This window comes from Xanthobacter sp. DMC47 (genome assembly GCF_056313845.1).
The window spans coordinates 1,668,536-1,779,390 of record NZ_JBQUZM010000001.1 but is presented as its reverse complement, the minus strand read 5'-3'; the positions used below and the strand labels follow the sequence as shown (position 1 = coordinate 1,779,390).

Sequence of the window (110,855 nt, the reverse complement as noted above, 5' to 3'; positions counted from 1 at the left end):
TCCCACTTCTTCATCGACCGTCCCATCTTCGCCTCGGTGGTGTCGGTGGTGGTCATCATCCTCGGCGCGGTCTCCTACTTGCGCCTGCCGGTGGCCCAGTATCCGGACATCGCCCCGCCCGTCATCACGGTGACGGGCCAGTATCCCGGCGCCTCGGCGGAAATCGTCGCCGAGACCGTGGTCGCGCCCATCGAGCAGCAGATCAACGGTGTCGAGAAGATGATCTATCTGTCGTCGAACTCGACGGCGGACGGGCGCTTCTCCATCTCCGTCACCTTCGACATCGGCACCAACCTCGACATCGCCCAGGTGCAGGTGCAGAACCGCGTCGCCATCGCCGCCCCCCGCCTGCCGGCCGAGGTGCAGCAGGTGGGCGTGGTGACGGCGAAGGCCTCGCCCGACCTCCTCCTCGTGGTCAGCCTCTACTCGCCGGACGGCTCGCGCGATCCGCTGTTCATCTCGAACTTCGCCAATATCGAGGTGAAGGACGTGCTGTCGCGCATCGACGGCGTCGGCTCCATCACGGTGTTCGGCTCGCGCGAATATGCCATGCAGGTCTGGCTTGATCCGGACCGGCTCTCGGCGCTCAACCTCACCACCACCGACGTAGTTCAGGCGCTGAAGGCGCAGAACGTGCAGGTGGCCTCGGGCATCCTGAACCAGCCGCCGGTGCCCAACCAGCGGGCGTTCCAGATCGCCGTGCGCACCCTCGGCCGTCTCTCCGACCCGCAGGCGTTCGCCGACATCGTCATCAAGCAGACCGACCAGGCGCTGGTGCGGCTGAAGGACGTGGGCCGGGTCGAGATCGCGGCGCAGGACTATGCGTCCACGTCGTTCCTCGACAAGGACATCTCGATCAACCTCGGCATCTTCCAGCGGCCGGGGTCCAACGCGCTCGCCACCGGCAACGCCGTGGTGGCGGAGATGGCCCGCATCGGCAAGACCTTCCCGGCAGGCCTGAAGTACGCGATCTATTACAACCCGACCGAGTTCATTCAGCAGTCGGTGGATGCGGTGGTCCACACCATCGGCGAGGCCATCGTGCTGGTGGTGCTGGTGGTGATCCTGTTCCTGCAGACGTGGCGGGCGGCGATCATCCCCATCCTTGCCATCCCGATCTCGCTCATCGGCACCTTCTTCGTCATGGCGCTGTTCGGCTTCTCTCTGAACAACCTGTCCCTATTCGGACTGGTGCTCGCCATCGGCATCGTGGTGGATGACGCCATCGTCGTGGTGGAGAATGTGGAGCGCAACATCGAGGCCGGACTCTCCCCGCGCGATGCCGCCTACAAGACCATGGACGAGGTGGGCGGGGCGCTGGTCGCTATCTCGCTGGTGCTGTCGTCGGTGTTCGTGCCGACCGCCTTCATCACCGGCATCTCGGGCGAGTTCTACCGCCAGTTCGCGCTGACCATCGCCGGCTCGACGCTGATCTCGCTCCTCGTCTCGCTGACGCTCTCGCCGGCCATGTGCGCGCTGCTGCTGAAGCCGCACCGGTCGAAGCACGAGAAGCCGGCGTGGTACGCCCGGCCCATCGTTGGCTTCTTCGGCCTCTTCAACCGGGGCTTCGAGAAGGTCGGCAACGGCTATGCCTGGATGACGGCCCGCCTCGTGCGGTTCGTCGCGCTGGTCCTCATCGTCTATGCCGGCATCGTCGGCTTCGGCGGCTGGCTGTTCGCCACCACGCCGCAGGGCTTCATCCCGCAGCAGGACCGCGGCTATCTCATCGTCGTCGCGCAGCTGCCGCCGGGCGCCTCCATGCAGCGCACGGAAGACGTGATGAAGCGCGCCGGCGATCTGGTGCTGGGCACGCCCGGCGTCGGCCACATCGTCAACATCGCCGGCTTCTCCGGTGCCACCTTCACCAACGCGCCCAACGCCGGCGCCATGTTCGTGATCCTCGATCCGTTCACCTCCCGCGCGGGGCACCCCGAGCAGAGTGCGGCAGCCATCCAGAAGGTGCTGTTCGGCAAGGTGGCGTCCATCCAGGAAGCGCAGATGATCGTGGTGCAGCCGCCGCCCGTGCAGGGCATCGGCAATGCCGGCGGCTTCCGCATGATGCTCGAGGACCGCTCCGGCGCGGGCCTCCTCGCCCTGCGCAACGCCACCTACGCCATGATGGGCGCGGCGGCGCAGACGCCGGGGCTGATGCAGGTCTACTCCCTGTTCGAGACCTCGACGCCCCAGCTGTTCCTCGATATCGACCGGCAGAAGGCGCAACTGCTGCAGATCAACATCGCCGACGTGTTCTCGGCGCTGCAGACCTATATCGGCTCGTCCTACGTCAACGACTTCAACCTGTTCGGCCGCACCTTCCGGGTGCAGGCGCAGGCGGATGCGCCGTTCCGGCTCGATCCCAAGGACGTGCTCTCCATCCGGGTGCGCTCGGCCAACGGGCAGACCGTGCCGCTCGGCTCCTTCACCACCGTGCGCGACATTTCCGGCCCCTACCGCGTGCCGCGCTACAACCTCTATCCCACCGCCGAGCTGGACGGCTCGCCCGCCCCCGGCTACTCGCAGGGCCAGGCCATCCAGATCATGCAGGAGCTGGCGGCCAAGGTACTGCCGCAGGGCTTCTCCTATGAATGGACGGCGCTCGCCTACCAGCAGCAGCGCGCAGGCAACACGGCCATCTTCGCCTTCGCGCTGGGCGTGGTGTTCGTCTTCCTGGTGCTGGCCGCGCAGTACGAGAGCCTGACACTGCCGCTGGCGGTCATCCTCATCGTGCCCATGTGTCTTGTCGCGGCGCTGATCGGCGTGATCCTGAGGGGGCAGGACAACAACATCCTGACCCAAGTGGGCTTCATCGTGCTCATCGGTCTCGCGGCGAAGAATGCGATCCTGATCGTGGAGTTCGCCAAGCAACTGCAGGATCAGGGGCATGGCCGGCGCGAGGCGGCGGTGGAAGCGGCGCGGCTGCGCCTGCGGCCCATCGTGATGACCTCGCTCGCCTTCATCCTCGGCGTGGTGCCGCTGGTATGGGCTACTGGCGCCGGCGCCGAACTGCGGCAGGCACTGGGCACGGCCGTGTTCTCGGGCATGATCGGCGTGACGCTGTTCGGCCTGGTGTTCACGCCGGTGTTCTACGTCTTCGCCCAGTGGATCGCGTCCCTCGGCCGCCGCCGCGAGGCGGAAGCGCCGCCGCCGTCCCATCCCGCTCCGGCGGAGTGATCGGATCGACCGGCATAAACGCGAACGGGCGGCCCAGCGGCCGCCCGTTTCGTTTCGGCGAAATGGATGGGAGACGGGATCAGCGGCCTTTGTCGCGGCGCGACTTCAGCCACTTGATGCGGTTGACGATCTGCTGGGGCTGGTAGGGCTTGTCGACGCCCGGCCCGTCTTCGCACAGGTTGGTGGCGTGGGCGGCCGCCATGGCGGTGGAGCCGGCGAGGATCACGTCGATCTTCGGATGCGCCTCGCGCAGCCACTGGGACAGGGCGAAGCCCTCGCGATCTCCCGTGGCATTGGCATCGGCCAGCACCACCTCCACCCGCTCGGCTTCGACTTCCAGGATGATTTCGGCTTCGGCACCCGTCGCGGCTTCCAGCACCTCGTAGCCGCAATGGCGCAGATATTCCGCGATCACATGGCGCACGAGAATGTCGGACTCGACCACGAGCACGACGGGCGGGAGTTCACTCGGACGGTTGTCGTTCATCAGTCGCCTTTCTCGATCCGGGTTTATGAACCTGCCTTCCCCTGAAGCTGGGCCTGGATGATCTGCAGCACGCTCTCGACCCGGTAGGGCTTGGCAAGGAAGGGCGCCACCACGGCCGCGACCGATCGGTCGAACTGGCCGGAGGTGAGGATCACCGGCAGGTTCGGCCGCTCGCTCTTGAGCAGGAGGGCGAATTGATATCCGTCGAGCGCGCCCTCGGTGTGCACGTCGGAGAACACGACATCCACATGCAGGCCGGCGATGATCGCATGATGCGCCTCCTCCGCGGAGACCGCCTCGATCACCAGCAGTCCGGCGGAACGCAACTCGGCTGCCGTTACCATGCGCACGAGCGCATCGTCCTCGACCAGCAGCACGGTGAGAGGAACCGGCTCCGCCATCGGCTGGGCTTCCCCAAATGTCATTTTTCTGTGGCCCACTCCAAGGTGCAGCCTGAAAACGCTGTGGCCGCGCTTCGGTTCCCCAATACGGTCGATCAAAAAAGCCGATCCCGCTCATTCCATCTTCCGATTGGCGGCGCGGCCCTTGCGGCGCGACGCTTGGGCCTCCTCTCACATCGGGACGACCCCCTTGGCCCTGACGATCTTTTTTCTCAACGGACCCAACGCCAACCTCTACGGCCTCGATCCCTCCGGCACGTACGGGCGCGAGAGCTTCCCGGCGATCCGCGAGCGCTGCCTCGCCCATGCGGCCGGGCTCGGCGTGTCGCTGGATTTTCGCCAGTCGAACCACGAGGGCGAGATCGTGGACTGGATTCAGGAGGCCCGGCTGAAGGCGGATGCCATCGTCATCAACGCCGCCGGCCTCACCTACACGTCCATCGCCATCCTGGATGCTTTGCTCGCCTTCGATGGGCCGATCATCGAGACCCACATGAGCAACATCTGGAAGCGCGAACCCTTCCGGCACCACTCCTTCGTGTCGAAGGCCGCCACCGGCGTGGTGGCGGGGCTCGGCGCGCTGGGCTACGAGCTTGCCATCGGCGCCGCGGCGAAGCTCGCCGGCGCGCGCAAGGAGGGTGGCAAGTGACAGCGACTTCGCGCGGGGCGTTGGTGTTCTACAGCGCCTTCGATGATCATGGGGAGTGGAAGGCCGCGCTTCAGGCGGCGGTGCCGGGCCTCGATGTGCGGATCGCAGATGTGGCGACCTGTGCGGTGGACGGCGATCCCGCGGATGTGCGCTACGCCCTCGTCTGGAAGCCGCCGCAGGGGTTCTTCGCGCGCTTTCCCAACCTCGGGCTGGTCATCAATCTCGGCGCGGGCGTCGATGCGCTGGTCGCCCGGGATGATCTTCCCGACGTGCCCATCACCCGCCTGTCCGACCCGAACATGTCGCAGATGATGGCGTCCTTCGTCCTGTTCTGCGTGCTGCGCCATGCCCGCGAGATCCCGACCTTCGAGCGGGCGCAGCGGGAAGGGCGGTGGCACTATGTGCATCCGCGCACGGCGGGGGAGATCCGTGTTGGCGTGCTGGGCCTCGGCGAACTCGGCTCCACGGCCGCGTTGGAGTTGGTGCGGCACGGCTTCGACGTGCGGGGCTGGTCCCGCTCGCCGAAGCAGCTCGAAGGCGTCAAGACCTGCCATGGGGCCGGTGCGCTGCCGGGCTTCCTCGCCGAGGCGGACATCCTCGTCGTCATGCTGCCGCTGACCGGCGAGACGCGCCACCTCCTCGACGCCGGGCGCCTCGCCCTTCTGCCGAAGGGGGCGAAGTTCATCAACGTCGCCCGCGGGCCGGTGGTGGATGAGGCGGCATTGATCGCGGCGCTGCGCTCCGGCGCCATTGCGGAGGCCACGCTCGACGTGTTCGAGGTGGAGCCGCTGCCCACTGACAGCCCGCTCTGGGCCATGGAGAATGTGCTGGTGACGCCGCACCTCGCCTCCATCGCCATCCCCGCCAGCGCTTCCGCGCAGATCGCGGAAAACATCCGGCGGGTGGAGGCGGGCGCGGAGGTGCTGAACCAGGTGGACCCGGCACGGGGCTACTGAGCCCCGTCGCGGCCTTCGAGGATCTCCCGCGCCCGTTCGTGCGGCGCCAGCGATTGCTCGGTCACGGCGTCGCCGAAATCTTCCATCTCGTAGAGCGGGCGGATCTCGATCTCGCTCGGGCCGGGCATGGGGTTGGGGCAGCGCTTCACCCAGGCGACGGCCTCCTCCATGTCCTTGACCTCCCACAGCCAATAGCCGGCGATCAGCTCCTTGGTCTCGGCGAAGGGGCCGTCCATGACGATTCGGGAGGCGCCATCGAAGCCGATGCGCTTGCCCAGCTTGGACGGCTTCAGCCCGGCGCCGTCGCGCATGATGCCGGCCTTGGCCAGTTCCTCGTTGAAATTGCCCATGGCCTCCAGCAGTTCGGGTGCGGGCATCAGTCCGGCCTCGCTGTCGGCCGTCGCCTTCACGATTACCATCACGCGCATGACGCTCTCCTTCGGGGTTCGATGGTGCGAGGACGCCGCGCCGTCGCTGCGTCCGACACGATGACGGCAAATTTTGCAGATGAGGTGCGCCTTGACTCGAACTCCGGGTCAAGGCCTAGCTCGCGCCCGGTTGGACGCGGCGACCATCGCCTAAACAGGGGAATGACATGCGTTTGCGTGGGATTGCGATCGTGGCGGCCGTGGTGCTGGCCGCAGGTGCAGCCGAGGCGGGCAAGCAGACGAATACCCAGTTCCGCGCTTTCGGCCAATGGAAGGTCGAGACCGTGCTGGACGATGGCAAGTTCTTCCTCTGCCGGGGCGTCACCAAGACGGCGGGCGGCATCGTCGGGCTTCTCTATTATCCCAACGGAAAGTGGGCCATCGCCTTCCCGGACCTTAGCCTGAAGCCGGGTAGCAAGGTCTCCGGATCGCTGGAGATCGGCAAGGCGTCGCAGCCGGTGGAGCTGGTCGCCAGTCAGCCCGGCGTGCGCGAGCGCGTGTTCATCACCGACGACGTGCTGAACGGGTTGCGGCAGGGCGGCAAGGTCTCGCTCAAGATCGCCGGCAAGACTTTCGACTGGGACATGACTGACGCCGGCCAGGCCATCGGTGCGGTGCAGGATTGCTGGACCGCCGGCAAGAAGATCGGCGGCTGAGGCGGCCTAATCCATATCCGGCGCAATGGAGCCCGGCGCGAACATGCCGCCGGGCGAGAAGGCGTCGGCGAGGAAGCGGGCGAACACCTCCACCGCCGGCCGCATGGGCTGGCGGCGCAGGGACAAGCGCATGACGCGCACCGGCGCCAATTGCTCCTTGAGCGGCCGCACGGCCACCCGGCTGCCGTCATAGGCCATGGTGGTGCGCGGCGAGGCGTTGTGCAGCGTGTAGCCGCGCTTCTGGCCCACGAGGCCGCGGATCAGCTCGTAGGAGCGTGAGCGATAGGCGATGCGCGGGGTGATGCCGCAGGAATCGAACAGCGAGAAGAAATAGTCGCGCGTGTGCGGGAGATCGTAGAGCAGGAAGGGCTCGTCGGCCACGTCCCGCAGCGACACGACCGGCTTCTTCGCCAATGGATGGTCGGCGGCGAGCACGAGCAGCGGCGGCAGGTCGATCAACAGCTCGCCGGAAAAATCCTCAGGCACCGCATAGCCATAAGACACGGCGATCTCCAACCGGCCGGACAGGATGCCGTCGAATATCTCCTTCTGGTCGCCTTCCTCCAGCTTCACCGTGATGCCCGGCTGCACCTCCGCGAAACGGGCCAGCAGGGCCGGCATGAAGCGCGGCGCGATGGTGAGGAAGCAGCCGAGCGAGATTTCTCCCCTGAGCGTATCGCCCAGCGCCTGCGCGCTCTGGGCGAAATCGCGCGCGTGGGCGAGGAGATGGCGGGCCTCGTTCACATAACGCTGGCCGGCGGGCGTCAGCGAGATGCCGCGCGCATGATGGCGGATGAAGAGCGGGATGCGCAGCTCCGCCTCTGTCTGGGCGATAGCGGCGGAAATGGACGGCTGCGAAACATTGAGCTGGCGCGCGGCTTCCGTGACGTTTCCGAGATCGGCGGCCGCCACCACGTATCGCAACGCCCTCAGCGACACGTTCATCGCGCGCGCCCCGAACCCAAGGGGGCAGCGGAAAGGCTCTGGCGAGGGGTATCGCCGGCAGGGTTCGGCTTGGTCACGGGCGGGGCTCCAGTGAGGGGCCAGTGTCGCGCATTGATCTGGATCAGAAAAGCCAATCTTTTCGCCAAAGATAAAATATTTTATCGATCCTGCGGCATCCCCCACTCTTGCTCCAATCGTGGGCATGACCAATTCGGGAGCAGGCGTGATGATCAGGACCGGTGCCGCGTACAAGGAAGGCCTGCGCGACGGCCGCGAGATCTGGATCGACGGCGAGCGCGTCTCCGACGTCACCACCCATCCCGCCTTCAAGCCCATCGTCGACATCAAGGCGCGCATGTACGACCTCCACCACGAGGAGGCGACCGCGCCGGCGCTGACCTATGTGGAAGAGAATGCGGTGCATTCCGTCTTCCATCAGCCGCCCACCGAGACCGCGCACTGGGACGCCAAGCGCAAGGGCGTCGACATCCTGCTGAAGGACGTGGGCGGCGTCGTCACCCGCGTCGGCGACGAGACCATCGGCGAGATGTGGTCGCTGCAGGACGGGCGCGACATGTTGGCGGAGATCGATCCCCGTTTCGCCGCCAACATCGACAACCACATCAAGCGCGTGGTGGAGGAAGATCCCTTCCACGTCTCTGCCAACACCGACCCCAAGGGCGACCGCTCCCGCCACATCTCCGAGCGCGACCCGGACATGATGGTGCATGTCACCAAGGAGACGGACGCCGGCATCATCATCCGCGGCGCCAAATATGAGACCGCCGCTGCCTATGCCGACCAGGCCTATCTGAAGCCTACCGTGGGCGCCTGGACGGACGAGAAGGAAAGCGACTACGCGCTGGGCTGCATCGTGAAGATGGGCGCGCCCGGCGTGAAGCACATCTGCCGCTCCTCCTTCGCGGGCCGCTCGAACCCGAAGGATTATCCCCTCGCCAACCGCTATGACGAGGTGGATACGCTGGTGGTGTTCGATGACGTGCTGATCCCTTGGGAAGACGTCTTCTTCTATCGCTACACCAAGGCCGCCCAGTTCGTGCGCGGCACGCTGCACCGCTATTCGGCGTATCCCTATGTCCTGCGCCTCCTCTACGTGGCCGACATGATGATCGGCGCGGCGCTCTGGAACGCCAAGCAGACCGGCCTGGACAAGCTTCAGTCGGTGCAGGAGAAGCTGGCGGATCTCGCGGTCTATCGCGAGGGCATCAACGCCCACCTCACCGCCTCCATCGCGCTGGCGGAGAAGAGCCCGGCCGGGCTGCTGATGCCCAACCAGTCCATCCTCTATGCCGGCCGCGTGCTCGCCTGCTCCCAGCTGCCGACCATGATGCACGCCACCCGCGAACTGATCGGTGGCCAGATTTGCGTCACGCCGAACGTCGCCGCCTTCGAGGCCGAGGGCACCGCCGAGTGGCTGAAGAAGTTCTACACGCTCAACGACAATTGGGAGTCCGAGGACCGGAGGAAGCTCCTCGCCTTCGCCCGCGATCTCGTCTCCTCGGACTATGCCGGCCACCGCCTCGCCTTCGTGCAGTTTGCGCAGGCGCCGCACTTCAACCACCTGGCGGCGGTCTACAAGAGCTTCGATTTTTCCGGTCCCCTCGACTTCGTGCGCAAGACGGCGGGACTCTCGGACAATGTCAAAGGCTCGCTGAAATGAGCGCGGTCGGCGATATCTCTCCCGTTGATGCGGGCCTGTTCCGCGAGGCCATGCGGCGCATGGCGTCCGGCGTCGCGGTGATCGCCACGGATGGTCCGGCGGGCCGGGCTGGCCTGACCGTCTCCTCGCTCGCCTCGCTCTGCATGGAGCCCCCTTCGGTCATTCTCTGCATCCACGAGCAGAGCAACGCGCTGAAGGTGATCGAGGCCAACGGCGTGTTCGTCGCCAACGTGCTGGCGCATCACCAGTCGCATGTCTCCGACACGTTCGCCGGGCAGGTGCCGCAGTTTCGCGACGACAAGTTCGCCTGCGCGGACTGGCGGGCCGCGCAGAGCGGCGCGCCGGTGCTCGATGGCGCGCTCATGAGCTTCGACTGCCGCCTTGCCACCCATCACGCCTATGGCACGCACCGCATCGTCGTCGGTGCCGTGACCGCCGTCCACGGCCTCGAGGGCGAGGCCGAGCCGCTGCTCTACGCCAACCGCGCCTACCGGCGCCTGACCGCTGCATGAGGCCCAGAACCGTGCCGACCCATACCCGCATCCGCCCCTTCAACACGAAGGAAGCCTATCCCGAGCAGAAGCTCGACAACGACGTGTGCATGGCGGTCCGCGCCGGCAACACCGTCTATCTCCGTGGCCAGACGGCCATGGACCTCGACGGAAACATCGTCGGCGTGGGCGACGCCGCGGCGCAGGCCGAGAATGCCATGGCCTGCGCCAAGGTGCTGCTGGAAGAAGCCGGTGCCAAGCTCGAGGACGTGGTGAAGATCGTCATCTACATCACGGACCGGGCCTATCGCGAGCCGGTCTATCGCGTGGTGGGCCAGTGGCTGAAGGGCGTGTTCCCGGTCTCCACCGGCATCATCGTGCAGGGTCTCGCCAAGCCTGAATACCTGATGGAAATCGACATCATCGCGGAGATCCCGTCCGAGCGCGCCTGAGGCGTCGCCACGCGTTGCAGCGGCACGCCGCGTCCCGTTTTCCTCGCGCCGCAAACGGCGCGGGGAATATTTGTGTTTGTTCGATAACATATTGATTTTAAAAATAAAAATCGCCGTACGCAGGCATTTTTTGCTTCCATCATCATCCGAATTACGTAGATTTACGTATCGGCGACCTTCGCGGTCACACGAAAAGAAACCGCCAGAAGGCGGATCCAGAGGAGAGACGGATGAACGGCAAGATCGTTGCCCTCGGGCTCGCGCTGGCCGCCTTCGTGGCGGGCCCGGCGAGCGCGGCGGAAAAACTGGTGGTGAGCACGTGGGGCGGCAGCTTCCGCGACCTCATCGCCGAGGCCATCGCCTCAAAGTTCACGAAAGATACCGGCGTCGAGGTGGAATACATCACCGGCGGCACCATCGACCGGCTGAACAAGGCGAAGCTCGCCAAGGGCTCGCCCGAGAGCGACATAACCTTCACCACCGCCCATGTGGGCTGGCTCTACGCCAACGACGATCTGTTCGAGGCCCTCGATCTCTCGAAGATCCCGAACGCGTCGAAGCTGGTGCCGCAGGCCAAGGTGAGCCCCTATCACATCGGCGCCTGGGCCTATGTCTACACCATCGGCTACCGGCCGGACCTGACCCCGAAGAACATCACCTTCTCCTCCTGGGGAGACCTCTGGAATCCCGAGCTGAAGGGCATGCTGGCGGCGCCTGATTTCGACCCGAGCCACATCATCGCCGTCTCGGCCCTGCTGGCTGGCGGCTCGCCGGCGGACTGGCAGAAGGGCGAGCAGAAGCTCCTGGCGCTGAAGCCCAATTTCAAGGCCTTCTACACCAACGACGCGAACTCGCAGCAGCTCATCGCCACCGGTGAGACGCCTGTGCAGATCATGCTTTCCATGAACGCCTATTACATGATCGCGCAGGGCGTCCCGATCAAGCTCGTCATCCCGAAGGAGGGTGGCGTGCTAGGCATCGACACCATGGCGATCATGAAGGGCTCCAAGAACCGCGAGCTGGCGGAGAAGTTCATCAACACCGCGCTCGATCCCGAGGTGCAGGGCAAGATCGCCGAGCTGAAGAAGGGCTCGCCCACCGTGCTCGGCGCCAAGGTGAGCCCGGAGACCGCGAAGCTTCCCGGCGTCTTCACCACTGCTGAGCAGTGGGACAAGGAGACCATCATCATCGACCACAAGCTCCGCGCGGAAAAGACCGCCGAATGGCGCAAGTGGTTCTCGGAAAACATGATCGCGAAATGATCGGCAGGTGAGGCGGACAACCGCTTCCGTTAGACTGCCCTGACCCGGACGCGGCTCCGTAGCGCGGCGGGCAGGGAAGATGATCCCCCTTTCATCTTCCCTGCCTCCACCGGGGTGCTTCCGACAAAACCAAGAGCGAGAGCCGTGAACAAGCGCCCCTTCCTCGCCCTGTTCGTCGCGCCCGCGACGCTGGCGGCCATAGCCTCCGCGGCGGCGCTGGCGGCGATCCTGCAATATGCCTTCCGTGCCTATGTGCCGGGTTCGCTCAATCCGGGCGGGCTCACGCTGGACAATTTCTTCGCGCTGCTGCGCCCGCTCTACGCGCAGGTGTTCATCCAGACCGTGTGGATCTGCCTTCTCACCGCGCTCATTACTTTGGTGGTGGCGTATCCGCTCGCCTTCGCGCTGGTGAGGACGCGGAACGTGGCGCTGAAATCCTTCTTGCTCATCACTGCCGTGACGCCGCTCTTCCTCGGCGAGGTGGTGCGCACCTATTCCTGGATCATCGTGTTGGGCAACACCGGCTTCATCAATTCGGTGCTGAAGGGCCTTGGGATCATCGACCGGCCGATACAGATGATGTTCACCACCTTCGGCGTCGTCACCGCCCTCGTTCATGTAACCCTGCCGGTGATGGTCATCATGCTCTCGGCCGCGCTCTCGCACATCGACCGCGACTACGAAAAGGCCGCGACCTCTCTCGGCGCGGGGCCGGTGAAGGCGTTCCTGACCGTGACGCTTCCCCTTTCCATGCCGGGCGTGGTGGCGGGCGTCTCCACCGCCTTCGCTTGGACGTTTTCCGCCTTCGCCACGCCGCAGATGATCGGCGGCGGCAAGGTGAGCATGATCTCGACGCTGGTCTACCAGCTTGGTTTCGCCTCGTTCAATTTCCCCTTCGCGGCGGCCCTGTCCGTCACCGGCCTCGCGCTCACCTTTGCGGTGCTCGCCATGGCGAAGCAGGCCATCAAGCCGCTGGAAAAGATCGGAGCCCACTGATGTCCGCTCCGCGCAAGCGCCTCATCTCCGCCAAGGCCGGCGAGCGCCTCCTCGCCATCGCCGGCTGGAGCGTGGTGTGGCTGGTGGTGGCCTTCATCATCCTGCCGGCGGTGGTGGTGGGCATCTCGGCCTTCAACGATCGCGCCATCCTGTCCTTCCCGCCGCAGGCCTGGTCCACGCGCTGGTTCGCGCGGGCCTTCTCCTACCGGGATTTCTCGGAAGGCTTTCGAAACGGTCTCATCATCACCGCCTTCGCCTCGTCCATCGCGCTCGTGGTGGGGGCGGGCTTCGCATTCGCCCTCGACCGCTACAGCTTTCGGGGCAAGATGGCGCTAGAGGCGGTGCTGACCTCGCCGCTGGTCATTCCGCATTTCACCATCGGCCTCGGCTTCCTGATCCTCGCGGCGCAGATCCATGCCACGCGCACCTTCACGCTCGTCGTCGTCTGCCACGTGGTGCTGGTGCTGCCCTTCGTGATGCGCTCGGTCTATGTGTCGCTGCGCAATCTCGACAGCCGGCTGGAACTCGCCGCCGCGAGCCTCGGAGCCAAACCCGGCCGGGCACTCTTCACGGTGACGCTGCCTTTGCTGATCCCGGGCCTGTTCTCCGGCTGGCTGTTTGCGGCGATCCTCTCCTTCAACGAGTTCACCGCCTCGCTGTTCGTCACCGCGCAGGCGACACAGACCCTGCCGGTGGCCATGTACAATTACGTCCGCGAATATGCCGATCCGACGCTCGCGGCTCTGTCCGTCATCTACATCGTGGTCACGGCGCTGCTTCTGACCATCGCTAACGCCTTCCTCGGCCTCGGAAAGGTTCTGAACGTTGAGCATGTCCGCTGAACGCATCGATCCCCGGGAGCCTGTCTCCCCCGCCGCCTCCGCGCCTGTCGCGGACGCTGCCGCGCGCGTCGCCGGCGTCCAGATCGACGGCGTCACCAAGCGCTTCGGCGATGCCACAGCGCTGCACGAGGCTTGGCTGAAGATCGCCGAGGGCGAGTTCATGACGCTGCTCGGACCGTCCGGCTGCGGCAAGACCACCCTGCTCAATCTCATCGCCGGCTTTCTGGAAGCGGACGGCGGCGAGATTTTCGTCGGCGGCCGGCTGATGACCGAGACCGCGCCCTATGATCGCGAAATCGGCGTCGTCTTCCAGAACTATGCCCTGTTCCCCCACATGAATGTCGCGAAGAATGTCGGCTATGGTCTCAGGATGCGCGGCGTGGCGAAGCGCGAGGTCGACCAGCGCGTTGCGGAGGCGCTGGCGCTGGTGAAGCTCGACGGCTTCGGCGAGCGCAAGCCGCGCCAGCTTTCCGGCGGCCAGCAGCAGCGCGTGGCGCTGGCCCGTGCCCTCGTCATCCGGCCCAAGGTGCTGCTGCTGGACGAGCCGTTCTCGGCCCTCGACAAGAATTTGCGCGGCGCCATGCAGGTGGAGCTGAAGGAAATCCAGCGCCGGCTCGGCGTCACCACCATCTTCGTCACCCACGACCAGAGCGAGGCGCTGTCCATGTCGGACCGCATCGCCGTCATGTCGCAGGGGCGCATTCGCCAGGTGGGCACGCCGGACGAAATCTATCGCCGCCCGCTCGACCCGTTCGTTGCCTCCTTCGTGGGCGACGTGAACGTTCTGCCCGGCCGGCTGGAGCGGCGCATCGGCGAGACCGCCACGGTGCTGATCGCCGAGGGGCGGCTCAGCGTGCGGGCGGACACGCTGGAAGGGGTCGCGCCCGGCGCGCCGGTCGAGCTGTTCGTGCGGCCTGATGCGGTGCGCATCGCGGAAGGGGAGGGGCTCGTCTCCGGCACGGTGGCGACCCATGTCTATCAGGGCTCGCACGTGGACGTGCTGGTGGATGTCGCGGCCGCGCGCGGTGGCCGCGTCACGGTGCGCGTGCCGGGGCACGGCGCCTCCACGCGCTGGCCGGCGGGGGCCCGCGTGGCGCTCGAATTCTCGCCCGCCGACGCGGTGGCGTTCGCGTCCGATGTCGCCTGACATTGCGGCGCGCCGGTTCTGGTCCGGCGCGCCGTGTTCGCCGTCAGAAGGCCGGGGCGGAGGAGGGGTTGCGCGCGCGGCTCTCGAAGGCCGGCTGCTCCAGCGCATAGCGATCCCACAGGCTGCGCAGCGCGCCGATGGGGTCCTCCTGCCAGTCCACGCGCAGGTCCACCACGGGCCAGTCATAGGTGCGCGCCACGTGCAGGCCGGCCGCGTGCTCGTCCCCCGTCTCGCCGCCGGCGGCAAGCCCAACCTCCAGCCCGCGCATGAGGCGCTCGGCGAGCGGCAGGCCCGCCGCTGCGAGGAAGGCATCGCGCATGGCGGCGGGGACGCCGTCATTCACCAGCAGGTTGCCGAGCGCGATGCAGCCGGGGCCTTGCGCCGCCGCGGCGATGGGCAGGGCCTCGGCCCCCGAATGCCACGCCACCTGACCGTAGCGGTCGATGACGCTGGCCTGCCGGAAGGCGGGCTCCGGCGTGCCGGCGAGCAGCGTGGACAGCACGCCCCCGGCGCCGAGCCCCTGCCGCAGCAGAGCAAGGCCGGCCGGGCCGAGGGCGGGGTCGGTGACGTTCTGCGTCGTCACGAGCCCGAGCGGGCTGACCCACGCGCAGCGGCTGGCAACGCAGATGCTGGACGAGGTGATGGCGATGCCGAAGGCGCCCGTTTCGGGGCAGTGGGCGGCGATGGAATACGTCATTCCCGTCTCCTTTTCGATGAATTTTTAGAGATCATGGCCTAGAGATGCAAGTATCTACGGAAGAAATACTTGAGAAAATCATTTCCGTTCCTTCGGTGACCGATACGGAAAATGACGAGATCGTCGCGCGCATCGCCGAGATTGCCGCGCCGTTCGCCCGCGTGCGCCATCTGCCCAACGCAGCCGGGGACCGCACGGCGCTGCTCCTCTCCATCGGACCCGAGGACCGGCCCGGCGTGGTGCTCTCCGCCCATACGGACGTGGTGGCCGTCGAAGGCCAGCCCTGGACCAGCGAACCCTTCGCACTGACCCGACGGGGGGATCGCCTTTACGGGCGCGGCACCTCGGACATGAAGGGCTTCGTCGCCTGCGTCCTCGCCGCGCTGCCCGCCTTCGCCGCAGCTGCGCTGGAGACGCCGGTGCATGTCGCGCTCTCCTATGACGAGGAGATCGGCTGCAAGGGCGCGGGCGATCTCGTGGCGCTGCTGGCCGCCCTGCCGGTGCCACCGCTCCTATGCATCGTCGGCGAGCCGACGGGCATGAAGGTGAAGCGCGCCCACAAGGGCAAGACCGGTTGGCGCGTCACCGCAACCGGCCGCACCGGCCATTCCGCCTTGCCGCACCGCGCGGCCAACGCAGTGACGGCGCTCGCCCGCCTCGCCGCGCGCCTCGCGGACCTTGCTGACGAATTGCGCAACGGGGCGCGGGACGAGGCCTTCGACCCGCCTTATGCGACGCTGCACATCGGCTCGCTGCATGGTGGCGGGGCGCTGAACGTGGTGCCGGACAAGGCGGTGATCGAGTTCGAGCTGCGCAGCATTCCCGGCGCTGACACCCCCACCATCCTGCGCCGCATCGAGGCGCTGGTGGCGGAGGCGCGCGCCGCCCTCAAGGCCGAGGCGGAGGAGGCGGCTCTGGTGGTGGAGGAGCTTTCCTCCTACCCCGCGCTCGCAACGGCGGCGAGCGCTCCCGAGGCCGCCGCGGTGGCGCGTCTGTGCGGTGACAATAGTCCTCCCGGCACCATCGCCTTTGGCACCGAGGCGGGGCTTTATTCCGAAGCGGGTATTCCCACCCTCGTCTGCGGCCCCGGCGACATCGCCCGGGCCCACAAGGCAGACGAATGGGTGGGGCGGGATGAGCTGGCCCAGTGCGACGCCATGCTGGCCCGCCTCGCCGAACTGCTGAGCCGTCCCGCCGCCGACTGGATCACCCGTTGAAAGGAGCCATGATGACCGAGCAGAAGCCGCTGACCCGTCCCGCCGCCAAGCTCACCCATGCCGGAGCCCTGATCGCGCTTGCCGCTGCCGTGACGCGGGCGGAGGAGATGGGAGTGCCGCAGAACATCACCATCGTGGATGAGGGGGGCAATCTCCTCGCCTTCGTGCGTATGGACGGGGCGAAGCTGCTGTCGCGGGAGACCTCTCTCTCCAAGGCCATCAGCGCCGCCTCCCACCGCCAGCCCACGAGCCGACTTGATCCGGCGCTGGAGCTGAAGCTCGCCATCGCCTCCGGCGGCCGGCTCACCAATCTGGAAGGGGGCTTCCCGATCATGCTCGATGGTGTGTGCGTCGGTGGCATCGGTGTGGGCTCCGGCAAGGGAAGCGAGGACGTGGAGGTGGCCAAGGCGGCGCTTGCGGCGCTCGGCGCGCAGGTCTGAGGGCGATGGCGGGGCCGGCTAGTTTGCCGACACCCGTCCAGATGTGGCTGCCGGCGCCCTTGCCTATCGCCTGAAGCTGCGGCACAGGTGGCGCGCCATCAACGGGGATTGCCCATGTCGACCACCGTGTCTCCCCTCGCGCCGACGTTCGTGCCCGAGCTCAAGCCCGTGCCGGGCGTCACCTTCACCACGGTGGCGGCGGGCATTCGCTACAAGGGCCGCACCGACGTGTTGGCCATGGCGTTCGAGCCCGGCACCACGGTGGCGGGCGTCACCACCCGCTCGCTCTGCCCCTCCGCTCCGGTGGAATGGTGCCGTGAGCTGCTGAAGAAGGGCAAGGCGCGGGCGCTGGTGGTGAATTCCGGCAATGCCAACGCCTTCACGGGCATGAAGGGGCGGGAGGCAACGAGCCTCACCGCCGACCTTGCCGCGAAGGCGTTCGGCTGCAAGCCCACCGAGGTGTTCCTCGCTTCCACCGGCGTCATCGGCGAGCCTCTGGACGCCAGCAAGTTCGAGGCGGCCCTGACCAGCGCGGCGGGCCAATTGGTCGACTGGCCGTGGCTTGATGCCGCGCGGGCCATCATGACCACCGATACCTTCCCGAAGCTCGCCACCGCCACCGTTCTGCTGGGCGACGTGCCGGTGACCATCAACGGCATCGCCAAGGGCGCGGGCATGATCGCCCCCGACATGGCGACCATGCTCTCCTTCGTCTTCACCGACGCGCCGATTGCCGCCGACGTGTTGCAGAAGCTGCTTTCCAAGGGCGTGAAGACCACCTTCAACGCCGTCACCATCGACGGCGACACCTCGACCTCCGACACGCTCCTCCTGTTCGCCACCGGCGCCGCCAAGGAGCGTGGCGCGAAGACGGTGAAGGACATCGACGATCCCGCGCTGAAGGCCTTCAAGCGCACGCTCACCGAGCTGCTCGCCGACCTCGCCGAGCAGGTGGCCCGCGACGGCGAGGGCGCCCGCAAGCTGGTGCGCATTACGGTCACGGGGGCGGTCTCCAACAAGTCGGCGCGGCGCATCGCCATGTCCATCGCCAACTCGCCGCTGGTGAAGACGGCGGTGGCCGGCGAGGACGCCAACTGGGGCCGCGTGGTGATGGCGGTGGGCAAGGCTGGCGAGCCGGCCGACCGCGACCTGCTCTCGATCTCCTTCGGCGACATCCGCGTTGCCCACGAGGGTGCCCGCGATCCCGGTTACGACGAGGCGGCGGTCTCCGAATACATGAAGAACCCGGTGATCGATCTCACCGTGGACCTCGGCCTGGCGCGCGGCACCGACCGGGTGCTCACCTGCGACCTGACCAAGGAATATGTGGCGATCAATGGGGACTACCGCTCGTGAAGATCACCCTTGTCGCCGCCTGCGCCCTCATCGACGGCGACGGCCGCGTGCTGGTGGCGCAGCGGCCGGAGGGCAAGGCGCTGGCGGGGCTGTGGGAGTTTCCCGGCGGCAAGGTCGAGCCCGGCGAGCGGCCGGAGGAGACGCTGATCCGCGAGTTGCAGGAAGAGCTGGGCATCACAGTGAAGGAGGCCTGCCTCGCCCCCCTCACTTTCGCGAGCTACCCCTACGAGACCTTCCATCTCCTGATGCCGCTCTGGATCTGCCGCCGCTGGGAGGGTGTGATCCAGAAAAAGGAGCATCAGGCGCTGCAATGGCTCCGGCCCGGACGCCTCCGCGACATTCCCATGCCGCCCGCCGACGAACCGCTGATCCCGGCGCTGATCGACCTTCTCGGCCCCTGATCGCCCGATGTCATCCGCCACGGCGACCCGCATCGGCTTCCTCGCCATCCTGCTGTGGGCGACGCTCGCCTTCTTCACGGCGGCGACGGGGAAGGTGCCGCCCTTTCTGCTCACCGCGCTCACCTTCGGGATAGGTGGGGCGGTAGGGCTGGGCGCGGCGCTGGCCGGGCCGGGGCTTTCCGTGCTCAAGCAGCGCCCGCTCGCCTATCTGCACGGCGTGGGTGGGCTGTTCGGCTACCATTTCCTGTATTTCACTGCCCTGAAACTGGCGCCGGCGGCGGAGGCGGGGCTGATCGCCTATCTGTGGCCGCTGCTGATCGTACTGCTCTCGGCCTTCCTGCCGGGCGGCGGGCTCAGGCGCGTGCATGTGATCGGCGCGCTGATGGGCTTTGCCGGCACCGTGGTGCTGCTCGCCGGAAAGGGCGGCTTTTCCGGCATCGAGATGCGGTTCCTGCCCGGCTATCTCGCCGCCTTCGCCTGCGCCTTCATCTGGTCGTCCTATTCGGTCGCCTCGCGCCATTTCGCCGATGTGCCGACACAGGCGGTGGCCGGCTTCTGCCTTGCGACGGCGGTGCTCGCCGCCCTTTGCCATGTGGCATGGGAGGAGACCGTGTGGCCTGCCTCGGCGGCGGAGTGGGTGGCGGTGGTGCTGCTCGGCATCGGGCCCGTGGGCCTCGCCTTCTACACCTGGGACATCGGCATGAAGCGCGGCGACGTGCGCCTGCTGGGCGTCGCCTCCTATGCGGCGCCGGTGCTATCCACGCTGTTGCTGGTTGCGACCGGCTTCTCGGCGCCCTCCCTCTCGCTGGCGGTCGCCTGCGCGCTCATCGTCGGCGGAGCCTTCGTGGCCACAAGGCGTTGACCGCGCGAACCTGAACGGAGACCTGCCATGACCCATCCCGCGCTGTCCTCCGGCGCTGTCGCCGTCATCACCGGCGGCGCGTCCGGCATCGGCCTTGCCGCAGCGGAAAAGCTTGCCGCGCGCGGACTGAAGGTCGTCCTTGCCGACCTGCCGGGCGAAAAGCTTGACGTCGCCGCCGCTCAGGTGGCGGCCGTAGCGACGGGTGGGGCCGGGGACGTTCTCGCTGTTGCCACCGATGTGAGCCGGCCGGAGGATCTGGCGCGGCTGGAGGAGATCGTCGACGGGCGCTTCGGCGGCACGGACCTCCTCATGAACAATGCCGGCGTGCAGCCGGGCAGCGCCATCTTCGGCCCCTTCGCCAATTGGGAGAAGGTGCTGGGCGTGAACCTGATGGGCATCATCCACGGCAGCCGCGCGTTCGGGCCGAAGATGATCGCGCGGGGCCGGCCGGGCCTCATCATCAACACCGGCTCCAAGCAGGGCATCACCACCCCGCCGGGCGATCCCGCCTACAATGTGTCCAAGGCCGGCGTGAAGGCCTTCACCGAGGCGCTGGAACACGAACTGCGCAACACGCCGGACTGCCGGATCTCGGCGCGGCTGTTCATTCCCGGCTTCGTCTTCACCCCGCTGGCGGCAGGCGGGCGGACCGAGAAGCCGGCGGGGGCCTGGACGGCTGCGCAGACCGTCGACTTCCTGCTGGAGAAGCTGGGGGAGGGTGATTTCTATATCCTCTGCCCGGACAATGATGTGCCCCGCGGGCTCGACGAGAAGCGCATCGCCTGGGCGGCCGGCGACATCATCGAGAACCGCCCGCCTTTGTCGCGCTGGCACAAGGACTATGCGCAAGCCTTCGCGGCCTTCGTGAAAGGGGCCTGAAGACCGCGGGCCGGCGTGTTCCTCCTTGCCATCGGCCCAGCGAGGCCCTAGCACTCCGCGCCGAGCCGCCGCCCTCAGGGCGACCCAAAAACGGCGTGATGCCGCAGCGTAAATCAAGACCCGAGGAATCCACCCATGGCCACCCACAAGCTCCTTCTTCTCGCCGGCGACGGCATCGGCCCGGAAGTCATGGCCGAGGTGAAACGGGTGGCGAAGTGGCTGGAGCAGGCGGGCCTCGCCTCCTTCGCCATCGAGGAGGATCTGGTCGGCGGCTGCGCCTACGACGCGCACGGCGTCGCCATCTCCGAGGATGCCATGGTGCGCGCCAAGGGCGCCGACGCCATCCTGCTCGGCGCGGTCGGTGGCCCCAAGTGGGCGGACGTGCCCTATGAGGCGCGCCCCGAAGCCGGCCTGCTGCGCCTGCGCAAGGATCTCCGGCTGTTCGCCAATCTGCGTCCCGCCATCTGCTACCCGGCGCTGGCGGATGCCTCCTCCCTCAAGCGCGAGGTGGTTGAGGGGCTCGACCTCCTCATCGTCCGCGAGCTGACGGGCGGCGTCTATTTCGGCGAGCCGAAGACCATCACCGATCTCGGCAACGGCCAGAAGCGCGCCATCGACACGCAGGTCTATGACACCTACGAGATCGAGCGCATCGCCGCCGTGGCCTTCGAGCTGGCGCGCACGCGCCGCAACAAGGTGACCTCCGCCGAGAAGCACAATGTGATGCGCTCCGGCGTGCTCTGGAAGCAGGTGGTGACCGACCTCCACGCCCGCGCCTACAAGGACGTGGAGCTGGAGCACGCGCTGGCCGATTCGCTCGCCATGCAGCTGGTGCGCTGGCCCAAGCAGTATGACGTGATCGTCACCGACAACCTCTTCGGCGACATCCTCTCCGACCTCGCCGCCATGGCCACCGGCTCGCTCGGCATGCTGCCCTCCGCCTCCCTCGGCGCGGTGGATGCGGCGACCGGCAAGCGCGCGGCGCTCTACGAGCCGGTGCACGGCTCCGCTCCGGACATCGCCGGCAAGGGCATCGCCAACCCCATCGCCATGATCGGCTCGCTCGCCATGGCGCTGCGCTATTCGTTCAACGAGGGCGCGGTGGCGGATCGCATCGAGCAGGCCATCGCGGGCGTGCTCGCCTCCGGCAAGCGCACGGGCGATATCGCCGCCCCGGGCATGGAGACCATCGGCACCGAGGCGATGGGCAAGGCCATCATCGCCGAGCTGGACGCCGCGACCGCCTGAGCGGCCGCATTGCGTCTGTGACCATCGGACCCTCCGGCGTGCCGGAGGGTCGTCGACGTGCGCGCGTCAGCCGCGCTCGACGTCGAAACCGGCCTCGCGCCAGCCGATGATGCCGCCTTTCATGTGCTCCTCATAGGCAAGGCCCGCCTTCTGGGCGGCCGCGGCGGCCTGCTGGGAGCGCTGGCCAGAACGGCAGGAGAACACGAGGCGCCTGCCGGCCGGGTCCGGCAAGGTCGCCGGGTTCCAGGTGCTCAGCGGGAAATTCACCGCGCCGGGAATGCGCTCTGCCTGAATCTCGTTCGGCTCCCGCACGTCCACGAGAAGGATGCTGCCGTCGGCGAGACCCTGTCGGACCTCCGACGGGGAGAGGTGGGTAATGGTCCCGCCGAAGGGGTTGCGTTCACTCATTGACCTGTCCTGAACACGAAGCTGTGAGCCGGTTTGTCCCGGGGGCGCGAGCCTGCACCGGAGCGCCTTGCCGATGCAAGAGGTGTTCCTCGTCGTCGCGGGGACCCGCAACGGAAGTGGGTCTTTACGGCGCAGCTTGCCCGGTTCAGAACCATGAACGAAGCTGCACGATGCCCGAACAGCCCGCTCATCTGGCGTTCATGTGGCCTTTGCTAGATCAGGTGCCATCGCAGCACGCCGCGGGCTGACGCCCGGCGGATGCGGAAAGGATCAAGATGTCGACCCGTAATGCCGTTCTCGGCACTTTCGCCGCCCTTTCCCTGGCCGGCGCCCTCGTTGCCGGCTCGACCGTCACCGCCAGCGCCCAGAACAACACGGTTGGTGGTGCGCTCATCGGCGGCACGGCCGGCGCGCTGATCGGCGGCGCGGTGACGGGCAATGCCGGCGGTGTCGCGGCCGGCGCCATCATCGGCGGCACTACCGGCGCCATCATCGGCAACCAGCAGGACCAGCGCCGCGCCTATTACTTCTGGGGCAACAACGGCCGCTGCTACCTGCGCCAGACCAACGGCAACGTTGTGAAGGTGTCCCGCGGCTACTGCGGCTGATCCTCCATTTTCAGGACTGTTGATCGGTTCCGTTCCCCCGCACGGATCCGATCAGTGGGAGAGGCGCCGGCTTTTGCCGGCGCCTTTTTCCGTTGGCGCGCAAACGCGGCGAGTTGCCTCCCGCACTGCGGCAGCTAGATTGGCGCAATGCCGCCCGAGCCCGCTTCCACCGCCGCACCAGACCGCACGCGCACCTCCCTTGTGCCCGATCTCGCCACGCTGGCCGCCGGCGGCAAACGCGCCGTCGCCCGTGCGCTGGCGCTGGTGGAGACGGCCCGAGGACAGCCCGACCTCGTGGCGCTGCTCGATGCCGCGGCCCGCGCCGGCAAGGCCGAGGTGCTGGGCCTCACCGGCCCGCCCGGCGTGGGCAAATCGACCCTGACCAATGCGCTGGTGCGCCGTGCCCGTGCGGCGGGACGCACCGTGGCGGTGCTGGCGGTGGACCCGTCGTCGCGGCGCACCGGCGGCGCACTGCTTGGCGACCGGGCCCGCATGAAGACCGATCCCGATGACCGTGGCGTGTTCGTCCGCTCCATGGCGGCCCGTGACCGCCTCGGCGGCCTTTCGGATGATTCGATCGCCGCCGTGGTGCTGCTGCGCGCCGTCTACGATCTGGTGATCGTCGAGACCGTGGGCGTCGGCCAATCGGAGGCGGACATCTCCCTCGTCGCCGACACGGTGGTGCTGTGCATCCAGCCGGCCTCGGGCGACAGCCTTCAGTTCATGAAGGCGGGCGTGATGGAATTGCCGGACATCATCGTCGTCACCAAGGCCGACATGGCCGAGGTCGCCCGCCGCGCTGCTTCCGAGGTGGCGGGAGCGCTGTCGCTGGCGGGCTCCGCCTCCGTCGGCTGGGCCGTTCCGGTGATCCGCCTGTCGGCGGCGACCGGGGAGGGGCTTGAGGCCTTCGAGGCGGCCGTCGCGGCCCATGGTGCTTTCCTCGACGCCGACGGCCGCCGCGCGACGCAGCGCGCGGCGCAGGAACACAAGTGGGTGGAGGAGGCGGTGCGCGTGCGTTTCGGCACCCATGGCCTTGCGCGGGCACGCAAATTCCAGCTGCGGGGGCAGGGGCCGTTTGCCCGCGAAGCAGAGCTGGCGCTGAAATTAACCTCCGGGCAAGACTGATCGGACAATGCTCTTGCGTGTCGCCGGCCGGCAACGGTCCGGCGCCCTATTGGGGACATGAAGTCTCGGCAAGGGCTGGCGTATGGGAATTTGTCGGGATCGATGGCCGAGGGCCGGTCGGGCTTTGTCGCCGCTTCTCGTCGCCACCGCCTTCATCGTCGCAACGCCTTGCGGGGCGGGGGCTGACGACGTATCCGGCCGGGCGCCGAAAGGGCTGACGGCCGGTTCCGGGCTCGGCCTCTGGCCGGGTTCAGCGCGGGCGCTGAAGCTCGCCACGCTCGATCTGCCTCAGCCGGTCGGTACCGGCCTGCCCGAGGTTCCGAAGGAGGCGATGGCCGAGGCTGCGAAGCCGGCGCGCCGTGTTGTCGCACCCGGCACCATCGTCACCGCCTCCCTCGCGCCCGTCTCGGAAGAAAGCGCCCGAGCCGCAGCCGTCGCCGCGGTGGCGGGCCAACCGGTGATGGAGGTGGCGCGGGATGAGATCGGCACCGGCCTCGAGCCGTCCGACCTCGTGTCTCCCGCGCTCGCCTCCGCCACCCCGTCCGTCTCCGATCCGGCCGATACCGGCGCGGCGGACGATGACGCCTTTGCTTTTCCTCCGCCGCTCGTGCTTTCGGACCACGATTCGGTCGGGGCGGCGCGCCGCCATGATATCTCCGGCGCCTATCTGGAGCTGGCGCTCGACATTCTTCTCGAGCTGCCGCTGATTCAGGACGCCGCCCGCGTGGCTGCGGCGGAAGATATTGCCCCCGATCTGGACCGGGCGCGCCGGGCCGCCGAGGCATTGTCGCGGGATGACGGGCCGGAAGAGGCGCTGAGCGAATTCGGCGGCGGTACGGCCCTGGTCGGCCCGGTGCCGCATCAGGACCCGGTGGCTGTGTTCAGCCGTGATCCGGTGCTCTTCCCGGCCCTCGCCTTCCAGTATGCCGCCCTTGCAGAACATGGCTATGTGCCGCATCCGGCGCCGCACGCCGAAGGCGAGGCGACCCTGGTCTCACCGGACAGCACAGTCGCATTGGAGACGCCGCCCAGCGACGGCATCTGGCCCTCGCCCGCCCAGCGTCTGGAACTCGGCGGCGAGAAGCTGGCGCGGGCGCAGAAGTGCCTGGCGGAAGCCATCTATTTCGAGAGCCGCGGCGAGCCCAAGCGCGGCCAGATCGCGGTGGCGCAGGTCATCGTGAACCGGGTCTTCTCCGGCTATTACCCGGCGGACGTGTGCGGCGCGGTCTACCAGAACGCCCACAAGCACCTCGCCTGCCAGTTCACCTTCGCCTGCGACGATGTGCCGGACGTGGTGCGCGAGCCGGACATGTGGGTGCAGGCCAAGGAAATCGCCGCCGACATGCTGGACGGCAAGCTGTGGCTCTCGTCCATCGGTCGCGCCACCCACTATCACGCCTACTGGGTGCATCCGAGCTGGGTGCGGGAAATGCGCAAGCTGGACAAGATCGGCGTGCACACCTTCTACCGCCCGCGCCGCTGGGGCGACAGCTACTGACGCGCCCCTAAGCCCGCCCCCTCAAGCCCGCGCGGCGCCTGAGCGAAGCAACGTTCCGCCCGCGCGGCGCCTGAGCGAAAGACCGCTCAGGCGTGGCCCGCGTCGCTGGAGAGCATCCCGGGGACGATGCCGAGCTTGCGCAGGGCGCTGTCGTATTTCGTCTCCACGCCCGCGCCGAAAATCAGGTCCGGATCGGCCGGGCAGTTCAGCCAGCCGTTGGCCTGGATCTCGGTCTCGAGCTGGCCCGGCGCCCAACCGGCATAGCCCAGCGCCAGCACCGCGCTGCGCGGTCCGCGCCCGCCGGCGATGGCTTTCAGGATGTCCAGCGTCGCGGTGAGGCAGATGCCGTCGTCGATGGTCAGCGTGGAATTCTCGACGAAATAATCCGCCGAATGCAGCACGAAGCCACGCCCGGTCTCCACCGGCCCGCCGCGCAGCACTTTCACGCTGCCCGCGCTCTTCGGCAGAAGGATGCGCTCGGAGGCGGGAACAACATCAAGCTGGACGAGGAGGTCGGTGAAGTCGATGTGGCTCGCCGGCTGGTTCACCACGATGCCCATGGCTCCTTCCGGAGAGTGGGCGCACATATAGACGAGGGTGCGGGCGAACTGCTCGTCGCGCATGGTCGGCATGGCGATGAGCATCTGCCCATCGAGGAAACCCGACCCTCCGCCTTCGATCGTGTGGTTCTGGCTCGCAGTCATGGAGAAAGGGTACCGCCGTTCGGGCGTCTTGGAAATGCGGATTGCATCGCAGGAGGTCCCATTGGGGGCCGGCAAGGCGGTGGGGCTGACGGCGGCTCACACGCTTGTGCGCGCCGTGGGTGATGTCCGGGGCTTTGCGTCGGCGCCGCGAGCAGGTACCCGCTAGGCCATGATATCGACCCCTCTGCGCTCCCGCGGCGCATGGCCGGCGGTTCGGCCTGCCCTTCCGTCCCCGACCGGCGCATTTGGCCGCATGCTCCTCGCCGTCGCGTTTGTGGCCACGCTCTGCCCATTGGCCACACAGGCGGCGAGCGCGCCGCCGGTGAAGGTGCCGGGCGCCGATGTGATCCTGATGGCCGGCGCCGTCTCGGGCACGACGGCGGACGCGGGCATCGAGCTGAAGCTGGCGCCCGGCTGGAAGACCTACTGGCGCTATCCCGGCGACAGCGGCGTGCCGCCGACTCTGGACTGGAGCGGCTCGGAGAACGTCGCGCGCGTGGAAATGGAATGGCCGGCGCCCAAGCGCTTCGCCGATGGGGGCGGGGGCTTTTCCATCGGCTACAAGGGGGCGGTCCTGTTCCCCCTGAAGGTGGAGCTGAAGGACAAGGACAAGCCGGCGCGGCTCGTCCTCGCGTTCGATTTCGCGGTGTGCGAAGCGCTGTGCATGCCCGCCCGCGCGGATCTGGCCGTACCGCTTGGCGCAGACGCGGGCGCAGAGGCGTCCCGCATCTCGGCGGCCCGCGCGGCCCTGCCCATGGAACGTCCGCTGGGTGTTGCCGAGCCGACCTCCGTGCAGAAGATCGAACTGGACACGAGCGCCCAGCCGCCCCGCCTCGTCATCGAGGTGAAGGCGCAAAATCCCAAGGCCGATCTCTTCGCCGAGGGCCCGGACCGCTGGGCCCTGCCGCTGCCGCAGAAGACCATGCTGCCCGATGGTGCCGCCCGTTTCGAGCTGCCGCTGGAGGGCGTGCCCGCTGGCACCGATCCCTCGGGGACGCCGCTGACCCTGACCCTCGTGGACAGCCCGAAGGCGATCATCACCACGGTGCAGGTGCCGCAGCTTCCGCCGCGCTGAATTCGCCTGCTCGGGCGCGCGGCGGGCGCTTTTCTCGCGATTAAAAGCCCGTATTGTCGGCGCGGGCGCAAACGCCCAAAATTGTGGAGAAGACGATGCCCATTTCGGTCGGCGACAAACTGCCCAACGCCACCTTCCGTGTTCCCACCGAGGACGGCCCCGTGCCGAAGACCACCGACGAAATCTTCAAGGGCAAGAAGGTGGTGCTGTTCGCGGTGCCGGGTGCCTTCACCCCCACCTGCCACAAGAACCATCTGCCGGGCTACGTCCACGAGGCTGACGCCATCAAGGCCAAGGGCGTGGATGCCATCGCCGTGGTGTCGGTGAACGATCCCTTCGTCATGGGCGCCTGGGAAAAGGCGTCCGGCGCGGATGGCAAGATCGTGTTCCTGGCAGACCCCGACGCCTCCTTCGCGACCGCGCTCGACCTCACCTTCGACGGCTCGGCCGCCGGTCTCGGCGTGCGCTCCAAGCGCTATTCGATGGTGGTCGAGGACGGCGTGGTGAAGACCCTCAACGTGGAGGACGTGCCTTCCAAGGCAGACGCCTCCGGCGCCGCCGCGCTGCTTGGCCAGCTCTGAGCCGTTCTGCCGCTTTCCGGAGACCGGGCACGCCCGGCCTCCGCGCACCGGATGCCTCCTCAGGAGATCCGGCCTCGCGCCTCTGCCAGGCGCGTCCGCTCAGGCGATGATATCGGGGAACAATTCGTCCTCGATCTGGCCGATGCGGTCCTTCAGTTGCAGCTTGCGCTTCTTGAGCCGCTGGATCTGCAGCACGTCCGATCCCGACACGCTGGTGAGCGCCTCGATCGCCGCATCGAGATCGCGATGCTCCTGCTTCAGGCGCTCCAGGTGGACCTTGAGATCCCGTTCCTCGTCGCTCGTCATGCCCGGTCCTGTCACCGGCGCGCGGGTCCGCCGCCCGCTCGCCCCCATCTGGAATGACTATGGCATGGGCTTGCCGCGCCGCAAGATGGGAGGTCGCCGGAGGGGCGGAAAGACGGTCCACAAGGCGGTCGACTCTTCGTCGGCTCCGTGACAGACTGATGTCGTGTTGCAGACAGGGAGTGGCTCAGAATGTCCATCCAGTCGCACCTTCAGGAGCTGAAGCGGCGTCACGCGGCCATCGAGCAGGAGCTCAGCCGCGAAATGAACAGCCCCGCCTCGGATCCTCTTCGTGTCGCCGAGCTGAAGCGCAAGAAGCTGGTTCTCAAGGACCAGATGTCCAAGCTGAACGGATCTTCCACCGTACATTGATGGCGGGACTGCGCGCGCTGCCGGAATAGTCCCGGCAGCGGTCGCGTCGCCGTGTCGTGCGAGGAACGAGCGGGCCGCGAAGGCAGGCGCCGTGCGAACGGGCTTTGCGTTCCGGGGCAGAGGGCTTTAATCCGGCTCCATGGCTCCTCCGCTCGTTTTCCTCCAGGACATCCATCTGCGCTTCGGCGCCACCCCTCTGCTCGACGGTGCGGAGCTTTCCGTGTCGGCGGGCGAGCGGGTGTGCCTTGTCGGCCGCAACGGCTCGGGCAAGTCCACGCTGCTGAAGGTGGCGGCGGGGCTCATCGAGCCGGATTCCGGCACGCGCTTTTTCCAGCCCGGCGCCACGGTGCGCTATCTGCCGCAGGAGCCGGATTTTTCCGGCTATGCGACGACGCTCGCCTATGTGGAGGCCGGTCTCGGGCCTGGCGACGATGCCTATCGCGCCCAATATCTTCTCACCGAGTTGGGCCTGACCGGACAGGAAGACCCCGCTCACCTCTCCGGCGGCGAGGCCCGCCGGGCCGCTCTGGCGCGCGTCATCGCGCCGGAGCCGGACGTGCTTCTGCTGGATGAGCCCACCAACCATCTCGACCTGCCGGCCATCGAATGGCTGGAAAGCGAGCTGAGGGGCCTTAAGTCCGCCATGGTGCTCATCAGCCATGACCGGCGCTTCCTCGAAACGCTTTCCCGCGCCACCGTGTGGCTCGACCGTGGCCAGACCCGGCGGCTGGAGCAGGGGTTCGGCGCCTTCGAGGCGTGGCGCGACGAAGTGCTGGAGCAGGAAGAGACGGAGCGCCACAAGCTCGACCGCAAGATCGTCGCGGAACTGGACTGGCTGCGCTACGGCGTCACCGCCCGCCGCAAGCGCAACGTGCGCCGGCTCGGCCTGCTGCACTCCATGCGCAAGGACCGGCGCGAGGAGCGCCGCGCCGTCGGCAACGTCAAGCTGGCGGTGAGCGAGGCCGAGGCCTCGGGCAAGCTGGTCATCGAGGCGAAGCACATCGCCAAGGCGTTCGGCGACCGGTCGGTGGTGAAGGATTTCTCCACCCGCATCCTGCGCGGTGATCGCATCGGCATCATCGGCCCCAACGGCGCCGGCAAGACCACCCTCATCAAGCTGCTCACCGGCGAACTTGCCCCCGATTCGGGCACGGTGAAGCTCGGCACCAACCTCGAAGTCGCGAGCCTGGACCAGAAGCGCGCGGCGCTCGATCCCGGCACCACCCTGCGCGATGCGCTTACCGGCGGCGGCTCCGACCAGGTGCAGGTGGGCGGGGTGCCCAAGCATGTGATGGGCTACCTCAAGGACTTCCTGTTCACCCCCGAGCAGGCCAACGCGCCGCTCTTCGTGCTCTCCGGCGGCGAGCGCGGCCGGCTGATGCTGGCACGGGCGCTGGCGCTGCCCTCCAACGTGCTGGTGCTGGACGAGCCCACCAACGACCTCGATCTCGAAACCCTCGACCTGCTGCAGGAGATGGTCGCGGACTATCCCGGAACCGTCATCCTCGTCAGCCACGATCGCGACTTCCTCGACCGCACCGTCTCCAGCGTCATCATGGCGGAAGGGGAGGGCGCGTTCCGCGAATATGCCGGCGGCTATTCGGACATGCTGGCCCAGCGCGGCCGCGGCGTGGAGGCGCGGGACAAGGGCGCCAGCTCTGCCAAGGGGAAGGCCGGGGCGGAGCCGAAGCCGGAGGCCGGCAAGGCGTCGCCAGCCGGGGCGAAGCGCCGGCTCTCCTTCCACGAGCAGCACGCGCTCAAGACGCTGCCCAAGACCATGGACGACCTGCGGGCGAAGCTGGAGAAGCTCGCTGCCGAGATCGCTGATCCCGCGCTCTACGCCCGCGACCCGGCGCGCTTCGACAAGGCCTCGGCCGCGCTTGGAGAGACGCAGGCGGCCCTCGACGCGGCGGAGGAGGAATGGCTGCGCCTCGAAATCCTGAAAGAGGAATTGGAGGGCTGACGCGCCTCAGGGCCGGCGGCGCATCAGCACGGTGCTCTCGAAGTCGATGACGAGATCCCCGTGCTGGTTGATGCCGGAATTGTAGGTGCGCAGGAAGCCCCATTGGGGCCGGGACTTGATGGTGATCTTGTCCCGCACCTCGGTGGCGAACGAGATGGTATCGCCCGCATAGACCGGCTTCACCCAGCGCAGCTTGGTGAAGCCGGAGGCTGGGCCGAAGGAGCCGCCGCCCGGCACGCTGTCCTCGCCGGGCTTCGAGGCCTCCCTGGGTAGCGCCATGTTGGAGGCGACGAAGCACTTCATCCACATGGCGGCGGTGTGCCAGCCGGAGGCCACCAGCGCGCCGAACGGGCTGCGCCGGGCCGCCTCGGGGTCCACATGGAACGGCTGGGGATCGTAGAGCCGGGCGAACGCCAGCATCTCCGCCTCGGTGAAGGAGTGGTTGCCCAGCGCGGCCGTGGCACCCACCTCGACGTCCTCGAAATACATCATGCGAGGCGCGCTCCCGGGTTGCGGCGGCCGATCATGCACACGCAGGTCTGGTCTACCGCGGCGCTCTTGTCGGCCTTGAGAAGCTCGAAGCGAAACGTCACGAGCCCCATGTCGGGCTTGCTCTTGGAGGTGCGGCTCTCCAGCACCGTGCGTCGGAGCGTGAGCACGTCGCCGGGGAAGACGGGCGCGAGCCACTTGTTCTCGGTGACGCCGGGCGAGCCCTGGCCGGCGGTGCGCAGCAGGAAGCCGTCGCAGATGAGCCGCATCATGATGGCGCAGGAATGCCAGCCGGAGGCCGCGAGCCCCCCGAGCAGGGACGCCTTGCCGGCCGCCGCATCGAGGTGCATGGGCTGGGGATCGAACTCCCGTGCAAAGGCGAGGATCTCCTCCTCGGTGACCTTGTGCGAGCCGAACGTCTTCACCTCACCGATGATGAAATCTTCGAAGAAGATGTCGGGCAAGGCGGCCTCCCTGTCGTTGGAGGCCGATGGAAGGCGAGGATAACGCAAACGTCAAGCTGGGCGTGGGGATGACCGTCGTATTGAAGAAGCCCGCTATGAAGCGGGCTTCTCGTGCTTTCAATGCCAGCCGGGGAGCGGCAAGGGGACCGCTTCCGGGAACCGACGTCCTTTGACGATATGATTGACGGTGCCGCAGTTAAGTTCGAGCACCACCGCTGCTTTCGTTTGAGACCATCCCATAACATTGACAGCCCAGAGAACGTGGCACGCCTTCGAGTAGGAACACGGAAAATGATCACGCAAGCTCACGGGAGCCTCCATTGGGTAATGGAAAAAGCCCCCTGCCTTGAATTCGGCATCGACCCGTGCGATTCTTGGTATGCGTCAAGCACGTGTAACTTAGAACCCGAGCAGGGGGATAAGTTTCGCGGTCAAAGCCGGATCAGGTGCTCGAACACCTGATCCGGCTACTCCCCCCGGCTAGACCGCCGATCCAGAGGGAGTTTCTTCCGTAAAGTCATCATCTTCTCCTTGGCTGTCAGAATCGTCGATCCGGTGCGCATCATCCGCGCTCGGCAACGGAATGCCCTTGGCTTGGCGGTAAGCCTCAAAGCGGTTCAATAGCTCATCGCCTTGATCACTTAGAGAGTATCGCTCGTCGGTACTCGCATCGGGAGTGACGATGCCATCAAGCGCATCATCCCTTAGCTGGTCCCGAATGCGCTTAGAGACGAGCTTAGTCAGGCGTTCGATCTCAGGAATGGAAAGCGCGCCGTAGACTTGCAAAGCTTTCAGGATTGCGTATCGCTGTGGACCAATCCGCGCTCGTTTGGGGCGGGAGCTGATCCGGTGCGTTTGCGTAAGGGCTTCGCCTAACGGGCTCTCCCCTAGTGCAGCTAACTGCAATTTCTCGACTTCGACAATAAGGCTGCGCTTGCGTTCGATTTCCGCGCGAGCTTCGGCCGCGGCGGTAAGCGCGCGCCGCGCGTTGTCCTCCCTCTCGACGACGCCAGCGAGATCGACTTCAAGGTCGTCTAAAAGTCGCCGATTAAGAGCGCGGATCGCGTCCGCCTGAGTTGACATGTGCACTTCCGCCCAGCTTCGAGTCTGGGGAATCTACACGGCAAACTTGGCAGGCACAAGGGAGGCGGGCCTAATCTACGGCGACATTTTCTTTAGGGCGGAGCCTAAGTGCGGTCAGCGGCACTCATTAGGTAGAGCCGTGTCCGGCGCCAGATGCCTCAGCTGGAAGCGCATCACCTCGGTCCCATCCTCCCGCCGGGCGCTGCCGGTGCGGTGGTAGATCGTCCAGCCGGGGCGGCTGCCGCTGGGGCGGGCGTCGAGGATTTCGGTGAAGAAGGTGATGGTGTCGCCGGCGCGCACGGGGGCCAGCCATTTGAGGTCGGTCAGGCCGAAGCCGACGCCCACGGGCGCGATCACCGCGGCGTGGTCGGCGGGCAGGGCTTCAACCGCCGCGCCATGGGCGCGCACGAACAGGCCCATCCATGTTGAGACCGTGTGCCAGCCCGAGGCGATGAGGGTGCCGAAGGGGGAGGCGGCGGCCGCCTCCGCATCCACATGGAAGGGCTGGGGATCGTAGGCGCGCGCGAAGCGCACGATCTCCTCGGCCGTGAAGGTGAAGCGGCCGAGTAACTGCGGCCCGGCCCCGACCATCACGCAGCCTCAGTTGGCGAAGCGGAAGTGCAGCACGTCGCCGTCGGCGACCACATAGTCCTTGCCTTCCAGCCGGAACCGGCCGCCCTCGCGCGCGCCGGCCTCGCCCTTGAACTTCACGTAGTCGTCGTAGGCGACCGTTTCGGCGCGGATGAAGCCCTTCTCGAAATCCGTATGGATCACGCCCGCCGCCGCCGGGGCCTTGGTGCCGGCGGTGATGGTCCAGGCCCGCGCTTCCTTCGGGCCGACGGTGAAATAGGTGAGCAGCTGGAGCAGCTCGTAGCCGGCGCGGATGACGCGGTTGAGGCCCGGCTCGTCGAGGTCGATGGCCTCCAGATATTCCTTCTGCTCGTCGGGCGGCAGCACCGCGATCTCGCTCTCGATCTTGGCGGAGACGACCACCGCCTTGGCGCCTTCCTCGGCGGCGCGCTTGAAGACTTCGGCGGAGAGAGCGTTGCCCTCCTTCGCGGAGCCTTCCTCAACGTTGCACACATAAAGCACCGGCTTGGCGGAGAGCAGGCCCAGCTGGTTGAAAAGCTTCTTTTCTTCCGGCTTCACCTCGGCGAGGCGGGCGGGCTTGCCCTCGCGCAGCAGGACGAGGGCGCGCATGACGAGGTCGAGGGTTTCCTTGGCTTCCTTGTCGGTGCCGCCCTTGGCCTTCTTCTCCAGCGTCGGCAGGCGCTTCTCGAGGCTCTCGAGGTCGGCGAGCATCAGCTCGGTCTCGATGGTCTCGATGTCGTTGACCGGCGCGATCTTGCCTTCCACATGGGTCACGTCCCCATCCTCGAAGCAGCGCACCACATGGGCGATGGCGTCGCACTCGCGGATGTTGGCGAGGAACTGGTTGCCGAGACCCTCGCCCTTGGAGGCGCCGCGCACGAGGCCGGCGATGTCCACGAAGGTGAGGCGGGTGGGGATGATGGCGCCGGAGCCGGCGATCTCCGCCAGCGTGTCGAGGCGCGGATCGGGCACCGCGACGTCACCCACGTTAGGCTCGATGGTGCAGAACGGATAATTCGCCGCCTGCGCCGCCGCCGTCTGGGTGAGCGCGTTGAAGAGGGTGGACTTGCCCACGTTGGGAAGCCCGACGATGCCGCATTTGAAGCCCATGGAAAGCCCGGAGTTGCACCCGCCCGCCGGTGCGGCTGCAGGATGGAAGAAAAGGATCAGGCCGCGCTGCGGCCGTTGGGGGATCGCATAGCCCCTCGGGCCGCGTGTGCGCAACCCGCCGAAGCTTGCGCCATGGTCGTAGGCGGGGCCTCAGCCCTTCTCGCCGACCCGTTTCTGCTCGCCGAAGCCCTGGGCTTCCAGGAAGAGATGGGCGCGGTTCTGGAACTCATCCGGGCGCTGCTTCACCAGCAGTTCGGCGAAATCGGCGCAGGCGTCGCTCACGGCATCCACCCAGCCCTTCTCCGACTTGGCGAAGTCGTTGAGCACGTAGGCATGCACCAGCGCCTTGTCGCCGGGATGGCCGATGCCGAGACGGACGCGCCAGTAATCGTTGCCGCACTGGGCGGTGATGGACCTCAGACCGTTGTGGCCGGCATTGCCGCCGCCCTTCTTGATCCGCAGCTTGGCGGGGGGCAGGTCCAGCTCGTCATGGAAGACGAAGATGTGGTCGAGGGGGATCTTGTAGAAGCGCTGGGCCTCGGCGACAGCCCGGCCGCTCTCGTTCATGAAGGTCTCGGGGAAAAGCGCGATGACCTTCTCGCCGGCGATCTCGCCTTCCGCCGCGGCGGCCTGGAAGCGGCGCCTCAGCGGCCCGAGGCGGTGGCGGCGGCAGATGGCATCGAGCGCCATGAAGCCGACATTGTGCCGGTTGCCGGCATATTTCGGGCCGGGATTGCCGAGCCCTGCGAACAGGAACATGAGGCGGATCTCCGGCCCGGAAAACGGGGCGCCGCGGCTTTGAAGAAAGCGCGGCGCCCGGGATGGTCAGCGATCAGCTCAGGCCTTGGGCTCTTCCGCCGCCGGTTCCTCCTCGGCGCCCACCGGGGCGACGATGGTGGCGAGGGTGTCATCGCCCTGGCCGGCCCAGCTGGAGCCAGCCGGCAGCTTGAGAGCGGACAGGTGGAAGGCGTCGCCGAATTCCGCTCCGGTGAGGTCGACCTCGATGGCGGCGGGGATGTTCTCCGCATCGCACTCGAGCTCGACGGTGTGGGCAACCACGTTCAGGGTGCCGCCGGCCTTGAGCGCCGGGGAGGCTTCCTGCTTCACGAAGTGCACCGGAACTTCGACCGTCACGGTCGCGCCCTTGGAGACGCGCAGGAAGTCCACGTGGAGGGGGAAGTCCTTCACCACGTCCAGCTGGTAGTCGCGCGGGATGACGCGGTGCTTGGTGCCGTCCACGTCAACCTCGAACAGGGTGGTGAGGAAGTGGCCGGCATAGATGATCTTGTTGATCTCGATGAAGTCGAGCGAGATCGTGATGGGGTCCTGCTTCTCGCCGTAGATCACGGCGGGCACACGCCCGGCGCGGCGCTCGGCACGGGCGGCCCCCTTGCCGGCCCGCGGGCGCGCCACAGCCTTCAGTTCCTTGATGGCAGTCATGGCACTTGTCCTGATTTTCGAGTTTCCATCGCCGCATCCGTATGGACGCGCGATTTCGCCCTGCGGCACGCCTCCAGGGGGGCGCATGCCGAAAGCGAAGGCGCGCTTATAGCGGCGGAGCCCCGCCGATGCAAGGAAGCGGCGGGGTAAAAGGGCGGATCAGCGCGGGGTCGAAGACTGGCACGCGCCGGGCTTGCCCACCGGCGTGCCCTGGCCGAACCAGTTGCCGCACTTGTCGCAGCCGGAGACGGCAATGGCCAGCGCGGCGACGGCGGCGAGACGGATGGCGACGCGCATGACTTCTCCTCGGGAACCCGCGGCAGATTAGGCGATCCGCCGCGGAAGGAAAGGGGCCGCGCCGCCGCGGCCCCTTTGCGGTCAGTAAACGATGACGTGCCGCACCACTTCGCCACGGTCGAGGCGGTCGAAATTCTCGTTGATGGTGTCGAGCGGCCCGGTGGAGGAGAGCAGGCGGTTCACCGGCAGCTTGCCGCGCTTGTAGAGCGCCATGAAGCGCGGAATGTCGCGCGGCGGTACGCAACTGCCCATGTAGCTGCCCTTGATGGTGCGTTCCTCGGCGACGAGATGCACCGGCGGCAGCGAGATGCGGGCGTTGGGATTGGCGAGGCCGCCCGTGGTGGTGGTGCCGCCCCGGCGGGTGATCTTGTAGGCGAGCTCGAAGGCGGGGGCGGAGCCGGCCATCTCGATGGCGTGGTCCACGCCGCCGTGGGTCGCCTCCTTCACCGCCTCCACGATGTCCGCGTCGCTGGCGAGGAAGGTATCCGTCGCGCCGAGCTGGCGGGCGAGATCGAGCTTGGACGGCGAGAGGTCGAGGGCAACAATCTGGTCGGCACCCGCCGCCACCGCGCCCATCACCGCCGAGAGGCCGACGCCGCCGAGGCCGACCACGGCGACACTCTGGCCCGGGCGCACGCCGGCCGTGTTCACCACGGTGCCGACGCCCGTCATCACCGCGCAGCCGAACAGGGCCGCGTCGATCAGCGACATCTCCTTGTCGATCTTGATGATGGAGCGGCGCGAGACCACCGCATACTCGCCATAACCGGCGATGCCGCAGAGGTGGTAGATGTCGGTGCCGTCGTCGCACTTCAGCCGCCGCCCGCCGCCGAGCAGGGTGCCTGCGCCGTTGGAGGCCTGTCCCGGTCCGCACAATTGGGCGCGGCCTTCCATGCAGGAGGGGCAGGTGCCGCAGGTGGGCACGAAGCTCATCACCACATGGTCGCCGGCATGGAGATCATCGACGCCCGGGCCGGTCTCCACCACCACGCCTGCCGCCTCGTGGCCGAGCACCATGGGGAGCTGGCGCGGGCGGTCGCCGTTGATGACCGACAGGTCGGAATGGCACAGGCCAGCCGCCGCCACCTTGATGAGCACTTCGCCGGCCTGCGGCGGCGCGAGCTGAACCGTTTCAATCGAGAGCGGACGCGTGTCCGCATAAGGCTTGTTGACCGGAGACGTGCGCAGGACGGCGGCGCGGATCTGCATCTTTTCCTCCCGATGCTGTTACCGCGTTTTCGGACGCCGTGGGGCGGAGCGTCAAGCGCGGGAGACTGCGCATTTCGCAGGGGGAGGGAGCCGTCTCACGCTCTGGACGCATGGAGCGTGAGCGGGAGCGGAGAGGCGCTCGTCAGGCCGCTTCGGCCGCCATGCCCGAGAGCAGCAGGTCGGCCGTCTGGCCCGCCAGAAGGGCAACGTTGGCGTCCTTCGTAATCATGGCGGCGACGATGGCGCCGTCGATCAAGACGCCCAGCTGGTGGGCGGCGCCGTTGGGGTCGCGCGCGCCGGCCTCCGACGCGAGGCGGGTGATGGTCTCCAGCACGACTTTCTTATGGGCAAGGGCGATCTGGCGCATGCGGTCGTCGGCCTTGTCGTGTTCCGCCACCGCATTGATGAAGGGGCAGCCGAAGAAGCGGGCGTCGCCGAACCATTCCCGCAGCACCGGGAAGATGCGGCGCAGGCGCATCTGCGCGGTTGCCTCGCCTTTCAGCAGTTCGCCGAGAAACCAGTCGCGCCACGCTGCGCCCTCGCGCTCCAGCACCGCCTCCACCAGCCGCTCCTTGGAGCCGAAGGACTTGTAAAGGGTCGCCTTGGCGGTCGCGGCCTCGGCCACCACGGCATCCACGCCCACCGCGTTGATGCCGTACTGGCAGAACAGCCGCGTCGCAGCCTGGAGGATGCGTTCGCGCGCCTTCGGCTCCGCCTCCCCGGCGTCCGGTGCGGCGTGGGGATTGGCCTTGGGGCGGATTGCCTTCGCTTGCTGCATCGCTTCTCACCAATGTGCCGTTTTCGCGAGCACTGAGACAGACCTGTCTGTTTTCTACAGGCACGAACCGTGCCGGACAAGCCGCGTCCCTTCTTCCCACAGCTCCTTATTTCTCATGAGGAAATGCAGTTCTCCTCCAGTCCGCTGCCTCGATCGGCGGATCTGGCATAGGGCGTGCATAAGACAGAACGGTCTGTCTACACGACCCAAGGAGATCCTGATGACTGCGCCCCAGACCGCACTGACCGGCTGCCTCGCGCCAGAAGCGACCACGGGCTGCCTTGCGCCCATCGACAAGGAAGGCCTCGCCAAGCTGATTGCGGCCGGCAAGGCGGACCCCAAGGTCATCAAGACCCTGAAGTGCAAGACCGTCGCCGAAGGCCGCTTCCGCCACGCCAACTACATCCGCAATCTCGAGCCCTACATCGTCGACGAGCCCCCGGGCCTGCTCGGCGACGACACGGCCCCCAACCCGTCCGAGGCGTCCCTCGCCGCGCTCGGCTCCTGCCTCGCCGTGGGCCTCCACGCCAATGCGGTGCATCGCGGCTGGACCGTGCGCAAGCTCGAGCTCCAGCTCGAAGGCGATCTCAACATCACCGCCGTGTGGGGCACGGGCGACGTGAGCGAGAAGCCGGTCGGCTTCACCGACGTGCGCGTGAAGGTCGACATGGAGTGCGACGGCGTGCCGAAGGAAGAGGTTGAGGCACTCATCTCCCACGTCACCAAGTGGTCGCCCGTGGCCAACACCTTCGTGCGCCCGGTGAACCTCGAGGTGGCGCTCGGCTGAGCAAGCCCGCTCCGGACGCCCGGCCGCCCGCGGCCGCATCCCTGCCCGGCGTGTGCCGGGCAGGCTCCCGCCCTCTCCCCGTCGAGGATCGTCATGTCGATGCCCGTGCACGCCGCCGTCACTGCCCTGTCGCCGCACGACCCCGCTGCGGTCGATCTCGATGCCGGCATCGCGCTGGACGAGATCGGCAAGATCGCGCGGACCGACCTTTCCGCCTGGGCGCGGGCCATCGACGAGGGCACCTACCCCGCGACGCTGCTGCATCGCTTCGCCGATGCCGGCGCGTTCCGGCTGCATCTCTCCCAGGACCACCGGCTGGGCAATGCCATCGAGGGCATGTCGCGCATGTCCGAGGTCTGCGCCGCGACGGGCTTCATGGCCTGGTGCCAGAACACGCTGGTCTGGTACCTCATCAATTCCGAGAACGCGGCGCCGCGCGCCAAGTATCTCGCTGCCGTCGCCACTGGCCACGTGCTTGGCGGCACCGCTTTGTCCAATCCCATGAAGTCCTTCTTCGGCATCGAGACTCTGAAGCTGAAGGGTACGCGCGTGGAGGGCGGCTACAAGGTGAAGGGCATCCTGCCGTGGGTGTCCAATCTCGGCCCCGACCATTTCTTCGGCTGCATCTTCGCCGTGGACGGCGCCGCGCCGGTGATGGCGATCATCGATTGTGCCGAGCCGGCCGTGACGCTGAAGCCCTGCGAGCCCTTCCTCGGAATGGACGGCACCGGCACCTATGGCGTGCAGGTGCGCGACCTGTTCATTCCCGACGACATGGTGCTGGCGCACGACGCCATGTCGTTCGTGAAGAAGATGCGGGCCGGCTTCATCCTGCTGCAGGCCGGAATGGCCATCGGCCTCATCCGCGACTGCATCGCCATGATGCGCGAGGTCGAGGAGCCCCTCGGCCACGTGAACCGCTACCTCGACGTCCAGCCCGACCAGATGGCCGAGACGCTGGCCGCCACGGAGGCGGAGGTGAACGCCCTCGCCGAGACGCCGTTCGAGGCGAGCCCGGACTACTGGCGCCGCGTCGTCTCCGCCCGCCTTCTGGCCGGCGAAAAGAGCGTCGAGGCCGCCCACAACGCCATGCTCCACTGCGGCGCCCGCGGCTATGTGCGGGCCTCCCGCTGCCAGCGGCGCCTGCGCGAGGCCTATTTCGTCGCCATCGTCACGCCTGCCACCAAGCAACTGAAGCTGATGCTGGACCAGATGCCGGCCTGACCTCCGCCCGTTTCAAAACATGAGGGGCAAAAGCCCCCGTTGCCTTCCGAAGACGTGTCCTTGCGACCCGCAAGATCCGACCCACCAGAGGGGATCACCATGAGCGCAATCCTGATTTCGCCGCCCGACCTGTCGACCCTGATCCTGTCCGAGCCCACCGTCGTCATCGATACCCGCGATCCGGGCAGCTACGCCGCCGGCCACATCCCCGGTGCGGTGAATCTCCATGAGATCTTCACCTTCCTCGCCACCTCGACGCCCGAGGGCTACGCCGAGCTTCGGCAAAAATTCGCCGACGCCTTCGGCAAGGCCGGCCTCTCCGGCAAGGAGACGGCGGTGATCTACGAGCAGTCGATGAATTCGGGCTTCGGCCAGTCCTGCCGTGGCTATTTCCTGCTCACCTTCCTCGGCTATCCGAAGGTGAAGGTGCTGCACGGCGGGTTCGCCGCCTGGAGTGCGGCGGGCCTTCCCGTCTCGACGGATGTGCCCGAGCCCAAGGCCGCCACCTTCCCGGTGGACCCGGCGGCCGGTGAACTCATCATCGATGCCGCCGCCATGCTGAAGGCGGTGGAGGATCCGGCCGTCGCCAAGCTCGACGTGCGCGATGTGGACGAGTGGATTGGCGAAAGCTCCTCGCCCTATGGCAAGGACTTCTGCCCCCGCAAGGGACGCATCCCCGGCGCCAAGTGGATCGAATGGTACCGCATGATGAAGCCGACCGCCGAAGGGCCGCGCTTCAAGTCCTCGGCCGAGATCCTCGCCGAGTGCGCCACCGTGGGCATTTCGCCGGAGACCTCCGTCTATCTCTACTGCTTCAAAGGGGCGCGGGCCTCGAACACCTTCCTCGCGCTGAAAGAGGCGGGGGTGAAGGACGTGAAGATGTATTTTGGCTCCTGGAACGAGTGGTCGCGCGATCCGTCGCTCCCCATCGAGGAGGGGCATCCGGCCGCGGCCCTCGGCTGAACCGAGCCAAAGGAGCCCCGCCGTGCCCGAGATCATCTGCTATTTCAGCCCCCAGTCCGGATATGCCTATCTGGGGCACGGCCGCCTGCGCGAGATCGCGCGCGCGGCGGGCGCGGACATTCTGTGGCGTCCCGTCGACATCCTGAAGGTCTTCGCCGAGGGCGGCTCCACCGCCCCGGCGAAGCAGTCGCCCCAGCGCAACGCCTATCGCAAGCAAGACATCGTGCGCTGGGCCAAGGTGCGCGGCATCCCGATCAACACCGAGCCGAAGTTCTGGCCCACGGATACGCTGCCCGCCTGCCGCCTCATCGCGGCGGCGCAGCTCGAGGGCATCGACCCCGCCGACCTCATCGGCGGTTGCCTTTCAGCCGTATGGGCGCGGGACATCCAGATTTCCGAGCGGGACAACCTTGTCCGCCTGGCCAACGAGGTGGGGCTGGATGGCGAGAAGCTCGCCACCGTCTCCGACAGCGTCGAGGCCGCCGACAAGATCGCGCGCAACACCGCCGCGGCCATCGAGGCGGGCGTGTTCGGCTCGCCCACCTATTTCGTGAACGGCCAGATGTATTTCGGCCAGGACCGGCTGCTGTTCGTCGCCGCCGCGCTTGGCGTCGCGCAGGAAGACGTGGCGCGGGAGCATCTGTCGTGAGCGCGCCGCTCGTCATCATCGGGGCCGGGCAGGCGGCGGCGCAGGCTGTCACCTCCCTCAAGGCCGAGGGCTATGGCATGCCCATCATCGTCATCGGCGACGAGCCCTATCTGCCTTACCAGCGCCCGCCGCTCTCCAAGGCCTATCTCGGCGGTGAGATGACCGAGGACCGGCTGGAGCTGAAGGCGCCCGCCTTCTATGCCGAGGCCGGCGCCGAGATGCGGCTCTCGACCCGCGTCGCCCGCATCTTTCCGGTGGGCAAGGAGGTGGAGCTTTCCGACGGCGCCCGCCTCACCTACGGCGCGCTGCTGATCGCCACCGGCACCCGCGCCCGCGCGCTGCCTGTGCCCGGTGCGGAGCTGCCCGGGGTCTTCTCCATCCGCAGCATCGACGATGTGAAGCACTTCCGCGCCGCCGCTCTTCCGGGCGCGCGGCTGGTCATCATCGGCGGCGGCTATATCGGGCTGGAGACGGCGGCCAAGGCGCGGACGCTCGGGCTCGATGTCACCGTGGTGGAGGGTGCGCCGCGGCTTCTCGCCCGGGTCGCCTGCACCACCATCTCGGAATTCGCCCGCGTGCTGCACGAGGGCCACGGCGTCACCATCCTCACGGGCACCGGCGTCGCCCGCATTCTGGGCACGGACGGCGTGACGGGCGTGGAACTCGCCGATGGGCGGGTGCTGTCGGCCGATCTCGTGCTCTCCGCTGTCGGCGCGGTGCCGAACGGCGAAATCGCGGCGGAGGCTGGTCTCGCCATGGAGAACGGCATCCGTGTGGATGAGGCGACCCGCACCAGCGTGCCCGACATCTATGCTGCCGGAGACGTGGCCAACTTCCCGAGTAAGCTCTACGGCCGACGAGTTCGCCTCGAATCCGTGCAGAATGCGATCGATCAGGCCAAGGCTGCTGCAAAAGCGATCAGTGGTGGGGCAGTTGCATACGATCCGATCCCCTGGTTCTGGTCCGATCAGTATGATGTGAAGCTGCAGATCGCCGGCCTTCTCGACGGGCACGACCGCACCGAATGCGAGGGCGACGTCGCCGCGGCACGCTTCTGCGTCAGGTACTTCGCGGGGGATCGCCTCGTCGCGGTTGCCTCCGTCAACGATCCGAAAAGCCACATGCTGGCGCGCAAGGCGCTCGCCACCCCGCCACCGATCCCCGTCCCCGGGTGAGCGTGGCACGGGCATTGCCCTATCCCAGCGTCACGATCGTCCGGTCCATCGCAAGCCCTCACGGAGAGCCCTGATGTCGATGTTTTCCAACCCGTTCTCGCTGAAGTCCACGCTGCGCCGCTGCCTGTGCGGGCGGCACGCGAGCGCGGAGGAGCATGCGGCGGCGGAGCGGGCTGCGACGCTCTCCGACGAGGCGCGCTACAAGGAGGTGGTCGCCTCCGGCCTCATGCGGGCGCTGTTCCCCAACGACCTGAAGCGCCGTGCCTTCCTGAAGGCCGTGGGCACCTCGACCGCGGCGGCGGCCCTCGCCACCTTCTTCCCGCTCGACGCCGCCACCGAGGCGTTCGCCCAGACCGGCAAGCCAGAGAAGACCGACCTCAAGGTCGGGTTCATCCCCATCACCTGCGCCACGCCCATCATCATGGCCCATCCGATGGGCTTCTATACCAAGCACGGCCTGAACGTTGAGGTGGTAAAGACCGCCGGCTGGGCGGTCGTGCGCGACAAGACCATCAACAAGGAATATGACGCCGCCCACATGCTGGCGCCCATGCCGCTCGCCATCTCGCAGGGGCTCGGCTCGAACCCGATCCCCTTCGTCGCGGCGGCCATCGAGAACATCAACGGCCAGTCCTTCACCCTCGGCATCAAGCACAAGGACAAGATGGACGTGAAGTCGTGGAAGGGGCTGAAGTTCGCCATCCCCTACGACTTCTCCATGCACAACTACCTGCTGCGCTACCTCTTGGCGGAGAACGGCCTCGACCCGGACACCGACGTGCAGCTGCGCGTGGTGCCTCCGCCGGAGATGGTGGCGAACCTCCGCGCCGAGAACATCGACGGCTTCCTAGCGCCGGACAACGTGGCCCAGCGCGCGGTGTTCGATGGCGTGGGCTTCATCCATTCCCTGTCCAAGACCATGTGGGACGGGCATCCCTGCTGCTCCTTCGCGGCCAGCAAGGAATTCATCGCCACAATGCCGAACACCTACGCGGCGCTGCTGCGGGCCATCGTGGATGCCACCGGCTATGCCTCGAAGGCGGAAAACCGCAAGGCCATCGCCGAAGCCATCGCGCCGGCCGCCTATCTCAACGCCCCGCCGATCGTTCTGGAGCAGGTGCTGGTGGGCAAGTACGCGGACGGTCTCGGCAACATCAAGGATGACCCCAAGCGCGTCGATTTCGATCCCTTCCCCTGGGATTCCTTCGCCGTGTGGATGCTGACCCAGATGAAGCGCTGGGGGCAGATCAAGGGCGATGTGGACTACACCAAGGTCGCCAACGAGGTGTTCCTCGCCACCGACGCCGCCAAGGTGATGAAGGAGATGGGCCTCACCCCACCCGCCACCACCATGAAGTCGTTCTCGGTGATGGGGAAGGTGTTCGACCCGGCGAAGCCCGCCGAATACGTCAATTCCTTCGCGATCAAGCGGAGCTGAGCGGATGAAGAGCCTCGGCGCGCGCGCCGGCCTCCTCTCGGTGCTGCTGTTCGTCGCCTTCTGCGCGCTGTGGCAGATCGCCGTCACCCCGAGCGCAAGCTCGGGGCCGGCGCTCGATCCCGAATATGCCAAGCTGATGGGCATCGCGACCGAAGGCGCCAAGTCCGCCATGCCGGGGCCACTCGATGTTGCCGGCAAGCTTTGGGACAACCTGAAACGGCCGTTCTACGACAATGGCCCGAACGACAAGGGGCTCGGCCTCCAGCTTCTCTATTCCATCGGCCGGGTGGCCATCGGCTATGGGCTGGCGGTGCTGGTGGCGGTGCCCATCGGCTTTCTCATCGGCATGTCGCCGCTAGCCTACCGGGCGCTCGATCCCTTCATCCAGGTGCTGAAACCCATCTCGCCGCTCGCCTGGATGCCGCTCGCCCTCTACACCATCAAGGATTCCTCCCTCTCGGCCATCTTCGTCATCTTCATCTGCTCGGTCTGGCCCATGCTCATCAACACCGCGTTCGGCGTGGGAGCGGTGCGCAAGGAGTGGCTGAATGTGGCGCGGACCCTGGAGGTGGGGCCGTGGCGCCGTGCCTTCACCGTGATCCTGCCGGCGGCGGCGCCGACCATCCTCACCGGCATGCGCATCTCCATCGGCATCGCCTGGCTGGTCATCGTGGCGGCGGAGATGCTCGTGGGCGGAACCGGCATCGGCTACTTCGTCTGGAACGAGTGGAACAACCTCTCCATCGCCAATGTGATCGTCGGAATCCTGCTCATCGGCGTCGTCGGCATGGCCCTCGACCTCATTCTCGCGCGCTTGCAGAAGCGCGTGACGTTTCCGGAGTGAGGGTCATGGAGAACGATCAGAAGTTCATCTCCATCGAGGGCATTGCCCGGCGCTATCCGGCGGCGGGTGGCGGTTCCACCACCATCTTCGAGAATCTCTGGCTGCCCGTGGCGCGGGGCGAATTCGTCTGCATCATCGGCCATTCCGGCTGCGGCAAGACGAGCGTGCTCAACATCCTCGCCGGGCTCGAGGAGCCGTCCGACGGCGTCGTCGTGGTGGATGGGCAGGCCATCTCCGGCCCGAGCCTCGACCGCGCAGTGATCTTTCAGGGCCATGCGCTGCTGCCATGGAAGAGCGTCATCGGCAATGTGGGCTATGCGGTCTCCTCCCGCTGGCGCAAGGCCGGGCGCGCCGAGGTGGAGGCGCGGGCGCGCCGCTTCATCGATCTCGTCGGCCTAAAAGGCAACGAGCTGAAGCGCCCGGCGGAACTCTCCGGCGGCATGCGCCAGCGCGTCGGCATCGCGCGCGCTCTGTCTATCGAGCCGAAGATCCTGCTCATGGACGAGCCCTTCTCCGCCCTCGATGCGCTCACCCGGGGCACGCTGCAGGATGAGGTGCGGCGCATCTGCAAGTCCACCGGCCAGACCGTGGTCATGATCACCCACGACGTGGATGAGGCCATCTACCTCGCCGACAAGATCGTGCTGATGACCAATGGGCCGGAGGCGATGATCGCCGAGGTGGTGGAAAATCCGCTGCCCATGGAGCGGGCGCGCGACAGCATCCACCGGGAAGAAGACTACTACGCGGTGCGCAACCATCTCGTGGACTTCCTCGTCTCCCGCAGCCGCACCTTCAAGGCGGAGATGCCGGCAGGCTACGACCGCCGCCACCCGCCCGTGGTGCGTCTCGGCCGCCAGCCGAAGCCCGAGCCGGCGGCGGCCAACACCATTCCCTTCCCCGCCATCGCCAAGGCACGCGACTGACGGGCCTTGTTTCTTCGACCGAACTCAAGCGGAGACCATAAGAAGATGAAGCGCGAGCAACTGACCGAGAAGATCCTCGACATCAAGCGCGAGAAGGGCTGGACCTGGAAATACATCTGCGACGAGATCGGCGGCATGTCGCCCGTGCTCGTCGTCGGCGCGCTGCTGGGCCAGATGAAGCTGGTGAAGCCGCTGGCGAAAAAAGCTGCCGAGCTGTTCAGCCTTTCCGAGGTGGAAGAGCGGATGCTGAACGAAGTGCCCATGCGCGGCGCCGGCACGCCCATGCCCCCCACGGACCCGCTGATCTATCGCTTCTACGAGCTGGTGATGGTCAACGGTCCGGCGTGGAAGGCGCTGATCGAGGAGGAGTTTGGCGACGGCATCATGTCCGCCATCGACTTCAACATGGAGATGGTGCGCGAGCCGAACCCCAAGGGGGACCGGGTGCAGATCACCATGTCCGGCAAGTTCCTGCCCTACAAATACTACGGCAACGAGCAGGGCATCCCCGACTACGGCTTCAAGGAAAGCTGAGCCGGCACGTAGCGGGCGGCCAAAGAAAAACCCCGCCGGGCGACCGGCGGGGTTTTTGTTTCGGTCAGGAGAACCGGACCTATTCGTTGAACAGAACGGGCTGCTCGGGCGCCGGCGCCTCGGCAGCGGCCTCGGTTCCTTCGCCGGCCCGGGTGCGGAAGCGGCGGCGGCGCGGGCGCGGGGCATCTGCCTCGGCGGCCTCTGTCGCCTCTTCGCGAGGCGTCTCGGCAGCAACCTTGGCTTCCGCCTTGGTTTCGGCCTTGGCCTCAGCCTTCGGCTCGGCCTTGGGTTCGCGCGGCTCAGCCTTCGGCTCGCTCTTCACCTCGGCCTTCATTTCGGCCTTGGGCTCCGGGCGCTCCTTGGCCACGGCAGGCGCGCCGGTGATGAAGGACGGCAGGCCGAGATCCTGCTCCTCCGCGCGGGGCGCACGGGAGGGACGGGGCTGCTCGGCTTCCTCGCTGCGCGGGGCACGATGCGGGCGCGGCTGGTCGTCGTCGCTGCGGGGCGCACGCGCCGCGCGGGGCACGAACCCATCGCCGTTGTCATCACGATTGCGGCGACGGAACTCGCGGGGCTCGCGCTGTTCCCGCTGTTCGCGGGGCTCACGCATTTCGCGGGGTTCGCGCTGCTCCCTCGGTTCGCGCTGCTCGCGTGGGTCACGGTTCTCGCGGAACTCGCGGTTGTCGCGGGCCTCGCGCGGCTGGTAGCCCTCGTCGTCATCCCGGTTGCGGCGGAAGTTGCCCTGGCGGTTGTCGCGCTGGCTCCGGTCGTCCCGCTGCCCCCGGTCATCGCGGGAGCCGCGATCGTCACGTTGGCCGCGGTCTTCGCGCGGACCCCGGTCGTCCCGAGGACCGCGATCCTCGCGCGGACCCCGGTCATCGCGATTGCTGCGCCCCTGGTAGGGCTGCTCGTCGCGGCTGTAAGGCTGGTCGTTGCGATTTCCATACGGCTGCGGCGCGTCGAGGGAGGACACGTCGTCCATCTCCTCGTCGTCGCCGTCTTCATCGCGGCCGAATCCATTCACCGGGGCGAACTGACCCTGCAGCGAGGCGATGAGGCGCAGGTAATGTTCCGCATGCTGGAAATAGTTCTCAGCGGCCACGGGGTCGCCGGAGGCCTGGGCATCGCGGGCGAGCTGCTGGTATTTTTCCGCAATGTGGTGGGCTGTCCCACGCACCTTCACATCCGGGCCGTTCGACTCGTAAACCCGCGTCAAAGGGTTTGAGCTGCGCCGGTTGTTGTTGCGGCCGCGCATGCGCTTCTGCTGACCATTTCTCATATGGATCGATCTCTACTCGCCCGGCGTTCACGCCGCCGTCTGCGCCCGGCCGCATCGCGCCGGTACAATCCGCATATCCCGCCGGGCTTCCCGCTCCGGCGGCGCGCATCTCATGAAACGAACCTCCGGAACGCCATCCCAGCGGAATAGGCCCCGTGGCACGCTGCCTTGTGCGCAGGACATGACCGTCAGATCCGCGGAAGCCGCCTGCGCCGGCATCCGCGCTGGACCAAAGCGAAAGTCGTCAAGAAGTCAGGATCAGTCCGATCATTGAGCCCCGTTCCGTGCCCCCCAGCACGGGTGCCGCTACACGCGATGCCGCAACCCGAGACGTCATCGCCCAAGACGTCACCAAAGACCGCCATCGACCGTCTGTGGGCCGCGCATGCTCAGCACCGTGAAACGATCCAACCGTGGGACGCTCGCGTGAGCGGCGCCATCGCGCGCTCCACGCTCTCGCATTCCCAGCACCCGAAACATCCGTTTGAGATTTCGGAAGCCCGCATCAGCCCTCTGGACCAATGCTCCGGTTCGATTCCTGCGACTGACACTAGCGATTTCCCTCAAAGGTTCCAAGCCTTTTTTCGTCAGCCGCCCCGTGCCGGGTGCCGGGATGCTGCGCGCAGAGGGCGCGCGGAATGCCACCGAGGTCGGGTCGGGCCGGGCCGAGCACGCAGAGCCCTGCGGCTTGAACGAGGGCGGCGACGGCCGGTTCCTGGCCCGCGCCGAGTTCCAGAACAACAATGCCACCGGGCTTCAGCAGGCGCGTCAGGTCGGCGGCGATGGCGCGATAGGCGGCGAGCCCATCGACTCCCGCGACCAAGGCCAGCCGGGGGTCGTGATGGCGGACGTCGACGGCAAGCCCTTCCATCTCGTCCTCGGCGATATAGGGCGGGTTTGAGACCACGAGGTCGAATCCGCCGGCGAGGGCCATGCCCCAGTCCGCGACGACGACGCAGGCGCGGTCCGAAAGATCGTTGGCTGCGAAGTTGGCTCGGGCTGTCCGGGCCGCATTCTCGGAGCGGTCCACGGCGACGCCGGTTGCGGCCGGCCGCTCCGTGAGGAGGGCCGCGAGGATGGCGCCGGTGCCTGTGCCAAGGTCGAGGGCCCGGAATGGCGCGGCACGGTCGGGAAAGAAGGCGAGGGCCGCCTCCACCACCGTTTCCGTATCTGGGCGCGGTACCAGCGTGTCCGGGGAAAGGTGAAAGGTGAGGCTCCAGAATTCCTTATGGCCGAGGATGCGGGCCACGGGCTCTCCCGCGAGCCGCCGGGCGAGGCGTGCGTGGGCGGCGGCGCGAATGTCCGGCGTTGCACGATCATCCCCCCGCGCGAGAAGTTCGCCCGGCCCGCATCCTAGGGCGTCGGCCAGCAGCAGCCGTGCATCCAGCTCCGGCGTCTCCATGCCTTCAGCGGCGAGGCGCGCGGCCATCTGCCGCCGCAGCTGGGCGATGGTCAGACCGGCCTCGGGGGCATCGCCGGGGCCGGGCACGGCTCAGGCCTCCTCGGCGGCGGCGAGCAGGGCCGCCTGATGCTCGGTGAGGAGCGGCTCGATGATGTCGTCGAGCGCGGTGCCCGCGATCACCTCCTCCAGCCTGTAGAGGGTGAGGTTGATGCGATGGTCCGTCACGCGCCCCTGCGGGAAATTATAGGTGCGGATGCGCTCGGAGCGGTCGCCGGAGCCCACCTGCCCCTTGCGGTCGGCAGCGCGGCCCGCCTCCTTGCGCTGGCGTTCCTCGTCCAGCAGGCGGGAGCGCAGCAGCGCCATGGCGCGGGCCTTGTTGCGGTGCTGAGAGCGCTCATCCTGCACCGCGACCACCGTATTGGTGGGGATATGGGTGATGCGCACCGCCGATTCGGTCTTGTTCACGTGCTGGCCGCCGGCGCCCTGGGCGCGGAACACGTCGATCCGGAGGTCGGATTCGTTGATGTCCACATCCACGTCCTCCGCTTCGGGCAGGACGGCGACGGTGGCGGCGGAGGTATGAATGCGCCCGCCGGCCTCCGTGGCCGGCACCCGCTGAACCCGGTGGACCCCGCTCTCGAACTTCAGCCGGGCATAGGCGCCCTTGCCGTGGACGGCGGCGACGATTTCCTTGTAGCCGCCCATGGTGCCCTCGCTCTCAGAGAGCACCTCCACGCTCCAGCCCTTTTCGGCGGCATAGCGCGTGTACATCCGATAGAGGTCGCCGGCGAACAGGGCCGCCTCGTCGCCGCCGGTGCCTGCACGCACTTCCAGGATGACGCCGCGCTCGTCCATGGCGTCCTTGGGCAGGAGCGCGAGGCGCACGGCGGTCGTCAGCTCGGCGATGCGCGCATCCAGCCGCTCCACCTCCGCTTCAGCCAGGGTGCGCATCTCCGGGTCGCCGGCCGAATCGGCGAGCAGTTCCCGGGCGCCCTCCAGATCGCGTTCCGCGCCGCGCAGCGCCAGTACCTGCTCCACCACGGGGGAGAGATCCGAGAATTCACGGCCGAGGCGGACGAACTCCTCCCCCTCGGCCCCGTGGGACAGGGCGGCCTCGATCTCGGCATGCCGGGCGACCAGCTGGTCGAGTTTGGCGAGGGGGAGCGTGCTCATCAGCTGGTGATTCTGGATTCCGGATGGTTTCGGGAAAACGGCAGGGGGCCGGGCGGCGCAGGCGCGCGCCGGCTAAAGCGGCAGGCCGCAGTCCCGCGCGAACTTGGTCAGCACGGCGCGCGGATCGGCCGCGCCGGTGCGGTCCTCAAGCAAGGGCAGCAGCACCTTGCGGGCGGCGGAGACGTCCGTCTCGAGCAGCATCGCCTTGACCGGCCCCATGGCCGCCGGGGAAACCGACAGGGAGCGGTAACCCAAGGCCGCCAGCGCAACCGCTTCCAGAGGCCGTGAGGCGAGTTCGCCGCACAGGGTCACGGGCTTGCCGTGGCGAATGCCAGCCTCCGCCACCAGCCGGAAGGCGCGCAGCGCCGGCGGGGAGAGCGGATCGAAGCGGTCGGCGACCCTCACGTTGGCGCGATCGGCGGCATAGAGGAACTGCACGAGATCGTTGGATCCCACCGAAAGGAAATCGGCACGGGACAAAATCTCGTCGAGTTGGAAGAGGAGGGAGGGCACCTCCACCATGGCGCCCACATAGACCCGCTCGGGCAGGCCGTGGCCGTGGCGGCGCAAGTGGGTCAGCTCCCGCTCCACCATGGCCCTGGCGCGGTCGAACTCCTCCACCGCGGCGACCATGGGGAACATGACGCGCAATTCCCGCCCTGCGCCGGCGCGTAGCAGGGCGCGCATCTGGCTGCGCAGCAGGCCCGGCCGGTCCAGTCCGAGGCGGATGGCACGCCAGCCCAGCGCCGGGTTCTCCTCTTCAACCGTCCGCATGTAGGGCAGCACCTTGTCGCCACCGATATCGAGGGTGCGGAAGGTGACGGGCCGGTCGCCGGCGGCATCCAGCACCGCCCGATAGAGCTTCAGCTGCTCGGAGATGCGTGGAAAGGCCGACGCGATCATGAACTGAAGCTCGGTGCGGAACAGGCCAATACCCGCGGCGCCGGTCTCGGCGATGTGGGGCAGATCGACCAGCAGGCCGGCATTGAGGTTCAGGTCCACATGCACCCCGTCCTTCGTGACGGAGGGGCGGGTGCGCAGCGCGGCATACTGGGCCTGCCGGCGGGCGCGGAAGCGCACCTTCTCGGCATAGGCTTCCTCGACATCACCGGGCGGGCGCAGATGCACCTCCCCGGCTTGGCCGTCGACGATCACCGGATCGCCCTGGTCGGCGAGGCCGGCGGCATTCTCCACCTGGCCTACGGCGGCGATGCCGAGCGCGCGGGCGACGATGGTGACGTGGCTGGTGGTGCCGCCTTCCTCCAGCACGAGGCCGCGGATGCTGGTGCGGTCGTAATCGAGCAGCGCAGCCGGGCTCATGTTGCGGGCGACGAGGATGGCGTTTTCCGGCAGCGCCTCCCGCTCCATGCCGCGGGACCGGCCGGTCAGCTCGCGCAGGAGGCGGTTGGCGAGGTCGTCGAGGTCGTGCAGGCGCTCACGCAGATAGGGGTCGGAGGCGCGCATCATGCGGGCGCGGGTATCCGACTGCACCCGCTCCACGGCGCCCTCGGCGGTGAGGCCGGAGAGCACGGCCTCCCGCATCTTGTGCATCCACCCCCGGTCGTGGGCGAACATGCGGTAGGCTTCTAGGATGTCGCGATGCTCGCCGGCCTTCGAGAGGCCGTCGTCCTCCAGCATCAGGTCGATGGAGTGCCTGAGCTTGCCGATGGCGGCGTCGAGGCGGGCGGTTTCCTTGACCACGTCGTCGGCGATGACATTGGTCACCCGGATGCGCGGCTCGTGCAGCACCACGTGGCCGAGGCCGAGGCCATCGGCGAGGGCGACGCCCTTCAGATGCAGCGGCCGGCGCACGGCAGGCTCGGCGCCGGGCTTGGCCAGCGCCGTCAGCTCGCCCGAGGCGATCATCTCCGCCAGCACCATGGCGGTGGTCTGGAGCGCCTCGATCTCCTCTTCCGTATAGGTGCGGCGGGCGCGGTTCTGCACCACCAGCACGCCCAGCGTGTTGCCGCCGCGCAGGATCGGCACGCCGAGGAAGGAGTTGTAGACCTCTTCGCCCGTCTCCGGCCGGTAGGAGAATTCGGGGTGGGACTGGGCGTCCAGCAGGGCCAGCGATTCGGCCTCGCGCGCCACATGGCCGACGAGGCCCTCGTCCACGCTCAGGACGGTAAGGTGAACCGCATCCCGGTTCAGACCTTCCGTTGCGTACAGCTCAAGGGTCTGATCGACGCGCAGCACGTAGACCGAGCAGACTTCCGCCACCATGTTGGCGGCGATCAGCACAACGATCTTGTCGAGGCGGTCCTGCGCGCTGACCGGCTCCGCCATCACCTCGCGGAGGCGCCGGAGCAGCACGCGCGGACCGCCGAGCGCGCCACGCATCGGCCGCATCCTTAAAAATGAGCGGGCTCAGGTGCCCGCGGGGCAATCCACTGGACGGCGCGCCCCCGCGAAGGCCACCCTCAACTGTTCCGCCCTCAGCTGTCCAGCCCGTATAGCGAATGGAGAGTCCGGACCGCAAGTTCGGTATAGGCCGCATCTATCAGGAAGGAGATCTTGATCTCCGACGTGGTGATGGCGCGGATGTTGATGCCGCGGCCCGCCAGCGCCTCGAACGCCTTGGCGGCGACGCCGGCGTGGGAGCGCATGCCAATGCCGATGACCGACACCTTCGTCACGTCCCCGGCGCCTTCGATCGCCTGGAAGGCGATGGAGTCCCGCGCCTTCTCGATCACCGCCTTGGCGCGCTCGAAATCGGCCGTGGGGACGGTGAAGGTGATGTCGGTATAGCCGTCCGCCGACACGTTCTGGACGATCATGTCCACATTGATGTGCGCGTCCGCCAGCGGGCCGAACACGGCGGCGGCGATGCCGGGCTTGTCGGCGACCCGGCGGATGGAGACCTGGGCCTCGTCCTTGGAGAAGGCGATGCCCGTGACCACCTGCGATTCCATCTGGCTTGCCACGATTTCCTCCTCGTCGCAGATGAGGGTTCCCGCCTTCTCGACTTCGCGCATCTCCGGCGCGTCGGGGTCGACCAGGCTCGAGCGCACGAAGGTGCGCACATTATGCACCATGGCGAGCTCCACCGAGCGCACCTGCAGCACCTTGGCGCCCAGCGACGCCATCTCCAGCATTTCCTCGAAGGCGATGCGGTCGAGGCGGCGGGCCTTGGGCACGACGCGCGGGTCGGTGGTGTAGACGCCGTCCACGTCGGTATAGATGTCGCACCGCTCGGCCTTGAGCGCGGCCGCCACGGCCACCGCCGAGGTGTCCGAGCCGCCGCGGCCGAGCGTTGTGATCCGCCCCGTGGGCAGGTGGATGCCCTGGAAGCCCGCGATCACCGCCACCTCGCCGCCCTCGATGGAGGTGGCCAGCCGGTCGGCGTCGATGTCCATGATGCGGGCGGAGCCGTGCGCGTCGTCGGTGGAGATCGGGATCTGCCAGCCCTGCCACGAGCGGGCGGAAACGCCCATCTCCTGCAGCGCGATGGCCAGCAGCCCGCTCGTCACCTGCTCGCCGGAGGCCACCACCGCGTCATATTCACGCGCGTCGTAGAGCGAGGAGGCATCCTTGCACCACGCGACCAGCTCGTTGGTCTTGCCGGACATGGCGGAGACCACGACCGCCACCTTGTAGCCGGCCTCCACCTCGCGCTTGACGTGGCGCGCCACGTTGCGGATGCGCTCGATATTGGCGACGGACGTGCCGCCGAACTTCATGACAAGCCGAGCCATCGCTCGTGCCTTTCTTCGCCTGATATCCTTGGGGTTGCACGCGTGCGGCGCCGATCCCGGCCGCCGGCTTCAGCCCCGCGTCATTTTCGCCGGCTGCGCTGGGCGTGCGATGCCTGGGGTGCGGAGAAGGCCGAGCGGAACATCCCTGAAGTCCTTGCGCGCGGGGTTCTGGAAGTCGCGCAGCTGTTGGGGCGCCTCCATAGCGGCAACGGGGGGCCGGGGCAACCGGTCAGCGCAACCGGCCGAGAACGCGCTTGCGGCGGGGGGCGCCGGGGGGCATCAACCGCCTGTCCCACAGGAGCCCCGCCCATGACCGAAGATGCCTTCGTGCTCGACCCCCGCCTCGCCGCGGACGGCCCGGCCGTGGGCGACCTTCCGCTCTGTCATGTGCGGCTGGTGGAGGATCGTCGCTTCTTCTGGGTGTCGCTGACGCCGCGCCGGGCCGCCATGTCGGAGATTTTCGACCTTCGTCCCGGCGACGGCGCGACGCTGATGGAAGAGATCGCCCACGTCTCGCAGGCCCTGAAAGACATCACGGGCTGCGCCAAGCTGAACATCGCGGCGCTGGGCAACATGGTGCCGCAGCTCCACGTCCACATCATCGCCCGCAACCCCGGCGATGCGGCGTGGCCGGGCGTGGTGTTCGGTGCCGGCGCCCGCGAGCCGCTGGACGAGGCGGAGCGCTCATCCCGCCTTCAGGCCTTGCGCGCGCGGCTGGGTGTGCACGGCTGAAAGGCTGCCCGAGGGACAGCCTTGCCTCCATCCCGGACGCGTGCGACGGTCGCCAACAGTTCGCAGCCTGCCGCCTGCCGGGGTCGTCTGGTCCATGTCCGTCATTACCCGCCCCGCTCTCGGCGCCTGGCCGACCCTCGGTTATGTGGACAGCCCGCTTGACCGCGCCTGCCACCTGCGCGCCGGTGCCGCCGATCTCCTCGGCCATGCCCAAGCCCGCTTCTATCTGCTCGGCGGGGAGCTGGTAGCGCTGAATGGCGCGGGGCCGGTCTTCGATCCCCTGTTCGACCGTGTGGAAGCCGAGGCCCGCGGGCGGGGCGAGCCCTTGTTCCTGGGCATCGAGGGCGACGGCGCGCCGCGCTTCGCCATGGGGTTCGATCCCGCCAACCGGGAGGCGCTGGAGGGCGATGGGCTGACGGTCACCGACCTGCGCAGCATCGCCGTCAGCGGTCTGGTCGCGCCGCATCACCTCGGGCCTCTGGCCTGCGGCAAGGCGCTGCGCGCGTGGCACGGCCGGCACGGCTTCTGCGCCAATTGCGGCGCGGCCTCCCGCATCATGGACGCCGGCTGGCGGCGGGATTGCCCGTCCTGCGGCGCCCAGCATTTTCCGCGCACGGATCCGGTCGTCATTATGCTCACGGCCCGCGGCGACCGCTGCCTGCTCGGCCGGCAGCCGCATTTCGCGCCCGGCATGTGGTCCACGCTGGCCGGCTTCGTCGAGCCGGGGGAGACGATCGAGGAGGCGGTGCGCCGCGAGACGCTGGAGGAGGCGGGAATCGCCACCGGGGCCGTGCGGTATTTCGCCAGCCAGCCGTGGCCCTTCCCCATGTCGCTGATGATCGGCTGCATCGCCGAGGCGACCAGCGAGGACTTGGTGATCGACCGCAACGAGCTGGAGGATGCCCGCTGGTTCGGCCGGGACGAGGTGGCGCTGATGCTCACCCGCACCCACCCCGACGGATTGTTCGTGCCCCCGCCCATCGCCATCGCGCACCATCTCATCCGCAGCTTCATCGAGGGTGGGCATGCTTGAGCCGGTGCCCGATGGTGCGCCGCGCCCGGCGCGCTTCGCCCGTCTGACGCATCTGCTCGACCGCTTTTTCCCTGATTCGCGCCGCGGCACGCGGACCGGCCGCCGACCGCCCTCCCTGGTCTACGGCCTGGACGATCCGGTTCCGCCCGCGGCGCTGATCCCGCTCGCCGCCCAGCACGCCATGCTGGCCGTGACCTTCCTGATCTACCCGGTGCTTGCGGCCACCGAGGCCAAGCTGCCCGCCGACCAGATCTCCGCCATGGTCTCGGCCTGCGCCATGAGCATCGGCGTCGCCACCATCATCCAGTGCATGCGCACCCGCTTCGGCTCGGGCTATCTCGCCGTGCATATCCCGGCCCCCGGGGCGATTCCGCTGGCGGTGCAGGCGCTTGCGCTCGGCGGGTTGGGGCTGATGGCGACGACCACGCTCCTCGTCGGGATCGCGCAACTGTTCATTGCCCGGCTGGTGCGGCCGCTGCGCGTTTTGCTGCCGCCGGAAGTCTGCGGCGTCGCGGTGAGCATGCTCGGCGTCTCGCTGGCGAGCCCGGCGCTGAGGCGGGCGCTCGGGCTCGATCACGGCATGCTGGTGGAGGAAAATGCCGTTCTCTCCAGCCTGGCGACCGTCGGCATTATCGTCGCCATCACCGTGTTTGCGCCGCGGCGGCTGAAGCTGTTCGCCGTTTTCGCGGGGGCGAGCATCGGCTGGATCGTCGCGCTCTCGCTGGGTGCCGGGCGTCCAGAAGCTCCGGAAGCGATTGCCGCCGCGCCACTCCTCGCCCTGCCGACGCTGACGCTGCCGTCCTTCCAGTTCGCCCCCGCGCTATTCCCGCTGATGGCGTTGCTCGTGGTGATGAACCTCGTGGACGTGCTCTCCGTCACCGTGTCGCTGGAGAAGATGAACGACGCCGACTGGCGCCGTGCCCACATGCCGGCGGCGCAACGGGCGGTGACGGCCTGCGGTATCGGTAACATATTGAACGGATTGACGTCGGGCTTCCAGTCGGGCCTCTCGTCGTCGTCCGTGGGCCTCGCCTTTGCCACGCAGTCCACCGCGCGGGTCATCGGCTTCGCTGCCGGCATCATGATCTTCGCCATCGCCTTCGTGCCCAAGGCGATCGTGGCGCTCACCCTGATTCCCTCGCCGGTCATCGGCGGCATCCTGCTCTACACTTCGGCTTATCTGGTGGTGGCGGGCATGGACCTCGTGACCTCCCGCCGTCTCAGCGAGCGCAGGGTGTTCGTGGTCGGGCTCTCGGTGCTGGCTGGCCTTTCGGTGGCGCTCCTGCCCATCACCCGCCAGCTGCCGCTGATGCTGCAGCCTCTATTCTCGACGCCCCTCACGGTCGGCGCGCTCAGCGCCATCCTGCTCAACCTCCTGTTCCGCATCGGCATCGCGCAGGAGGCCGTTGAGGAAGTGCCGGAGGGCGCACACGCCTTCCCCTTCGTGCGGGATTTCCTTGAAAATCAGGGCGATAACTGGGGTGCCCGACGCGACGTGATTGCCGCGGCCATCCCCACCGTCGCCCAAGCGCTGGAACTGGTGGCCGACAGCGGCATCGCCGAAGGTCCCATCGAGCTGCGCGCGCGATTCGACGAGAGTCACCTGGACGTCTCGGTCGTCTATGACGGCATCGTCATGGAGGCGCCGAAGGAGCGCCCCTCACCGGAGGCGCTTCTGGGCGACGCCCAGGAGCAGGCCTCCTTCGCCGCTTACATGCTCACCCATCTGTCCGACCACGTGAGCTTCGGCCGCACCGGCGGCCGTGCCCGCATCATGGTGCGGTTCGATCATTAGGCGTTGCCCTCGCTCAAGCGCCGCGCGGGCTGGTCAGATGGCCGGATCTGCATCTCCGAAGCGCGCCCGGTAGGGGTGCGCGGGATAGACGCCGAGGATGCGCATCTCCCTGGAGAAGAACGCCAATTCCTCCAGCGCCAGCTTCACGGAGCGGTCGTCCGGGTGGCCTTCCACGTCGGCATAGAACTGGGTGGCGGTGAACTGGCCGTCGAGCTGGTAGGACTCCAGCTTGGTCATGTTCACGCCGTTGGTGGCGAAGCCGCCCATGGCCTTGTAGAGCGCCGCCGGCACGTTGCGCACGCGGAAGACGAAGGTGGTGATGACCGGCCCGCGCCCCGCCGGAGCCCAGTCGGCGCCGCGGGTCAGGATGATGAAGCGGGTGGTGTTGTGGGCCTCGTCCTCGATGTTCTCGGCGAGGATGTCGAGGCCGTAGATGTCCGCCGCCAGACGGGAGGCGATGGCGGCCCGCGACGGGTCGTTCGCCTCGGCGATCTCCCGGGCCGAACCTGCTGTATCCGCACCGATAATCGGCGTGAGGGACAGGGTGCGGATGGCCTTGCGGCACTGGCCCAGCGCCATCACGTGGCTCTGCACGGTCTTCAGCGTGGACAGGCTCGCGCCCTTCACCGCCATGAGCTGGTGGGAGAGGGGGAGGAAGTACTCGCCGACGATGGAAAGGCTCGACTGCGGCATCAGATGATGGATGTCCGCGACCCGCCCCGCCACCGAATTCTCTATGGGAATCATGGCGTAAGCCGCTGCCCCGTTCTCCACGGCGGCGAACGCGTCCTCGAAGGTGGGGCAGGGGACGGCTTCGAAGTCGGGGAAGACTTCGCGGCAGGCGATGTGGGAATTGGCGCCGGGCTCGCCCTGGAACGTGATGCGGCGGCTCATGGGAATGCTCATTTTTCCTGCGCGAGGAGGACCCGCGCCCTTTCCAGATGGGACGGGGTATCGACCCCCAGCGGCACCGCGTCAACCACCGCCACGTCGATCCGCATGCCGGCCTCAAGTGCCCGCAACTGCTCGAGTTTTTCCCGCTTTTCCAGGGGGGAGGGCGGCAGGGAGACGAAGCGTTCCAGGGCGGCGCGGCGATAGGCGTAGAGGCCGATGTGGTGGTATAATGGCCCCTCGCCGAAGGGGACCGTGGCGCGGGTGAAATAGAGCGCGCGCAGCAGGCCCGGCGCCAGCGGGGAGCCCACCACCTTGACCACGTTGGGGTCCGTGCGTTCCTCGGCAAGGGTGATTTCAGCGGCCAGTGTCGCGATGTCAGCCGGGGTTTCCAGTAGGGGAATCAGTGCGGTTCGGATGGTGTTCGGTAGAATCGTCGGCAGATCGCCCTGCACGTTCACCACGATCTCCACCTCTCCTGCCGGATCGAGGGTGGTGAGCGCCTCGAAAATCCGGTCCGAGCCGGAAGGGTGGTCGGCCCGCGTCATCACCGCCTCGAGGCCGGCGGCGGTCACCGCGGCGGCGATCTCGGGGGCGTCGGTGGCGACCGCCACCCGGCCGATGCCGGCTGCGACCGCGCGCCGCGCCACCTCGACGATCATGGGGCGGCCACCCACGTCGGCGAGCGGCTTGCCGGGCAGGCGCGTCGCGGCCATGCGGGCGGGGATGAGTACGAGCACGCGCCCGGCCGAATGCCCTGCCGGGGCTGGAGCGGGGAAGGCGGTGTCGGCCGGCATGGCGGGATCCTCGGCGGGTCCGGAAGACCGCGCCGGGGCGGACGCGGGGAGTGGCATTGGGGCGCGCCTTATACGGGTTGCTTCGCTCCGTTCAAAGTGCTTAGTGTCCCCGACGGTTCGTGGGGTTCCCCCGCGCGCCATTCATCGACATGCTTGGGGCCGGGCAGCGCGCCTTTTCGGTGCAGCGTCCGGTGGGACACAGGACCTCCGAGGGGCGTAGCGCCGATGGACAGTTTTGAATTGAACAAGATCGCGGGTGCAGTTCTGGGCACGCTCACGCTGACCCTCGGCCTCGGGATCGTGTCCGAAATCCTGTTCACCCCCGAGGCCCCGGCCAAGCCCGGCTTCGAGATCGCCGTGCAGGAAGGCGCCGGCGCCGCCGCGGCGCCCAAGGCCGCCGCCGAGGTTCCGATCGAGCAGCTCTTCGCCACCGCCTCCGTCGAAAAGGGTGCGGCCCAGGCCAAGAAGTGCGCTGCCTGCCACAACTTCCAGGAAGGCGCCGGCGCCAAGGTCGGTCCCGACCTTTACGGCATCGTCGGCCGTCCGGTGGCCTCCGCCGCCGGCTTCGCCTATTCCGCGGCCATGAAGGCCAAGGGCGGCGACTGGACTCCCCAGGCGCTCAACACCTTCCTCACCAGCCCCAAGTCCGCGGTGCCGGGCACCGCCATGGCCTTCGCCGGTATCCCGAAGGAAGCCGAGCGCGCGGACCTGATCGCCTATCTGAACACGCTCTCGCACGATCCCAAGCCCCTGCCGACCGCCGCCGCAGCGGCTCCGGCCGCTGCGCCTGCCGCCGCCGCTCCCGCCGCGGCCCCCGCCGGGCACAAGTGATCTGAGAGAAGGGTCGGGGCTGCTGCTTCGGCCTGATCCTGCTCTGCCGATAAAGCCCTCTCCCGCCGCGGGGGAGGGCTTTTTCTTTTCGGGGTGCGCCTTCGTCGTCACGCCGTGGCCCTCCGGCTTGACCGGAGGGCCCATATCTCCGCCCGAGCCGGCGGCCGGATGATGGGACAAACGGCGCGATGGGTGGTCCGGTCGAGCCGGACCACGACGGTGTTTGGGGGGGCGCGTGCTGCGTTGGGGGGCGCGGCTCTCCTTCAAGGGGAAAGGGAGTTTGGCCGGTGACTTGAGTGCTTGCGCTCGGTTCGGAGGCACCTCTCATCACCCAGACAAGCCGCGATGATGGTGTTGAGGCTGGAGGCACCGCACCCGCGCCGGCGTCAGCCCCGTCCGTTTCACGCCATTGTCATCCCACCCATGCCGCCCGTCTTCCGCGCCGGCGCTCCCCCGTGGCTCGGCGATCGTGTCGCCTCAAGGCTTCCGCAGCGTCGTGGCCTGCGGAGGCCCATGCCCGCGCCGCCCTCGCCCACCCCGCGTCGCCATGTTTCTGCCGTCGCGGCGGGTGCCATAATCGGCTATTCCCGGATCGAAGCGCGATCCAACCGGAGTTGCCGATGCTTGCGTCCCTCGCCCGCCGCCTTGCCCTCGCTGCCGCGCTGAGCCTTGCCTTCGCCGCGCCCGGCCGCAGTGCGGAGGAGGCGAAACCGGCGCCGGACCCGGCCGCTCCCGCTGCCTCTCCCGCGCCGGCGGCCGCGCCCGTGTTCAGGCATGGCGTGTCGCTGATGGGCGAGCCGGCCTACCCGGCCGGATTTCCGCACTTCAAATATGTGAATCCCAGCGCCCCCAAGGGCGGGCTCCTGCGCCTCGCCGAGGACGGCACGTTCGACACCTTCAATTTCGTGGTTCCGCGCGGCACGCCCGCGGCGGGCATCAATCTGATCTACGACACGCTCATGGTCCCCGCCTCCGACGAGGTGGCGAGCGAATACGGGCTGATCGCGGAGGGCGTGAGCTACCCGGCGGATTTCGCCTCCGTCACCTACCGCATTCGCTCCGACGCGCGCTGGCATGACGGCAAGCCGATCACGCCCGAGGACGTGGTGTTCTCCTTCGAGGCGCTGACCAAGAATAACCCCAACCAGCGCTTCTATTACAGCCACGTGGTTAAGGCCGAGAAGACCGGCGACCGGGACGTGACCTTCACCTTCGATCAGGCCGGCAACCGCGAGCTGCCGCAGATCGTCGGCCAGCTCACCATCCTGCCCAAGCACTGGTGGACCGGCACGGATGCCAGCGGCAAGCCGCGCGACATCGCGCAGGGCTCGCTGGAAGTGCCGCTGGGCTCGGGCGCCTATCGCATCAAGAGCTTCATCGCCGGCCGCTCCATCACCTACGAGCGGGTGAAGGACTATTGGGCGAAGGACCTCAACGTGAACGTCGGAAAGGATAATTTCGACGAGATGCGCTACGAGTATTTCCGGGACGATACGGTGATGCTCGAGGCCTTCAAGGCCGACCAGTATGACTTCCGCGTGGAATCCTCGGCCAAGAACTGGGCGACCGCCTATGACTTTCCCGCCCGCGCCGATGGCCGCGTGGTGCTGGAGATGTTCGAGAACCGCGCCTCGGGCGTGATGCAGGCCTTCATTCCCAACCTGCGCCGCGACAAGTTCAAGGACCCGCGGGTGCGCCGCGCGCTCAACTACGCGCTTGATTTCGAGGGCATGAACCACACCCTCTTCTTCGGCCAGTACAAGCGCACCAATTCCTTCTTCTCGGGCACCGAACTGGCCTCCTCCGGCCTGCCGCAGGGCCGCGAGCTGGAAATCCTCAACAGCGTGAAGGACAAGGTGCCCCCGCAGGTGTTCACCACCGCCTACACCAATCCCGAAAGCGGATCGGAAGAGGCGCGGCGGGCGAACCTGCGCGAGGCCGCGCGGCTGTTCAAGGAAGCCGGATACGAGGTGAAGAACCGCAAGCTGGTGAACGCCAAGGGCGAGCCCTTCAGCATCGAGTTCCTCATCTCCAGCCCCGCCATGGAGCGGGTGGTGGTGTTCTATCGCCCGGCGCTGGAGCGGCTGGGCATCGAGGTGAACATCCGCACCGTGGATACCTCGCAATACATCAACCGGGTGCGCTCGCGGGACTATGACATCATCGTCTCCGGCTGGGGCCAGTCGCTCTCGCCCGGCAACGAGCAGCGCGAATACTGGGGCTCGGAGGCCGCCGACCGGGACGGCTCGCGCAACCTCGCCGGCATCAAGGACCCGGCGGTGGACGCGCTGATCGAGAAGGTGATCTACGCCACCGACCGCGCCGATCTCGTGGCCGCCACCCACGCGCTGGACCGCGTGCTCCTGTGGAACGAGTACGTCATCCCCGCCTGGGGGCTGAACTACACCCGCACGGCGCGGTGGGACCGCTTCGCCCATCCCGCCCAGCTGCCCACCTATTCCTACGCCTTCCCGGACATCTGGTGGTTCGACCCGGCCAAGGCCTCGAAGACCGGCGCGGGGGCGGGCAAATGAGCCTGACGCGCCGCGACCTGCTGGCCTCCTCGCTGGCGTCTTCCTGCGCGCTCCTCGTGCCCGCGCTGGCCCGGGCGCAGGGGGCGGTGTCCGCCCCTCCCTCGGCGGCAGAATCCACCGCCAGCGAGGGCGGCGTCTCGGCCGGGGCGGTGGAGCGGCACGGCCTCTCCTTCTTCGGCGATCTGAGGTATCCGGCCGGATTCCCCCATTTCGACTATGTGAACCCCGCCGCGCCCAAGGGCGGCCCCTTCTCGCAGATGGGCCGCACCACCTATTACAATCAGGCGCTGACCACCTTCGACACGCTGAACCCCTACAATCAGCGGGGCAACGGCGCGCAGGGCATCGAGCTGATCTACGATACCCTGATGACCGCCGCCGGCGACGAGAAGAGCGCCATGTATGGGCGATTGGCCTCGTCCGTGGTGATCTCGGACGAGGGGCTGACGTATCGCTTCAAGCTGCGGCGCGAGGCACGTTTCCATGATGGCACGCCGCTGACCTCGGCGGATGTGGTGGCGACCTTCGAGGCGTTCAAGGCGGAGGGCTACGAGACCATCCGCATGGCGCTGCGTGACGTCACCTCCTTCGAGGCGGACGGGCCGAACGAGGTGGTGTTCCGCTTCAAGCCCGGCCGCGCGCGGGACGTGCCGCTCACCGTGGCGGGCCTGCCCATCTTTTCCAAGGCGTTCCTGGCGAAGCACCCCTTCGGCCAGTCCTCGCTGGAGGTGCCCATGGGTTCGGGGCCGTACCGCATCGGCCGCTTCGAGCAGGGGCGCTATATCGAGTACAACCGCGTGCCGACCTATTGGGGCCGCGATCTGCCGGTCATGAAGGGGCGCTTCAACTTCGATCAGGTGCGCTACGAATATTTCCGCGACCGGGTGGCCGGCCTCGAGGGCTTCAAGGCGAAGGCCTATCTCTTCCGCGAGGAATTCACCGCCCGCGAATGGGCCACCGGCTATGATTTTCCCGCCGTGCGCGAGGGGCGAGTGAAGGTGGAGACCCTGCCGGACGAGAGCTTCTCCGGCGTGCAGGGCTGGTTTCTCAACACCCGCCGTCCCAAGTTCTTCGACCGCCGCGTGCGCGAGGCCATCGGGCTCCTGTTCGATTTCGACTGGACCCGCAAGAACCTGATGTACGACAGCTACACCCGCACCGTATCCTTCTTCCAGAATTCGGAGATGATGGCGCAGGGCCTGCCCTCGCCGGCGGAGCTGAAGCTGCTCGATCCCTTCCGCGACCGCCTGCCCGAGGAAGTGTTCGGCGAGCCCTACGTGCCGCCCCAGTCCGACGGCTCCGGCGAGGACCGCAATCTGCGCCGGCAGGCCCTGAACCTCCTCAAGGAGGCGGGCTACAGCGTGCAGCAGGGCAAATTGATGGATGCGAAGGGCGAGGCCTTCACCATCGAGTTCCTCGACAGCGACGGCAGCATGGAGCGGCACACCGCGCGCTTCATCGGCCATCTGAAGAAGGTGGGCATCGACGCGACCTTCCGCATAGTGGACCCGGCCCAGTTCCAGCAGCGGCTGCAGAATTTCGACTTCGACCTCGTGGTGCGGCGCTACAGCTTCGCGCCCTATCCGGGGGACGAGCTGCGCGCCTATTTCTCCACCGAGGCGGCGCGCACGCGCGGCTCCTACAATGTGGCGGGCATCGCTGACCCGGCGGTGGACGGCCTCATCAACGATGCGCTGGCCGCCGCCGACGCGGCCGCCCTCGTCACCGCCTGCCGGGCGCTGGACCGGGTGCTCCGGTCCGGACGCTACTGGATACCCCAGTGGTATTCCGGCCAGAACCGCATCGCCTACTGGAACCAGTTCGCCCGCCCGGCGACCAAGCCCCGCTACGAGCTGGGCGTGCTCGACACCTGGTGGAGCACCGGCACCGAGCCCGCCCGCTGAGGGTAAAGGACGCGAAGCGGCTGCGCGACGGTGCCGCGCAGCCATGTCCTGCGGTCCCGCGTCAGGATGTGATGATGGTGACGATCTTGTAGTCGGACGGCTGCACGATCACGATCCGCCCGTCCCCGAGCACGAAGAAGCGGTAGCCGCGATATTGCGGCACGACCTCGATCACGCTCGGCGGCAGCGGGCGCAGGTCCACCGTCCGCGGCACCTCCACACCCACATTCACCTGGAAGTTCACGTCGCGCACCGGCGCGACGTGCTCGCGGGTGATGGACTGGTGGATGGTGGTGCGCTTCTCGGCGGTGAGGTTGACGCTGCCGGTGGCGTCGGCGCCGCCCCGGTTGCCGCCGGCCCGCTGGTCCATGGGCTCCCGGCGATCCTGCGTATTGCGGCCGGGATCGTTGGGCTGGGTCCGCTGCTGGCCTTCCGCGTTGCGGTTGGCCGGGTTGTCACCCGATGGACCGCCCTGGGTACGGGGCGAGCCCGCGTTGGGCGCCGCATTCGGCGACACGTCCGTGCGGCCGGGGCGGGACGAGTCCGCGCCATTCTTGCCGCCGGGTGTCTGGGCGCGGGTCTCGCCGGGGGACCCGTCCCGCGGAGCCGCCCCGCTTTGCGTGCCAGGCGCCTGAGAGGTGGGCCCCTGAGCTGCGGGGCCCTGAGCTGCGGAGCCCTGAGACCCGGCGCCCTGCGAGCCCGATCCCTGCGATGTGGCGCCGGCAGCGCCGGTTCCGCCGGAGCCGCTCGATCCACCCGAGCCTCCGCTCTGGGCATTTGCGGCGGTGGCGGCCATCAGGGCCAGGGTCAAGCCGGTACAGGCAAGCAGTGCCTTGCGCATGTGATCCTCCTTATTGGCGGGTTTGGAGGCCAAGTTTTCTCATCTGAACCTCCACATTATCTGTGCTGACGCGCAAAAACCGGGCGCAACAAGGAAATCCAGATTGCGCAAAATCGTTCCAATGCCGCACCATGGTGCAGTTTTTTGGCGTTATTTATTGCGAAGCTTCGTATGGATACTGTCGAATCCGGGGAGAATAACAGGTGATATCGTGCCTTGGCTGTTCGCCGGGCCGTCGCCCTGTTCGATGCCTTGCGCGTGGGGTGCGGACGGGGGGCGACCGAAGCGGGCGTCTCAGACGGGGCAGCGGCTGTCACTTGACGGGCCGTCGGGCGATCATGAACATCCCAGGATCGTTCGCGCCGAAAGGGATGCCTTTGCGTCACACCCTGAACACCTTGGCCGTGCTGCAAGGTGCCGCCGTCGCGGCCCGGAGCCGCGTCCGGTGCCGCGTTCGGCTCCGCGTCCGGGGCATCGGCGGGGCATGAAGCAGAGCAGGAGAGCGCCGGCGCGGCGGGCCCATTCGCCGGCCTCGACGAAAAATGATCGGCCCCCGCCTTGGCTGAGGCTAAGTGCTGTAGTCTCCATGCCCAACGCTGCGTTTCAGGAAACCTGATGCTCGCCTACATCGTCCGCCGCATCGCCCTCATGGTGCCGACCATTCTCGGCATCATGCTGGTGTCGTTCGTGGTCATCCAGTTCGCCCCCGGCGGTCCGGTCGAGCGCGTGATCGCGCAACTGACCGGCGAGGATGTCTCCGCCACCCAGCGCGTCTCCGGCGGCGGCAGCGACTTCAGCGGGGCGGGCGCGGCGGCGCAGGCGGGTGCGGCGGCGGACATGTCGTCGAAATACCGGGGCGCGCAGGGCCTCGACCCGGCCTTCATCAAGGAGCTGGAGAAGCAGTTCGGCTTCGACAAGCCGCCCCACGAGCGGTTCTTCAAGATGATCAAGGACTATGCCACCTTCAATTTCGGCAAGTCCTATTTCCGCGACATCTCGGTGCTGGAGCTGATCGGCGAGAAGATGCCCGTCTCCATCTCGCTCGGCCTGTGGATGACGCTCATCACCTATCTCATCTCCATCCCGCTCGGCATCGGCAAGGCCATGCGCGACGGCTCGCGCTTCGATGTGTGGACCTCGGCGGTCATCATCGTCGGCTATGCCATTCCGTCCTTCCTGTTCGCCATCCTGCTCATCATCCTGTTCGCCGGCGGCTCCTTCCTCGATCTGTTCCCGCTGCGCGGCCTCACCTCCGAGAATTTCTGGCAGATGAGCTGGCCCGAGCGCATCGCGGACTATGCCTGGCACCTGGTGCTGCCGCTCACCTCCATGGTGCTCGGCGCCTTCGCCACCATGACGCTGCTCACCAAGAACTCGTTCCTGGAAGAGATCCGCAAGCAGTACGTCACCACCGCGCGCATGAAGGGGCTTTCCGAGAGCCGGGTGCTCTATGGCCACGTGTTCAGGAATGCCATGCTCATCGTCATCGCCGGCTTTCCGAGCGCCTTCATCGCCGCCTTCTTCTCCGGCTCGCTCCTGATCGAGACCATCTTCTCGCTGGACGGCCTCGGCCTGCTGGGCTTCGAGAGCGTGCTGAACCGCGATTATCCGGTGGTGTTCGCCACCCTCTACATCTTCTCGCTGGCGGGGCTCATCGTCGGCCTCATCTCGGACCTCACCTACATGCTGGTCGATCCGCGGATCGACTTCGACACGCGGGAGGTCTGAGCCATGGATGCCGTTCCCGTGCTCCAGCCCGGCGCGCCCACCGACGTGCCCGCCGCCCGTGATACCGCCCATGGCTCGTTGCCGCCCCCCGGCGAGACGAAGCCGAAGGGCCGCTTCGCGCTCTCGCCGCTCAACCGGCGGCGGCTCGCGAACTTCCGCGGCAACGGGCGCGGCTACTGGTCGTTCGTTGTTTTCATGGTGCTGTTCGTCATCAGCCTCGGCGCCGAATTCATCGCCAATGACAAGCCCATCCTCGTCTCCTATGACGGCGGCTATTACTTCCCGGTGCTGAAGGCCTATCCGGAGACGGCGTTCGGCGGCGACTTCGAGACGGATGCGGACTACCGCGACCCCTTCCTCCAGAAGCTCATCGCCGAAAAGGGCGGCTGGATGGTATGGCCCCCCATCCGCTTCTCCTATTCCACCCACAACCTGGACCTGCCCACCCCCGCCCCCTCGCCGCCCACCTGGATGCTCACCGAGGCCCAGTGCAAGGCGGCGGCGGAGAAGAAGGGGGTGTCGGGCTGTTCCGGGCTTGAGGTGAACTGGCTCGGCACGGACGACCAGGGCCGCGACGTGGTCGCCCGCCTCATATACGGATTCCGCATCTCGGTGCTGTTCGGCCTCGCGCTCACCATCGTCTCCTCGGTGGTGGGCGTCGCGGCGGGCGCGGTGCAGGGCTATTTCGGCGGCTGGGTGGACCTGTTGTTCCAGCGCTTCATCGAGATCTGGACAGCCATCCCCTCGCTCTACCTGCTGCTCATCATCTCCTCGGTGCTGGTGCCGGGATTCTGGGTGCTGCTCGGCATCCTGCTGCTGTTCTCGTGGGTGTCGCTGGTGGGGCTGGTGCGCGCCGAATTCCTCCGCGCGCGCAATTTCGAGTACGTGCAGGCGGCGCGGGCGCTGGGGGTGGGCAACCTCACCATCATGACGCGGCACATGCTGCCCAACGCCATGGTGGCGACGCTGACCATGCTGCCCTTCATCCTGTCGTCTTCGGTGATGACGCTGACGGCGCTGGACTTCCTCGGCTTCGGCCTGCCCCCGGGCTCGCCCTCGCTCGGCGAACTGCTCTCCCAGGGCAAGAACAACATCCAGGCCCCGTGGCTCGGCCTCACCGGCTTCTTCACCGTGGCGGTGATGCTGAGCCTCCTCATCTTCATCGGCGAGGCGGTGCGCGACGCCTTCGACCCGCGCAAGACGTTCGGGTGAGGGGCGGGTGTGGTAGGATGAATGCGCGAGGGTGACTGAGATGAATACGATCGTGCGCCAGAACTACCCGGTGGAAAAGCTGCCCGAGGATCTGCAGCAGGTCGGTGCGGAGAGCGACGGCCTGCGGGTCATCGTCGAAGTCGTGCCGGCGCCGGTTTCCGAGGCGAAACTCCGGGAATTGCTTGCGCTCGCACGGCACGTCGATCCGATCGGCGACGACCCGGTGGAGCGAATCCGTCAGTTGCGGGACGAGTGGGACGACTGAACCTGCGATGGCCTTCCGGATCTATTGGGACACCAATGTTTTCGTCAAAGCCTTCGAGGGGCGCGAACCCGCGTCCGAACTGCTCGTTTCCCTCCTGCTTTCCGGCTGGGAATCGGGCGTGCCGCCACTGGTCACAAGCGAGCTGACGCACAGCGAGCTGCTGGTGAAGCCGCTGGAAGTGGGCCGGGACGATCTTGTTCAAGTCTATGACAATTGGACCGTCTCGAACCGGCACATCGAGGTCGTGCCGGTCTTCCGGCAAGTCCTGCACGATGCCGCATTCCTCCGCTCCCGTGACAAGACACTGAAGCTTCCCGACGCCATTCATGTTGCCACCGCGCTCGGGATGAAATGCAGCGTGTTTCTCTCTTCGGATCAGCGCATCAAGCCGCACGAGGGCTTGGAGAGGCTCGAACCCACCGAAGCGAACGTCCGCGCGCTCCTCCAGAAGGTCGCCTCGCATGACCGCTGAACCCCTCCTTTCCGTCCGCGACCTCTCCGTCGCCTTCCGCCGGGGCGATGGTGCGCCGCCGGCGCTGGCGGTGAAGACCGTGTCGTTCGATCTCGCCAAGGGCGAGACGCTGGCGCTGGTCGGCGAATCCGGCTCCGGCAAGTCGGTCACGGCGCTGTCGGTGCTGAAGCTGCTGCCCTATCCCTCGGCGAGCCATCCCTCGGGCGAGATTCTGTTCAAGGGGCGCGACCTGCTCACGGTTTCCGAGCGGGAATTGCGGGGCATCCGGGGCAACAACATCACCATGGTGTTCCAGGAGCCCATGAGCTCGCTGAACCCGCTCCACACCATCGAGCGGCAGGTGGGGGAGATGCTGATCCTCCATCGCGGCATGTCCGCCCACGCCGCCCGCGCCCGCACGCTGGAACTGCTTGCCGAGGTGGGCATTCCCCAGCCGGAGGAGCGGCTCAACGCCTATCCGCACCAATTGTCCGGCGGCCAGCGCCAGCGCGTGATGATCGCCATGGCGCTTGCCAACGAGCCGGACCTCTTGATCGCCGACGAGCCCACCACGGCCCTCGACGTGACCGTGCAGGCGCAGATCCTGAAGCTCTTGAAGGAGCTTCAGGCGCGGCTCGGCATGGCCATGCTGTTCATCACCCATGACCTCGGCATCGTGCGCAAGATCGCCGACCGCGTGTGCGTGATGCAGAAGGGCGAGATCGTGGAGCAGGGCGGGGCGGAGGAAACCTTCCTCCACCCCAAGCACCCCTATACCCAGGCGCTGCTGAAGGCCGAGCCGAAGCCGGACCCCGCGCCCATCGCCCCCGATGCGCCCATCGTGGTGGAGGCGAACGACCTCAAGGTCTATTTCCCCATCAAGCGCGGCATCCTGCGCAAGACGGTGGGGCACGTGAAGGCGGTGGACGGGGTGTCCGTCGCCATCCGCCGGGGCGAGACGCTGGGCGTGGTGGGGGAATCGGGCTCGGGCAAGACCACGCTGGGGCTTGCGCTGCTGCGGCTCATCTCCAGCACCGGACCCATCGCCTTCCTCGGCAAGCCCATCGATGCGCTGAGCTTCAAGGCCATGCGGCCGCTGCGCTCCGACCTGCAGATCGTGTTCCAGGACCCCTATGGCGCGCTCTCGCCGCGCATGTCGGTGGCGGAGATCGTGGGGGAGGGGCTGCTGGTCCACCAGCGCAAGCTCACCGCTGATGAGCGGGAGGCGCGGGTGATCGCGGCGCTCGCCGACGTGGGGCTCGATCCGGAGACACGCCACCGCTATCCGCACGAATTCTCCGGCGGCCAGCGCCAGCGCATCTCCATCGCCCGTGCCATGGCGCTGGAGCCCTCCTTCGTGGTGCTGGACGAACCCACCAGCGCCCTCGACATGATCGTGCAGGCGCAGATCGTGGACCTGCTGCGCGCGCTGCAGAAGAAGCGGGACCTCACCTTCATGTTCATCTCCCACGATCTGCGCGTGGTCTCGGCGCTGGCGAGCCGCATCCTCGTCATGCGCAACGGCAAGATGGTGGAGGAGGGGCCGGCCCACGACGTGTTCGAGCATCCGAAGGAGGACTACACCCGCGCCCTGTTCGCGGCCGCCTTCAACCTCGACGCCACCGGCCACGGCGTGGTGCGCCAGTGAGCGAGATGGAAGACCGCCCCGCCCGCGTGGACGTGGAAGGCCCGGAACTGCTCGCCAAGGGCTTCCGCCCCTATGAGCGCTACCGCCTCGTGCTGCATCATTCCGACGGCACCAGCGATGCCCAGGTGCGCGACATCGTGCGCGGCGGCACGGCGGTGGGGGTGCTCGGCTATGATCCCGCGCGCGATGACGTGGTGCTGATCCGCCAGTTCCGCCTCTCGGCGCACCTCGTCCAAGACCGCGGCGACCTGGTGGAGATCGTCGCCGGCATCGTGGAGCCGGGCGAGGAGCCCGAAGACGCCGCCCGGCGGGAGTGCGAGGAGGAAGCGGGCGTCACCCCGCGCCTGCTGCTGCCCATGCTCACCTTCACCCCGTCGCCCGGGGTGAGCGACGAGCGCGTGTTGCTCTATCTCGGCATCCTCGATGCCGCGCGCCTGCCCGAGCGGGCGGGATCGGCGGCGGAGACGGAGACGACCCGGCCTTTCGCCGTGCCGGTGGACGAAGCCCTCGCCGCCATCGCGCAGGGGCGCTGCATCAACGGCTTCCTCATCCTCGCCCTGCAATGGCTCGCGCTGAACCGCGCCCGGCTGCCGGAGTTGATTGCAGGGGCGGAGCGGGGGTAGGGGAGCGATTATTGCGCCGTCAGGGCCGGGCTACTGAAGCGCTCCCTTCCCGCCGTCATCGCCCGGCTCGTCCGGGCGATCCACTGCGCCGCCTGAGCCATGTTCGAGAGCCGGATCCAGCCCTACCGTGGATGCCCCGGACAAGCCGGGGGATGACACGGTGACATGGGGAGCACGCGCTTTCGTCTGCCGTCCCCGCCCCCTCACGCATGCGGCTCCAGCCGCGCGAGGTCGAAGGCCGCCACGTCCTTCAAAAGCTCCACGAAGGCGCGGGAGCCGTATTCGTAGGCGGCTTCGCCCTTGAGCGCGGTGGCGTGGGTGGCGTCGCCCATGGCGCCGTCGGGGCTGAGATCTTCCGCCAGCCAGCCGAAGCCGACCGGGTGGTTGGCGCGCAGGCGCTGGAACTCGGTTTCCATGGCGATGGAATAGGGCGGGAACGGCCCGGCGTGGCTCATGTCCACCAGCTCGGGGCGGAACGCGAGCATCAGCGAGGTCTCGATCTCCCCGCCATGGATGCCGTGCGCCCGCTCGTGGTCGGAGAAGAGGCCCACGGGGTAGCCGAAGCGGTGCATGGAGCAGGTGACGGCCAGCATCTTGTGGTCCACCCGCAGGGTACGGGCGACCAGATCGATCACCGGCACGTTGCCGCCATGGGTGTTCATGAGCACGAGGCGGCGCACCCCGGCGCGGGCGAGACTGCGGCCCAGCTCCACCCAAGCGGCGATGGCGGTGGCGGGCGAGAGGGTGAGCGTGCCGGCGAAGGAGATGTGCTCGTCGGACTTGCCCACCGCTTGCACGGGCAGGAACACCGCGTCCACCTCGCGCGGCACCATGAAGGCGATGCGCTCCACATAGCCCTCGGCGATGAAGAGGTCGGTGCCCAGCGGCAGGTGGGGGCCATGCTGCTCCACGGCGGCGACGGGCAGGACGGCGACCATGCGGGTCTTGTCCAGCGCTGCGAGTGCCGGTGAGGAAAGTTCAGCCCATTTCAGAAACACCGCTGCCTCCACGCCCCCGGCGCGTGCTGCCGCGCCGCCCTACCTCCATGGGAAGGAAAAGCCGCATCAAGTCAAGGGTATGGGACGCGCTGGCCTGCCTCGCGGGAGAACACCCCGCGAACCCTGCCCCTCACCTGATTCGCTCCCCTCCCGTTCCGCGAATGTCCGCGCGCCCCCTTTCGCCATGGCCCCCGCGTCCCGATATGATACAGGGACACCCCTCCTTTACGTGGATTGCGCCAGAGCCGATGGACGACGTCACCCGATGGGCCGTGCTGCCGCGCAATCTGAGGGCGCGGGGGGTGAGCGCGGTCCTTGGCCCGACCAACACGGGCAAGACCCACCTCGCCATCGAGCGGATGCTCGGCCATGAGAGCGGCATCATCGGCCTGCCGCTGCGCCTGCTCGCGCGCGAGGTCTACCAGCGCATCGTTGACCGGGTGGGGGCGGAGAAGGTCGCGCTCATCACCGGCGAGGAGAAGATCAAGCCCAAGGGCCGCCATGGGGAGAACGCCCGCTACTGGGTCTCCACCGTGGAGGCCATGCCGCGCGATCTCGACGTGGCCTTCGTCGCCATCGACGAGATCCAGCTCGCCACCGATCTCGACCGCGGCCATGTCTTCACCGACCGCATCCTGAACCGGCGCGGCCGCCACGAGACGCTGCTGCTCGGCTCGGCCACCATGCGCCCGCTGGTGGAAAAGCTCATTCCCGGGGTGAACGTGGTGGTGCGGCCGCGCCTTTCCACCCTCTCCTTCGCCGGCGAGCGCAAGATTTCCCGCCTGCCGCGCCGCTCGGCCATCGTCGCCTTCTCGGCGGACGAGGTCTATTCCATCGCCGAGTTCATCCGCCGCCAGCGGGGCGGTGCGGCGGTGGTGATGGGCGCCCTCTCGCCGCGCACCCGCAATGCGCAGGTGGAGCTCTACCAGTCCGGCGACGTGGATTATCTCGTCGCCACCGATGCCATCGGCATGGGCCTCAACCTCGACGTGGACCATGTGGCCTTCGCCTCGGACCGCAAGTTCGACGGCTGGCAGTATCGCAAGCTGAACGCCTCCGAGATGGCGCAGATCGCCGGGCGCGCCGGCCGTGCGACACGCGATGGCACGTTCGGCACGACGGGACGTTGTCCACCGTTCGAGGAGGAACTGGTCTCGCGGCTGGAGGAGCATGTGTTCGACACTGCGAAGGTGTTGCAATGGCGCAACGCCGTCGCGGATTTCCAGTCGCCCGCCGCGCTCCTCGCCTCCCTTTCGCGCCTCCCGAAAGAGGAGGGGCTGACCCGCGCGCCCACCGCCGATGACGTTGCGGTGCTTGAAATCATGAGCCGGGACATGGAGGTGACGGGCCGTCTCGACGGCGCCGCCGACGTGGAACGGCTGTGGGATGCCTGCCAGGTGCCGGACTATCGGAAGGTCTCCCCGGGCGCCCATGCGGAGCTGGTGGGCACCCTTTTCGGGCACATAAAGGGGGGTGGCCGCATCCCCGATGACTGGTTCGCGCGTCAAATCGCCTTGACCGATCGCGCAGAAGGCGACATCGACACGTTGTCGAACCGGATCGCGCAGGTGAGGACCCTCACCTTCGTCGCGAACCGGCCCGACTGGCTCAGGGATCCGGAGCACTGGCAAGGCGTCACGAGAGGGGTCGAGGACAAGCTGTCGGATGCGTTGCACGAAAGGCTGGCCCAGCGTTTCGTGGATCGGCGGACCAGCGTGCTCATGCGGCGCCTGCGAGAGAACACGATGCTCGAAACTGAAATCAGCAAGACCGGTGACGTTACCGTCGAAGGCCACGTCATCGGCCACCTCCACGGCTTCCAGTTCGCCCCCGATCCCGCAGCCGCGGCCGGTGGCGAGGAGGCGAAGGCATTGCGCGCCGCCGCCCAGCAGGCGCTGGCCGGCGAGATCGAGCAGCGCGCCCAGCGCCTGTCGCAGGCGGTGGACGAGGCGTTCGTCCTCACCTTCGACGGCACCATCCGCTGGACGGGCGAGGCGGTGGCCAAGCTCATCCCCGGCGACGAGGTGCTGAAGCCGCGCTTCAAGATCATCGCCGACGAGCATCTCACCGGCCCGGCCCGCGACCAGGTGGAGGCGCGCCTCACCCTGTGGGTGGCCGCCCATATCGAGAAGCTGCTCGGCGCGCTCACCAAGCTCGGCACCGCCGAGGACATCACCGGCATCGCCCGCGGCATCGCCTTCCAGATCGTCGAGAGCCTCGGCGTGCTGGAGCGTGCCCGCGTCGCCGACGAGGTGAAGGGGCTGGATCAGGCCGCCCGCGCCACCCTGCGTGGCCATGGCGTGCGCTTCGGCGCCCATCACATCTACCTGCCGGCGCTGCTGAAGCCCGCCCCGCGCGCGCTGGCGGCTGAGCTTTATGCGTTGAAGCACGGCGGCCTCGCCCAGAAGGGCCTCGACGAGCTGCCGCACCTTGCCGCCTCGGGCCGCACCTCCATCCCGGTGGATCACGAGGTGCAGAAGGGGCTCTATCGCGCCGTCGGCTTCCGCGTGTGCGGTGAGCGCGCGGTGCGCGTGGACATTCTGGAGCGCCTTGCCGACCTCATCCGCCCCGCGCTGGCGTGGCGGCCCAACTCCCCCGGCCCCAAGCCGGCCGGGGCTGTGGATGGCCGGGGCTTCACCGTCACCGTGGGCATGACCTCGCTGGCCGGCTGCTCGGGGGAGGATTTCGCCTCCATCCTGAAGTCGCTGGGCTACCGCATGGAGCGCCGCCCCCCGCCGCCGGAGGCCGAGGCCCCCGCCGCCGCGCCGGAAGCCGCCCCTGTGGAGCTGGCCCCGCTGCCGGAAGGCGCCATCGAGGCGGATCTCCTGTTCGACGCCCCGGCAGAAGCGCCGGCCGAATCGGTGGACGAGGCGCTTGTCGAGGCGCCCGCCGAGGATGTTCCCTCTGAGGAATCGCCCGCCGAAGAAACCCCCGCTGACGTGGTCGCCGCTGATGTGGTTCTTGCCGACGCGGCCGAGGCCGAGGCTGCTGCCGAGGCGGTCGAGGTGTCTGGCGATCCCACCGCCGCCGAAGTCGCGGCAGAGGTCGAGGCCCCCGCCGCCCCCGGTGGCCCAGAGGCGGTTGAAGGCGTCGCCGAGGTCGTTGCCGAGGCTCCCGCGGCCGACGCCGCTCCCGCCGAGCCCGAGCTGATCGAGGTGTGGCGTCCCGGCCGTCCGCCGGGCGCGCCGCGTCGCGAGCGTCCTGCCGGCGAAGGCCGCCGCTTCGGCGATCGTCCCGGTGGCGATCGCGGCGATCGCGTTGGCGAGAAGGGTGGTGGCCGCGGCGAGCGTCGCGATGGCCGTCCGCCCCACCGCCGTCCCGAGCATGCCCCCGCCGAGGCCGGTGCCCCCGAAGGCGAGCGCGCGCCGCGTCCGCCGCGTGGCGACCGCCCGTTCCGCGGCCCGCGCGAGAACGAGGGCAACCGCGAGCATCGGCAGGAAGGCCACCGGAACGAGGGCCATCGTGGGCCGCGTCCCGAGCAGCGGGCGGACAACCGCCCCGCCCATCAGGAGCGCCGCCGCGAGAAGCCGGCGGACCCCGATAGCCCGTTTGCCGCCCTCGCCGCGCTGAAGGCGCGGCTGGAGGCGGAGAAGAAGGGCGGCTGACCCGTGACGGATCCGGCGGAGCGGCAGAGGCTCGACCGCTGGATCTGGCACGCCCGCGTGGTGCGCGCCCGCGAGGACGCCGCCGATCTCGTCCGCTCGGGCCATGTGCGGCTCGACGGCGCGCGGGTGACCAGCCCCGGCCACATGGTGCGGGCGGGGCAGGTGCTCACCATCGCCCTCGACCGGCAGGTGCGGGTGCTGCGCGTCACCGCCTTTGCGGAGCGCCGGGGAGATGCTACATCCGCCCTCGCGCTTTTTGAGGAAATAACAGAAGCGTAGCGGTGTTTAGGGGCCTGCGGCTTGCAGCCGCTTGCGTGGCGCGTGCGCCTGCGCTACCCGGACCCCTCGAAAGGGATTGCCCATGACCTACGTCGTCACCGAGAACTGCATCCGCTGCAAATACATGGATTGCGTGTCCGTGTGCCCGGTGGACTGTTTCTACGAGGGCGAGAACATGCTCGTCATCCACCCCGACGAGTGCATCGATTGCGGCGTCTGCGAGCCGGAGTGCCCGGCCGAGGCCATCAAGCCCGATGCCGAGCCGGGGCTGGAGAAGTGGCTCGCGCTCAACGCCGAATACGCCAAGACCTGGCCCAACATCACCCTGAAGCGCGACGCCCCGCCCGACGCCAAGGAATGGGACGGCAAGCCCGGCAAGGAAGAGCTGTTCTCCCCGGAGCCCGGCCAGGGCGACTGAGCCGACTGCCTACGCTCCCCCAAATGGTGCGTCATGGCCGGGCTTGTCCCGGCCATCCACGTCGGGCCACTGGCGCTGTCGGTCGGATAGGTATTCCCAGACCATCCACGTGGATGACCGGGACAAGCCCGGTCATGACGGTCTGCTCCGATGGCTGACGCCCCTCAGGGCAGCGCCTCCAGCTGGAAATATTGCGAGAGCACCAGCTTGCCGTCAGCGTCGAGATAGGCGCGGCCGAATTTGGCGGCCTGCAGCTTGTCGGTCTCCTGGTAGATGGTGCCGCCCAGCGGGGGCAAAGCGTTGGGGCGGGCGCAGGGGACGTCGAGCGTCACCTTCTGATCGACGGTGTAGGCCGTGCCGCGCTCCACCACCTTCACCGTTCCCGTCACCGCGCAGGTGCCGAAGGCGCGCGGGGTAAGCGTCACCCCCTCCACGGCGAGGACGATGACATTCTTCGCGCCGTCGCGGGCCGTGGCGTAGACCTGCGGCGACATCAGCGCCAGCGCCGGTGCTGCGCCGGAGAGGAGCAGCACCGCCGCGAGGGCAACGGCGCGTCGGCTCCTGAGGCGCCTCGTCGGCGCGAGTCCCACGGGCTGCCGATGGCCCGGCCCGCGATCCATCCGCTTCTCGCCCATCTGGTCCTCCCCGCCCGTGCCACCTCGGGGCGCACGGGCCTGTTCTTGCCTGCCGTCCGTTCTGGAGCGATTTCCGGCATTTTGCAAAGCGGCCTTTCGCAGGGGGAGGGCTGTGGCGCTCAGCCCGGCGATGCGGTGGCATCCACCGCCGCCTGATGCTCGGCGGCGAGCCGTGCATCCAGCTCCGCCACCTGGAGCGCTGCCGGCCGGCCGGTGATGCGCCGGACGTAATCGGCGATCACGGGCGTTTCCGGCACCAGCTTGAACATCACGCCCCAGCGGAAGGCGTTGCCCCAGAGGATGTCGGCCGCCGTGCAGCGGTCGCCGAGGAGATAGGGCTTCGCCGCCAGTTCCCGCGTCACCGTGTCGAGCATGGTGTCGAAGTCGCCATAGGGGCACATGGAGGCCGGACCGGCCTCGCGCTCAAGGGCGCGGTCCATGAGGGCGGGCTCGTAGCAGGCCGCGTAATAGGCGAGCCAGCGCAGATACGCCCCCCGCCCCGGCGCGCCGATGGCGGGCGCGAGACCGGCCTCGGGGAAGGCGTCGGCGAGATAGATGAAGATCGCGACCTGCTCGGTGACGAGCTCGCCCCGGTGCAGGATGGCCGGCACCTTCCCCATGGGATTGACGGCGAGGTAGGCCGGCTGGCGCTGCGCGCCGGCCTTCATGTTGAGCACATGGAGGCGGTAGGGAGCGCCCAGTTCCTCCAGCAAAGTGAGCGCGCAGGAGGCGCGGGTGTTGGGGGAGAAGAACAGGGTCACGGTGTTGTCGGCGGTCATGAAATCTCCTGTGGCGGGAGGTGAGACCCATCCTCTAACCGGCCAAGGCTGACACCTTCTGTCAGGTTTGCTAGCTCTATCCACATGCGCGCCAGCCGCCTCCTCTCCATCCTCATGGTGCTCCAGGCCCGCGGCGCGGTCACCGCCCAGGCCCTCGCGGAGGAGTGCGAGGTGTCGCTCCGCACCATCTATCGCGACATCGATGCCCTGAGCGCGGCGGGCGTGCCCGTTTATGCCGAGCGCGGCGCGGGCGGCGGCTACCGGCTGCTGGAGGGCTACCGCACACGGCTGAACGGCCTCTCCGCGCAGGAGGCGCAGGCGCTGTTCCTCTCCGGTCTCGGCGAGGCGGCCACCGCCCTCGGCCTCGGCGCCGTGCTCGCGGCGGCGCAGACCAAGGTCACTGCCGGCCTGCCCGCCAATCTGCGCAGCGCTGCCGCCCGCATGCGCGCGCGCTTCCATCTCGATGCGCCCGGCTGGTTCTATGAGGCGGAGGAGCCGCCCTTCCTCCAGGCCGTCGCGGCGGCGGCGTGGGAGCAGCACCTCATCGAGATCCGCTACCAGTCGTGGCGGGCCGAGAAACGCCGTCGCGTCGCACCGCTCGGCCTCGTGCTGAAAAGCGGCGCCTGGTACCTCGTGGGCGCGGTGGAGACCAGCGTGCGGACCTACCGCATCAGCCGCATCCGGGAGCTGGAGGCGCTCACCGAGCCGTTCGAGCCGCCGTCCGGCTTCGACCTCGCCGCCTGGTGGGGTGCGAGCACAAGGCGCCTCGAAGAGGAGATGTACCCGAACCGCGCCACTCTCCGCCTCTCCGCCATCGGCCAGCGGATCCTGGAGCATGTCACCTCCACGTTCTCGCGGGCGGGCATGGTGGCGGGCGAGCCGGACGCCGAAGGCTACGTGGTCGTCACCCTCAGGGTCGGCTCCCTCTGGGAGGCAGCGAGCGAGCTGCTGCGCTTCGGCCCCGAGGCGGAGGTGCTGGAGCCGCCGGAGCTGCGGGCGCGCGTGAGGGAGACGGTGCAGCGGATGGGGCGGCTCTACGCGCCTTGAAATCCACCGGCTTCGGGGGCCAATCCCGCCATTTCATGGCGCGCGATTTGCCCGTATAAGGCGCCCATGCTCGACCAGACGCCCAACGCCGCCCTCGCGGACCTGCCCGATTTTGCCCGCCGGCGCACCTTCGCCATCATCTCGCATCCGGACGCCGGCAAGACCACGCTCACGGAAAAGCTCCTGCTTGCTTCCGGCGCCATCCGCATGGCCGGCCACGTGAAGGCGCGCGGCGAGCGCCGCCGCACGCGGTCGGACTGGATGGAGATCGAGCAGCAGCGCGGCATTTCCGTCACCTCCTCGGTGATGACGTTCGAGCGCGACGGCATCGTCTTCAACCTGCTCGACACGCCCGGCCACTCGGACTTCTCCGAAGACACCTACCGCACCCTCTCGGCGGTGGACGCGGCGGTGATGGTGATCGACGCCGCCAAGGGCATCGAAAGCCAGACCCGCAAATTGTTCGAGGTCTGCCGCCTGCGCGACATCCCCATCTTCACCTTCGTCAACAAGGTGGACCGGGAAAGCCTCGATCCCATCGCGCTGATGGACGAGGTTTCCTCCACCCTCGCGCTGGACCTCACCCCGCTCACCTGGCCCATCGGCATGGGCGTGGATTTCCGCGGCCTCATCGACATCGCCAACAAGCGCGCTTTGCTCGCCACCGAGCGCGGGGGCCCGCTGGTGCGCGAGGTGCCGTTCAACGAACCCGAAGACCTCATCGGCCTCGACGGGGTGGAGGAGCGCATCCTCAACGAGGCGGTGGAGAGCCTGACGCTGGCTTTGGGCGTGCTGCCGCCCTTCGATCTCGCCGCGTTCCGCGAGGGCCATCTCTCGCCGGTCTATTTCGGCTCCGCGCTGAAGGAGGCGGGAGTCGCCGAACTTCTGTTCGGTTTGGGCTCGGTGGGCCCCAGCCCGCTGCCGCGCTCCGCCGCCGGCGACCGCACGGTGGAGCCGGCCGAGGATCTCGTCTCCGGCTTCGTCTTCAAGGTGCAGGCCAACATGGACCCGAACCACCGGGACCGCGTGGCCTTCGTGCGCCTGTGCTCCGGCCGCTTCAAGCGCGGCATGAAGCTGTTCAACCCGCGCGAGAAGCGCAACATGGCCATCGCCAACCCCATCTTCTTCTTCGCCCAGGAGCGCGAGACGGTGGACGAGGCGGTGGCCGGCGACATCATCGGCATTCCCAACCACGGCATGCTGCGGGTGGGCGACACCCTGTCCGAGGGCGAGAGCATCAAGTTCGAGGGGCTGCCGGACTTCGCCCCGGAAATCCTGCGCCGCGTGCTGCTCTCCGACCCCATGAAGGCCAAGCAGCTGCAGAAGGCACTGCAGGACATGGCGGAGGAGGGCGTCGTGCAGGTGCTCAAGCCCGTCAACGATCCCGCCCCCATCGTCGGCGTGGTCGGCACCCTCCAGCTCGACGTGCTCGCCGCGCGGCTGGAGAAGGAATACGGCGTGCCGATCCGCTATGAGACGACCTCCTTCGTCACCGCCCGCTGGATCGTCGGCGAGCGGGCCGAGGTGGACCGCTTCCTCGAGCTGAACCGCTCCTCCACCGCGCGCGACCGCGACGAGGCGCCGGTCTATCTCGCCCGCAGCCAGTGGGTGCTGGACCGCGCCATCGAGGAATATCCCAAGCTGAAGTTCGTGGCCGTCAAGGAACGCGCCTGACCTCTTTCCCGCACTGATAGAAGGGCGCGTCCCGACGCCGCCCGTCCGGAGGATGACATGACCGACGCCCGCCTGTCCGCGCTTGCCGCCACCATCGATGACGCCTTCGAGAAGCGCGCCGAGATCGGCTTCTCGACCACCGGCGCCGTGCGCGACGCCGTGAACGAGGCGCTGACGCTGCTGGACAGCGGCGCCGCCCGCGTGGCCGAGCAGAGCGCCAACGGCCAGTGGACGGTGAACCAGTGGCTCAAGAAGGCGGTGCTGCTCTCCTTCCGCCTCAACGACATGGAAGCCATCCCCGGCGGCCCCGGCGGTGCCCACTGGTGGGACAAGGTGCCCTCCAAGTTTCTGAACTGGGGCGAGGCCGAGTTCCGCGCCGCCGGTTTCCGCGCCGTGCCCGGCGCCGTGGTGCGCCGCTCCGCCTTCATCGCGCCGAACGTGGTGCTGATGCCATCCTTCGTGAACCTCGGCGCCCATGTGGGCGAGGGCACCATGGTGGACACCTGGGCCACCGTCGGCTCCTGCGCGCAGATCGGCAAGAACGTGCATCTCTCTGGCGGCGTCGGCATCGGCGGCGTGCTGGAGCCGCTGCAGGCCGGTCCGGTCATCATCGAGGACGACTGCTTCATCGGCGCCCGCTCCGAGGTGGTGGAGGGCGTGGTGGTGCGCCGCGGCTCCGTGCTCTCCATGGGCGTGTTCATCTCCGCCTCCACCAAGATCATCGACCGGCAGACGGGCGAGATCTTCATCGGCGAGGTGCCGGCCTATTCCGTGGTGGTGCCCGGCGCGCTTCCCGGCAAGCCGCTCCCCGACGGCACCCCCGGCCCCTCGCTCTATTGCGCGGTGATCGTGAAGCGCGTCGACGAGCAAACCCGCTCCAAGACCTCCATCAACGACCTCCTGCGCGACTGAGATCGCGCTGGCCGGCGCGGGCTGCGAACGCCCTTCGCCGGTGGCGCGCGGGGACCGCCGGCGCGGCGGATGCGCGGCGGATGCGACCTGTTGGCAAGGCGGAGATTCCGGCTTGCCAACCAAGGCCGAGCCGCTATATTCCGCCGCCTCGCCCGGATGCGACGCCCTCGCGGCCCGCTCCCTTCCCCGAGCCTTCTTGGAGACGACCGGCGAGACCCGGCCCCGCCCGTGCGGCGTGGTCCGGAAACAGGGGCGACGGGATCGCGGGCCTTCAACCAGCTCGCCACATGTTCGTTACCCCAGTGTCCGCGTGTGCCTCGGCGCTTGCGGTTGAAGAGGTGGCCGAGTGATTGAAGGCGCACAGACCGCCTTCGCAGCGGTTGCCTTCGAGTAAAGTTCTGCGTGCGCCTCGCGCATGCGGCTGGAGAGGTGGCCGAGTGGTTGAAGGCGCACGCCTGGAACGCGTGTATACGGGAAACCGTATCGAGGGTTCGAATCCCTCTCTCTCCGCCAGTTTCCCCTAACGCATTGAAAATCCTGTTTGATACGTAAGATCAAGAGCTTACGAGGCCGCTTGCTACACACGCCTGCTACACAAGGCGGCGAAATGGCAAGGGAAAGCAGGCTCTTCAAACGGGCGGGAAAGTGGACATTTCGCGTTCGGGTTCCGGCCGACATCCAAGGCAAAATCGGGAAGAAGGAAATTTGGAAGGCGCTCGGCGACGTCTCCCACGCTGAGGCTCGCCGCCTCACCCGCGTCGAGAGCATTAAAGCGGACGCGTTGTTCGCCGAGGCACGTTCGCCCGCTTCGAGCCTTGCGCTCAACCAAATCTCCGATGCGGATCTCCAGCATCTGGCGCTGACCTATCTCCACCGGCTGAAGGCGGGGGCGGAGCCCATGCCTTTGGATGCGTCATTGCGAGGAGACCTGGCGTCCGAAGCGTCAGAAAAGATCATGCTCGTCGGGCGTGTCGCCGGAGGACGCTTCGTTGCAACTGGTTGCAGCGGCGTTGGCCAAGGAGGCTCAAGTCGATCTTGGACAAGATGCGACGATCATCGCGCAGTTGGCGGAGTAAGTGCAGAGGGCGCTGATCGAGCACTACTCGCGTGAGATAGATCGGGTCGACCTCGTGCAGGAGCGGTCGTATGACCCACTTTTCGCCAACGTCGATCGCATGTCGCTGCCACCGCCTTCGCGCCTGACTCTTGCGCGAGCGGTCGAGCTTTACAAGGCGGAACCTGACCGGGCAGGGGTGTCTCCCAAAACCCGCGCGGCCTATTAGTTTCGGTTTGCGATGCTCTTGGACCTGCTCGGGCATCAGAAAGTGGTCGACGAAATCAGCAGAGCGGATGTTCGGGAAGTGCGTAATCTCCTGATGAAGCTCCCGCCAAATGCGACCAAGCGCTTTCCAGACATCGGTCTGCGGCAGGTTGCCCAGATCGCGGAAAAGAATGGCCTGGAGCCAATGTCTCCGAAGAGCGTCGGCCTCAATGTCGAAGCCCTGTCGGCCTATTCCGTTGGCTCAGCAAGATTTCACGCGAGCACCAGCGGCGGAGATTCCGCATCTGCCGCCTCGCGGACGGTGCTCTCCCAGCGCAGGCCTCCGGCATAGCGCCAGGCCATGCGGCCCTCATCATCAAGCGCGAAGAGGTGGAGCCAGCGATTGTCGAACAGCGCGCGGAGCTCGGAGTGGCGACCGAGAATGTCTGCGATCGCCTCGCGCGGCGCTTCGATCAGTACGGAAAGCCGCAGCGGTTCATGGATCAGGCGTTCGCCGTCATGAACCGATTGCCAGGGCAGTCCCGTCCGCAGCAGGCCGCCATTGCCCTCGACGACGCCGAGGCCTCCGGTGACGTTGTGGAGCAGCTTGTTGCCCGCGCCGAAGACGTCGGGCGCGACGGTCGAGCCGTAATATTGCAGGCTGATCCAGCTCGCGACGACGACGGGGGCGGTCAGGATCAGCTCCAGCACGCCAAATCCATCGTCGCGCCGCCAGTCATAGTCGTGGAGGAAGGCGCGCCCGGCGAGGTCGCGCCCGACGGTGCGCGAGCGCGGTGCCGCGATGAAGGCCTGGCAACCGGCCAGCGCCCATTCGGGGCGTAGCTCGGCCCAGTCCCGGGCACGATGGGGAATGTCCTGGCTGCGTGCGGCGCGGGGCAGCCGCAGAGCCCGCTCGCCCCGCGCCAGGACGCCGGCGGAGGCCAGCCAGCGCTCGGCCCTCTCCAGATCGCCCGCATGGGCGGCCGAGGGATGGTCGGCCGCATAGATCGTCACGGTGTCGGTCGTCGTGTCGTGCAGCGCCGCGAGGAAAAGCGTGTCCTCTGGAATGGCGATGCCCCGCTCTGCCAGACCGGTCCGCACGTCCCTGTCGTTCAGCAGCGAGGCCAGAAGCCGTGCATTCACCTCGCCGGAATACCCGCCGCACGCGCCGCAGTTGAGTGCGCTGGCATGGGGATTGTTGACCACATTGGCGCCATGGCCCGCGATCAGCACCAGCCGGGCAAAGCCTTCGGTAAGCGACATCGCCTTGAGGACCCGCTGTGCCATCGTCAGCCGTGTCGCGAGATCGAGAGGGGTGACCGGGCGCGGCGCCGGATCGTTCGGCGCTGCGTGCCGCGTCAGCGCCAGTCCGTCCCGCAGCAGCTTGGCGGCGTAGAGTGGACCCGCGGCCTCGACAAAGGCGAACGAGGAAATGGCCGCCAGCTTGAAGCGGCCCCAGGCCCGTTTCGCTCGCGCCGTGACCCGGGCGGCGAGGTTCGCTTTCTCCGTCGCCGGCGTCGCATCGCCCGAGCACGTGAAGACACCCGGCGTCAGGAGCACGGGCAGGCGCGCTTCCAAGACATCCGAGGCAAAGCGGCGATGACCGACGCCGAGACCGAAGAACCCGGCAAATCCCAGGGTCCGGATACCGGGGTCGAGGCTTTCCAAGGCCCGGCGAAACACTTCCGAGCGCACGTCGATACAGAACGCCATCTGCAGCAAGGGACGGCCAGCGGCCCGGGGCGAAGGCGTTCCAGCAAGAAGGACTGCGAGGCGCCGCTGTGCGGCGCGCTCGGCGGCCTCCTGCAGGATGGCATCGACCACATCCTCGCCGGTCGCCGTGACGGGCTCGGCGCAGGCTGCGATGGCTGCCTGCCATTGGGAGGCGAGCGGAAGCGTGTATTTGCGCAGTAGGGCTGCCTCCCAGAACAGGCGGATGGCGAGGAGGTCGATGATCGACCCATCCGTCCCCCCGCTCAGCTCCGCCTGCCAGAGGCGATGGCGGGCAACCTGCCCCCAGCCGCCGAGCGTCGTCAGAAGCCGGTGGAAGTACATCTCGAGCGCAGCCGGGGGAATGCCGAGCTCGCAGACGGACGCGACGAGCGCGTCCTCGGCATTGGTCGGCGCATCCGCGACGGTCTGTGCGAAACCCGTGAGACCGGCGATCTCCGGCGTCAGGTCGTGGGTCGCGACGATCTGCCATGACGCATAGGAGGTTCTGGCCATTGCGTCGGCCCAGAGCGCCTGGCCCTGATCGAAATAGCGCGCTGCCCAGTGACCGATCCGGTCGTTGACCATGCCGGGCCAATCGATGGAGGCTACTTCCCGTGCCAGATCGGCAACCGTTGGGACGGCATCTGACGGCATCCCTTTGGCATGCATAGCCTGCCTCAGCGCCGCGAGCGTCTCGGGGCGCAGCGCTGCGGGTGCCGCATCGAAAGCTGCGCGCAGATCGTCATCGGTGATGTCGCCGGCGCGCAACTTCTCGGCATAGCAGGCCCGCGGCATGGTGAGCGCAATGCCCGCAGCGCGCCGCAGACGTGCCGCGGCCGTCGCCAACGGCTCGTGCGTCTGGCCGAGGAAGGGATTGACCGCGACGCTCGAGGCGAGCGGCCATAGGGGAGGGATCGCGCGCGCCGCACGATGCGCCGCCGCGATGATCGCATCGGCGGGTGCAAGCGGCAGTCTGGTCGCAGTCATCAGCATGGGAAATGTCCTTGTTCTTGCTGCTTCACGAGGCCTTGCGGATGGACCAGCCGCCGAGAAGGCGATCGATCGTGGCGTTGACGTAGAGGCCGTTGGAGAGATGGACGCGCAGCCCGGCGGCCGCGGGGTGCGACGCCCAGAGCGGAAAGAGGGCCTGCGCCACCGCCACCAGCCCGAAGCTCAGCACTGCGAGCGCCATCAGGGTCCATTCCAGCCGCCCCGGCGCCGGCGTCGCGGGCAGAACTCCCGTCGTCAGCCACTCGGCTGCGGTCTGGAGCGCGAAGTAGCCGACCGCGGCGGTGCCGGCGTAGATTGCCGTCTTGCGGGTGAGCGGACGTGGCGCGGCATCGGCCAGCCCCTGGGCGAGCAGATAGGCCACGCCGAAGATCAGGATGGCGCCCAGCGCGATCGCCTGGGGCGACTTGTGGTCGAACCCGAAGACGAAGCCGAACGTGCCGCCGATCCCGGCATAGATCGCAAGTGCGATCAGGAAGGCGCGGCCGACGGCTGATCCATCAGGGACGGCCACCGGTCCCGGCCGGCGAATGGCCGCAATCTGCTCGACCGCTCCTCCGGAGGCCAGAAACGCGTGCGCCTTGTAGAGCGAGTGGGCGACGATGTGGAGCAACGCGAGCGGGAACAGGGCAAGGCCGCACTGGAGCGTCATGAACCCCATCTGAGCGACCGTCGACCAGGCGAGGGATGTTTTCACCGCAGGCTGCGTCAGCATGACGAGCGCACCGAACAGAGCGGTGAAGCCGCCCAGGATGGCCAATGTGGCGAGCACGCCGGGCGCCAGCAGCATCACGTCGGCAAAGCGGATCAGCAGGAAGCCGCCGGCATTGATCACGCCGGCATGAAGCAGGGCCGACACCGGTGTCGGCGCCTCCATGACCTCGGTGAGCCAGCCATGGGTCGGGAATTGCGCCGATTTCAGCACCGCGGCGAGCGCAAGCAGGGCGGCTGCCGTGACGATCAGCCAGGTGGCGTCGCTGGTCCGGGCGAGCGCGTTGAGCGTGGCGATATCGGTGGTGTCGAACCGCGCCCACATCAGGGCGGCCGCACCCGCCAGCGCGACGGCACCGATCATCGAAAACACGCGCTTCTTGCGCGCCGCGCGCTGCGCGGCCACGCGCTCCGGATAGAACAGAAGCAGGCGATGCAGCGCGGCACTGGTCGCGATCCAGGCCCCGACCAACTGGATGAGATTGCCCGCCTGGACGAGCAGGAGGACGGCCGCGAGCGCGCTGCAGAGCCAGCCGGTGAAATAGCCCTGGCGGGCCTCGCCATCGAGATACGTGCGGGCGTACCGCACGACGATCCAGCCGACGAACGCCACCAGCAGCAGCATGGTCGCGCTGACCGCATCGAGCCGCGCCGAAAGACCGATCCCCGCCCATCCGACAAGACCGCTGTCGCCGGGGCCTCGCCCGATGAGCAGCGCAAGCGACGCGATCGCGATCAACAGACTGCCGATCGCGGCGGCCTCCGCGAACACGGACACCGAGGGTGGGCGCCTGCCGCTCCGTTCAAATCCGAAGAGGGCGGCGCAGAGCAGCAGGAGCGGTGCGGCAAGCGGGAGCAGATAGAGCGACAAGGCAATCCCCAACGAACGATGACGGTCGGGGTCCCTCGATAGCGAGCGGCAGAGGTCGAGAAAAATTCATTGTTCGAGAGAAACCATTCGCTATTATCGAACGATATGGGATCGCTGAACTACAACCATCTGCGCTATTTCTGGGCGGTCGCTCACGACGGAAACCTCACCCGCACGGCCGAGCGGCTGAATCTCACGCAATCCGCCTTGTCGGTGCAGATCCGCAAGCTCGAGGACCAACTCGGCCATTCCCTGTTCGAGCGTCGCGGGCGCCAGCTCCATCTGACCGAGGCGGGGCAGATCGTGCTCGATCATGCCGATGCGATCTTCGCGACGGGTGAGGAGATGCTGGGGACGCTGCGGCAGACAGGAGCGGCTCGGCAGGCGTTGCGCGTGGGCTCGCTGGCCACGCTGTCGCGCAATTTTCAGCTGGAATTCCTGCGCCCGGTTCTCGGCCGCACGGACATCGATCTCATCTTGCGATCGGGCAGCGCGGCCGAACTTCTGCGGGCGCTCGAGGCCCTCAATCTTGACCTTGTGGTGTTGAACCATGCGCCGCCGGGCGACGCTCTGACGCCTCTCGTTGCCCATCGTCTCGCCGAGCGTCCGATCAGCCTCGTCGGCACGCCGGATCGTCTGGGGCGCGCAGCGAGCCTCGCCGATCGCCTGCGGACACATCCCATCATCCTGCCGACGCTGGACAGCAGCATACGCAGCGGATTCGACGCGTTGACGGATCGCCTCGGTGTCCGGCCGCAGATCGTGGCCGAAGTGGAGGACATGGCGATGATGCGGCTTCTCACCCGCGAGGACATCGGGCTTGCGGTTCTTCCGCCCATCGTGGTCAAGGACGAGATCGCGGCGGGCGTGCTGGTGGAAGGCGACCAGCTGCCCGGCATCGTGGAAACCTTCCACGCGGTGACCATGGCGCGGCGGTTCCCCAATCCTCTGGTGCGGCTTCTCCTTGAACCGTCAGCAGCGAAGGAAGGCATGGCCTGAGGTCATGCTCCGCCTCACGGCGCGGGGCCAATTCATTGGCATAGTAAAGCCGCCGGAGCGATCCGGCGGCTTTCTCGTCCCAGCGGGTCGGCGTCACATCGCCCGCAACACCGCAATGTCGTGGACCGGCCCGCTCACGCCCTTGATCTTGCCGACCTCGCTGGCCGCGCCCTTGGCGAGATCGACGCGGTACAGCGTGCCATCTGCCACCAGCCAGCCTTCGCTCGCCGCGGCGTCCACCGTGACGATGTCGAACGCATAGCTCTTGGCCTTCACCCCGAGCTTACCGACAGCGGTCAGCACGCCGTCATTGGGCGGCGCCTGCTTCACCAGCGCGCCGATGGTCGCGTCGATATTGTAGAGGGCGGTTTCCTTCGCGCCCTTCACCGCATTGGTGTAGCCGCCGGCCACGATGTTCGGTGTCTCGCCCTTGTGCATGTCGGTGTCCGCGAACTTCAGCGTGCCATCCGTCGTGACCTTGCCGTCATCCACGTTGGCGCGGAGATTGGTGCCGTCGCTGCCGATGACCCGCAGCCGATCGGCCACCGGGTTGAAGTCCACCGTCGCCGCCACGCCCCGGGCCAGCGTGCTGCTGAGCTTGGATTTCAGGGTCGCCTTGGCGGTCGAAGTGTCGATCACGGCGACGCTGCCATCGTCGAACAGGCCGTAGAGCATGCCGTCGGCAGGGCGCACGTCGATGCCGATCAGCTTGGCCTCGACACCGGTCACCTTCATCGGCTTTCCGGCGGTCCAGCTTTTGGCGTCGATGGGGGCGATCATGTTCCCGTCCATCAGGGCGATCACGGTCTGGGCCTGGGCCGTACCGGCACTGGCAAGGAAGCCCGCGAGCATCAGGGCCATCGTCGAGACTTTCATGTGTCGTCCTCCGCTTGAAGCCGAACGGATCGGCTGTGACGGAGCGGCTACCCCCGACCTCCGCCGACGGATGCAGGCCGTCGGCTTTTTTCTTCGGTGCATCCGAAGTGCGCGCTCGCGCGTAACCACAGCGTGCGATCCGGGCGGAGGCGAGATGACGGTCCTTGAAGCGGGCAAACCCCGAGCCTCCCCCGACCAACTCGCGCGGGCCCTCGACGGCTGCGCGCGGGGGGATCGATCAAGCCTGCGGCACCTCTATGAGGCGCTCGCCCCGCAGATGATCGGCGTCGCCCTTCGGCTGCTGCGCCGCCGTGACCTGGCCGAGGAGGTCGTGCAGGATACGTTTCTGCGCATCTGGGATAAGGCCGGGACATTCGATCCGGCGCGCGGCGAGCCCGCCACATGGATGTTCGCGATCCTGCGTCACCGTGCCCTCAATGTCCTGCGCGGCGAGGGCCGCACCGAACTGGTTGACGATTTCGAGCCGATGGGTTTGGCGTGCGAGGACGCGGACGCCGAGCACGTGGTCATCGCCCTGTCGGAAAACGCGGCGCTGCGCCGCTGCCTCGAACGCCTCGAACCCTTGCGCCGCAATGCTATCGTGCTGGCCTATGCGCGCGGACTGAGCCACGGCGAACTGGCGGGGCGACTCGGGATTCCGCTCGGCACCGCGAAGTCATGGATCCGCCGCGGCCTGCTCTCGCTCCGGGAGTGCCTCGCATGATGGGGCCGGAACAAGAAGCCCTGGCTGCGGAATTCGCGCTGGGCCTGCTCGATGCGGACCAGGCGGCGCGCTGCGAAGCCTTGCTGGGCAGCGATCCCGACTTCGCTGCACGGGTTGAGGCATGGCAGCGGCACCTGATCGAGATCGACATGACCGTCAGCCCGGAGCCGCCGACCGAGGGGCTGTGGCGGCGGATCGAAGCCGGGATCGCCAGCCCGGCGGCGGTGCGGGCGCCGGTCCATGCACAGGCACAGGTGGGCACGCGGCAAGGCTGGTTTGCCTCTCTGTGGGGTCATCTTCCGGCCTGGCGTGCGATGGGGCTTGCGGCGGGAGCAGCCTGCCTCGCTCTGGCCATGGCCCTGACATTGCAAACCCGCAGCATCGCCCGCACACCGGTGCTGGTCGCGGTGATGATGTCAGACCAGAATCGACCGCTCGCGCTCGTCAACGCATTTCGCGACGGCCGCGCAGAGCTCGTGCCGCTGCAGGCGCTCAACGCCCCTGAGGGCAAGTCGCTGCAAGTGTGGACCCTGTGGGATCGCAGCCGCGGCCCGGTTTCGGTCGGCCTTCTCGAAGCGATGCGCAATATCGATCTGAGGGTCGCGGGGCTCCCTTCGACCAGCCCCGACCAGTTGTTCGAAGTCACGCTGGAGCCCGCTGGCGGCTCCCCGACCGGGCGGCCGACGGGGCCCATCCTCATGAAGGGCAACGCATCGCGGACCGACGTCGGAACGTAGCTCGTCAGACGCGGCGGCCGGGGGTCCGCGTCCAACGCGCCAATTCGTCGGACGCTGTGCGAGTTCGATACCACTGTTGATGTTCACGTTACGGAAGCTGAAGCGTCTCAGGAACATTCGAATTCTCGGCGCGTTAAGGCGCCATGACCACCGCTGAAGCTTCCGCTCGTCCGACCGAAAAACCAGATGCGACCGCAGAGTCCGAACTGGACAGCGTGATCGCGGAGAGTGGGAAGGTGGTTGAACCGCCTCCGCCTGAGGCCATAGAGCCTGATCCCTCCCTGGCACCGGAGGAAGTCGAGCGGCTTCGCAAATCCTATCTGCTGAAGCGATTCTGGATCAGCGCCCGGGGATACTGGGGCGCCAAGGGCGACAGGCTCGCCTGGGTCTTCACCATCGGCCTTCTGCTGCTGATTGTCACCAACGTTGGCTTCCAGTACGCCATAAATGTCTGGAACCGCTCTATCTTCGACGGCATCGAAAAGCGCGACGCCTCCACCGTCTTCTTCCTCACGGCCGTCTTCTTTCCGCTCGCGGCGGGAAGCGTCGCCCTGGGCGTGGCGCAGGTCTATGCGCGCATGGGCATGCAGCGGCGCTGGCGCGCATGGCTCACCAATGCGGTGGTCTCGCGCTGGTTGACGGGCGGCCGCTATTACCAGCTCAATCTGGTGAGCGGAGATCACAAGAACCCCGAATATCGCATCGCCGAGGATCTCCGGGTCGCGACGGAATCCCCCGTGGACTTTCTTGCCGGCGTCACGTCGGCATTCCTCTCGGCAGCGACCTTCATCGTGGTGCTGTGGACAATCGGCGGGGCACTGACAGTCACCGTGGGTGGGGCGGACATCACCATTCCCGGCTTTCTGGTGATCGCGGCGGTGCTCTATGCGCTCATCGCGTCCGGATCGATCCTGCTCATCGGTCGCCGCTTCGTGGAGGTGTCGGAGGAGAAGAACCAGTCCGAGGCGGATTACCGCTATGTGCTGACGCGCGTGCGCGAGAATGGCGAAAGTATCGCCTTGCTCGGGGGCGAGCAGGAAGAGCGGGATGGTATCAATTCCACCTTCTCCGGCGTGCTCCGGCAGTGGTCGCGGCTTGCCGGCCAATACATGCGCACCACGCTCGTGTCACAAGGCTCCAGCCTCATTGCGCCGGTGGTGCCGCTGCTGCTGTGTGCGCCGAAATTTCTCGAAGGACAGATGTCCCTCGGCGAGGTGATGCAGGCGGCGTCCGCCTTCACCATCGTGCAGACGGCCTTCGGATGGCTGGTCGACAATTATCCCCGGCTTGCCGACTGGAATGCCTGCGCGCGCCGCATCGCCTCGTTGATGATGTCGCTCGATGCCCTGGAGCGGGCGGAGAACGGCGATGGCGTGGGGCGCATCCAGCGCGGCGAGACGGACGGGCAGGCCATGTTGACGCTCAAGGACCTGTCCGTTTCGCTGGATGACGGCACGGCCGTGGTGGACCAGGCCGAGGTAGTGATCGAGCCGGGTGAGCGGCTGTTCGTCTCGGGGGCCTCCGGCAGCGGCAAGAGCACGCTGGTGAGGGCCATCGCCGGGCTGTGGCCGTGGGGTGGAGGCAGCATCAATTTCCATCCCGATGCGCGCCTCTTCATGCTGCCTCAGAAGCCCTATGTGCCCTCGGGCACCCTGCGGCGGGCGGCGGCCTATCCCGGTGGGGCCGAGGACTGGTCAGCCGAGGAGATCGGCGCGGCGCTGAGCGCGGTCGGACTTGATCACTTGAAGGAGAAGATCGAGGAGGATGCGCCCTGGGACCAGACGTTGTCCGGTGGCGAGAAACAGCGCCTGGCCTTTGCGCGCCTGCTGCTGCATCGCCCCGACATCATCGTGCTCGACGAGGCCACCTCCGCCCTCGACGACAAGAGCCAGGACAGGATGATGGAGCTCGTAACCACGGAACTGCCGGAGGCCACCATCGTAAGCGTCGCTCACCGCGCCGAGCTGGAAGCCTTCCACAGCCGCAAGATTGTGCTGGAGCGCCGGAAGGGAGGCGCGAAGCTGGTGACTGACATCGATCTCATTCCGCGAAAGGGGAAGCCGCGACTATTGGGGCAATTGCTGCGGCGACGTCGCGCGCCGCCCCCCGCTTAGCGGCCTACGCCACGCGGGGCTTTCCGGTCCGCGCACCGCGCGCGGCCGCTGCAATCGCGGACGTGCCTGACCGCTTAATGTCATGTCACTGCTCACATGCACCAGTATGACAATTGATGACATTGCGCGGCGGCGCGGTTGCCTAAGCACGAGCTGGAGTATTTCCCCAACGGGCTCCGGGCGCGGTGTAACCGGGTGCACGGCTTTTGGCTCTGAAGGGGCGGTGATGTCATTGATCACCAACACCTGCCTGCCATTTCGTGCGAGTGGCCAAGGAAGGTGCGCGGTGGGTTTGAAGAGGCGCGCATTTCGAGACGCCCAGCGATCTGATGCAATCGGGTGCAGTAGCGGAAACGTAATGGACCACGCCGCCTCCGGTATTGCTAGGTGCTGCTCAAGTCCGCAGGTTTTCGCCGCAGTGGGGCTCTTGCGCCAGAAGCTGAAATAGGCGGGTCGTCCACTAACGGACATTGGGCGGAATAACAGCGCCCGTCCTGCCAAGGTTTAATGTCGACCACCCGTGAATCTCGCAATTCGGTCCGAGTGAATCCGCGAGAGTGCAGAAAATTAAAAGTATGATATTTTAATAATAATGTAATATGTTTTCGCAGATCTGATTAAATCAATCTGCTCGGATCGCGCTCTAAGATTTTCTGGATCGCGGCCGGCACGGGCTCGACGATCCGGTCGGGAAAGTGCAGGCGCAGTCTTGCAGCGGCGGCGCTGAGTGGGCCACCTCCGATCACCACCGAGTCCGCGCCGTCCTGCTCGATGCAGGCGGTCGCCGCCGCGGCCAGGGCCTGGTCCTGCGCGGGAGGATTCGCCGCGAGCGAGAGGGGATCGCCATCCGGCACGCGAACGCCCGTAAACTGGCTCTGAAGGCCAAGGGCGCGGACGCCGGCCTCGATGGAGCGCGTGAGATCCGGCGTCGTTGTGGCGATCCCGAAGCGGGATCCTTTCGCCGCGGCCTTGAGGACGGCCGCTTCGCCGATACCAACCACGGGAACCCGCAGGAGCGCACGCAGCACCCCCACTCCCGGATTGCCGAAGGCCGATACGATGATGGCATCGACGCGCGATGCCTCCGCGAGCCCGATGCGGACGACCTCGTCGGCGGCCTCGGCAAGGCCGGCCTCGTCCACGATCATGGAGGCCCCGCTCATGGCCGTCACCCCGCGCAGGGTGACGGCATCAGGCAGGAGAGGCCCCGCGACCGAAAGCATCATCTCGGTCGAGCGGGTCGAGGTATTTGGATTGATGAGAAGGATCGTTGTCACGGCAAGTTCCTGATACCTGGGCCGGACCTCGGCCCAGGGGGGAGGCGTCAGGCGGTCTGAAGCGGACGTTCGGCCGGCGCCGCCTCCGGCACGGCTTCCATCGACTTTCCGAAGGTTTCCGGCGCGAACTGCACGGCGATGGCGAAGATCGCGTACATGCCCGCCATCATGGTGAACATGCCGGCGACACCGGCCATGTCGAACACCCGGCCGGCAAGCAGCGGCATCCATGCGCCCGCCATGGTCCCGAGCGCAAGGATGAAGGCCGTGCCGAAGCCGCGAACCCGGGTGGGGTAGTTTTCCGGCGCGAAGATCCAGATGGTCGTGTTCAGGAGCAGCACGAAAAACTGAAATGCGGCGCCGAACGCGAGGATCAGCGCGTCGGTCGTGGCCAGGAAGCCGAAGCCGAGCCCCGCCGCCACGGCGCACAGGGCACCCGTCGTCAGCACGATCTTGCGCGGGACGCGCGCTGCCAGCACCGCAGCCGTGAGCGCGCCCAACAGGCTGCCGCTCTGCAGGATGATCGTGTACAGGAAGCTCCGCGTGATCGTATGGCCCTGCGAGACGAGGATCGTCGGCATAAGGGTCAGTACGGTGAGCTGCGCGCCGAACGTCATCCAGGACGCGATCCCAACGGCTAGGGTGCGACGAAGAAGGCCGCGGCGGAAGATGTCGGCCACGATCGCGCCGAGCCTGGGCGTCTCGATTGCCGGCTGCGAGGTGACGTGATCGGTCACCGTCACGTTCTTGGTCGAGAAGGACCCGGTCGCAAGTTGCGACAGCACGCGATTGGCTTCTGCCACCCGGCCTCGTGTGACCAGGAAGCGTGGCGTCTCCGGCACGAAGCGCCGGTAGAACACGACCAGGACCGCCGGCAGCACGAGCGCGCCGAACAGCCACCTCCAGCCGTCCCCGCCCGGGAACAGGGTGAAGATCAGGAGGGCGAAGGCCGGGGCCAGCATGTTGCCGAGGCCGCCGCCTCCCACATTGATGAGCCCGACCGCCGTACCGCGGAACTTGGAGGAGCAGAACTCGGCGAGCAGGGTGACTGCCGTCACGATCTCGCCGCCGAGCCCGAGGCCGACTATGAAACGGCCGATGGCCATCGTGGTATAGCCGGGCGCGAGCGCGCAGATCGCGGCGCCGACCGTGAACAACAGCAGGTTGACGTTCAGCATGAAGCGGCGGCCCACCCTGTCGGCCAGGACGCCGGAGCCGAGCCGCCCCATGGCGGCCGCGACGAAGGTCATCGTGTTGAGAAACCCGATGTCGGCCGCGGAGAGATGCCACTGTTCCCGCAGGAACGGGGCGATCAGCCCCACGGTATTCTGCTCGAAGACGTCGAACATCACCCCGAACAGCACCAGCAGCACGATGAGCTTGTGCGCGGTGGTCACACCGATCTTGTCGAGCGCCGTCTCGACTTGCACCGCCGCCTCGGACGCGGGGGCGGAAAGCTGCACGTTTTCCCCAGCCATGGTCAGTCCCTTTGTTGGTCCCCAAACCCGCAGGACGGCTGCGATTGAATTTTCAATACACAAGTTCTGCAAAATTTTTTTCAGCAACTTCCATGCCAGCGCAACGATCCGCATGGTGCCGCGCGGCGCTTTGGGTCATACAGGAGCTGGATCGCATGCCCGCGGCAGGCGGGCCGAACCCTGGTTCGGCTGAAGGCACAAGATGATAGGAACAGGTGAGGCGCGGTGAGCACGACGATTTCGGCCAAGGACTCGCTGGTGGCGCGCATCACGCGTCACAGGGATGATCTGTCTCCGACCGAGAGGCGGCTCGCCGAATTCTTGATCGATTTCCCGGGCAATCTGCCTGCTTATACGGCAACCGAGCTGGCCAATGCCGCACGGGTCTCCAATGCGGCGGTGACCCGCTTTTTTCATCGGCTCGGGTATGAAAGCTATAACGACGCGCGGCGGCAGGTGCGGCTGGAGCAGAAGGCCGGCTCGCCGCTGATGCTGCTGAGCGGCGAGAGCCATGCCAGCGACACGTTGCGCGCCCACCTCGAACTCAGTGTCCAGAACCTGTCCGAGACCTACGGCGGATTGTCCGACGAGATGATCGACCGGATCGCGCGGGCCATGCTCGCGGCAAAGCGGGTCTGGTTCGTGGGCTTCCGCAATAATCAGTCCTTCGCGGCCTATCTGCGCTGGCAGGTCTTCCGCGTCATCGAGACCAGCATCCTGCTGCCGGTTGCGGGGGAGACCATCGCCGAATATGCGGTAACCCTGAATAAGGGCGACGTCCTCATCGTCTTCGCCCTCCGGCGTTCGACGCCTGCCTCCTCCCACCTGATCACGCGGGCAGTCGAGGCCGGCGCGCAGGTCCTGTGCGTGGTGGACTCGGCCACGGAGAATCCGGGCCCGGCCACATGGCTCATCACCTGCCAGGCGCGGGCGGCCGGCCCGCTGGATAACCACGTGGCGGTGATCGGGCTTTCGCATTTTCTGGCCACTCGCGTCCTGGAACTCAGTGGCCGCGAAGGCCGGCGCCGCATGGCCGCGATCGAGGCAGCCCACGATGCCTTCGATGAGGAGCCCTAGGAGCCTGTCCGGTGTAACGGTATCGACGGCTCTGGTGTGACGTGATTCACTTGCGCATGGCCAAGACGTTTCGCTTGTGGGATGTGGATCAAGGCTGGCTTCTGCCGGCTTCGGTGCATGATTTTGTGCCGCCGGATCACGTGGCGCATTTCGTTCGTGACACGGTGCGGGAGGGTCTCGATCTCTCGGCCATCCTCGCCGGCTAGACCGAGGATCGGGGCTACACGCCCTACCATCCCGGAATGATGGTGGCGCTGCTGCTCTATGGCTACAGCCGAGGCCTCTATTCCTCGCGGCCTCTCGCCCGCGCCAGGGCTTCGGCACTCGCCCGGCCGATGCCGGACGACGCCCCCGTCACAAGAGCGGTTTTTGGAGAGTGTGAGGACATAGCTGCTGATCCGGTTTGAGGGACGAGGGAACATGTCCGCCATCGCGGCCCAAATAGTTACTGCCAGGCAGCGCCGCAGGGCCGGCCATATGTCAGGGTGGGGCCGCAGCCGCCGTCACTTCAGCCGGACGACGACCTTGCCTTTGGACCGTCCGGTGTCGAGATAGGCCAAGGCTTCGTTGGTCGCTTCAAACGGGAAGACTCGGTCCATGATCGGGCGAATGGCCCCTGCCTCGATCAGCGCCGTGACCTGGCTCAACTGCCCGCCATCCGCCCGCATGAACAGGAAGGAGTAGTGGACACCCCGGGCTTTGGCCTTCCTGCGGATGCCGAAGCTCAGAAGGCGCACGAGCTGACTCAGCATCCAGTTCAGCCCCTGCTGCCGCGCGAAATCGGCGTCAGGTGGGCCGGAGATCGAAATCAGCTTCCCGCCAGGCTTCAGCACGCTCAGGGACTTCTTGAGCGTATCGCCGTCCAGGCTGTTCAGGACGACATCGTAGCCCGTCAGGACTTCCTCGAAGTTCTGCGTCTTGTAGTCGATCACGACATCGGCGCCGAGGCTTCGGACCAGTTCGACATTGGCGGTGCTGGTGGTCGTCGCGACCGTCGCGCCGAGATGCTTCGCCAGTTGAATGGCGAATGTCCCAACGCCGCCCGAGCCCGCGTGGATGAGGATCTTCTGTCCCTTGCGCAAATCGGCGCGGTCGACCAGGGCCTGCCAGGCCGTCAGCCCGACCAGAGGGATGGACGCCGCTTCCTCCATGGTCAGGTTGTTCGGCTTCAGCGCGAGATCGTCCTCATGGATGGAAATCCGCTCCGCGAAGGTTCCGACCCGGCCATCCCGCGGACGGGCATAGACCTCGTCCCCCGCCTTGAAGCGGCGGACCTTCGCGCCAACCCGCGTGACCCGTCCCGCCATGTCGTGTCCCAGCACGAAAGGCGGGCGATACGGAAGAAGGGTCTTGAAGGCGCCATCCCGGATCTTGGAATCCAGAGGGTTCAGCCCGGCGTCGTGGATCTCGACCAGGACGTCCTCTTCACCCAGAGAGGGCTCCGGCCTATCGCCAAAGCGAAGGATGCCGCTCTTCTTGTACTTGTCGAGGATGAAGGCCTTCATGATGGTGTGCTCTCTGGGTTCCTGCACAAAGGCTCAGTCGGCCGTCTGGTAGCGCGCGGCGGCGTGTTCCTGGCGTGTGTTCGGCAGCATTGCCTGACGCGCGGCCTGGAAGGCGTTCCACTGCTCCACATTCGGCAGCGGCGGGATCGTGACGGCCTCGCGGCGGTCGAAGCCGATCATGGCTGCATCGACCAGCTCATTTACGTCCATCACACCGGTCATGGTGCTGACATCGGCACCGGCGTGCTCCCAGATCTCGGTGCGCGTGGCGGCAGGAAGCACCGCCTGGACATAGACGCCCTTCGGGCCGAGCTCGAGGCTGAGCCCCTGCGACAGGAACAGTGCGAAAGCCTTGGTGGCACCATAGACCGTCATGGCGAATTCCGGCGCCAGCCCGACCACCGAGCCGATATTGACGATCGCGCCCCCGCCGGCCTGAGCCAGGCGCGGGGCGATGGCACTGGCCAGCCGCAGCACCGCAGTGGTGTTGAGGGCGAGCAGCCGCGCGACATCATCGGTGCTCTGCTCGATGAAGCTGCCGCCAATGGCCGTTCCGGCATTGTTGATGAGGATGCCGATGCGGGCGTCGTCGCGTAGGCGGGCTTCCACGGCCGCGAGGTCGGCGAGCTGTGTCAGGTCGGCCGTGATGATGTCGATCGCCACTCCGGTCTGCTCACGCAGGCGAGCCGCCAGCCCCTCCATGCGTGCCGTGTTGCGGCCGACCAGCACCAGAGCATGCCCTCGGCGGGCGAACCGCTCGGCATAAGCTGCGCCGATGCCGGTCGAGGCACCGGTGATAAGAACGGAGGGGGGTGCGGCCATGGGTTGCTCTCTCATCAATCACCAGCCATATACATGATAGCCATCATGATTGATTCTAAATATGATGACCATCATGTAATTGTCAATGACGCGCCGGAGGAATCTGAAATGAAGGTCAGCCGCGAGCAGATGGCCGAGAACCGCCGCCGTATCCTCGACGCCGCCAGCTCGCTGTTTCGCGACAGGGGATTCGACGCAGTCAGCGTGGCCGAGGTGATGAAGGCCGCCGGGCTCACCCATGGCGGTTTCTATGGTCATTTCAGTTCGAAGGATGATCTAGTCGCGCAGACGTTGGCTCATGTCCTGGCGGCGGACTCAGACGGAAATGGCGATTTCAGCCATTATCTGAGCGCCTATCTGTCGCCCCGCCATCGCGACAATCCGGCCGAGGGTTGCCCCACGGCGGGCCTTGCCGCCGCCATACGCCACCAGACCCCGGCGGCACGCGCGGCGATGACGGAAGGGCTTCGCTCGCAAATCGCCCGTATCGAGACGGCGCTCCCGGAGGCATATCCGGCAGACCGGCACCGCACCGCAATCGGAAGCTGGGCGGCGATGGTGGGCGCCGTCATCCTCGCCCGCGCCATTGATGACGCCGCTCTTTCGGACGAGATCCTGGAGCAGACGCGCGCCTGGATCGAAGCGGGGATCACGACCGAGTCAGTCTTGTAATTCCGAGGCCTGCGAACGGAGTTGGATCGCATCCTCGGCTAGCAGTAGGCCACCACCAATTTGATATGGACTTCAAAGCGGAGGTTTCGAAGGTACCTTTTGGTCAGCTCCGCCCTTTGGCAATTCATCGGCGCGTATGTTCGCTTCTCCTTTGAAATCCCTAATAGCGGACAGTCTGCCATCGGCCCCATTCCGGACGTTCAGGCCCGCTCTTGGCAAGTTCCGCTCCTGGCGCTGTCGTACATGGACGTATTGAACCACCCTCCAACCTCATCTCCTGAGGCGAGCCGCCAGCGCGTCGATGAACAGGCGGACTTTCGACGGGATCATCCTGCTGGTCGGATAGACGGCCCAGACGTCCAGCGGCTCGGGGACGGCATCCTGCAACTCAATGACCTTCACACGGCCATCGGCAATCTCGTCTCGGACGAACCAAAGGGACAGATTGGCAATTCCCAGGCCGCCCATGCAGGCCTGCAGCAATCCCTCGATGGAATTGGCCGAGAAACGCCCTTCGATCCTTGCCGTGATCAGGTGCTCGGGGGTCTTGAAGGACCAATGCGTCGTCCCGCTGGTAGCAAGGCATTCGTGCCGCGGAAGATCGCCCAGCGTCGCCGGCGCGCCATACTGTTCGAGATAGTCGGGCGAGGCGAGCAACACGCGCGGATTGTCAGCGAGCCGCCGCGCGACGAGGCTGCTGTCGTTCAGCTTGGCAATGCGGATCGCGAGGTCCAGCCCTTCGGTGACGAGGTCGACCAGGGCGTCCGTCATCGTCAGGTCCACCTTCAGCGCTGGATTGGCGCGCATGAAGTCGGGGATCATCGGCGCAATAACCCTGCGCCCGAAGGCGGCCGAGCTGGTGAGCCGTAAAAGGCCGAAGCCGCCTTCCGTCACCGGGCGCACGCTCGCATAGGCGCTGGCGCGTTCTTCAAGCAGCGCGCGCGCATGCGGCAGGAAGGACTGCCCCTCGGGCGTGAGAGCCAGAGCGCGGGTCGTGCGGTGTACGAGCCGGGCGCCAACTTCCTTCTCCAATGCGGAGAGCTGGCGCGTGGCGGCCATGGGGCTGATGCGCAGGGTGCGGGCCGCCTTCGACAGGCTGCTTCCACCGGCTACCTCGGCAAGGATGGATAGAGCGAGGAAATCCATTCTAACGCCTCGGGATATAATCCTTATCCGGTGACCGTATCACACTCCTGCCCGGAAGCCGGTAGGTTCGCTTGTGACGATCAGCATTCTACCGGGATGCACCAAGCAATCTCGTCTCACACCTGACAATAGCCGATCGCGCCGGATGGGTCGCCGGCTGCACGGGCTTCCCGTGTGGCGTGCCTCAGCCCGCCCTGCATCGGCAAGGAGGCGCCGATGCCGACATCCTCGTTCACGCCCTCACCGCCCGTGATGCCATGATTGACATTCACCACCACACCGTCCGCGCCAACGGAATCCGTCAGCATTTTCTGGAGGCGGGGTCGGGCGCACCGGTCGTTCTCCTCCATGGCTTTCCTGAGACGAGCTTCGCCTGGCGTCACCAGATCCCGGTCCTCGCCGAGCGCTTCCGTGTCATCGCCCCCGATCTGCGCGGATATGGCGAGACCGACAAGCCCGCCGCCGGGTACGACAAGCGAACCATGGCAAACGATCTCGTAGAGCTCCTCAAGAGCTTGGACATCGGAAAGATCGTGCTGGTCGGCCATGACCGCGGCGCGCGCGTCGCTACTCGCTTCGCCAAGGACCATCCTGAGCTTCTCGACCGGCTGGTCGTGATGGACAACGTGCCGACCCGCATCGTCGCGCGCTCGATGAATGCGCAGATCGCAAAGGCATATTGGTTCTTCATGTTCCACCTCGTGCCCGACCTCCCCGAGGCGCTGATCGCCGGGCGCGAGGACCTCTGGCTGCGGCACTTCTTTTCGGACTGGTGCTTCAATCCGCATGCGATCAGCGGCGCGGATTTCGATGCCTATGTCGCTGCCTATCGCGCACCCGGCGCGGTGCGGGGTGCCATGTCCGACTACCGCGCCAATGCCGAGGACAATGCTCAGGACCTCGTCGACGCGGATGTGAAGATCGCTTGCCCGGTCCTTTCGCTTTGGGGGGCGGACTTCGGCGCCGTGGGCAAGACCTTCGACATGGCCCAGGTGTGGTCCGAAATGGCCAGCGACCTAAAGGCCGTGCCGATCGAGCGCTGTGGCCATCTCCCGCACGAGGAGCAGCCCGACATCGTGAACAGCCTCCTCCTCGACTTCCTCGATGGCTGGCGCGCCTGACCCGTCGACACGATCTCGATCCATCCATGCTGAAAGGACCCCTTCCATGACCACCATTTCTAAGGGCGTTACCGTCGTCCTCGTCCACGGCGCTTGGGCCGACGCCTCCAGCTGGCGGCTCGTCATCCCCTATCTCCAGCGCGACGGCATTGATGTTGTCGCGGTGCAGAACCCGACCACTTCGCTGGCCGACGACGTCGCTGCCACCCGCCGCACGCTCGACAGTATCGACGGCCCGGTCGTGCTGGTCGGCCACAGTTGGGGCGGCACGGTGATAACCGAGGCCGGCAACGATCCGAAGGTGAAGGCGCTCGTCTATGTCGCCGCCTTCGCGCCCGATGCCGGCCAGTCGACCGGCGACCAGGTCGGCGCCCATCCTGCCCCGCCCGGCCTCGGCGGCGTCACCCCGTTTGGCGAGGGCTTCCTCAAGATGAGCGAGGCGAGCTGGATCGCCAATGTCGCGCAGGACCTGCCCGAGCAGGACGCGCGCGTGCTCGCCGCCGTCCAGACGCCGCTGTCGCTCACCACCTTCAACGACAAGGTCGGCACGCCGGCCTGGGCCGGCCGCCCCAGCTGGTACATTGTGTCAAGCCAGGACCGTGCAGTGAGCGTGGAGCTGCAGCGGGAGCTCGGCCGGCGCATCAACGCCCAGACCGTGGAGCTGGTCGCGAGCCACATGTCGCTGCTGTCGTTGCCGCAGGCCGTCGCCAACATCATCCGCGATGCCGTGAACGGCGTTTCGGAAGGTTGAGGGGAGCGGGGGTGCCATGTCCACCTCACCGATGCCTCATGCCGTCGGATCGCGCGTTCGCGATGACTAGCCCGCTCCTCGATTGAAGCGTGGGCGAAGGTAAGGCCACGCTTGAGGACATCGACCGCCGACGTCCGGCTTCAGACATTTCGGCAAGTGCTGAGCTTGGCCACATAGGCTCGCTGATCAGCAGTGAGCACGCTTTTGCGCCCGAACTTGACGCCCCAGGCCTTGGCACGAATGCGTCCTTCGCCGGTTCGGGTCTTGATCAGTTCGCGCTCGAACTCCGCCAAGCCCCCGAGGACCGTCAGCTTGAGCCTGCCATGCGGCGTGGTGGTGTCGTCCCATGCATCGGACAGGGACCGGAAGGCCGCGCCCCGCTCGCTCACAGCCAGCACGTTGAGCAGATCGCGCGTTGATCGCGCCAGGCGGTCGAGCCGCACGACAATGAGCACATCGCCGGCCTTGAGCGAAGCGATGCAGCGTCGCAGCTCGCGCCGATCTGTTTTCGCGGCGCTGGCCGTCTCAGAAAAGATTTTCTGGCAGCCTGCTATCCTGAGGTGTTCGATCTGGCTGTCTAGCGTCTATACGTCAGTAGATACGCGCGCATATCCGATGATCATGCGCGCATTGTGAGACTATAATTAGAGACGCGAAAGCAATTAATTTTGTTCGTGTCTGGCGCAATCAAATATTTTGAATTTTTATACAATCATGAAATCAGTTGTAGCGTAGATGAGACGCGGCGATTGCGGCGCTCGAACGAAATAAATTTCTGGTAGCGGACCGGCGCTTGCCATGCCAGGACCAAGTGTGACGCCATCGCAACACACCACCATGAAACCTCCGGTCGACGGTCGTGCCCGCATTGAGCGGTTGATTCCTGTATCTCGTTGAATATAGCGTTCGGCTGCCCCATCGTTCATTGCGTCCCCCATGCAGCTTTCATAACCCCCTCATTTCGCTCGAAGGATTGCAGATGACCCTTGTCCAGACCCGCGCGTGCGGGCACGGGAATGTGCGCGCCTATGCCCATCTGCCAAGTCGGCGGCATGCAGGAGGGATCGGCGTATTCCGGATTGGAGGATCGGCGCCTGGGCCCAGGCGCCTGGCGCGCCTCTTGGCCGCCTCCACGGCCCTTGCGCCCCTCTTCATCACCCATCCCGCCAGTGCGGCGCCGCAGGGCGGGAATGTCGTGGCGGGGTCGGCAACCATCTCCCAGTCGGGATCGACCACCACCGTCAATCAGTCCACCAACAAGGCCATCATCAATTGGCAGTCCTTTTCCGTCAGCAAGACGGAAACGGTGGATTTCAACCAGCCCTCCAGTTCATCCGTGACTCTGAACCGCGTCACCGGCAATGAAACCTCGATCATCGCCGGCGCGATCAATGCCAACGGCCAGGTCTTCATCGTCAATTCCGCCGGCATCCTCTTTACCGGCACCAGCCAGGTGAATGTCGGCGGCCTCGTCGCTTCGACGCTGGACATCTCCAACCAGGACTTTCTTTCGGGCAATTACGTCTTCTCCGGCTCCTCCACCAATTCCGTCATCAACAAGGGCTCGCTGACGGCCGCGCCGGGCGGCTATGTCTCGCTCATGGGCAAGACGGTCTCCAATCAGGGCGTGATCACCGCGACGCTTGGCACCGTGGCGCTCACGTCCGGCTCGAAGATCACACTCAATTTCGACGGCAATTCCCTGTTCGACGTGACCATCGATGATGGCGTCATGAACGCGCTGGTCGAGAACAAGCAGCTCATCAAGGCCGATGGCGGCAAGGTGATCCTGACCGCCAAGGCGGCGGATGCGGTGCTCTCCGCGCAGGTGAACAACACCGGCATCATCCAGGCCCGCACCATGGCCTCTCTGACCGGGGGCAAGGCCACCTACAAGACGGGCTCCATCAAGCTGAAGGCGGACGGCGGCACCACCAGAGTGTCCGGCACCCTCGACGCATCCGCCCCCAGCGGCGGCGACGGCGGCTTCATCGAGACCTCCGGGAACACGGTGAAGGTGGACGAGACCGCCAGCCTCACCACCCTCGCGGCCCTCGGCGCCACCGGCACGTGGCTGATCGATCCCGACGGCTTCACCATCGGCACCTTCGGCTTCCGCTTCGGCCCGCAGGACCAGATCACCGGCCTCAATCTCGGCGGCGACATCAGCGCCAGCAAGCTGTCGAAGCTTCTGGAGACCACCAATGTGGATATCAGCTCAACCGACGGGAAGGGCAAGGACGGGGACGTCAACGTCAACGCCGCCGTGTCCTGGTCGGCCGGCACCACGCTGACGCTGAACGCGACCAACGACATCAACGTGAATGCCGCCATTACCGCTTCGGGAGACAAGGCTGGTCTCGCCCTGAATGCGGGGAAGGACATCTACATCAATGATGGCGTGGCCCTCTCCGGCGGCCACGCTGCCCTCGCGATGACATATGGCGGCGACTACCACATCGACACCGCCAACGGCGCTGCGATCACCCTTTCTGGCGCCGATGCGAGCCTCGCCATCAACGGGCAGGCCTATACCCTTATTCATACAATGGCAGAGTTGGAGGCCCTGGACGACGCGACTGGCACGGCGACAGGAAACTTCGCCATCGGTAACGACATCGATGCCTCTGGCACGACCTATGACGGTGCCGTCGTGGCGCGCCTCAGCGGCAATGTCGCCGGCTTAGGCCATACCGTCAACGATCTCACCATCTCGTCTGGCGGCAACTATGTGGGCCTGATCGGCTCCATCGGAAGCGGCAGCATCGTCCGCGACATCGGTTTGTCGAGCGTGGACATCACGGGGAATTCTACCGTCGGCTCCTTGGCGGGCGAGAATAACGGTACAGTCATCAACGCTTATGCGACCGGGCACGTCACAAGCCTGTCCACGGGCTGGGCTGGAACCGGCGGCCTGATCGGAGAGAATTACAGCACCATCGAGGACTCCCATGCGGATGTAACCGTGGTGAGCTCCGGCAATTATGTAGGTGGCCTGGTCGGCTTCACCTACGGCGTGATTTCCAGATCCTACGCGACCGGGGATGTCTCGGGCACGACGGCGGTCGGCGGGCTCATCGGCGGCGGTGGTGGCATTGTGAGCGACGCATATGCCACCGGCAACGTCACCGGGGAGAACGAGGTTGGCGGCCTCGCCGGCCTCGCCAGCGGCAGCTACAGCAATGTCTCCGCAAGCGGGAACGTGACGGGGGGCGACACGATCGGCGGGCTTATCGGCTACGCCAACGCTCTCACGTTGAAAAATGCCTCGACCAGCGGAAACGTGACCGCCACGGGGCAAGCCGTGGGCGGATTGGTCGGCACCTCAGAGGGTGGCACGTTCACCGGCATATCCGTTTCCGGGACGGTCTCGAATTCGGGCACCTACACGGGCGGCTTGGTGGGCCAGTCGAATGGAACGACCATCAGCGATGCCTCCTTCAGCGGCAGCGTGACGGGCACCTGGATCACCGGGGGCATCGTCGGCTGGAACAGCGGCACCGTCACCGACGCGCAAGTCACGGGCACAGTAAACGGCACCGCCGCCGTCGGCGGCATCGTGGGCCTCAATCTCGGGGGCACCATCAGCGGGGTCACCGCGAGCGGGACCGTCAGCGGGACGACGGCTGTGGGCGGGGTCGTCGGCGCGAATACCGGCAGCGTTTCCAATGCCACATCGAGCGGGACGACCTCCGGCACCAGCAATGTCGGCGGCATCGCAGGCAATAACCTCGGGTCGATCACCAGCGCGTCCGCGACGGGCGCCGTCTCCGGGGAGACGAATGCGGGTGGGCTTGTGGGGGCCAATATCGGCCTCGGTGAGGTGTCGTCGAGCAGTTGGAACACCACCTCCACCGGACAGGCGGGTGGTGTCGGCAATGGAGCCGGGGTGGGCTCATCGGTCACGGGAGTGACCCCGCCTGTAGTTCCGGCCTATGCGACGGATGCCGTCCGCTCCGCCGTACAGGCGGCGACCTATGCCGCGACCACGGGCACCCAGCAATCCGCAGAGAATCCCCCGAACGCTCGCGATGCCAAGGCCGGCAGCGCGTCAACGGCGGCACTTGCCGGACCTTCGGTGGCGTCTCAGATCGACAGCAGCGCCGCCCCGGCGCCGACGACATCCTGGCGCCAGTTGCAGGAGCAGGAGGAGCGGCGGAAGAAGCGCGCTGCGCAGCAGGTGCATCCGGCTTCGGCGCCGAAGGGTGGGGTCGGCGGGTCCATCCGCTCCATCGACGTGGACGGCCAGCATTTCGACCTGGAGAAGGACGCCGCTCCCGCGGGGGCGCCGCCGGCCCCTCCCGCCCAGCCGGCCGCTCCCGCCCGATAGGGCCTTGCGGATCGGGCCGGGCGGACTGCCCCCGGCCGGCCCGTGCCCTGCCGTCGGCGATGGATCCCCCGAGTGGGCGTCACCGCTTCCGAGCCGCTGCGAGGTTTGTCGTCGGCGGCAGGGATGATCCACGCGCCTCTTCGGTTCTCGCCTTTCACCATTCGTCGCGCGCGTTCGCCGCGCCTTGCATTTTCAAGGTATGCCATGAGCCCTTCTGCACGCCGCATCACGAGCCGCGCCCAATCTTGTCCCACGCAGACCGCCCGGAGCCCGGCCGGCCGTGCCGTTCTCCCCAGAGGTGCCCTCGGTCGGGCGCAAGCGCTCATGGCGGCAGCGGGATTCTCGCTGGCGGCGGGACCGGCCCTTGCGCAGGGCCTGCCCTTCAACATCGGCGATGCGGTGCGCGATGCGCAGCAGTCCCAGCAGGCCGCCCCGCAGCCCCAGCAGGCCGCGCCCCTCGTGCTGCCGAAGCTGGCGGAACCTCAACTGGTGCTACCCGGCAAGGAGACGCTCCATGTGCGCCACATCGCCGTCACCGGCACCGCCGGGCTCACGGTGGAGGACGACAAGCTGCGGGCGGTGCTCGCCCCCTATGAGGGCAAAAAGCTCACCGTCGCCGAGATCTATACTGCCGCTGACAAGGTCACCGCGCTCTATCGCGAGGCCGGATACCTGGTGGCGAAAGTCTATGTGCCCCAGCAGGATGCCCGTAGCGGCACCCTCACCTTCAAGCTCGTCCCCGGCCATTACGGCAAGGTCTCGGTGAAGAACGAGAGCCGGGTGAAAGACTTCATGCTCCAGGGCACGCTCGACGCCCAGAAGGTGTCGAGCGGCGAGCTGATCGAGCAGGCGCGGTTGGAACGCGCCATGCTGCTCATCTCCGACCTTGCCGGTGCCGGCATGCCCCGCGCGGTGATCGGGGCGGGGGCCACGCAGGGTACGTCCGACTTCCTGTTCGACGTGCCCGAGCAGCGCATGGTGGACGGCTTCCTCATGGGCGACAATTTCGGCACGCCCTATACCGGCATCTGGCGCGCCTCCGGCGGGCTCAACATCAACTCGCCGCTCGGCATCGGCGACCGGCTCTCCGCCTACGGCCTCGTCTCCAATTCCACCGACATGCTCAACGGGCGCATCGCCTATGCCCTGCCGCTGGGCTATGACGGGCTGAGGTTGGAGGTGGCCGCCTTCCAGACCACCTATGCGCTGGGTGGCACCTATGCCAACCTCGATGCCACCGGCGTCGCGGACGGCATCTCCGCCAGCCTTCTCTACCCCTTCCTGCGCTCCCGCGCGGATTCCATCTGGGGCAGCGCCGTCTACACCTACAAGAACCTCAATGACGAGACGCTGGGTGTCTCCTATGCCCACCGCAAGATCAACGAGGGCACGCTGGGGCTGAACCGGGAAACCTCCGGCGTGCTGCCCTGGCTCAACATGCCGGTCGTCACGTCGTCCTCGGTGGCATTCACCTTCGGCAATGTGGACTTTCCCGCTCCAGACCAGGCGCTGGCCAATCTCCTGGGCGCCGACACCCAGGGCGACTTCTCCAAGCTGACGGCGTCCTTCGTGATGACCGTGGCGCTGATGGAGAAACTGTCGTTGTCGGTGAATGTGCGCGGCCAGAAGTCCTTCACCGGCAACCTCGACAGCTCAGAGCAGTTTGGCCTCACCGGCATCTTCGGAGTGAGGAGCTATTACGAGGGGCTTTCGGGCGACAGCGGCTGGCTGGTGACGCCGGAGCTGAAATACGCCCTGCCGGACATCTATGGCTGGCATCATTCGGTGAGCGCCTTCGCCGACGTGGGTGGCGTCGCGCTGGAAGACGGCAGCTACACCATCACCCAGCCGGACTATGTGCAACTCGGCGATATCGGCATCGGCTATTACGGCAATTACGAATACATGCCCGGCCGCAACCTGCTCCTGAAAGCCTATCTTGCCTGGAGCGTGGGCGGCAACGAGGCGCAGGCCGGCTACAGCCGGGGCAACACCGTGGGCCTGATCCAGGCCGGCATCACCTTCTGAGGGGCCGGCGCATGGACAACATGACCTGGCTGAAAGAGGCCATCGATTATGGCGTCATCGGCCTCCTGCTGGTGCTGAGCATCCTCGTGGTGGCCGTGGTGCTGGAACGCATCGCCTTCTTCATCCGCGTGCGCCCGGAGGCCTATGCCTCCGTGAAGCAGCTGGAGCTGGACCTGTCGAAGCGGCTGGTGGTGGTGGCGTCCGTGGCGTCCAATGCGCCCTATATCGGCCTGCTGGGCACGGTGCTCGGCATCATGCTCACCTTTTCCAGCATGGACCTCTCGGCCGGTGCGGACCCGGGCAAGATCATGGTCGGTCTCGCCCTCGCGCTGAAGGCGACGGCGGCGGGCCTGGTGGTCGCGCTGGTGGCGGTGGTCGCCTACAACGCGCTGCTACGCCGGGCCAAGGTTCTGATGCTCAGATGGGAGATCGCCCGCGAGAGCCGCGACCGCGATGCGGGAGCCCCCGCCCATGGATGAGAAGCCGTTCGAGACCATGAACGTCATCCCATTCGTGGACATCATGCTGGTGCTGCTGACCATGGTGCTCACGACGGCCAGCTTCATCGCGGTGGGCCGGATCCCGGTGAGCCTGCCGCAGGCCGCGCCCATGAAGGCGGAGCAGCAGAAGGACACCATGATCGAGATCACGGCGGACGGCACCTTGCACCTCGATGGCATCGCGCTGTCGGTGGACGAGCTGAAGGGTCGGCTCGCCCCGATGCCGAAGGACACCTCCATCCTGATCCGGGCAGACAAGGCCGTGGCCTTCCAGAGCTTCGTAGATGTCGCCGACGTGCTGAAGACCCTCGCCTTCACGAAGGTCGGGGTGCAGACGAAGGGCGTGGCTGGGGCAGGATCCACTTCGGGGGGAGCGGCGGCGCAGGGGACGCAGCCATGAGCTTTCCCTTCGGCCCCTTCACCCTCGGCCACGGGCTCGCCATGTCGCTCGCCCTGCATGGCGCGCTGCTCGTGCCCTTCATGGACGTCTTCGATGCCCCCGAGCCGCGGGACGACCAGCTCCTCGTGGTGGAGCTTCAGGGCCTGATCTCCGACACCCAGGCCGAGCAGCAGGTGCTCCAGCAATCGAAGGGGGCTCCCGAACAGAAGCAGCAGGAGGAGGCTCGGGAGGAGCAGAAGACCCAAGCCGCCCAGACCGCCGCGCCCGACCGGCCCGATGAGGACACCGCACCCGACGGCACCCGCGCCATCGCCCCGCCGCCGGCCCCCGAGCAGCAACAGCAGGACGCGCCACCGCAAGAGGCGGCGAAGCCGGCAGAAGCACAGTCGGGCAACCCCGGCCTCGCCGATGTCCAGGGCGCCCAGGAGCAGAAGCAGGCGCAGCGGCTTGAAGCCCCCGATGAGGCCGAGATTCTCAAGGCCTATGTGCGCAGCCTCAGCAGGAAGATGCGCGAGAACCTCGTCTATCCGCCAGCGGCCCGCAATGCGGTGCGCGAGAAAACCACCACCTATGTGGCCTTCACGGTCGAAGCCGACGGAAATCTCCGCCCAGGTACGCTGAAGGTGACCCGCTCTTCGGGCAACTCCGCCTGCGACGCCGCGGCCCTGCGCACGGTAGAGAAGAACGCCCCCTTCGATCCACCGCCCCGGCCCATGACCGTTGGCGTACCCGTGGATTATTTCCCGAATTGAGGGTGGCAGGCTTGGGGGATTACGAACCGATCTCGGCTATTGTGACCAGGCAACCTTCGCGCCTGCCCGCGCCCTGCGCGAGCGCATGAAGGCCATCGCCCGCGAGCGGCGCCGCTTCGGCTATCGGCGCCTGCACGTCCTGCTGAGGCGGGAGGGTTTCACGGTCAACCACAAGCGCCTGTTCCGGCTCTATCGCGAGGAGCGTCTCAAAATGCGGGGCCGTGGTGGCCGCAAGCGGGCCATCGGGACGCGGGCCCCTGTGACGATCCCGATGCGGCCGAACGAGCGCTGGTCGCTCGACTTCGTGTCGGACCAGCTCACCTGTGGCCGTCGCTTCCGCATCCTCACCGTCGTCGACGACTGCATCCGGGAATGCCTGACCCTGCTGGCGGACACATCGCTGTCCGGCATGCGGGTGGCCCGGGAGTTGGACCGCCTTGTGGCCGAGCGCGGCCGGCCGAAGATGATCGTCAGCGACAACGGAAGCGAGTTCACATCC

General features: G+C 67.2%; 104 protein-coding genes, 1 tRNA gene and 3 pseudogenes (2 of these 108 running past the window's edge). 69 read left to right on the top strand and 39 right to left on the bottom strand.

The annotated features are described in order from the left end of the window. Nucleotides 1-3,171: the 3' portion of a multidrug efflux RND transporter permease subunit gene (locus tag ACT54R_RS08220; RefSeq protein ID WP_168462293.1), read on the top strand. The gene continues 9 nt to the left of window position 1, outside the view; the window shows 3,171 of its 3,180 coding nt (coding positions 10-3,180); the start codon falls outside the window, past its left edge; the stop codon is at nt 3,169-3,171. A 79-nt stretch (nt 3,172-3,250) separates the two neighbouring features. Here the strand turns inward: ACT54R_RS08220 and ACT54R_RS08215 are convergent, their stop codons facing one another. Both ACT54R_RS08215 and ACT54R_RS08210 read right to left on the bottom strand, forming a co-directional pair. Continuing rightward, complete coding sequence (locus tag ACT54R_RS08215) at nt 3,251-3,658, bottom strand: response regulator (RefSeq protein WP_476325255.1); 408 nt, start codon at nt 3,656-3,658, stop codon at nt 3,251-3,253. Nucleotides 3,659-3,681: 23 nt separating this feature from the next. Beyond that, a complete protein-coding gene (locus ACT54R_RS08210) occupies nt 3,682-4,059 on the bottom strand; it encodes a response regulator (RefSeq protein ID WP_476325253.1) in 378 nt (125 codons plus the stop codon). 190 nt (nt 4,060-4,249) lie between these two features. On the opposite strand from ACT54R_RS08210, the gene ACT54R_RS08205 reads away from it, so the two are divergent. Together ACT54R_RS08205 and ACT54R_RS08200 are read left to right on the top strand one after the other, a co-directional pair. Further along, complete coding sequence (locus ACT54R_RS08205) at nt 4,250-4,708, top strand: type II 3-dehydroquinate dehydratase (RefSeq protein WP_476325251.1); 459 nt, start codon at nt 4,250-4,252, stop codon at nt 4,706-4,708. Next, entirely contained in the window at nt 4,705-5,664 is a 960-nt protein-coding gene (locus ACT54R_RS08200; RefSeq protein WP_476325249.1) for a 2-hydroxyacid dehydrogenase, read from the top strand. Before ACT54R_RS08205 ends, ACT54R_RS08200 begins: the two co-directional genes overlap by 4 nt. Here ACT54R_RS08200 and ACT54R_RS08195 read toward each other — a convergent pair. Beyond that, nucleotides 5,658-6,092, bottom strand: coding sequence for a YciI family protein (locus ACT54R_RS08195; protein ID WP_476325247.1), 435 nt, complete (start codon nt 6,090-6,092; stop codon nt 5,658-5,660). The two genes, ACT54R_RS08200 and ACT54R_RS08195, sit on opposite strands and share 7 nt — an antisense overlap. Before the next feature lie 167 nt (nt 6,093-6,259). Here ACT54R_RS08195 and ACT54R_RS08190 point away from each other — a divergent pair, with 167 nt between their 5' ends. Further along, on the top strand, nt 6,260-6,748 hold the full coding sequence (locus ACT54R_RS08190; RefSeq protein ID WP_476325245.1) for a hypothetical protein: 489 nt from the start codon (nt 6,260-6,262) through the stop codon (nt 6,746-6,748). 6 nt (nt 6,749-6,754) lie between these two features. Here the strand turns inward: ACT54R_RS08190 and ACT54R_RS08185 are convergent, their stop codons facing one another. Beyond that, nucleotides 6,755-7,693, bottom strand: a complete 939-nt coding sequence (locus ACT54R_RS08185) for a LysR family transcriptional regulator (RefSeq protein WP_476325243.1) — start codon at nt 7,691-7,693, stop codon at nt 6,755-6,757. 226 nt (nt 7,694-7,919) lie between these two features. Here ACT54R_RS08185 and ACT54R_RS08180 point away from each other — a divergent pair, with 226 nt between their 5' ends. The 7 genes from ACT54R_RS08180 to ACT54R_RS08150 all read left to right on the top strand — a co-directional run bounded on the left by ACT54R_RS08180 (nt 7,920) and on the right by ACT54R_RS08150 (nt 14,564). Further along, nucleotides 7,920-9,374 (top strand): 4-hydroxyphenylacetate 3-hydroxylase family protein, encoded by a 1,455-nt coding sequence (locus tag ACT54R_RS08180; protein WP_476325241.1) that lies wholly within the window; start codon nt 7,920-7,922, stop codon nt 9,372-9,374. Further along, nucleotides 9,371-9,886: a flavin reductase family protein gene (locus ACT54R_RS08175; protein WP_476325239.1), complete on the top strand. Its 516-nt coding sequence runs from the start codon at nt 9,371-9,373 to the stop codon at nt 9,884-9,886. The genes ACT54R_RS08180 and ACT54R_RS08175 overlap by 4 nt, the downstream gene beginning before the upstream one ends. Before the next feature lie 11 nt (nt 9,887-9,897). Beyond that, complete coding sequence (locus ACT54R_RS08170; RefSeq protein WP_168462303.1) at nt 9,898-10,317, top strand: RidA family protein; 420 nt, start codon at nt 9,898-9,900, stop codon at nt 10,315-10,317. A 230-nt stretch (nt 10,318-10,547) separates the two neighbouring features. After that, nucleotides 10,548-11,579 carry an ABC transporter substrate-binding protein gene (locus tag ACT54R_RS08165; RefSeq protein ID WP_476325236.1) on the top strand — a complete coding sequence of 344 codons (1,032 nt, stop codon included), beginning with the start codon at nt 10,548-10,550 and terminating at the stop codon, nt 11,577-11,579. A 144-nt stretch (nt 11,580-11,723) separates the two neighbouring features. Further along, nucleotides 11,724-12,575: an ABC transporter permease gene (locus ACT54R_RS08160; protein ID WP_029556917.1), complete on the top strand. Its 852-nt coding sequence runs from the start codon at nt 11,724-11,726 to the stop codon at nt 12,573-12,575. Next, the gene (locus tag ACT54R_RS08155; RefSeq protein ID WP_476325234.1) at nt 12,575-13,417 is read left to right on the top strand and encodes an ABC transporter permease; all 843 of its coding nucleotides are present in this window, start codon (nt 12,575-12,577) and stop codon (nt 13,415-13,417) included. The genes ACT54R_RS08160 and ACT54R_RS08155 overlap by 1 nt, the downstream gene beginning before the upstream one ends. Then, nucleotides 13,407-14,564 carry an ABC transporter ATP-binding protein gene (locus ACT54R_RS08150; RefSeq protein ID WP_476325232.1) on the top strand — a complete coding sequence of 386 codons (1,158 nt, stop codon included), beginning with the start codon at nt 13,407-13,409 and terminating at the stop codon, nt 14,562-14,564. Before ACT54R_RS08155 ends, ACT54R_RS08150 begins: the two co-directional genes overlap by 11 nt. A 43-nt stretch (nt 14,565-14,607) precedes the next feature. On the opposite strand, the gene ACT54R_RS08145 is transcribed toward ACT54R_RS08150, so the two are convergent. Further along, on the bottom strand, nt 14,608-15,261 hold the full coding sequence (locus ACT54R_RS08145; protein ID WP_476325230.1) for a DUF1028 domain-containing protein: 654 nt from the start codon (nt 15,259-15,261) through the stop codon (nt 14,608-14,610). 44 nt (nt 15,262-15,305) lie between these two features. Here ACT54R_RS08145 and argE point away from each other — a divergent pair, with 44 nt between their 5' ends. The 7 genes from argE to leuB all read left to right on the top strand — a co-directional run bounded on the left by argE (nt 15,306) and on the right by leuB (nt 21,664). Continuing rightward, complete coding sequence (gene argE / locus ACT54R_RS08140) at nt 15,306-16,478, top strand: acetylornithine deacetylase (protein WP_476325228.1); 1,173 nt, start codon at nt 15,306-15,308, stop codon at nt 16,476-16,478. A gap of 11 nt (nt 16,479-16,489) precedes the next feature. Beyond that, nucleotides 16,490-16,918, top strand: a complete 429-nt coding sequence (locus tag ACT54R_RS08135) for a GlcG/HbpS family heme-binding protein (RefSeq protein WP_476325226.1) — start codon at nt 16,490-16,492, stop codon at nt 16,916-16,918. Nucleotides 16,919-17,032: 114 nt separating this feature from the next. Further along, complete coding sequence (gene argJ / locus ACT54R_RS08130; protein WP_476325224.1) at nt 17,033-18,274, top strand: bifunctional glutamate N-acetyltransferase/amino-acid acetyltransferase ArgJ; 1,242 nt, start codon at nt 17,033-17,035, stop codon at nt 18,272-18,274. Continuing rightward, nucleotides 18,271-18,675, top strand: coding sequence for a (deoxy)nucleoside triphosphate pyrophosphohydrolase (locus tag ACT54R_RS08125; RefSeq protein ID WP_168462312.1), 405 nt, complete (start codon nt 18,271-18,273; stop codon nt 18,673-18,675). Before argJ ends, ACT54R_RS08125 begins: the two co-directional genes overlap by 4 nt. A 7-nt stretch (nt 18,676-18,682) precedes the next feature. Further along, the gene (yddG, locus tag ACT54R_RS08120; protein ID WP_476325222.1) at nt 18,683-19,537 is read left to right on the top strand and encodes an aromatic amino acid exporter YddG; all 855 of its coding nucleotides are present in this window, start codon (nt 18,683-18,685) and stop codon (nt 19,535-19,537) included. Nucleotides 19,538-19,564: 27 nt separating this feature from the next. Beyond that, the gene (locus ACT54R_RS08115; protein WP_476325220.1) at nt 19,565-20,416 is read left to right on the top strand and encodes an SDR family NAD(P)-dependent oxidoreductase; all 852 of its coding nucleotides are present in this window, start codon (nt 19,565-19,567) and stop codon (nt 20,414-20,416) included. 135 nt (nt 20,417-20,551) lie between these two features. Continuing rightward, complete coding sequence (gene leuB / locus ACT54R_RS08110; RefSeq protein ID WP_476325218.1) at nt 20,552-21,664, top strand: 3-isopropylmalate dehydrogenase; 1,113 nt, start codon at nt 20,552-20,554, stop codon at nt 21,662-21,664. Between the two features lie 66 nt (nt 21,665-21,730). Here leuB and ACT54R_RS08105 read toward each other — a convergent pair whose 3' ends face one another. Beyond that, the gene (locus tag ACT54R_RS08105) at nt 21,731-22,072 is read right to left on the bottom strand and encodes a rhodanese-like domain-containing protein (protein ID WP_476325216.1); all 342 of its coding nucleotides are present in this window, start codon (nt 22,070-22,072) and stop codon (nt 21,731-21,733) included. 275 nt (nt 22,073-22,347) lie between these two features. On the opposite strand from ACT54R_RS08105, the gene ACT54R_RS08100 reads away from it, so the two are divergent. From ACT54R_RS08100 to ACT54R_RS08090, 3 genes are all read left to right on the top strand, one after another. After that, a complete protein-coding gene (locus ACT54R_RS08100; protein ID WP_476325214.1) occupies nt 22,348-22,680 on the top strand; it encodes a glycine zipper domain-containing protein in 333 nt (110 codons plus the stop codon). Between the two features lie 147 nt (nt 22,681-22,827). Continuing rightward, a complete protein-coding gene (gene meaB / locus ACT54R_RS08095; protein WP_476325212.1) occupies nt 22,828-23,805 on the top strand; it encodes a methylmalonyl Co-A mutase-associated GTPase MeaB in 978 nt (325 codons plus the stop codon). Between the two features lie 124 nt (nt 23,806-23,929). After that, a complete protein-coding gene (locus tag ACT54R_RS08090) occupies nt 23,930-25,303 on the top strand; it encodes a cell wall hydrolase (RefSeq protein WP_476325210.1) in 1,374 nt (457 codons plus the stop codon). Between the two features lie 86 nt (nt 25,304-25,389). Here the strand turns inward: ACT54R_RS08090 and ACT54R_RS08085 are convergent, their stop codons facing one another. Next, the gene (locus ACT54R_RS08085) at nt 25,390-26,007 is read right to left on the bottom strand and encodes a YqgE/AlgH family protein (RefSeq protein ID WP_168462319.1); all 618 of its coding nucleotides are present in this window, start codon (nt 26,005-26,007) and stop codon (nt 25,390-25,392) included. Between the two features lie 253 nt (nt 26,008-26,260). On the opposite strand from ACT54R_RS08085, the gene ACT54R_RS08080 reads away from it, so the two are divergent. Both ACT54R_RS08080 and ACT54R_RS08075 read left to right on the top strand, forming a co-directional pair. Beyond that, complete coding sequence (locus ACT54R_RS08080) at nt 26,261-27,082, top strand: protein-disulfide reductase DsbD domain-containing protein (RefSeq protein ID WP_476325208.1); 822 nt, start codon at nt 26,261-26,263, stop codon at nt 27,080-27,082. A 95-nt stretch (nt 27,083-27,177) separates the two neighbouring features. Further along, nucleotides 27,178-27,663 carry a redoxin family protein gene (locus ACT54R_RS08075; protein ID WP_476325207.1) on the top strand — a complete coding sequence of 162 codons (486 nt, stop codon included), beginning with the start codon at nt 27,178-27,180 and terminating at the stop codon, nt 27,661-27,663. Nucleotides 27,664-27,762: 99 nt separating this feature from the next. Here the strand turns inward: ACT54R_RS08075 and ACT54R_RS08070 are convergent, their stop codons facing one another. Then, nucleotides 27,763-27,969, bottom strand: a complete 207-nt coding sequence (locus tag ACT54R_RS08070) for a DUF465 domain-containing protein (RefSeq protein ID WP_168462322.1) — start codon at nt 27,967-27,969, stop codon at nt 27,763-27,765. Nucleotides 27,970-28,158: 189 nt separating this feature from the next. On the opposite strand from ACT54R_RS08070, the gene ACT54R_RS08065 reads away from it, so the two are divergent. Together ACT54R_RS08065 and ACT54R_RS08060 are read left to right on the top strand one after the other, a co-directional pair. Beyond that, nucleotides 28,159-28,338, top strand: a complete 180-nt coding sequence (locus ACT54R_RS08065) for a DUF465 domain-containing protein (RefSeq protein WP_168462323.1) — start codon at nt 28,159-28,161, stop codon at nt 28,336-28,338. A gap of 139 nt (nt 28,339-28,477) precedes the next feature. Further along, a complete protein-coding gene (locus ACT54R_RS08060) occupies nt 28,478-30,301 on the top strand; it encodes an ABC-F family ATP-binding cassette domain-containing protein (RefSeq protein WP_476325204.1) in 1,824 nt (607 codons plus the stop codon). A 6-nt stretch (nt 30,302-30,307) separates the two neighbouring features. On the opposite strand, the gene ACT54R_RS08055 is transcribed toward ACT54R_RS08060, so the two are convergent. From ACT54R_RS08055 to ACT54R_RS08010, 10 genes are all read right to left on the bottom strand, one after another. After that, nucleotides 30,308-30,793: a MaoC family dehydratase gene (locus ACT54R_RS08055; RefSeq protein ID WP_476325202.1), complete on the bottom strand. Its 486-nt coding sequence runs from the start codon at nt 30,791-30,793 to the stop codon at nt 30,308-30,310. Beyond that, nucleotides 30,790-31,254 carry a MaoC family dehydratase gene (locus tag ACT54R_RS08050; RefSeq protein ID WP_168462326.1) on the bottom strand — a complete coding sequence of 155 codons (465 nt, stop codon included), beginning with the start codon at nt 31,252-31,254 and terminating at the stop codon, nt 30,790-30,792. Before ACT54R_RS08050 ends, ACT54R_RS08055 begins: the two co-directional genes overlap by 4 nt. 480 nt (nt 31,255-31,734) lie before the next feature. Continuing rightward, on the bottom strand, nt 31,735-32,337 hold the full coding sequence (locus ACT54R_RS08045; protein WP_476325199.1) for a hypothetical protein: 603 nt from the start codon (nt 32,335-32,337) through the stop codon (nt 31,735-31,737). A 114-nt stretch (nt 32,338-32,451) separates the two neighbouring features. After that, a complete protein-coding gene (locus tag ACT54R_RS08040) occupies nt 32,452-32,928 on the bottom strand; it encodes a MaoC/PaaZ C-terminal domain-containing protein (RefSeq protein ID WP_476325197.1) in 477 nt (158 codons plus the stop codon). A gap of 9 nt (nt 32,929-32,937) precedes the next feature. After that, nucleotides 32,938-34,038, bottom strand: coding sequence for a redox-regulated ATPase YchF (gene ychF / locus ACT54R_RS08035; RefSeq protein WP_476325195.1), 1,101 nt, complete (start codon nt 34,036-34,038; stop codon nt 32,938-32,940). A 150-nt stretch (nt 34,039-34,188) separates the two neighbouring features. Next, a complete protein-coding gene (pth, locus tag ACT54R_RS08030) occupies nt 34,189-34,797 on the bottom strand; it encodes an aminoacyl-tRNA hydrolase (RefSeq protein ID WP_476325193.1) in 609 nt (202 codons plus the stop codon). A gap of 78 nt (nt 34,798-34,875) precedes the next feature. Beyond that, nucleotides 34,876-35,478: a 50S ribosomal protein L25/general stress protein Ctc gene (locus ACT54R_RS08025; protein ID WP_168462332.1), complete on the bottom strand. Its 603-nt coding sequence runs from the start codon at nt 35,476-35,478 to the stop codon at nt 34,876-34,878. Nucleotides 35,479-35,637: 159 nt separating this feature from the next. Then, entirely contained in the window at nt 35,638-35,775 is a 138-nt protein-coding gene (locus tag ACT54R_RS08020; RefSeq protein WP_168462333.1) for a hypothetical protein, read from the bottom strand. An 81-nt stretch (nt 35,776-35,856) separates the two neighbouring features. Further along, entirely contained in the window at nt 35,857-36,984 is a 1,128-nt protein-coding gene (locus ACT54R_RS08015; RefSeq protein WP_476325191.1) for a zinc-dependent alcohol dehydrogenase family protein, read from the bottom strand. Between the two features lie 142 nt (nt 36,985-37,126). Further along, on the bottom strand, nt 37,127-37,762 hold the full coding sequence (locus ACT54R_RS08010) for a TetR/AcrR family transcriptional regulator (RefSeq protein WP_476325189.1): 636 nt from the start codon (nt 37,760-37,762) through the stop codon (nt 37,127-37,129). Nucleotides 37,763-37,982: 220 nt separating this feature from the next. Between ACT54R_RS08010 and ACT54R_RS08005 the strand changes: the two genes are divergently transcribed. The 9 genes from ACT54R_RS08005 to cynS all read left to right on the top strand — a co-directional run bounded on the left by ACT54R_RS08005 (nt 37,983) and on the right by cynS (nt 46,302). Next, nucleotides 37,983-38,549, top strand: a complete 567-nt coding sequence (locus ACT54R_RS08005; RefSeq protein WP_051678987.1) for an OsmC family protein — start codon at nt 37,983-37,985, stop codon at nt 38,547-38,549. Nucleotides 38,550-38,642: 93 nt separating this feature from the next. After that, a complete protein-coding gene (locus ACT54R_RS08000) occupies nt 38,643-39,773 on the top strand; it encodes an acyl-CoA dehydrogenase family protein (protein WP_476325187.1) in 1,131 nt (376 codons plus the stop codon). Between the two features lie 99 nt (nt 39,774-39,872). Further along, on the top strand, nt 39,873-40,736 hold the full coding sequence (locus tag ACT54R_RS07995) for a sulfurtransferase (RefSeq protein ID WP_476325185.1): 864 nt from the start codon (nt 39,873-39,875) through the stop codon (nt 40,734-40,736). Between the two features lie 22 nt (nt 40,737-40,758). Next, the gene (locus ACT54R_RS07990; RefSeq protein WP_476325183.1) at nt 40,759-41,385 is read left to right on the top strand and encodes a DsbA family protein; all 627 of its coding nucleotides are present in this window, start codon (nt 40,759-40,761) and stop codon (nt 41,383-41,385) included. Then, nucleotides 41,382-42,560: an NAD(P)/FAD-dependent oxidoreductase gene (locus ACT54R_RS07985; RefSeq protein ID WP_476325181.1), complete on the top strand. Its 1,179-nt coding sequence runs from the start codon at nt 41,382-41,384 to the stop codon at nt 42,558-42,560. Before ACT54R_RS07990 ends, ACT54R_RS07985 begins: the two co-directional genes overlap by 4 nt. Before the next feature lie 73 nt (nt 42,561-42,633). Beyond that, entirely contained in the window at nt 42,634-43,998 is a 1,365-nt protein-coding gene (locus tag ACT54R_RS07980; RefSeq protein WP_476325179.1) for a CmpA/NrtA family ABC transporter substrate-binding protein, read from the top strand. 4 nt (nt 43,999-44,002) lie between these two features. Continuing rightward, entirely contained in the window at nt 44,003-44,842 is an 840-nt protein-coding gene (ntrB, locus tag ACT54R_RS07975; RefSeq protein ID WP_476325177.1) for a nitrate ABC transporter permease, read from the top strand. A 5-nt stretch (nt 44,843-44,847) separates the two neighbouring features. After that, nucleotides 44,848-45,768, top strand: coding sequence for an ABC transporter ATP-binding protein (locus ACT54R_RS07970; protein ID WP_476325175.1), 921 nt, complete (start codon nt 44,848-44,850; stop codon nt 45,766-45,768). 45 nt (nt 45,769-45,813) lie between these two features. Continuing rightward, complete coding sequence (gene cynS, locus ACT54R_RS07965) at nt 45,814-46,302, top strand: cyanase (protein ID WP_476325173.1); 489 nt, start codon at nt 45,814-45,816, stop codon at nt 46,300-46,302. Nucleotides 46,303-46,381: 79 nt separating this feature from the next. On the opposite strand, the gene ACT54R_RS07960 is transcribed toward cynS, so the two are convergent. The 5 genes from ACT54R_RS07960 to ACT54R_RS07940 all read right to left on the bottom strand — a co-directional run bounded on the left by ACT54R_RS07960 (nt 46,382) and on the right by ACT54R_RS07940 (nt 53,851). Further along, nucleotides 46,382-47,557, bottom strand: coding sequence for a DUF4167 domain-containing protein (locus ACT54R_RS07960; RefSeq protein ID WP_476325171.1), 1,176 nt, complete (start codon nt 47,555-47,557; stop codon nt 46,382-46,384). A gap of 574 nt (nt 47,558-48,131) precedes the next feature. Continuing rightward, nucleotides 48,132-49,070, bottom strand: a complete 939-nt coding sequence (gene prmC / locus ACT54R_RS07955) for a peptide chain release factor N(5)-glutamine methyltransferase (RefSeq protein WP_476325169.1) — start codon at nt 49,068-49,070, stop codon at nt 48,132-48,134. 3 nt (nt 49,071-49,073) lie between these two features. Continuing rightward, nucleotides 49,074-50,156 (bottom strand): peptide chain release factor 1, encoded by a 1,083-nt coding sequence (prfA, locus tag ACT54R_RS07950; RefSeq protein ID WP_476325167.1) that lies wholly within the window; start codon nt 50,154-50,156, stop codon nt 49,074-49,076. A 72-nt stretch (nt 50,157-50,228) separates the two neighbouring features. Continuing rightward, nucleotides 50,229-52,496 (bottom strand): phosphoenolpyruvate--protein phosphotransferase, encoded by a 2,268-nt coding sequence (ptsP, locus tag ACT54R_RS07945; protein WP_168462346.1) that lies wholly within the window; start codon nt 52,494-52,496, stop codon nt 50,229-50,231. A 95-nt stretch (nt 52,497-52,591) separates the two neighbouring features. Further along, nucleotides 52,592-53,851 (bottom strand): aspartate kinase, encoded by a 1,260-nt coding sequence (locus ACT54R_RS07940; RefSeq protein ID WP_168462347.1) that lies wholly within the window; start codon nt 53,849-53,851, stop codon nt 52,592-52,594. A gap of 309 nt (nt 53,852-54,160) precedes the next feature. On the opposite strand from ACT54R_RS07940, the gene ACT54R_RS07935 reads away from it, so the two are divergent. From ACT54R_RS07935 to ACT54R_RS07925, 3 genes are all read left to right on the top strand, one after another. After that, nucleotides 54,161-54,583 carry an HIT family protein gene (locus ACT54R_RS07935; RefSeq protein ID WP_476325164.1) on the top strand — a complete coding sequence of 141 codons (423 nt, stop codon included), beginning with the start codon at nt 54,161-54,163 and terminating at the stop codon, nt 54,581-54,583. Nucleotides 54,584-54,677: 94 nt separating this feature from the next. After that, on the top strand, nt 54,678-55,616 hold the full coding sequence (gene nudC / locus ACT54R_RS07930; RefSeq protein WP_476325162.1) for an NAD(+) diphosphatase: 939 nt from the start codon (nt 54,678-54,680) through the stop codon (nt 55,614-55,616). Further along, a complete protein-coding gene (locus ACT54R_RS07925; protein WP_476325160.1) occupies nt 55,609-57,411 on the top strand; it encodes a solute carrier family 23 protein in 1,803 nt (600 codons plus the stop codon). Before nudC ends, ACT54R_RS07925 begins: the two co-directional genes overlap by 8 nt. 33 nt (nt 57,412-57,444) lie before the next feature. Here ACT54R_RS07925 and ACT54R_RS07920 read toward each other — a convergent pair whose 3' ends face one another. Beyond that, nucleotides 57,445-58,305 (bottom strand): prephenate dehydratase, encoded by an 861-nt coding sequence (locus ACT54R_RS07920; RefSeq protein WP_210254715.1) that lies wholly within the window; start codon nt 58,303-58,305, stop codon nt 57,445-57,447. A gap of 8 nt (nt 58,306-58,313) precedes the next feature. Next, nucleotides 58,314-59,099: a 3-deoxy-manno-octulosonate cytidylyltransferase gene (locus ACT54R_RS07915; RefSeq protein ID WP_476325158.1), complete on the bottom strand. Its 786-nt coding sequence runs from the start codon at nt 59,097-59,099 to the stop codon at nt 58,314-58,316. A gap of 225 nt (nt 59,100-59,324) precedes the next feature. Between ACT54R_RS07915 and ACT54R_RS07910 the strand changes: the two genes are divergently transcribed. The 3 genes from ACT54R_RS07910 to ACT54R_RS07900 all read left to right on the top strand — a co-directional run bounded on the left by ACT54R_RS07910 (nt 59,325) and on the right by ACT54R_RS07900 (nt 64,368). Continuing rightward, nucleotides 59,325-59,930: a c-type cytochrome gene (locus tag ACT54R_RS07910; protein WP_476325156.1), complete on the top strand. Its 606-nt coding sequence runs from the start codon at nt 59,325-59,327 to the stop codon at nt 59,928-59,930. A gap of 620 nt (nt 59,931-60,550) precedes the next feature. Then, nucleotides 60,551-62,464, top strand: coding sequence for an extracellular solute-binding protein (locus ACT54R_RS07905; protein WP_476325154.1), 1,914 nt, complete (start codon nt 60,551-60,553; stop codon nt 62,462-62,464). Next, a complete protein-coding gene (locus ACT54R_RS07900) occupies nt 62,461-64,368 on the top strand; it encodes an extracellular solute-binding protein (protein WP_476325152.1) in 1,908 nt (635 codons plus the stop codon). The genes ACT54R_RS07905 and ACT54R_RS07900 overlap by 4 nt, the downstream gene beginning before the upstream one ends. Before the next feature lie 61 nt (nt 64,369-64,429). Here ACT54R_RS07900 and ACT54R_RS07895 read toward each other — a convergent pair whose 3' ends face one another. After that, complete coding sequence (locus ACT54R_RS07895; protein WP_476325150.1) at nt 64,430-65,209, bottom strand: DUF1236 domain-containing protein; 780 nt, start codon at nt 65,207-65,209, stop codon at nt 64,430-64,432. Between the two features lie 615 nt (nt 65,210-65,824). On the opposite strand from ACT54R_RS07895, the gene ACT54R_RS07890 reads away from it, so the two are divergent. Genes ACT54R_RS07890 through ACT54R_RS07865 form a run of 6 tightly spaced genes read left to right on the top strand, consistent with a single transcriptional unit; the run spans nt 65,825 to nt 71,136 of the window. Then, nucleotides 65,825-66,937, top strand: a complete 1,113-nt coding sequence (locus tag ACT54R_RS07890; protein WP_168462357.1) for a microcin C ABC transporter permease YejB — start codon at nt 65,825-65,827, stop codon at nt 66,935-66,937. 3 nt (nt 66,938-66,940) lie between these two features. Continuing rightward, the gene (locus ACT54R_RS07885) at nt 66,941-68,149 is read left to right on the top strand and encodes an ABC transporter permease (protein WP_476325147.1); all 1,209 of its coding nucleotides are present in this window, start codon (nt 66,941-66,943) and stop codon (nt 68,147-68,149) included. 40 nt (nt 68,150-68,189) lie between these two features. After that, nucleotides 68,190-68,414 (top strand): hypothetical protein, encoded by a 225-nt coding sequence (locus ACT54R_RS07880; protein WP_476325145.1) that lies wholly within the window; start codon nt 68,190-68,192, stop codon nt 68,412-68,414. 7 nt (nt 68,415-68,421) lie between these two features. Next, a complete protein-coding gene (locus ACT54R_RS07875) occupies nt 68,422-68,886 on the top strand; it encodes a type II toxin-antitoxin system VapC family toxin (RefSeq protein WP_476325143.1) in 465 nt (154 codons plus the stop codon). Further along, nucleotides 68,876-70,513, top strand: coding sequence for an ABC transporter ATP-binding protein (locus ACT54R_RS07870; RefSeq protein WP_476325141.1), 1,638 nt, complete (start codon nt 68,876-68,878; stop codon nt 70,511-70,513). Before ACT54R_RS07875 ends, ACT54R_RS07870 begins: the two co-directional genes overlap by 11 nt. Before the next feature lie 5 nt (nt 70,514-70,518). After that, nucleotides 70,519-71,136 (top strand): NUDIX domain-containing protein, encoded by a 618-nt coding sequence (locus ACT54R_RS07865; protein WP_476326435.1) that lies wholly within the window; start codon nt 70,519-70,521, stop codon nt 71,134-71,136. A 203-nt stretch (nt 71,137-71,339) separates the two neighbouring features. On the opposite strand, the gene ACT54R_RS07860 is transcribed toward ACT54R_RS07865, so the two are convergent. Then, nucleotides 71,340-72,074, bottom strand: coding sequence for a creatininase family protein (locus ACT54R_RS07860; RefSeq protein ID WP_168462395.1), 735 nt, complete (start codon nt 72,072-72,074; stop codon nt 71,340-71,342). Nucleotides 72,075-72,382: 308 nt separating this feature from the next. On the opposite strand from ACT54R_RS07860, the gene ACT54R_RS07855 reads away from it, so the two are divergent. The 3 genes from ACT54R_RS07855 to fdxA all read left to right on the top strand — a co-directional run bounded on the left by ACT54R_RS07855 (nt 72,383) and on the right by fdxA (nt 76,436). Next, nucleotides 72,383-75,739, top strand: a complete 3,357-nt coding sequence (locus ACT54R_RS07855; RefSeq protein ID WP_476325139.1) for a helicase-related protein — start codon at nt 72,383-72,385, stop codon at nt 75,737-75,739. A gap of 3 nt (nt 75,740-75,742) precedes the next feature. Further along, nucleotides 75,743-76,018 carry an RNA-binding S4 domain-containing protein gene (locus tag ACT54R_RS07850; protein ID WP_476325137.1) on the top strand — a complete coding sequence of 92 codons (276 nt, stop codon included), beginning with the start codon at nt 75,743-75,745 and terminating at the stop codon, nt 76,016-76,018. Nucleotides 76,019-76,100: 82 nt separating this feature from the next. Further along, complete coding sequence (fdxA, locus tag ACT54R_RS07845; RefSeq protein ID WP_168462362.1) at nt 76,101-76,436, top strand: ferredoxin FdxA; 336 nt, start codon at nt 76,101-76,103, stop codon at nt 76,434-76,436. 164 nt (nt 76,437-76,600) lie between these two features. Here fdxA and ACT54R_RS07840 read toward each other — a convergent pair whose 3' ends face one another. Further along, nucleotides 76,601-77,071: a hypothetical protein gene (locus ACT54R_RS07840; protein WP_476325134.1), complete on the bottom strand. Its 471-nt coding sequence runs from the start codon at nt 77,069-77,071 to the stop codon at nt 76,601-76,603. A gap of 119 nt (nt 77,072-77,190) precedes the next feature. Beyond that, entirely contained in the window at nt 77,191-77,850 is a 660-nt protein-coding gene (locus ACT54R_RS07835; RefSeq protein WP_476325132.1) for a glutathione S-transferase family protein, read from the bottom strand. An 84-nt stretch (nt 77,851-77,934) separates the two neighbouring features. Here ACT54R_RS07835 and ACT54R_RS07830 point away from each other — a divergent pair, with 84 nt between their 5' ends. The 5 genes from ACT54R_RS07830 (at nt 77,935) to ACT54R_RS07810 (ending at nt 82,594) form a co-directional block, all read left to right on the top strand. Beyond that, nucleotides 77,935-78,897, top strand: a complete 963-nt coding sequence (locus ACT54R_RS07830; protein ID WP_476325130.1) for a helix-turn-helix transcriptional regulator — start codon at nt 77,935-77,937, stop codon at nt 78,895-78,897. Nucleotides 78,898-78,963: 66 nt separating this feature from the next. Continuing rightward, nucleotides 78,964-80,571, top strand: a complete 1,608-nt coding sequence (locus tag ACT54R_RS07825) for a peptide chain release factor 3 (protein WP_168462367.1) — start codon at nt 78,964-78,966, stop codon at nt 80,569-80,571. 57 nt (nt 80,572-80,628) lie between these two features. Then, nucleotides 80,629-81,483: a 2,3,4,5-tetrahydropyridine-2,6-dicarboxylate N-succinyltransferase gene (gene dapD, locus ACT54R_RS07820; RefSeq protein WP_476325128.1), complete on the top strand. Its 855-nt coding sequence runs from the start codon at nt 80,629-80,631 to the stop codon at nt 81,481-81,483. A gap of 423 nt (nt 81,484-81,906) precedes the next feature. Continuing rightward, nucleotides 81,907-81,996 (top strand) — tRNA-Ser (locus ACT54R_RS07815). Between the two features lie 94 nt (nt 81,997-82,090). Beyond that, complete coding sequence (locus tag ACT54R_RS07810; protein ID WP_476325126.1) at nt 82,091-82,594, top strand: DUF6538 domain-containing protein; 504 nt, start codon at nt 82,091-82,093, stop codon at nt 82,592-82,594. A gap of 423 nt (nt 82,595-83,017) precedes the next feature. Here the strand turns inward: ACT54R_RS07810 and ACT54R_RS07805 are convergent, their stop codons facing one another. Together ACT54R_RS07805 and ACT54R_RS07800 are read right to left on the bottom strand one after the other, a co-directional pair. Next, nucleotides 83,018-85,450: a YbcC family protein gene (locus ACT54R_RS07805; protein WP_476325124.1), complete on the bottom strand. Its 2,433-nt coding sequence runs from the start codon at nt 85,448-85,450 to the stop codon at nt 83,018-83,020. A 25-nt stretch (nt 85,451-85,475) separates the two neighbouring features. Then, nucleotides 85,476-87,047: a proton-conducting transporter transmembrane domain-containing protein gene (locus tag ACT54R_RS07800; RefSeq protein ID WP_476325122.1), complete on the bottom strand. Its 1,572-nt coding sequence runs from the start codon at nt 87,045-87,047 to the stop codon at nt 85,476-85,478. Nucleotides 87,048-87,152: 105 nt separating this feature from the next. On the opposite strand from ACT54R_RS07800, the gene ACT54R_RS07795 reads away from it, so the two are divergent. Then, nucleotides 87,153-88,046 carry a LysR family transcriptional regulator gene (locus tag ACT54R_RS07795; RefSeq protein ID WP_476325120.1) on the top strand — a complete coding sequence of 298 codons (894 nt, stop codon included), beginning with the start codon at nt 87,153-87,155 and terminating at the stop codon, nt 88,044-88,046. Nucleotides 88,047-88,139: 93 nt separating this feature from the next. On the opposite strand, the gene ACT54R_RS07790 is transcribed toward ACT54R_RS07795, so the two are convergent. After that, the gene (locus ACT54R_RS07790) at nt 88,140-88,922 is read right to left on the bottom strand and encodes a DUF4394 domain-containing protein (RefSeq protein WP_476325118.1); all 783 of its coding nucleotides are present in this window, start codon (nt 88,920-88,922) and stop codon (nt 88,140-88,142) included. A 154-nt stretch (nt 88,923-89,076) separates the two neighbouring features. Here ACT54R_RS07790 and ACT54R_RS07785 point away from each other — a divergent pair, with 154 nt between their 5' ends. The 3 genes from ACT54R_RS07785 (at nt 89,077) to ACT54R_RS07775 (ending at nt 92,497) form a co-directional block, all read left to right on the top strand. Then, the gene (locus ACT54R_RS07785; protein ID WP_476325116.1) at nt 89,077-89,646 is read left to right on the top strand and encodes a sigma-70 family RNA polymerase sigma factor; all 570 of its coding nucleotides are present in this window, start codon (nt 89,077-89,079) and stop codon (nt 89,644-89,646) included. Then, nucleotides 89,643-90,383: an anti-sigma factor gene (locus tag ACT54R_RS07780; RefSeq protein WP_476325114.1), complete on the top strand. Its 741-nt coding sequence runs from the start codon at nt 89,643-89,645 to the stop codon at nt 90,381-90,383. The genes ACT54R_RS07785 and ACT54R_RS07780 overlap by 4 nt, the downstream gene beginning before the upstream one ends. A gap of 143 nt (nt 90,384-90,526) precedes the next feature. Continuing rightward, nucleotides 90,527-92,497 (top strand): ABC transporter ATP-binding protein/permease, encoded by a 1,971-nt coding sequence (locus ACT54R_RS07775; protein WP_476325112.1) that lies wholly within the window; start codon nt 90,527-90,529, stop codon nt 92,495-92,497. Between the two features lie 617 nt (nt 92,498-93,114). Here the strand turns inward: ACT54R_RS07775 and ACT54R_RS07770 are convergent. Then, a complete protein-coding gene (locus tag ACT54R_RS07770) occupies nt 93,115-93,774 on the bottom strand; it encodes an aspartate/glutamate racemase family protein (protein WP_476325110.1) in 660 nt (219 codons plus the stop codon). A gap of 47 nt (nt 93,775-93,821) precedes the next feature. Continuing rightward, the gene (locus ACT54R_RS07765) at nt 93,822-95,366 is read right to left on the bottom strand and encodes an MFS transporter (RefSeq protein ID WP_476325108.1); all 1,545 of its coding nucleotides are present in this window, start codon (nt 95,364-95,366) and stop codon (nt 93,822-93,824) included. A 111-nt stretch (nt 95,367-95,477) separates the two neighbouring features. Between ACT54R_RS07765 and ACT54R_RS07760 the strand changes: the two genes are divergently transcribed. Both ACT54R_RS07760 and ACT54R_RS07755 read left to right on the top strand, forming a co-directional pair. Then, a complete protein-coding gene (locus ACT54R_RS07760; protein ID WP_476314392.1) occupies nt 95,478-96,329 on the top strand; it encodes a MurR/RpiR family transcriptional regulator in 852 nt (283 codons plus the stop codon). 56 nt (nt 96,330-96,385) lie between these two features. Next, nucleotides 96,386-96,640: pseudogene (locus tag ACT54R_RS07755) on the top strand (transposase); the annotation flags it as partial. On the opposite strand, the pseudogene ACT54R_RS07750 reads toward ACT54R_RS07755, so the two are convergent. From ACT54R_RS07750 to ACT54R_RS07740, 3 genes and pseudogenes are all read right to left on the bottom strand, one after another. Then, nucleotides 96,631-96,717 (bottom strand): annotated as a pseudogene (locus ACT54R_RS07750) (oxidoreductase); the annotation flags it as partial. The pseudogenes ACT54R_RS07755 and ACT54R_RS07750 overlap by 10 nt on opposite strands. Nucleotides 96,718-96,832: 115 nt before the next feature. Next, nucleotides 96,833-97,834, bottom strand: coding sequence for an NADP-dependent oxidoreductase (locus ACT54R_RS07745; RefSeq protein WP_476325106.1), 1,002 nt, complete (start codon nt 97,832-97,834; stop codon nt 96,833-96,835). Between the two features lie 33 nt (nt 97,835-97,867). Then, complete coding sequence (locus ACT54R_RS07740; protein ID WP_476325104.1) at nt 97,868-98,656, bottom strand: SDR family NAD(P)-dependent oxidoreductase; 789 nt, start codon at nt 98,654-98,656, stop codon at nt 97,868-97,870. 108 nt (nt 98,657-98,764) lie between these two features. Between ACT54R_RS07740 and ACT54R_RS07735 the strand changes: the two genes are divergently transcribed. Then, nucleotides 98,765-99,328 carry a TetR/AcrR family transcriptional regulator gene (locus ACT54R_RS07735; RefSeq protein WP_476326433.1) on the top strand — a complete coding sequence of 188 codons (564 nt, stop codon included), beginning with the start codon at nt 98,765-98,767 and terminating at the stop codon, nt 99,326-99,328. A gap of 270 nt (nt 99,329-99,598) precedes the next feature. Here ACT54R_RS07735 and ACT54R_RS07730 read toward each other — a convergent pair whose 3' ends face one another. Beyond that, the gene (locus ACT54R_RS07730; protein ID WP_476325102.1) at nt 99,599-100,474 is read right to left on the bottom strand and encodes a LysR family transcriptional regulator; all 876 of its coding nucleotides are present in this window, start codon (nt 100,472-100,474) and stop codon (nt 99,599-99,601) included. Between the two features lie 179 nt (nt 100,475-100,653). On the opposite strand from ACT54R_RS07730, the gene ACT54R_RS07725 reads away from it, so the two are divergent. Continuing rightward, on the top strand, nt 100,654-101,595 hold the full coding sequence (locus tag ACT54R_RS07725; protein WP_476325100.1) for an alpha/beta fold hydrolase: 942 nt from the start codon (nt 100,654-100,656) through the stop codon (nt 101,593-101,595). Nucleotides 101,596-101,641: 46 nt separating this feature from the next. Further along, the gene (locus ACT54R_RS07720; protein WP_476325098.1) at nt 101,642-102,346 is read left to right on the top strand and encodes an alpha/beta fold hydrolase; all 705 of its coding nucleotides are present in this window, start codon (nt 101,642-101,644) and stop codon (nt 102,344-102,346) included. Between the two features lie 140 nt (nt 102,347-102,486). On the opposite strand, the gene ACT54R_RS07715 is transcribed toward ACT54R_RS07720, so the two are convergent. Further along, complete coding sequence (locus tag ACT54R_RS07715) at nt 102,487-102,915, bottom strand: recombinase family protein (protein ID WP_476326431.1); 429 nt, start codon at nt 102,913-102,915, stop codon at nt 102,487-102,489. Between the two features lie 551 nt (nt 102,916-103,466). Between ACT54R_RS07715 and ACT54R_RS07710 the strand changes: the two genes are divergently transcribed. The 6 genes and pseudogenes from ACT54R_RS07710 to ACT54R_RS07685 form a co-directional block, all read left to right on the top strand. Next, nucleotides 103,467-106,676, top strand: coding sequence for a beta strand repeat-containing protein (locus tag ACT54R_RS07710; protein ID WP_476325096.1), 3,210 nt, complete (start codon nt 103,467-103,469; stop codon nt 106,674-106,676). Nucleotides 106,677-107,000: 324 nt separating this feature from the next. Beyond that, the gene (locus ACT54R_RS07705; RefSeq protein ID WP_476325094.1) at nt 107,001-108,704 is read left to right on the top strand and encodes a ShlB/FhaC/HecB family hemolysin secretion/activation protein; all 1,704 of its coding nucleotides are present in this window, start codon (nt 107,001-107,003) and stop codon (nt 108,702-108,704) included. Nucleotides 108,705-108,715: 11 nt separating this feature from the next. Then, on the top strand, nt 108,716-109,183 hold the full coding sequence (gene exbB / locus ACT54R_RS07700; RefSeq protein ID WP_168461714.1) for a TonB-system energizer ExbB: 468 nt from the start codon (nt 108,716-108,718) through the stop codon (nt 109,181-109,183). Next, nucleotides 109,176-109,604, top strand: a complete 429-nt coding sequence (locus ACT54R_RS07695; RefSeq protein ID WP_476325091.1) for a biopolymer transporter ExbD — start codon at nt 109,176-109,178, stop codon at nt 109,602-109,604. Before exbB ends, ACT54R_RS07695 begins: the two co-directional genes overlap by 8 nt. Continuing rightward, entirely contained in the window at nt 109,601-110,356 is a 756-nt protein-coding gene (gene tolA, locus ACT54R_RS07690) for a cell envelope integrity protein TolA (protein WP_476325089.1), read from the top strand. The genes ACT54R_RS07695 and tolA overlap by 4 nt, the downstream gene beginning before the upstream one ends. A 73-nt stretch (nt 110,357-110,429) precedes the next feature. Next, nucleotides 110,430-110,855 (top strand): annotated as a pseudogene (locus ACT54R_RS07685) (IS3 family transposase) (its annotated part continues 353 nt past the right edge of the window); the annotation flags it as partial.

Excerpts from the sequence above, each read along its gene's own strand:
- ACT54R_RS08045 (WP_476325199.1), bottom strand. The coding sequence starts at position 32,337 with ATGTCAACTCAGGCGGACGCGATCCGCGCTCTTAATCGGCGACTTTTA.
- ACT54R_RS07695 (WP_476325091.1), top strand. The coding sequence starts at position 109,176 with ATGGATGAGAAGCCGTTCGAGACCATGAACGTCATCCCATTCGTGGAC.
- ACT54R_RS08145 (WP_476325230.1), bottom strand. The coding sequence starts at position 15,261 with ATGACGTATTCCATCGCCGCCCACTGCCCCGAAACGGGCGCCTTCGGC.
- pth (WP_476325193.1), bottom strand. The coding sequence starts at position 34,797 with ATGTTCCTGTTCGCAGGGCTCGGCAATCCCGGCCCGAAATATGCCGGC.
- ACT54R_RS07925 (WP_476325160.1), top strand. The coding sequence starts at position 55,609 with ATGCTTGAGCCGGTGCCCGATGGTGCGCCGCGCCCGGCGCGCTTCGCC.
- nudC (WP_476325162.1), top strand. The coding sequence starts at position 54,678 with ATGTCCGTCATTACCCGCCCCGCTCTCGGCGCCTGGCCGACCCTCGGT.
- ACT54R_RS07735 (WP_476326433.1), top strand. The coding sequence starts at position 98,765 with ATGAAGGTCAGCCGCGAGCAGATGGCCGAGAACCGCCGCCGTATCCTC.
- ACT54R_RS07885 (WP_476325147.1), top strand. The coding sequence starts at position 66,941 with ATGGATGCCGTTCCCGTGCTCCAGCCCGGCGCGCCCACCGACGTGCCC.
- ACT54R_RS07705 (WP_476325094.1), top strand. The coding sequence starts at position 107,001 with ATGGCGGCAGCGGGATTCTCGCTGGCGGCGGGACCGGCCCTTGCGCAG.
- ACT54R_RS08135 (WP_476325226.1), top strand. The coding sequence starts at position 16,490 with ATGACCGAGCAGAAGCCGCTGACCCGTCCCGCCGCCAAGCTCACCCAT.
- ACT54R_RS07900 (WP_476325152.1), top strand. The coding sequence starts at position 62,461 with ATGAGCCTGACGCGCCGCGACCTGCTGGCCTCCTCGCTGGCGTCTTCC.
- ACT54R_RS07870 (WP_476325141.1), top strand. The coding sequence starts at position 68,876 with ATGACCGCTGAACCCCTCCTTTCCGTCCGCGACCTCTCCGTCGCCTTC.
- ACT54R_RS07910 (WP_476325156.1), top strand. The coding sequence starts at position 59,325 with ATGGACAGTTTTGAATTGAACAAGATCGCGGGTGCAGTTCTGGGCACG.
- ACT54R_RS08165 (WP_476325236.1), top strand. The coding sequence starts at position 10,548 with ATGAACGGCAAGATCGTTGCCCTCGGGCTCGCGCTGGCCGCCTTCGTG.
- ACT54R_RS08010 (WP_476325189.1), bottom strand. The coding sequence starts at position 37,762 with ATGCAGCAAGCGAAGGCAATCCGCCCCAAGGCCAATCCCCACGCCGCA.
- ACT54R_RS07810 (WP_476325126.1), top strand. The coding sequence starts at position 82,091 with ATGGCAAGGGAAAGCAGGCTCTTCAAACGGGCGGGAAAGTGGACATTT.
- ACT54R_RS08100 (WP_476325214.1), top strand. The coding sequence starts at position 22,348 with ATGTCGACCCGTAATGCCGTTCTCGGCACTTTCGCCGCCCTTTCCCTG.
- ACT54R_RS08055 (WP_476325202.1), bottom strand. The coding sequence starts at position 30,793 with ATGATGTATTTCGAGGACGTCGAGGTGGGTGCCACGGCCGCGCTGGGC.
- cynS (WP_476325173.1), top strand. The coding sequence starts at position 45,814 with ATGAAGCGCGAGCAACTGACCGAGAAGATCCTCGACATCAAGCGCGAG.
- ACT54R_RS08015 (WP_476325191.1), bottom strand. The coding sequence starts at position 36,984 with ATGCAGATCCGCGCCGCCGTCCTGCGCACGTCTCCGGTCAACAAGCCT.
- ychF (WP_476325195.1), bottom strand. The coding sequence starts at position 34,038 with ATGGGCTTCAAATGCGGCATCGTCGGGCTTCCCAACGTGGGCAAGTCC.
- yddG (WP_476325222.1), top strand. The coding sequence starts at position 18,683 with ATGTCATCCGCCACGGCGACCCGCATCGGCTTCCTCGCCATCCTGCTG.
- ACT54R_RS07780 (WP_476325114.1), top strand. The coding sequence starts at position 89,643 with ATGATGGGGCCGGAACAAGAAGCCCTGGCTGCGGAATTCGCGCTGGGC.
- ACT54R_RS07825 (WP_168462367.1), top strand. The coding sequence starts at position 78,964 with ATGCTCGACCAGACGCCCAACGCCGCCCTCGCGGACCTGCCCGATTTT.
- ACT54R_RS07920 (WP_210254715.1), bottom strand. The coding sequence starts at position 58,305 with ATGAGCCGCCGCATCACGTTCCAGGGCGAGCCCGGCGCCAATTCCCAC.
- ACT54R_RS08150 (WP_476325232.1), top strand. The coding sequence starts at position 13,407 with ATGTCCGCTGAACGCATCGATCCCCGGGAGCCTGTCTCCCCCGCCGCC.
- ACT54R_RS08215 (WP_476325255.1), bottom strand. The coding sequence starts at position 3,658 with ATGAACGACAACCGTCCGAGTGAACTCCCGCCCGTCGTGCTCGTGGTC.
- ntrB (WP_476325177.1), top strand. The coding sequence starts at position 44,003 with ATGAAGAGCCTCGGCGCGCGCGCCGGCCTCCTCTCGGTGCTGCTGTTC.
- ACT54R_RS07905 (WP_476325154.1), top strand. The coding sequence starts at position 60,551 with ATGCTTGCGTCCCTCGCCCGCCGCCTTGCCCTCGCTGCCGCGCTGAGC.
- ACT54R_RS07895 (WP_476325150.1), bottom strand. The coding sequence starts at position 65,209 with ATGCGCAAGGCACTGCTTGCCTGTACCGGCTTGACCCTGGCCCTGATG.
- ACT54R_RS08180 (WP_476325241.1), top strand. The coding sequence starts at position 7,920 with ATGATCAGGACCGGTGCCGCGTACAAGGAAGGCCTGCGCGACGGCCGC.
- ACT54R_RS08190 (WP_476325245.1), top strand. The coding sequence starts at position 6,260 with ATGCGTTTGCGTGGGATTGCGATCGTGGCGGCCGTGGTGCTGGCCGCA.
- ACT54R_RS08040 (WP_476325197.1), bottom strand. The coding sequence starts at position 32,928 with ATGGTCGGGGCCGGGCCGCAGTTACTCGGCCGCTTCACCTTCACGGCC.
- ACT54R_RS08020 (WP_168462333.1), bottom strand. The coding sequence starts at position 35,775 with ATGCGCGTCGCCATCCGTCTCGCCGCCGTCGCCGCGCTGGCCATTGCC.
- prfA (WP_476325167.1), bottom strand. The coding sequence starts at position 50,156 with ATGAGCACGCTCCCCCTCGCCAAACTCGACCAGCTGGTCGCCCGGCAT.
- ACT54R_RS08065 (WP_168462323.1), top strand. The coding sequence starts at position 28,159 with ATGTCCATCCAGTCGCACCTTCAGGAGCTGAAGCGGCGTCACGCGGCC.
- ACT54R_RS07960 (WP_476325171.1), bottom strand. The coding sequence starts at position 47,557 with ATGCGCGGCCGCAACAACAACCGGCGCAGCTCAAACCCTTTGACGCGG.
- leuB (WP_476325218.1), top strand. The coding sequence starts at position 20,552 with ATGGCCACCCACAAGCTCCTTCTTCTCGCCGGCGACGGCATCGGCCCG.
- ptsP (WP_168462346.1), bottom strand. The coding sequence starts at position 52,496 with ATGCGTGGCGCGCTCGGCGGTCCGCGCGTGCTGCTCCGGCGCCTCCGC.
- ACT54R_RS07840 (WP_476325134.1), bottom strand. The coding sequence starts at position 77,071 with ATGGGCGAGAAGCGGATGGATCGCGGGCCGGGCCATCGGCAGCCCGTG.
- ACT54R_RS08155 (WP_476325234.1), top strand. The coding sequence starts at position 12,575 with ATGTCCGCTCCGCGCAAGCGCCTCATCTCCGCCAAGGCCGGCGAGCGC.
- ACT54R_RS08025 (WP_168462332.1), bottom strand. The coding sequence starts at position 35,478 with ATGACTGCCATCAAGGAACTGAAGGCTGTGGCGCGCCCGCGGGCCGGC.
- ACT54R_RS07855 (WP_476325139.1), top strand. The coding sequence starts at position 72,383 with ATGGACGACGTCACCCGATGGGCCGTGCTGCCGCGCAATCTGAGGGCG.
- ACT54R_RS08175 (WP_476325239.1), top strand. The coding sequence starts at position 9,371 with ATGAGCGCGGTCGGCGATATCTCTCCCGTTGATGCGGGCCTGTTCCGC.
- fdxA (WP_168462362.1), top strand. The coding sequence starts at position 76,101 with ATGACCTACGTCGTCACCGAGAACTGCATCCGCTGCAAATACATGGAT.
- ACT54R_RS07830 (WP_476325130.1), top strand. The coding sequence starts at position 77,935 with ATGCGCGCCAGCCGCCTCCTCTCCATCCTCATGGTGCTCCAGGCCCGC.
- ACT54R_RS07980 (WP_476325179.1), top strand. The coding sequence starts at position 42,634 with ATGTCGATGTTTTCCAACCCGTTCTCGCTGAAGTCCACGCTGCGCCGC.
- ACT54R_RS07775 (WP_476325112.1), top strand. The coding sequence starts at position 90,527 with ATGACCACCGCTGAAGCTTCCGCTCGTCCGACCGAAAAACCAGATGCG.
- argJ (WP_476325224.1), top strand. The coding sequence starts at position 17,033 with ATGTCGACCACCGTGTCTCCCCTCGCGCCGACGTTCGTGCCCGAGCTC.
- ACT54R_RS07995 (WP_476325185.1), top strand. The coding sequence starts at position 39,873 with ATGAGCGCAATCCTGATTTCGCCGCCCGACCTGTCGACCCTGATCCTG.
- ACT54R_RS08000 (WP_476325187.1), top strand. The coding sequence starts at position 38,643 with ATGTCGATGCCCGTGCACGCCGCCGTCACTGCCCTGTCGCCGCACGAC.
- ACT54R_RS08210 (WP_476325253.1), bottom strand. The coding sequence starts at position 4,059 with ATGGCGGAGCCGGTTCCTCTCACCGTGCTGCTGGTCGAGGACGATGCG.
- ACT54R_RS07915 (WP_476325158.1), bottom strand. The coding sequence starts at position 59,099 with ATGCCGGCCGACACCGCCTTCCCCGCTCCAGCCCCGGCAGGGCATTCG.
- ACT54R_RS07940 (WP_168462347.1), bottom strand. The coding sequence starts at position 53,851 with ATGGCTCGGCTTGTCATGAAGTTCGGCGGCACGTCCGTCGCCAATATC.
- ACT54R_RS07785 (WP_476325116.1), top strand. The coding sequence starts at position 89,077 with ATGACGGTCCTTGAAGCGGGCAAACCCCGAGCCTCCCCCGACCAACTC.
- ACT54R_RS07790 (WP_476325118.1), bottom strand. The coding sequence starts at position 88,922 with ATGAAAGTCTCGACGATGGCCCTGATGCTCGCGGGCTTCCTTGCCAGT.
- ACT54R_RS07765 (WP_476325108.1), bottom strand. The coding sequence starts at position 95,366 with ATGCGGATCGTTGCGCTGGCATGGAAGTTGCTGAAAAAAATTTTGCAG.
- ACT54R_RS08105 (WP_476325216.1), bottom strand. The coding sequence starts at position 22,072 with ATGAGTGAACGCAACCCCTTCGGCGGGACCATTACCCACCTCTCCCCG.
- ACT54R_RS07805 (WP_476325124.1), bottom strand. The coding sequence starts at position 85,450 with ATGCTGATGACTGCGACCAGACTGCCGCTTGCACCCGCCGATGCGATC.
- ACT54R_RS08185 (WP_476325243.1), bottom strand. The coding sequence starts at position 7,693 with ATGAACGTGTCGCTGAGGGCGTTGCGATACGTGGTGGCGGCCGCCGAT.
- meaB (WP_476325212.1), top strand. The coding sequence starts at position 22,828 with ATGCCGCCCGAGCCCGCTTCCACCGCCGCACCAGACCGCACGCGCACC.
- ACT54R_RS08005 (WP_051678987.1), top strand. The coding sequence starts at position 37,983 with ATGACTGCGCCCCAGACCGCACTGACCGGCTGCCTCGCGCCAGAAGCG.
- ACT54R_RS07865 (WP_476326435.1), top strand. The coding sequence starts at position 70,519 with ATGGAAGACCGCCCCGCCCGCGTGGACGTGGAAGGCCCGGAACTGCTC.
- tolA (WP_476325089.1), top strand. The coding sequence starts at position 109,601 with ATGAGCTTTCCCTTCGGCCCCTTCACCCTCGGCCACGGGCTCGCCATG.
- exbB (WP_168461714.1), top strand. The coding sequence starts at position 108,716 with ATGGACAACATGACCTGGCTGAAAGAGGCCATCGATTATGGCGTCATC.
- dapD (WP_476325128.1), top strand. The coding sequence starts at position 80,629 with ATGACCGACGCCCGCCTGTCCGCGCTTGCCGCCACCATCGATGACGCC.
- ACT54R_RS08075 (WP_476325207.1), top strand. The coding sequence starts at position 27,178 with ATGCCCATTTCGGTCGGCGACAAACTGCCCAACGCCACCTTCCGTGTT.
- ACT54R_RS07745 (WP_476325106.1), bottom strand. The coding sequence starts at position 97,834 with ATGAAGGCCTTCATCCTCGACAAGTACAAGAAGAGCGGCATCCTTCGC.
- ACT54R_RS07935 (WP_476325164.1), top strand. The coding sequence starts at position 54,161 with ATGACCGAAGATGCCTTCGTGCTCGACCCCCGCCTCGCCGCGGACGGC.
- ACT54R_RS07795 (WP_476325120.1), top strand. The coding sequence starts at position 87,153 with ATGGGATCGCTGAACTACAACCATCTGCGCTATTTCTGGGCGGTCGCT.
- argE (WP_476325228.1), top strand. The coding sequence starts at position 15,306 with ATGCAAGTATCTACGGAAGAAATACTTGAGAAAATCATTTCCGTTCCT.
- ACT54R_RS07880 (WP_476325145.1), top strand. The coding sequence starts at position 68,190 with ATGAATACGATCGTGCGCCAGAACTACCCGGTGGAAAAGCTGCCCGAG.
- ACT54R_RS07740 (WP_476325104.1), bottom strand. The coding sequence starts at position 98,656 with ATGGCCGCACCCCCCTCCGTTCTTATCACCGGTGCCTCGACCGGCATC.
- ACT54R_RS08195 (WP_476325247.1), bottom strand. The coding sequence starts at position 6,092 with ATGCGCGTGATGGTAATCGTGAAGGCGACGGCCGACAGCGAGGCCGGA.
- ACT54R_RS08080 (WP_476325208.1), top strand. The coding sequence starts at position 26,261 with ATGCTCCTCGCCGTCGCGTTTGTGGCCACGCTCTGCCCATTGGCCACA.
- ACT54R_RS08115 (WP_476325220.1), top strand. The coding sequence starts at position 19,565 with ATGACCCATCCCGCGCTGTCCTCCGGCGCTGTCGCCGTCATCACCGGC.
- ACT54R_RS08085 (WP_168462319.1), bottom strand. The coding sequence starts at position 26,007 with ATGACTGCGAGCCAGAACCACACGATCGAAGGCGGAGGGTCGGGTTTC.
- ACT54R_RS08060 (WP_476325204.1), top strand. The coding sequence starts at position 28,478 with ATGGCTCCTCCGCTCGTTTTCCTCCAGGACATCCATCTGCGCTTCGGC.
- ACT54R_RS07720 (WP_476325098.1), top strand. The coding sequence starts at position 101,642 with ATGACCACCATTTCTAAGGGCGTTACCGTCGTCCTCGTCCACGGCGCT.
- ACT54R_RS07970 (WP_476325175.1), top strand. The coding sequence starts at position 44,848 with ATGGAGAACGATCAGAAGTTCATCTCCATCGAGGGCATTGCCCGGCGC.
- ACT54R_RS07835 (WP_476325132.1), bottom strand. The coding sequence starts at position 77,850 with ATGACCGCCGACAACACCGTGACCCTGTTCTTCTCCCCCAACACCCGC.
- ACT54R_RS07875 (WP_476325143.1), top strand. The coding sequence starts at position 68,422 with ATGGCCTTCCGGATCTATTGGGACACCAATGTTTTCGTCAAAGCCTTC.
- ACT54R_RS07730 (WP_476325102.1), bottom strand. The coding sequence starts at position 100,474 with ATGGATTTCCTCGCTCTATCCATCCTTGCCGAGGTAGCCGGTGGAAGC.
- ACT54R_RS07860 (WP_168462395.1), bottom strand. The coding sequence starts at position 72,074 with ATGGTCGCCGTCCTGCCCGTCGCCGCCGTGGAGCAGCATGGCCCCCAC.
- ACT54R_RS08070 (WP_168462322.1), bottom strand. The coding sequence starts at position 27,969 with ATGACGAGCGACGAGGAACGGGATCTCAAGGTCCACCTGGAGCGCCTG.
- ACT54R_RS07890 (WP_168462357.1), top strand. The coding sequence starts at position 65,825 with ATGCTCGCCTACATCGTCCGCCGCATCGCCCTCATGGTGCCGACCATT.